This is a genomic window from Streptomyces niveiscabiei, from assembly GCF_033794345.1.
GTDB lineage: Bacteria > Actinomycetota > Actinomycetes > Streptomycetales > Streptomycetaceae > Streptomyces > Streptomyces niveiscabiei.
Genome location: NZ_JARAYJ010000006.1, coordinates 1 through 115,343 on the forward strand (window position 1 = coordinate 1; position 115,343 = coordinate 115,343).

General features: G+C 72.9%; 87 protein-coding genes (1 of these 87 running past the window's edge). 53 read left to right on the top strand and 34 right to left on the bottom strand.

Annotated elements, in window-relative coordinates; translation table 11 throughout:
* Window positions 1-95: 95 nt before the first annotated feature.
* The 3 genes from PV682_RS10070 to PV682_RS10080 form a co-directional block, all read right to left on the bottom strand.
* The gene (locus PV682_RS10070) at window positions 96-701 is read right to left on the bottom strand and encodes a dihydrofolate reductase family protein (protein WP_319726324.1); all 606 of its coding nucleotides are present in this window, start codon (window positions 699-701) and stop codon (window positions 96-98) included.
* 84 nt (window positions 702-785) lie between these two features.
* A complete protein-coding gene (locus tag PV682_RS10075) occupies window positions 786-1,082 on the bottom strand; it encodes an inner-membrane translocator (RefSeq protein WP_319726326.1) in 297 nt (98 codons plus the stop codon).
* 10 nt (window positions 1,083-1,092) lie between these two features.
* Window positions 1,093-2,316: an IS701 family transposase gene (locus tag PV682_RS10080; protein ID WP_319726328.1), complete on the bottom strand. Its 1,224-nt coding sequence runs from the start codon at window positions 2,314-2,316 to the stop codon at window positions 1,093-1,095.
* A gap of 305 nt (window positions 2,317-2,621) precedes the next feature.
* Here PV682_RS10080 and PV682_RS10085 point away from each other — a divergent pair, with 305 nt between their 5' ends.
* From PV682_RS10085 to PV682_RS10100, 4 genes are all read left to right on the top strand, one after another.
* Window positions 2,622-3,446, top strand: coding sequence for an AfsR/SARP family transcriptional regulator (locus PV682_RS10085; RefSeq protein ID WP_319726331.1), 825 nt, complete (start codon window positions 2,622-2,624; stop codon window positions 3,444-3,446).
* A 68-nt stretch (window positions 3,447-3,514) separates the two neighbouring features.
* Window positions 3,515-4,096 carry an RNA polymerase sigma factor gene (locus PV682_RS10090; protein ID WP_055722246.1) on the top strand — a complete coding sequence of 194 codons (582 nt, stop codon included), beginning with the start codon at window positions 3,515-3,517 and terminating at the stop codon, window positions 4,094-4,096.
* Window positions 4,093-4,914: an MGMT family protein gene (locus PV682_RS10095; protein ID WP_319726334.1), complete on the top strand. Its 822-nt coding sequence runs from the start codon at window positions 4,093-4,095 to the stop codon at window positions 4,912-4,914. Before PV682_RS10090 ends, PV682_RS10095 begins: the two co-directional genes overlap by 4 nt.
* A 53-nt stretch (window positions 4,915-4,967) precedes the next feature.
* Entirely contained in the window at window positions 4,968-5,528 is a 561-nt protein-coding gene (locus tag PV682_RS10100; protein ID WP_319726335.1) for a methylated-DNA--[protein]-cysteine S-methyltransferase, read from the top strand.
* 350 nt (window positions 5,529-5,878) lie between these two features.
* Here PV682_RS10100 and PV682_RS10105 read toward each other — a convergent pair whose 3' ends face one another.
* From PV682_RS10105 to PV682_RS10115, 3 genes are read right to left on the bottom strand one after another with little or no spacing between them, the layout of a single operon-like run.
* A complete protein-coding gene (locus PV682_RS10105) occupies window positions 5,879-7,813 on the bottom strand; it encodes an FAD/NAD(P)-binding protein (RefSeq protein WP_319726336.1) in 1,935 nt (644 codons plus the stop codon).
* 41 nt (window positions 7,814-7,854) lie between these two features.
* The gene (locus tag PV682_RS10110; RefSeq protein ID WP_319726338.1) at window positions 7,855-8,853 is read right to left on the bottom strand and encodes a methyltransferase; all 999 of its coding nucleotides are present in this window, start codon (window positions 8,851-8,853) and stop codon (window positions 7,855-7,857) included.
* 36 nt (window positions 8,854-8,889) lie between these two features.
* The gene (locus PV682_RS10115) at window positions 8,890-10,428 is read right to left on the bottom strand and encodes a class I adenylate-forming enzyme family protein (protein ID WP_319726339.1); all 1,539 of its coding nucleotides are present in this window, start codon (window positions 10,426-10,428) and stop codon (window positions 8,890-8,892) included.
* A 331-nt stretch (window positions 10,429-10,759) separates the two neighbouring features.
* Here PV682_RS10115 and PV682_RS10120 point away from each other — a divergent pair, with 331 nt between their 5' ends.
* The 3 genes from PV682_RS10120 (at window position 10,760) to PV682_RS10130 (ending at window position 14,384) form a co-directional block, all read left to right on the top strand.
* Window positions 10,760-12,424 carry an FAD-dependent monooxygenase gene (locus tag PV682_RS10120; RefSeq protein WP_319726341.1) on the top strand — a complete coding sequence of 555 codons (1,665 nt, stop codon included), beginning with the start codon at window positions 10,760-10,762 and terminating at the stop codon, window positions 12,422-12,424.
* 149 nt (window positions 12,425-12,573) lie between these two features.
* A complete protein-coding gene (locus PV682_RS10125; protein WP_319726343.1) occupies window positions 12,574-13,419 on the top strand; it encodes an AfsR/SARP family transcriptional regulator in 846 nt (281 codons plus the stop codon).
* Between the two features lie 158 nt (window positions 13,420-13,577).
* Entirely contained in the window at window positions 13,578-14,384 is an 807-nt protein-coding gene (locus PV682_RS10130; RefSeq protein WP_319726345.1) for an SDR family NAD(P)-dependent oxidoreductase, read from the top strand.
* An 82-nt stretch (window positions 14,385-14,466) separates the two neighbouring features.
* Here PV682_RS10130 and PV682_RS10135 read toward each other — a convergent pair whose 3' ends face one another.
* The 4 genes from PV682_RS10135 to PV682_RS10150 form a co-directional block, all read right to left on the bottom strand.
* Entirely contained in the window at window positions 14,467-15,114 is a 648-nt protein-coding gene (locus PV682_RS10135) for a cupin domain-containing protein (RefSeq protein ID WP_319726346.1), read from the bottom strand.
* The gene (locus PV682_RS10140) at window positions 15,111-16,823 is read right to left on the bottom strand and encodes an FAD-binding oxidoreductase (RefSeq protein WP_319726348.1); all 1,713 of its coding nucleotides are present in this window, start codon (window positions 16,821-16,823) and stop codon (window positions 15,111-15,113) included. Before PV682_RS10140 ends, PV682_RS10135 begins: the two co-directional genes overlap by 4 nt.
* Window positions 16,824-16,997: 174 nt before the next feature.
* Window positions 16,998-18,617, bottom strand: coding sequence for an FAD-binding oxidoreductase (locus tag PV682_RS10145; RefSeq protein WP_319726350.1), 1,620 nt, complete (start codon window positions 18,615-18,617; stop codon window positions 16,998-17,000).
* 61 nt (window positions 18,618-18,678) lie between these two features.
* Entirely contained in the window at window positions 18,679-19,341 is a 663-nt protein-coding gene (locus PV682_RS10150; RefSeq protein ID WP_319726353.1) for a class I SAM-dependent methyltransferase, read from the bottom strand.
* A 257-nt stretch (window positions 19,342-19,598) separates the two neighbouring features.
* Between PV682_RS10150 and PV682_RS10155 the strand changes: the two genes are divergently transcribed.
* Window positions 19,599-20,171 (top strand): flavin reductase family protein, encoded by a 573-nt coding sequence (locus tag PV682_RS10155; RefSeq protein WP_319726355.1) that lies wholly within the window; start codon window positions 19,599-19,601, stop codon window positions 20,169-20,171.
* 69 nt (window positions 20,172-20,240) lie between these two features.
* Entirely contained in the window at window positions 20,241-21,818 is a 1,578-nt protein-coding gene (locus PV682_RS10160) for a 4-hydroxyphenylacetate 3-hydroxylase family protein (protein ID WP_319726358.1), read from the top strand.
* A 41-nt stretch (window positions 21,819-21,859) separates the two neighbouring features.
* On the opposite strand, the gene PV682_RS10165 is transcribed toward PV682_RS10160, so the two are convergent.
* The 10 genes from PV682_RS10165 to PV682_RS10210 all read right to left on the bottom strand — a co-directional run bounded on the left by PV682_RS10165 (window position 21,860) and on the right by PV682_RS10210 (window position 31,461).
* A complete protein-coding gene (locus PV682_RS10165) occupies window positions 21,860-22,768 on the bottom strand; it encodes a bifunctional transcriptional activator/DNA repair enzyme AdaA (protein ID WP_319726360.1) in 909 nt (302 codons plus the stop codon).
* On the bottom strand, window positions 22,768-24,144 hold the full coding sequence (locus PV682_RS10170) for a class I adenylate-forming enzyme family protein (protein WP_319726362.1): 1,377 nt from the start codon (window positions 24,142-24,144) through the stop codon (window positions 22,768-22,770). Before PV682_RS10170 ends, PV682_RS10165 begins: the two co-directional genes overlap by 1 nt.
* Window positions 24,145-24,189: 45 nt before the next feature.
* Window positions 24,190-25,299, bottom strand: coding sequence for a 3-dehydroquinate synthase II (locus tag PV682_RS10175; RefSeq protein WP_319726364.1), 1,110 nt, complete (start codon window positions 25,297-25,299; stop codon window positions 24,190-24,192).
* Window positions 25,296-26,132, bottom strand: coding sequence for a 2-amino-3,7-dideoxy-D-threo-hept-6-ulosonate synthase (locus tag PV682_RS10180; RefSeq protein WP_407705634.1), 837 nt, complete (start codon window positions 26,130-26,132; stop codon window positions 25,296-25,298). Before PV682_RS10180 ends, PV682_RS10175 begins: the two co-directional genes overlap by 4 nt.
* Window positions 26,133-26,249: 117 nt before the next feature.
* A complete protein-coding gene (locus PV682_RS10185; protein ID WP_319726366.1) occupies window positions 26,250-26,819 on the bottom strand; it encodes an ABC transporter substrate-binding protein in 570 nt (189 codons plus the stop codon).
* Complete coding sequence (locus tag PV682_RS10190) at window positions 26,806-27,126, bottom strand: metal-binding protein (RefSeq protein ID WP_319726369.1); 321 nt, start codon at window positions 27,124-27,126, stop codon at window positions 26,806-26,808. The genes PV682_RS10185 and PV682_RS10190 overlap by 14 nt, the downstream gene beginning before the upstream one ends.
* Window positions 27,123-27,851, bottom strand: coding sequence for a 2OG-Fe(II) oxygenase (locus tag PV682_RS10195; RefSeq protein ID WP_319726370.1), 729 nt, complete (start codon window positions 27,849-27,851; stop codon window positions 27,123-27,125). Before PV682_RS10195 ends, PV682_RS10190 begins: the two co-directional genes overlap by 4 nt.
* A gap of 54 nt (window positions 27,852-27,905) precedes the next feature.
* The gene (locus PV682_RS10200) at window positions 27,906-28,283 is read right to left on the bottom strand and encodes a nuclear transport factor 2 family protein (protein ID WP_055721357.1); all 378 of its coding nucleotides are present in this window, start codon (window positions 28,281-28,283) and stop codon (window positions 27,906-27,908) included.
* 164 nt (window positions 28,284-28,447) lie between these two features.
* Complete coding sequence (locus PV682_RS10205; protein WP_319726376.1) at window positions 28,448-29,011, bottom strand: snapalysin family zinc-dependent metalloprotease; 564 nt, start codon at window positions 29,009-29,011, stop codon at window positions 28,448-28,450.
* 188 nt (window positions 29,012-29,199) lie between these two features.
* Entirely contained in the window at window positions 29,200-31,461 is a 2,262-nt protein-coding gene (locus PV682_RS10210) for a PA14 domain-containing protein (RefSeq protein ID WP_319726377.1), read from the bottom strand.
* Between the two features lie 275 nt (window positions 31,462-31,736).
* Here PV682_RS10210 and PV682_RS10215 point away from each other — a divergent pair, with 275 nt between their 5' ends.
* Window positions 31,737-32,285, top strand: a complete 549-nt coding sequence (locus PV682_RS10215) for an RICIN domain-containing protein (RefSeq protein ID WP_319726380.1) — start codon at window positions 31,737-31,739, stop codon at window positions 32,283-32,285.
* Between the two features lie 148 nt (window positions 32,286-32,433).
* The gene (locus PV682_RS10220) at window positions 32,434-33,063 is read left to right on the top strand and encodes a DUF6461 domain-containing protein (protein ID WP_319726382.1); all 630 of its coding nucleotides are present in this window, start codon (window positions 32,434-32,436) and stop codon (window positions 33,061-33,063) included.
* A gap of 159 nt (window positions 33,064-33,222) precedes the next feature.
* Here PV682_RS10220 and PV682_RS10225 read toward each other — a convergent pair whose 3' ends face one another.
* The 3 genes from PV682_RS10225 to PV682_RS10235 form a co-directional block, all read right to left on the bottom strand.
* On the bottom strand, window positions 33,223-33,759 hold the full coding sequence (locus PV682_RS10225; protein WP_319726385.1) for a snapalysin family zinc-dependent metalloprotease: 537 nt from the start codon (window positions 33,757-33,759) through the stop codon (window positions 33,223-33,225).
* A 103-nt stretch (window positions 33,760-33,862) separates the two neighbouring features.
* A complete protein-coding gene (locus tag PV682_RS10230; protein ID WP_319726387.1) occupies window positions 33,863-35,149 on the bottom strand; it encodes a cytochrome P450 in 1,287 nt (428 codons plus the stop codon).
* Between the two features lie 20 nt (window positions 35,150-35,169).
* Entirely contained in the window at window positions 35,170-36,513 is a 1,344-nt protein-coding gene (locus PV682_RS10235) for a glutamine synthetase family protein (protein WP_319726389.1), read from the bottom strand.
* 174 nt (window positions 36,514-36,687) lie between these two features.
* Here PV682_RS10235 and PV682_RS10240 point away from each other — a divergent pair, with 174 nt between their 5' ends.
* The 10 genes from PV682_RS10240 (at window position 36,688) to PV682_RS10285 (ending at window position 46,514) form a co-directional block, all read left to right on the top strand.
* Complete coding sequence (locus PV682_RS10240; RefSeq protein ID WP_055721349.1) at window positions 36,688-36,876, top strand: ferredoxin; 189 nt, start codon at window positions 36,688-36,690, stop codon at window positions 36,874-36,876.
* Between the two features lie 4 nt (window positions 36,877-36,880).
* Window positions 36,881-38,092, top strand: a complete 1,212-nt coding sequence (locus PV682_RS10245) for an NAD(P)/FAD-dependent oxidoreductase (RefSeq protein WP_319726391.1) — start codon at window positions 36,881-36,883, stop codon at window positions 38,090-38,092.
* A complete protein-coding gene (locus PV682_RS10250; protein WP_319726393.1) occupies window positions 38,089-38,910 on the top strand; it encodes an acetoacetate decarboxylase family protein in 822 nt (273 codons plus the stop codon). Before PV682_RS10245 ends, PV682_RS10250 begins: the two co-directional genes overlap by 4 nt.
* Window positions 38,907-40,361: an aldehyde dehydrogenase gene (locus tag PV682_RS10255; RefSeq protein ID WP_319726394.1), complete on the top strand. Its 1,455-nt coding sequence runs from the start codon at window positions 38,907-38,909 to the stop codon at window positions 40,359-40,361. Before PV682_RS10250 ends, PV682_RS10255 begins: the two co-directional genes overlap by 4 nt.
* Window positions 40,354-41,268, top strand: coding sequence for a 3,4-dihydroxyphenylacetate 2,3-dioxygenase (locus PV682_RS10260; protein ID WP_319726397.1), 915 nt, complete (start codon window positions 40,354-40,356; stop codon window positions 41,266-41,268). The genes PV682_RS10255 and PV682_RS10260 overlap by 8 nt, the downstream gene beginning before the upstream one ends.
* Complete coding sequence (locus PV682_RS10265; RefSeq protein ID WP_319726398.1) at window positions 41,265-42,110, top strand: fumarylacetoacetate hydrolase family protein; 846 nt, start codon at window positions 41,265-41,267, stop codon at window positions 42,108-42,110. The genes PV682_RS10260 and PV682_RS10265 overlap by 4 nt, the downstream gene beginning before the upstream one ends.
* Before the next feature lie 26 nt (window positions 42,111-42,136).
* Window positions 42,137-42,739 carry a TetR/AcrR family transcriptional regulator gene (locus tag PV682_RS10270; protein ID WP_319726401.1) on the top strand — a complete coding sequence of 201 codons (603 nt, stop codon included), beginning with the start codon at window positions 42,137-42,139 and terminating at the stop codon, window positions 42,737-42,739.
* 124 nt (window positions 42,740-42,863) lie between these two features.
* On the top strand, window positions 42,864-44,303 hold the full coding sequence (locus tag PV682_RS10275) for an APC family permease (protein WP_319726404.1): 1,440 nt from the start codon (window positions 42,864-42,866) through the stop codon (window positions 44,301-44,303).
* Window positions 44,304-44,331: 28 nt separating this feature from the next.
* On the top strand, window positions 44,332-45,819 hold the full coding sequence (locus PV682_RS10280) for an aldehyde dehydrogenase (protein ID WP_319726407.1): 1,488 nt from the start codon (window positions 44,332-44,334) through the stop codon (window positions 45,817-45,819).
* Window positions 45,816-46,514 (top strand): gamma-glutamyl-gamma-aminobutyrate hydrolase family protein, encoded by a 699-nt coding sequence (locus tag PV682_RS10285; RefSeq protein WP_319726410.1) that lies wholly within the window; start codon window positions 45,816-45,818, stop codon window positions 46,512-46,514. The genes PV682_RS10280 and PV682_RS10285 overlap by 4 nt, the downstream gene beginning before the upstream one ends.
* 152 nt (window positions 46,515-46,666) lie before the next feature.
* Here the strand turns inward: PV682_RS10285 and PV682_RS10290 are convergent, their stop codons facing one another.
* Window positions 46,667-48,364 carry an amidohydrolase gene (locus tag PV682_RS10290; RefSeq protein WP_319726412.1) on the bottom strand — a complete coding sequence of 566 codons (1,698 nt, stop codon included), beginning with the start codon at window positions 48,362-48,364 and terminating at the stop codon, window positions 46,667-46,669.
* Between the two features lie 272 nt (window positions 48,365-48,636).
* Between PV682_RS10290 and PV682_RS10295 the strand changes: the two genes are divergently transcribed.
* On the top strand, window positions 48,637-49,656 hold the full coding sequence (locus PV682_RS10295; RefSeq protein ID WP_319726414.1) for a helix-turn-helix transcriptional regulator: 1,020 nt from the start codon (window positions 48,637-48,639) through the stop codon (window positions 49,654-49,656).
* A gap of 8 nt (window positions 49,657-49,664) precedes the next feature.
* Here the strand turns inward: PV682_RS10295 and PV682_RS10300 are convergent, their stop codons facing one another.
* Complete coding sequence (locus tag PV682_RS10300; protein ID WP_319726415.1) at window positions 49,665-51,497, bottom strand: APC family permease; 1,833 nt, start codon at window positions 51,495-51,497, stop codon at window positions 49,665-49,667.
* 151 nt (window positions 51,498-51,648) lie between these two features.
* Window positions 51,649-53,328, bottom strand: a complete 1,680-nt coding sequence (locus PV682_RS10305; protein WP_319726418.1) for an L-lactate permease — start codon at window positions 53,326-53,328, stop codon at window positions 51,649-51,651.
* Window positions 53,329-53,620: 292 nt separating this feature from the next.
* On the opposite strand from PV682_RS10305, the gene PV682_RS10310 reads away from it, so the two are divergent.
* The 5 genes from PV682_RS10310 to PV682_RS10330 are packed head-to-tail and all read left to right on the top strand — an operon-like array spanning window position 53,621 to window position 59,889.
* Entirely contained in the window at window positions 53,621-54,475 is an 855-nt protein-coding gene (locus tag PV682_RS10310) for an ABC transporter permease (protein WP_319726420.1), read from the top strand.
* Window positions 54,476-54,486: 11 nt separating this feature from the next.
* Window positions 54,487-55,347, top strand: coding sequence for a carbohydrate ABC transporter permease (locus tag PV682_RS10315; protein WP_319726959.1), 861 nt, complete (start codon window positions 54,487-54,489; stop codon window positions 55,345-55,347).
* A gap of 50 nt (window positions 55,348-55,397) precedes the next feature.
* Entirely contained in the window at window positions 55,398-57,035 is a 1,638-nt protein-coding gene (locus PV682_RS10320) for an extracellular solute-binding protein (RefSeq protein ID WP_319726422.1), read from the top strand.
* A gap of 32 nt (window positions 57,036-57,067) precedes the next feature.
* Window positions 57,068-58,102 (top strand): LacI family DNA-binding transcriptional regulator, encoded by a 1,035-nt coding sequence (locus tag PV682_RS10325; protein ID WP_319726962.1) that lies wholly within the window; start codon window positions 57,068-57,070, stop codon window positions 58,100-58,102.
* Window positions 58,099-59,889, top strand: a complete 1,791-nt coding sequence (locus PV682_RS10330; RefSeq protein WP_319726424.1) for a DUF2264 domain-containing protein — start codon at window positions 58,099-58,101, stop codon at window positions 59,887-59,889. Before PV682_RS10325 ends, PV682_RS10330 begins: the two co-directional genes overlap by 4 nt.
* Before the next feature lie 280 nt (window positions 59,890-60,169).
* Here PV682_RS10330 and PV682_RS10335 read toward each other — a convergent pair whose 3' ends face one another.
* A complete protein-coding gene (locus tag PV682_RS10335) occupies window positions 60,170-60,457 on the bottom strand; it encodes a hypothetical protein (RefSeq protein WP_319726426.1) in 288 nt (95 codons plus the stop codon).
* A 185-nt stretch (window positions 60,458-60,642) separates the two neighbouring features.
* On the opposite strand from PV682_RS10335, the gene PV682_RS10340 reads away from it, so the two are divergent.
* The 7 genes from PV682_RS10340 to PV682_RS10370 all read left to right on the top strand — a co-directional run bounded on the left by PV682_RS10340 (window position 60,643) and on the right by PV682_RS10370 (window position 66,842).
* Window positions 60,643-61,629 (top strand): Rieske 2Fe-2S domain-containing protein, encoded by a 987-nt coding sequence (locus tag PV682_RS10340; protein WP_319726428.1) that lies wholly within the window; start codon window positions 60,643-60,645, stop codon window positions 61,627-61,629.
* 92 nt (window positions 61,630-61,721) lie between these two features.
* Window positions 61,722-62,480 carry an SDR family NAD(P)-dependent oxidoreductase gene (locus PV682_RS10345; protein ID WP_319726431.1) on the top strand — a complete coding sequence of 253 codons (759 nt, stop codon included), beginning with the start codon at window positions 61,722-61,724 and terminating at the stop codon, window positions 62,478-62,480.
* Between the two features lie 162 nt (window positions 62,481-62,642).
* Complete coding sequence (locus PV682_RS10350) at window positions 62,643-63,470, top strand: hypothetical protein (protein WP_319726434.1); 828 nt, start codon at window positions 62,643-62,645, stop codon at window positions 63,468-63,470.
* Between the two features lie 135 nt (window positions 63,471-63,605).
* Window positions 63,606-63,974: a GatB/YqeY domain-containing protein gene (locus PV682_RS10355; protein WP_319726436.1), complete on the top strand. Its 369-nt coding sequence runs from the start codon at window positions 63,606-63,608 to the stop codon at window positions 63,972-63,974.
* Window positions 63,975-64,053: 79 nt separating this feature from the next.
* Window positions 64,054-65,241 (top strand): sensor histidine kinase, encoded by a 1,188-nt coding sequence (locus PV682_RS10360; protein WP_319726438.1) that lies wholly within the window; start codon window positions 64,054-64,056, stop codon window positions 65,239-65,241.
* A complete protein-coding gene (locus tag PV682_RS10365) occupies window positions 65,229-65,873 on the top strand; it encodes a response regulator transcription factor (protein ID WP_319726440.1) in 645 nt (214 codons plus the stop codon). The genes PV682_RS10360 and PV682_RS10365 overlap by 13 nt, the downstream gene beginning before the upstream one ends.
* A 60-nt stretch (window positions 65,874-65,933) precedes the next feature.
* Window positions 65,934-66,842 (top strand): RICIN domain-containing protein, encoded by a 909-nt coding sequence (locus tag PV682_RS10370; protein WP_319726442.1) that lies wholly within the window; start codon window positions 65,934-65,936, stop codon window positions 66,840-66,842.
* Window positions 66,843-66,902: 60 nt separating this feature from the next.
* On the opposite strand, the gene phzG is transcribed toward PV682_RS10370, so the two are convergent.
* Window positions 66,903-67,553 carry a phenazine biosynthesis FMN-dependent oxidase PhzG gene (gene phzG / locus PV682_RS10375; RefSeq protein WP_319726444.1) on the bottom strand — a complete coding sequence of 217 codons (651 nt, stop codon included), beginning with the start codon at window positions 67,551-67,553 and terminating at the stop codon, window positions 66,903-66,905.
* A 40-nt stretch (window positions 67,554-67,593) separates the two neighbouring features.
* Window positions 67,594-68,817: an MFS transporter gene (locus PV682_RS10380; protein WP_319726446.1), complete on the bottom strand. Its 1,224-nt coding sequence runs from the start codon at window positions 68,815-68,817 to the stop codon at window positions 67,594-67,596.
* Window positions 68,818-68,904: 87 nt separating this feature from the next.
* Here PV682_RS10380 and PV682_RS10385 point away from each other — a divergent pair, with 87 nt between their 5' ends.
* Complete coding sequence (locus tag PV682_RS10385) at window positions 68,905-69,885, top strand: LysR family transcriptional regulator (protein WP_319726448.1); 981 nt, start codon at window positions 68,905-68,907, stop codon at window positions 69,883-69,885.
* A 115-nt stretch (window positions 69,886-70,000) separates the two neighbouring features.
* Here the strand turns inward: PV682_RS10385 and PV682_RS10390 are convergent, their stop codons facing one another.
* Entirely contained in the window at window positions 70,001-70,867 is an 867-nt protein-coding gene (locus PV682_RS10390; protein ID WP_319726450.1) for an isocitrate lyase/phosphoenolpyruvate mutase family protein, read from the bottom strand.
* Window positions 70,868-71,356: 489 nt separating this feature from the next.
* On the opposite strand from PV682_RS10390, the gene PV682_RS10395 reads away from it, so the two are divergent.
* The 10 genes from PV682_RS10395 to PV682_RS10440 all read left to right on the top strand — a co-directional run bounded on the left by PV682_RS10395 (window position 71,357) and on the right by PV682_RS10440 (window position 83,451).
* Entirely contained in the window at window positions 71,357-72,439 is a 1,083-nt protein-coding gene (locus PV682_RS10395) for a zinc-dependent alcohol dehydrogenase (RefSeq protein WP_319726452.1), read from the top strand.
* Window positions 72,436-73,428 (top strand): nucleotidyltransferase family protein, encoded by a 993-nt coding sequence (locus PV682_RS10400; protein ID WP_319726455.1) that lies wholly within the window; start codon window positions 72,436-72,438, stop codon window positions 73,426-73,428. Before PV682_RS10395 ends, PV682_RS10400 begins: the two co-directional genes overlap by 4 nt.
* Window positions 73,429-73,447: 19 nt before the next feature.
* On the top strand, window positions 73,448-74,101 hold the full coding sequence (locus tag PV682_RS10405; protein ID WP_319726457.1) for a nucleoside/nucleotide kinase family protein: 654 nt from the start codon (window positions 73,448-73,450) through the stop codon (window positions 74,099-74,101).
* Window positions 74,098-75,540: an amino acid kinase family protein gene (locus PV682_RS10410; RefSeq protein WP_319726458.1), complete on the top strand. Its 1,443-nt coding sequence runs from the start codon at window positions 74,098-74,100 to the stop codon at window positions 75,538-75,540. The genes PV682_RS10405 and PV682_RS10410 overlap by 4 nt, the downstream gene beginning before the upstream one ends.
* An 81-nt stretch (window positions 75,541-75,621) precedes the next feature.
* Window positions 75,622-76,731 (top strand): pyridoxal-phosphate-dependent aminotransferase family protein, encoded by a 1,110-nt coding sequence (locus PV682_RS10415; protein ID WP_319726461.1) that lies wholly within the window; start codon window positions 75,622-75,624, stop codon window positions 76,729-76,731.
* 100 nt (window positions 76,732-76,831) lie between these two features.
* Window positions 76,832-79,030: an FAD/NAD(P)-binding protein gene (locus PV682_RS10420; RefSeq protein ID WP_319726463.1), complete on the top strand. Its 2,199-nt coding sequence runs from the start codon at window positions 76,832-76,834 to the stop codon at window positions 79,028-79,030.
* Between the two features lie 84 nt (window positions 79,031-79,114).
* Complete coding sequence (locus tag PV682_RS10425) at window positions 79,115-80,089, top strand: NAD(P)-dependent oxidoreductase (protein WP_319726466.1); 975 nt, start codon at window positions 79,115-79,117, stop codon at window positions 80,087-80,089.
* Window positions 80,086-81,165 carry an N-acetyl-gamma-glutamyl-phosphate reductase gene (gene argC / locus PV682_RS10430; RefSeq protein WP_319726468.1) on the top strand — a complete coding sequence of 360 codons (1,080 nt, stop codon included), beginning with the start codon at window positions 80,086-80,088 and terminating at the stop codon, window positions 81,163-81,165. The genes PV682_RS10425 and argC overlap by 4 nt, the downstream gene beginning before the upstream one ends.
* Window positions 81,155-82,336 (top strand): phosphoglycerate kinase, encoded by a 1,182-nt coding sequence (gene pgk, locus PV682_RS10435; protein WP_319726471.1) that lies wholly within the window; start codon window positions 81,155-81,157, stop codon window positions 82,334-82,336. Before argC ends, pgk begins: the two co-directional genes overlap by 11 nt.
* Before the next feature lie 20 nt (window positions 82,337-82,356).
* Window positions 82,357-83,451 (top strand): iron-containing alcohol dehydrogenase, encoded by a 1,095-nt coding sequence (locus tag PV682_RS10440; RefSeq protein WP_319726474.1) that lies wholly within the window; start codon window positions 82,357-82,359, stop codon window positions 83,449-83,451.
* Here the strand turns inward: PV682_RS10440 and PV682_RS10445 are convergent.
* Window positions 83,448-84,029: a DUF402 domain-containing protein gene (locus PV682_RS10445; RefSeq protein WP_319726477.1), complete on the bottom strand. Its 582-nt coding sequence runs from the start codon at window positions 84,027-84,029 to the stop codon at window positions 83,448-83,450. The two genes, PV682_RS10440 and PV682_RS10445, sit on opposite strands and share 4 nt — an antisense overlap.
* Before the next feature lie 26 nt (window positions 84,030-84,055).
* Between PV682_RS10445 and PV682_RS10450 the strand changes: the two genes are divergently transcribed.
* The 3 genes from PV682_RS10450 (at window position 84,056) to PV682_RS10460 (ending at window position 86,698) form a co-directional block, all read left to right on the top strand.
* Window positions 84,056-84,349 carry a putative quinol monooxygenase gene (locus tag PV682_RS10450; protein ID WP_319726479.1) on the top strand — a complete coding sequence of 98 codons (294 nt, stop codon included), beginning with the start codon at window positions 84,056-84,058 and terminating at the stop codon, window positions 84,347-84,349.
* Window positions 84,350-84,527: 178 nt separating this feature from the next.
* Window positions 84,528-85,286, top strand: coding sequence for a polyprenyl diphosphate synthase (uppS, locus tag PV682_RS10455; protein ID WP_319726964.1), 759 nt, complete (start codon window positions 84,528-84,530; stop codon window positions 85,284-85,286).
* Complete coding sequence (locus PV682_RS10460; protein WP_319726482.1) at window positions 85,283-86,698, top strand: oxygenase MpaB family protein; 1,416 nt, start codon at window positions 85,283-85,285, stop codon at window positions 86,696-86,698. The genes uppS and PV682_RS10460 overlap by 4 nt, the downstream gene beginning before the upstream one ends.
* Before the next feature lie 55 nt (window positions 86,699-86,753).
* Here the strand turns inward: PV682_RS10460 and PV682_RS10465 are convergent, their stop codons facing one another.
* The gene (locus PV682_RS10465) at window positions 86,754-87,125 is read right to left on the bottom strand and encodes a hypothetical protein (RefSeq protein ID WP_319726484.1); all 372 of its coding nucleotides are present in this window, start codon (window positions 87,123-87,125) and stop codon (window positions 86,754-86,756) included.
* A gap of 195 nt (window positions 87,126-87,320) precedes the next feature.
* On the opposite strand from PV682_RS10465, the gene PV682_RS10470 reads away from it, so the two are divergent.
* From PV682_RS10470 to PV682_RS10490, 5 genes are all read left to right on the top strand, one after another.
* The gene (locus tag PV682_RS10470; RefSeq protein ID WP_319726486.1) at window positions 87,321-87,899 is read left to right on the top strand and encodes a DUF6417 family protein; all 579 of its coding nucleotides are present in this window, start codon (window positions 87,321-87,323) and stop codon (window positions 87,897-87,899) included.
* A gap of 461 nt (window positions 87,900-88,360) precedes the next feature.
* Window positions 88,361-102,667 (top strand): SDR family NAD(P)-dependent oxidoreductase, encoded by a 14,307-nt coding sequence (locus PV682_RS10475; RefSeq protein ID WP_319726488.1) that lies wholly within the window; start codon window positions 88,361-88,363, stop codon window positions 102,665-102,667.
* Window positions 102,664-106,071: an amino acid adenylation domain-containing protein gene (locus tag PV682_RS10480; RefSeq protein ID WP_319726491.1), complete on the top strand. Its 3,408-nt coding sequence runs from the start codon at window positions 102,664-102,666 to the stop codon at window positions 106,069-106,071. The genes PV682_RS10475 and PV682_RS10480 overlap by 4 nt, the downstream gene beginning before the upstream one ends.
* A 41-nt stretch (window positions 106,072-106,112) precedes the next feature.
* Window positions 106,113-107,246, top strand: a complete 1,134-nt coding sequence (locus PV682_RS10485; protein WP_319726493.1) for an adenine nucleotide alpha hydrolase family protein — start codon at window positions 106,113-106,115, stop codon at window positions 107,244-107,246.
* Window positions 107,247-107,268: 22 nt separating this feature from the next.
* Complete coding sequence (locus PV682_RS10490; protein WP_319726496.1) at window positions 107,269-109,830, top strand: type I polyketide synthase; 2,562 nt, start codon at window positions 107,269-107,271, stop codon at window positions 109,828-109,830.
* A gap of 76 nt (window positions 109,831-109,906) precedes the next feature.
* Here PV682_RS10490 and fabD read toward each other — a convergent pair whose 3' ends face one another.
* Window positions 109,907-113,347, bottom strand: a complete 3,441-nt coding sequence (gene fabD / locus PV682_RS10495) for an ACP S-malonyltransferase (RefSeq protein WP_319726498.1) — start codon at window positions 113,345-113,347, stop codon at window positions 109,907-109,909.
* Window positions 113,344-115,343: the 3' end of a non-ribosomal peptide synthetase gene (locus PV682_RS10500; protein ID WP_319726500.1), read on the bottom strand. Its footprint extends 18,580 nt past the window's final position; only the last 2,000 of its 20,580 coding nucleotides appear in the window; its start codon lies off the right edge, out of view — the gene reads right to left on this strand; its stop codon occupies window positions 113,344-113,346. Before PV682_RS10500 ends, fabD begins: the two co-directional genes overlap by 4 nt.

Below are 115,343 nucleotides of genomic sequence, written 5' to 3' on the forward strand. Positions count from 1 at the left end.
CCAACGAAGCGATCTTCGATCTCATCAAGACTCGGCTGGCCGCTGGCATCCATGCCCCGACCGTACAGGCAGGGCAAACGTTGCCTGATGCGGCACTAGTAACTGCCGTAGCTCGGCTCGCCGTTCGGCCGGTAGACGCCGACGACGGTGCCACTCTTCGTCGTCGAGACGCTGACCGGCTCCAGCGCGGTGGGGATCGCCCCGTCGGCGAACAGCCGCTTGCCGGTGCCGATGATCACCGGATGGATGGTCAGCCGGTACTCGTCGACGAGGCCGTGCCGCATGAGGGTCTGGGCGAGGTCGCCGCTGCCGACGACGTTGATGTCACCGCCGTCCGACGCCTTGAGCTCGCGCACGGCATCGGCGGTATCGCCCTCCAGCAGCGTGGAGTTCCGCCACTCCACGGACGCCAGGGTCCTGGACGCCACGTACTTGCGCATGCCGTTCATCCGCTCGGTGAACGGGTTGCCGGGATCGGCACCCGGCCAGTACGACGCGAAGATCTCGTACGTCTTGCGCCCGAGCAGCATCGCGTCCGAGGGCTCGTACCAGCCCGCGATGGCCGCACCGACCTCGTCGTCGCTCACCGGCTTCTGCCAGCCGCCGTACGCGAACCCGCTCTCGGGGTCCTCGTCCGGACCGCCGGGCGCCTGCATGACGCCGTCCAGCGACAGGAACGTACAGACAATGATCTTGCGCATGGTGCGCTCCCTTCGTCGATCAGGTAGACCGCGCCGCCACCGGAAACTCATCGGCGAAGCGGCGTGGCCGGGCCTGGGTCCGGGTCAGGGCCAGGAGCCCAGCGTGTGGACCGTCAGAAGGACGCAGAGCGCCAGTTGCACCGTCCCCATGCCCCGGTGCCCCGCCCGCAGCAGTACGGCGGCCGGCGCGCCGAAGCCCAGGACCGGCCCCCAGTCCGGGGGCGGCGTGCCGGTGTCCGTCCGGCCCGGTCCCCGGACGGCGAGCAGGATGACGACCAGCAGCCCGGCCGCCGCGTCCGCGATCAGTACGAGGAACAGCAGGCACCCTGCGGTGAGCGCGGCCTCTCCGCCAGAGGGCTGTTGGTCGGCATGTTCGGACATGACTCGACGATCACCCGGAATCCGCCCTTCCGAACGGGCTGTCGCCGATTCGCAACCTCGGCGTGCCGCGCTCTTGTCCGGCCGCGGCCGACAGTTCGTGCCAGTCGTACGCGGCCGACACGAGGGTCATGTGGTGGTGCCAGCCGGGGAAGGAGCGGCCCTCGAAGTCGAACAGGCCGAAGTCGGTCTGGAGGGACTGGAGGGCGGAGTTCGTGCCGAGTTGGGTGCCGGCCAGGTCGATCAGTTCGTCGACGTCGGCGTGCATGAGGTTGGTGAGCCAGATCCGGGCCGGGCGGGCGTGCCGGGGGTGCCAGGTGGCGAGCAGCCGCAGGGTGTGCCGGGTGCGGGGCAGGTGGACCGGGCCGGACAGGCTCCACCGGGCCGTGGAGTGCTGGGCGCGGTGGCGCCGGGAGTGGGCCAGGATCTGCGCGCCTCGGTGGAGCAGTGGGTCGTCGACGCAGAGCTGTTCCGCCGTGACGGTCCTGTTCGCCTGCCATCGCGGGTCGAAGGGTGATCCGACGCGCAGGACGAGGCTGCCGGCGGCGCAGAGCACGAACCGGGCGCCCCGGCCGCTGAGGCCGTTGACGAGGGGCGTCGGGTCGAGCAGGTCCCGGGCGTCCGCCACCACCGGGACCGCCCTGCCGTCCGAGCGCGCGTACTGCGCGTCGACCAGTTCCAGGCCGAGCGCCCACAGCGACCTGGCGTCGCCCGAGTCCGGGATCCTGGCCCGGCGGCGGAGCAGCGGATCGCCGCACCAGGCCGCCGGCAGGTGGAGCCGCCAGTCGACCGGCAGGTCGCCCAGGCGCGTGGAGAGCAACAGGCCGACGCCGATCTGGCAGTTGATGACGCGGCCGGCCGCGGCGTCGAAGCGGCGGTGGACGCCGACCGAGTGCCGGCCCCGCTTGGGCACCACGATCGGTACGAGGTTCCAGGCGCGCACGGCGGCCCGTCGCCCGGTCCAGTCGGCCAGGGCGCCGCGTGACGGCTCCCAGGGCCACGGGCTCGAACTGACGAACTGGTGCAGCGACTGCGACGCGGTGGGGGCGCCGGAGACGGCGGCGGCCATCCGTCGTACGGACTTGCGTCCCGGGGTGCTGAGCAGCCCCTTGAGGTAGGTCTCCGCCCACTGGCGCTGGTCCTGCCGGGGCAGGTGCCCGAACACCTCTCTGCTGAAGTCGGTGATCGAAATCCTTTGATATTGATCGTGCGCGGGAAAAATCTGCTTCGTGGCCATGCGTGGTCCCCCGTGGTCCCGCTTGCCCTGCGCAAGAAGAATAAAAAGCCTCTCTCTGCTTTCGGCAAGGAAACCCTTCCGAGCTCGTCGTTGGCAAGTCGTGAGGAACGTCGACTTGTCCGGACAGACGCCGCAGCGGCGGATCACGTTGTCCGGCGCGCGGCCGGACCGTACATCTTCCGCCAATGACGAAGGCCCGCGCTTCTTTTTCAAGTCGGCGTTGTGCGGGGCGTTCCTTGAGCCACATGGTGCTGTCGCACGCCGGGAACGGACACAGCCGCAGGGATCTGCCGGAGGAATTCTTCATGACGCGACATCACCGAACCGTTCACACCCCCTCCTGCGCCCTGCGGGTCGGTGTGCTCGGCCCGCTGTCCCTCGTGGTCGACGGCCAGAACCGCACTCCGAGCGCGCCCAAGCCCCGTCAGCTGCTCGCGCTGCTGATCCTCGACACCAACCACATCGTGCGGGCCGGGCAGTGCATCACCGAGCTGTGGGGGTCCCAGCCGCCGAAGACGGCGCTGTCCACGCTCCAGACGTACGTGCTGTACATCCGCCAGCTGCTGCGCGGCGTTCCGGTGGACCGCAGTCACACGCTGGTCACCCACAACCAGGGCTATCAGCTGGTGGTGGAGCCGCAGGCCAGCGACCGGCTCCTGTTCGAGCAGCTCAGCCGGCGCGGCCGGGAGGCGTCCGCCGCCGGAGACGTCGCGCGCTCGGCGCGGCTGTTCCGCGAGGCGCTCGCGGTGTGGCGGGGGCCCGTGCTGGCCGACGTGCCGTCGGGGGCGCACAGTGCGGCGCACGCCGTCGAGCTGGAGGAGTACCGCATGGGGGTGCTGGCCTGGCGGATCGAGGCGGATCTGCGGCTCGGCCGGCATCACGAGCTGCTGCCCGAGCTGGCCGTGCTGGCCGCCCGGCACCCGACGCACGAGAACATCCAGGCCCAGTACATGGTGGCGCTGCACCGGTCCGGGAGGCGCACCGAGGCGCTGCACGTGTTCCAGCGGCTGCGCTGCCGGCTGGGCGACTCCTTCGGCATCGAGCCGGTGCCGCGCCTGCGCCGCCTGTACGACGCCATCGACGCCGGTGACCCCGCGCTGCTGTCGCCCACGGGGTACCCGGCGCCGTGAGGGGCCGCCGGTGGCCGCCGGCGCCGGGTTCGGCAACCCTTTTGCGGGTGACGGTGTTCAGGTAGGTGATGGACAAAGTGGCCGAGCAGTTGACCGATCTGCTGGCGGAGGACCTGGACAGCGGCTTCACGGAGCTGGTGCGGGTCCACGCCAGGTCCGTGCACGCGTTCCTGCTGCGTGTCTCCGGGTCGGCCGCCGAGGCCGACGACCTGGGGCAGGACACGTTCCTGCGCGCCTACACGGCGCTGCGGACGTACCCGCCCGAGCGTCGCCGGGCGCTGAGTCCACGGGCGTGGCTGATGACCATCGCGGCGAACGTCTGGCGCAATCATGTGCGCAGCAGCACCCGCCGTCCGGTGTCCGTCATGCGGGTGGACGACGCGCAGGACACGTGGTCAGGCACCGAGCCGGGCCCGGCGGAACGGGCTCTGACCACGGACGACCGTGGCCGGCTGGTCGCCGCGCTGTCGGAGCTGCCGGAGCACTACCGGATTCCGGTGGTGCTGCGACACGTGGTGGGCATGAGCTACGCGGAAGTGGCGCAGGTACAGGGTTGTCCCGTGGGGACGGCGAAGGCGCAGGTCTCGCGTGCGATGGGCGACCTGCGGCGGCTGCTGGCGCCGGAGGACGAGAGGGAGGTGACTACATGAACGGGGCACGCCGCGAGGGGCCGGGCACGTCGCCGGTCGACCCGGAGGCGGCCGGTGCGCTGGGCGAACCGCCGGTTCCGCCGGACTTCGCGCTGCGGATCCTGCGACGCGTGGGCATCGCGCGTGAGCGGTACGACACGTACGTGCGGCTGGACTCGGCGGCGGGCGAGCTGTTCGTGGCCTTCACGCCGGTGGCCGTCAGCGGGTCGGCGCTGGCGAGCGGGGGGCTGACGGCCGAGCTGTTCGAGGAACGGCACCGCGCGCGCACCGGCCGTTCCGCGATCCCGGCGACCAAACGGTTCCCCGGCCTGGTCACCGCCGTGCGCACGGGGCGGGCCAGGAAGCTGCCGCTGGACCTGGGCCCGGTCGAGACGGTGGACGCCCGGGTGCTGGACGCGGTCCGGACCGTCCCGGCCGGGCAGTTGCGTCCGCTGTCCTGGGTCGCCCGGGAGGCCGCGCTGCCGGACTCCGCGAGTCCCGAAGCGGTCCTGGGCGCCCTGGCCCGCAATCCGCTCGTCGTGCTGATCCCGTGCCATCGGGTGACGTACGAGAACGGCACGCCGTGCGACGCCGCGTACTCGCCGGACGCCGGGGACGCGCTCCGGGTGGCGGAGGGCCTCGACCTGGCCGAGGTGCGCCGGTGGTCGAGCAGCGGCGCGGCGTTCCTCGGCAGCGACACCACCCGCATCTACTGCCATCCGACCTGTGCGCACGCCCGGCGCATCACCGCGCCCCACCAGGTGCCGTTCACGACCGCGAGGGAGGCCGGCCGTGCGGGCTACCGCGCCTGCAAGAGCTGCCGCCCCCTGTCGGTGTGAGCCGCTCCGCGACCGCCGAACGCCCGCCCGAACGACCAGCTCAGGAGCTATCCGTGCAGACCTCCCACCCCGCCGTCTCCGGCGGTGTCGCGCTGACCGGCCGTACGACGCCGCTCGGGGAACTCCGGCTCGCCGCGACCGACGACGCGCTGGTGTACTGCGGGTTCCAGGACCGGGCGGCCGTGCGCGAACGGATCCTGCGGGCCGGGCTGCGGGAGACGCCCGCGGGGGCGTGGACGCGGGCGCAGACGGAGCTGTTCGAGGAGGCCGGCCGCCAGATCGACGCCTATCTGACCGGTGCGCGGCGGGAGTTCGAGCTGCCCGTGGACCTGGTGCTGGCGACGCCGTTCTGCGCCGAGACGGTCCGGGCGCTGCACAGCGTCGTGCCCTACGGTTCGACGGCCACGTACGGGGAACTGGCCCGGGCCCTCTCCCGGCCGAGGGCCGCGCGGGCGGTCGGTACGGCCCTCGGGGCGAACCCGCTGTGCGTGCTGCTGCCCTGCCACCGCATCGTCGCCTCGTCGGGCCGGTCGGAGGGGTACGCCGGTGGCCCGGCGGCCAAGCGGTATCTGCTGCGTCTCGAACGATCCCGCGAGGAACTGCCCGCTCCGTAAAAGCGTGGGGCCGAAAAATGGCGCAAATGATTCGATGCGGGAAAATGTTAAGTGCGCAATGAAATTATCGACCTTGAGAGCGCGGACATCCGCCCTACGGAAAAGAGATGAAATCCCGATCAGCCTGCTGCCGTCCAGCGACTCGGTCGGATTCCTACGAGCGGTCTTCGGAGGTCGAGACCGACCCGCTCGTCGTCTCGTGCGTGGCCGTGATCGCCTCGGCGGCCGTGGCGGGCATGGCCTGGAGCCATGCCTCGTCGGACACGGCCCGTTCGACGGGCAGTCCGGCTTGAGGTTCTGTCGTCAGTCCGTCGCCTCTCGTGGCGGCGCACCCGGACGGCCCGCCCTCCTCACCGCGGCTCCCCTGCCGGCGGGCGGTCCCCGGCGGTCGGGAGGTCCAGTACGGCGCGGGCCATCGCGTCCGAGTCGCCGAGGGTCACGGAGTCGACGCCGGGGCGGATGCCGGCGGCGGTGACCCAGTGGACGGCCTCGGTCGGGACGCCGTAGGCGAACCGGCGCGGGTGGGCGCGGCCGTCGGCGGAGACGACGTGGTAGGGCCGCTCGGTGACGGACATGCCGCCCGTCTCGTAGCTCGTGCCGCAGGTGCCCGCGATGCGGTACGGGGTGATCTGGCCGGTGCGCAGGAGGTGGGCGAGCAGGGGGTCGTCGGTGCGGCGTACGTCCGGTTCGGGCAGGCGGGCCTCGATCAGGGCGGTGGCGTGGACCGGGTCGCCGCCGACCCGGTCCGAGGTGGCCTCGAAGGCGGGCGCCCCGGCGCCGTCGGCGCGGACCCGCACCCGCATGCCCGGTCCGACCGGCTCCACCGTGCCGGCCTCCATCAGGGCGATGAGTTCCTCGATGCGGGAGACGGGCGGGCCGATCGACAGGAAGGCGTTGAGGGGGGTGTACCAGCCCTGGAGGTCGTCCCGGTAGGAGTTGCCCTCCAGCCGCCCGTGGTCCACGACGAGGCGGATCTCGTTGCGCAGGTCCCGCAGGACGTCGAGGGCGGCCTTCAGCGGGCCGCTGAGGTTGCCGGCGCGTGCCTCGCGGACGTCCTGGGCGAGGTACTCCAGCAGCCAGTCGCGGAACTCGGCGCGGCCGGCGAAGACGCGTGCGCCGTAGGGCCGGGTGATCCGCTGCCAGTTCCAGCGGTCGGCGGCGGGGATGCCGTAGGTGTCGAGGAGGCGGTGTTCGTCCTCGTTCGTGGGGGCCGCCAGGTAGCGGTCGACGAGGGTGGCGCGTTCGCCGTCGCGGCCGGTGGCGGTGAGCAGGGTGCCGTAGTAGACGCTCTCGACCTCCTTGGCGATCAGCGGCCACACGTCGGTGCCGAAGTGGACCCGCTCGCCGTCCCTCGCGCGGGCCAGGAGGTCCGCTGTCCGGCCGGGGGTGAGCAGCCGGGGCAGGTGGCGGCCGTGCGGGCCCTTCTCGTTCTCGCCGCGCGCGTGGTAGGGGATGCCGCGCCGTGAACCGGCGTACAGCTTGGGCTCGTTTCCGGACGGCAGGTAGCGCAGCCGGCCGCCCGTCCGCTCGAACCGGCCGCCGCGCCCGGTGGTGAGGAGTGCCATGTGGTCGAAGAAGTTCAGGCCGAGTCCGCGCAGCAGGACGGGCCGGCCGGGTGCGAGCGCGGACAGGTCCACGTCCGCCGGGTTGGCGGGCAGGATGTGGACGAGGCCGTAGGTCCGCGCCTCGTCGGCGGTGCGTGCCTCGTCGGGCGAGGGCTGGGCGGGTACGTGGCCCTGGGCGAGCACCACCGCGTCGAGCCCGGTGAGCCGGGTGCCGTCGTCGAGGGTCACGGTCTGCGCGGCGCCGGGGCCGGTGTCGTCGACGGCGACGGCCAGGCGCCGGTGCACCTGGACGGTGACGTGGCCGGGGGCGTCCTCGACGATGCGGTCGAAGCATTCCTCCAGGTAACGGCCGTACAGGGCGCGGCTCGGGTACGCGTCGGGTCCGATGCGCCGGGCCTCGGCGAGCAGGGCGCTGTCCTGCGGCGGGGTGAGCGCGGCGGCCCACTCGTACAGGCTGGGTCCCTCCTCCACCGGCCCGTCCATCGTCACGCTGTGGTCGGTGTAGACGGTGACCTGGGAGGCCACGGTGTTCATGAGCAGGTGCCGCGACTGGGCGGTGCGCCACACTCTGCCGGGTCCGGGCCGGTAGGGGTCGACGACGTGGACGACGACCGAGGAACGCGACGCGGACTTGCGCTCGTTGGCGCACAGGCGCTCCAGGACGGACAGGCCCCGGGGTCCGGCGCCGACGACGCAGACCGTGAGATCCCCGTTGCTCATCTCGGCTTCTCCGTCAGGTGTCGGACGGGGCGGGTGCGCGCTCACGCGGCAGCCGCGACGAGGAGGCTGGTTTCGAGGGCGAGGGGGTGCACGGTCTCCAGGCGCAGTCCGGCGGCGGACAGGACGGCGCGGTAGCCGGTGAGGTCGCGTTCCCGGCCGCCGGCGGCCATGAGGAGGTGCAGGTCGTACAACAGCGGCAGCAGCGTCTCCCCGTCGGCGGGGACGATCCGTTCGAGGATCAGCAGCCGGCCGTCGGCGGGCAGGACCGCGCGGATGCGGGACAGCAGGGTCACGCAGTGGTCGTCGTCCCAGTCCTGGAGGACGCGGGAGAGCAGGTAGACGTCACCGCCGTCGGGCACACCGCGGAAGATGTCGCCCGCCCGGGTCTCGTAGCGTCCGGGTCCGACCGCCGCGTCGAGGTGGGCGGTGGCGACGGGCACCATGTGGGGCTGGTCGTAGAGGATGCCGCGCAGCCGGGGGTGGGCGTTCAGCACGGTGCCGAGGAGCATGCCGCTGCCTCCGGCGACGTCGACGACGGTGTGGTGGCCGGCGAAGTCGAAGGCGTCCAGGACGTCGGGGAAGAACACGGTGCCGGCGTTCATGGCCCGCTGGAACCGCAGTCCCGCGTCGGGGTCGCGCAGATGGGCGTGGAGCGTCCTGCCGAAGGCGTGCCGGAAACCGGACGTGCCGGTGCGTACGGCGGGGACGATCGCGCCCCAGGCACGGTGGAACTCGTCGCCGTAGATGCGGACCATGTCGCTCATGGAGTGGTCGGTGTCGGTGCGCAGGAGTTCCCCGGCCGGTGTGAGCCGGTAGCCGTCCGGTGCCGGTTCGAAGACGTCCATGGCGGTCAGCAGCCGCATCAGGCGCCGCAGGGCGTCCGGGTCGGAGCCGGTCCGCTCGGCGAGCGTCTCGTCGGTGGTGTGCCCGGCGGCCAGCTGGTCGGGGATGCCGAGGGCGACCGCCGCGTACAGGGCCTGTGCCTGCCAGGTGCCGGTGATGATGTCGACGATCCGGCGCGCCGCTTTGTGGTCGGGCATGGTCGGTCCTTTTCTTCGCGGGCGTTCGGCGTGCCGTCAGGGCGCGGTGGTGGCGACGGAGTCGGTGGCGGGGCGGCTGAGCAGGTCGTGGTGGCGTTCGCGCAGCACCCGCTTGAGGGTCTTTCCGGTGACGCCGACGGGGAGGTCCTCGCGGGTGCCGGCGACGACGAGGGCGGCCAGCCTGGGCAGTCCCGCGCGGTCCAGGGCGGTGTTGCACACGGCCAGCAGGTCGGCGGCGCTGCGGTGGATCCCGTCGGTGTGGTGGACGACGGCCGCGGGGCAGGACCTGCCGGGCTGGCGCGGGTCGGCGACCGCGACGACGGCGGCGTCCAGGGCCTGGGTCGTGTTCAGGACGACCTCTTCGAGGGGCAGGCTGTGGACGTCGCCGGCCGCGGTGCGGATGACGTCGGGGGTGCGGTCGAGGTGGTACCAGTTGCCCTCGCCGTCGTGGCGGACGATGTCGCCGGTGAGGAAGTAGCCGTTGAGGACCGACTGCTTGGTGAGTCCCGGGTCGTCCCAGTAGCCGGGGGTGACGCTGGGGCCCTTGACGCCGAGCATGCCGGGCTGTCCGGCGGGCAGTTCACGCCCGGACGGGTCGAGCGCGGCGGCCTTGCGGACGACGCCGACGGGCTTGCCGATGAAGCGGCCGTAGTGCTCGGAGCGCGCGGTGTGGGCGGCCTTGAACAGCACCATGCCCATCTCGGAGGAGCCGAGTCCGTCGAGGTAGACGGAGCCGGTGCCGGGCGCGCCGAGGGCGACCAGGGGGCGGATGTGGCGCTCGTGGGAGGCGTCGCCCATGCCGTTCCAGGTGTGGACGAGCCGGGCGGCCTCGGGGCGGATCGCGGCCGGGTCGACCTCGGCGAGGGTGAGCGGGAAGCCGAGCACGACGGTCGGCTTGAAGGCGTTGACGGCGCGGGTGACGCGCTCGCCGTTCGCCTGGTCGAGGACGAGGGTGGGGATGCCGAGCAGCAGCGCCATGGACAGGTAGCTGATGCCGGCCGAGTGGCTGTGCGGCAGGGCGGTCAGGAGCCGGTCGGTGCGGCGGGAGGGGAAGGTCCACAGCCGTACGCGTTTGCCGGCGAAGAAGGACCGGTGGTGGAAGACCGGTGCCTTGGGGCGGCCGGTGGTTCCCGACGAGTGGGAGATCATCACCAGGTCGTCGTCGGTGTGCCGGTGCGGGAAGGACGGCAGGGGGGCGCTCGGGCGTACGGCTTCCTCGTCGAGGGCGCGGATGTCCACGAGGTGCGGGGCGGTGCCCGGCTCGCGGCGGGCCGACGCGAGGTCCTTCAGCAGGTCGGCGTCGCCGACCACGAGGCCGGTTCCGGTGCGCGCGAAGTACTCGGACGCGGTCTGCGGCGCCATCCGCGGATTGCAGTGGACGGCCGCCGCGCCCAGGCTCGTGACGGCGATGTGGTGCAGCAGGCCGTACAGCCCGTGGCCGGTGCACAGGCCGACGTGGGAACCGGCGCTCACGCCCTGCTCGCGGTACCAGTGCGCGTACCTGAGGACGGTGACGCGGATGTCGTCGAGGGACATGCTGTGCCACTCCCGGTGCTCCCAGCCCGGCCTGGTCACGTCGGGGTGGAAAAGAAGCGGACGGTTCCGGTCCTTCGAAATCCGCCAGGCGTGCCAGAAGAAATTCCCCGCGCCGAGATGAGGGTCGGCGTAGAGGCGCATACGCTGTACAACCGACCGGTGCGTGCCCAGGAGAAACATCGATTACCTCTCACTCCGCCGGACTTCGGGAAGGCGATCAGGTCTGTCAGCAGAGTGTCCAGGCGTCAGCTAAAGGTCCTCTCCAGAAGGCGTTGTCCGATTCCCTGGGCGGCATCTCCAGCAATCCTTCAGAAGGCGTTGCGAAGATGACGCGGGCATATCGCGGAAAAATCATCCTGGAGGCCACTCGATGGACCGCCACGACCGTCCCGCGCGCACGCCGGTCGCCATCGTCGGAGGCGGTCCCGTGGGACTGCTGCTCGCGCTGTTCCTCGACCGTCACGGGGTCGCGTCGGTTGTCTTCGACACCGAGGAGTCGGTGCTGGACGAGCCGCGCGGCAGCACGCACAACGCCCGGACGATGGAGCACTACCGCCGCCTCGGCCTGGCGGCGCGGGTCCGGGAACTGGGGCTGCCCGGCTCGCACGACGCCGGTATCTCCTTCTTCACCCGCTACAGCGGCCGGCTGCTGGCCCGGCTGCCGTGGCCGGGCGCCGACGCGGTGCGCGCCGCGGTGGCCGCCGCCGACCGCACCGACCAGGTGCCCGAGCCGATGCACCGGGCGAACCAGATGTACGTGGAGCGGCTGCTGTGGGAGCACGCGGCCACCCGGCCCGGCGTCACCCTGCGCTACGGCCACCGGGTCACGTCCGTGCGCGAGGCCCGCGGCGCCGTCGTCCTCGGCACGGAGGGTCCGCGGGGGCCGCGCACCTGGGTGGCCGGGTACGCGGTGGGGTGCGACGGCGGGCACAGCCTGGTACGCCGCTCGCTGGGCGCCTCGTACGCCGGGGAGGGGTCGCTGGAACAGGACGTGCTGGGGCGCAGGGCGACCGCCGCGCGGCTGCGGGTGCCGGGCCTGTACGGGCGTTTCCTGCGCGAGCACGCCGCGTGGAGCAACTGGGTGTTCAACGACGAGCTCGCCATCAACCTGATCGCCCTCGACGGCGACGACGAGTTCTTCCTGCTCACGAGCTCGGCCGACCCGGACGACCCCGACGACGGCGCGATCGTGGAGCTGGTGCGCCGCGCCGTCGGCGTACCCGTCGAGGTGGCGGTGCGCGGGCGGCGTGCCTGGACTCCGGGGGCCGCGCTGGTCGCCGAGCGGTTCGGGCGCGGACGGGTCTGGCTGGCCGGGGACGCCGCGCACCTGTTCACTCCCAACGGCGGGTTCGGCATGAACACCGGGGTCGACGACGCCGCGAACCTGGCCTGGAAGCTGGCCGCCGCGGTGCGGGGCTGGGCGGGCCCCGGCCTGCTGCCGTCGTACGAGGCGGAGCGCCGGCCCGTCGCCCTGCGTAACACCGCCGCCGCGCGCGGGCTCAACATCGCCCTCGGCGCCATCGAGCGGCCCGGTGCCCTGGAGGAGGACTCGGCCGCCGGCACGGCGGCGCGGCACGCGACGGCGCGGCGGCTCGCGCGGTACGGGCTGCTCACCATGGCCACGCTCGGCGTGCAGCTGGGCGCCCGCTACGACGGCTCGCCCGTGGTGATCCCCTCCGGCGACCCGCCCCCGGACGACTTCACGTCGTACACGCCCTCGGGGGTGCCCGGCGGGCGGGCGCCGCACCTGTGGCTGGACGACACGCACGGCGCGGGCGGTTCCCTCTTCGACCGGTTCGGGACCGGGTTCACGCTCCTGAGCCTGCGCTCCGGCCACCACGACACGTCCACTCTGGAAAAAGCGGCCCGCGAACGAGGAATTCCGTTTTCCGTGGTGCACGTCGACGACCCGGCGGGCCGGGAATTGTACGGCCGTGACCTTGTTCTCGTACGCCCCGATCAACATATCGCCTGGCGGGGCGATCGGGAGCCTCGAAATCCGGCGGAAATACTCGCTCGCGTCACCGGCCATTAGCCACCGGACGGAATCTTCCGGTCCGCTCGGGAGTTGCCAAAGTGGCTCCCGGATTTTTCGCCTCGGGGTGGCTGCGTGGTTACCGTTGCAGCGTTACCGACCGGGCGCATATCCGTGGAGAGGTAATGCATTTTTGCATCCTTGGAGCCATGTCCGTCACCGAGAACGGCACCGACAGGACCCCCAGCGCACCCAAGCACCGTCAGATGCTGGTCCTCCTGCTCATGAACGCGAACCGGGTGGTGTCGATGGCCCAGTTCATCGAGGAGCTGTGGGAGTACAGCCCACCCCCGCGTGCGGTCGCCGCCGTCCACACCTACGTCATGCAGCTGCGCCGGATCCTGCACGGCGACGGCGCACCGTCGGCCGCGGGCTCCTCGGGCCGGCTCGTCACCCGCGACCAGGGCTATCTGCTCCGCGTCCAGGACGGCGAACTCGATCTGCACGCCTACGAACAGCGCCTGCGTGCCGGGCGGGCGGCGCTCGACGCCGGGGCCCTCGAAGCGGGCGTCCGGCACCTGCGGGCCGCGCACGCCCTGCCGGGCTTCGTCGACGCGCCCACCGGACCGCTGCTGCGCGCCGCCCTCGCCGCGACCGAACGCGACCGGGGCGAGTCCGTCGTCCGGCGCGTCGACGCCGAACTGCGGCTCGGCCGCCACCATCAGCTCCTCCCCGAGCTGGCCTCCCTGGTCCACCAGGACCCCAGCGACGAGCGGCTCACCGGCCGGCTGATGCTGGCCCTCTACCGCTCCGGGCGCCGCGCCGACGCCCTCGGCGTCTTCCACCGCCTCTGCCGCGTCCTGCGCGACGAGCTCGGCACCTCGCCCCACGCGCACATCCACCATCTGATCACCGACATCCTGGTCGGCCACCCCCGCCTGGAGGCCCCCTCCTCGGCCGAACCGCACCTCTCCCTGGACGCGGTCGCCCTGCCCCCGCGCACCACACCGGCCGGCCGCTCCGCCACCGCGGACACCGTGCTCCTGAGCGTGTAGGCCCTCCACACGGCCCAGCCCCCTCCCGGGACGCGGGCACGCGCCCACCGCGCCCCCTGCAACCCGTTGGCGGTCGCCGGTGTTCCACCTGACGAGAGCGCACCGCAGGGCTCTCCCCTGCCTCCCGGGTGAGGGCCTCGACCAAGAGAAGGACAAGCATGGACCTCAAGCTTTCCGGCCGCGTGGCCGTGGTGACCGGCGCTTCCAAGGGCATCGGCCTGGCCGTCACCCGTTCCCTGCTCGCAGAGGGCGCCAAGGTCGTCGCGGTCTCCCGCAAGAGCACACCGGAGCTGGACGGGCTCGCGGGCCCGAACCTGCTGCACGTGTCCGCCGACCTGATGGACCCCCAGGCCCCCGGTCAGGTCGTCGCCCGCGCGGTCGAGCACTTCGGCGGTCTGGACATCCTGGTGAACAACGCGGGTGGCCCGCCGCCCGGCATCTCCATGCCGCGCACCGGCTTCTTCGACAGCAGCGACGAGCAGTGGCAGGCCGTCATCGAGTTCAACCTGTTCTCGGCGGTCCGCGCGATCCGCGCGGCCATCCCGCACATGCTGGAGCGCGGCGGCGGCTCGATCATCAACGTCTCGACCGGCATGGCCCGCCAGCCCGCCCAGGTCAACATCGAGTACGGCGCCGCCAAGGCGGGGCTGTCCAACCTGACCAAGGCGCTGTCGGAGGAGTTCGGCGGCCAGGGCATCCGCGTCAACACCGTCTCGCCGGGCGCCGTGCTCACCGCGTGGTGGACCGAGGAGGGCGGCGCGGCCGACATCATCGCCGGCATGGCCGGTGCGGACCGCGACAGCATCATGAACACCGTCGCCCCGCAGATGATGGGCCAGGTCACCGGCCGCCTCATCGACCCGCAGGAGGTCGCCGACGCGATCCTGCTGCTGGCCTCGCCGCGTTCGGCGAGCACCACGGGCTCGGACTACGCGGTCGACGCGGGCTTCCACAAGTCGTTCTGACCGACGGCATCACGCACCGCAGCACCACAGCGAAGGACCCCGGTGGCCACCGGGGTCCTTTCGTGCCGTCGGGACGCCCCGCTCACACCCGGCCCCCGTAGGGGCGGAGCTTCTCGGCGACCGCCTCGGGCAGGTCCTCCAGCTCGGCCGTCTCCAGCGGTCCGCGCTCCAGGTACTCCGGGTTGCAGGCCCGGTAGCCGAGCAGCCGGGCGAGCGGTGCGAGGGCGCCGTTCACCAGGCGCTGGAGGGGCCAGGGGTGGTCCGTGAAGCGCAGGACGTCGGAGAACTCCCGCATGGTCACGGCGTGCTGGAGCAGGTTCGGGCGGCCCTCCGCGTCGGTCTTGCCGTCCTGGGCGAGCCCGAAGAGCTGGCGCAGTATCAGCTGCTCGAACCGGTCGGCCCGGTTGACCAGCTGGACCACCGCGAACGAGGTCTCCTGCTCGGTGTTCCCGAACCACCGGTGCACCGTCCCGGCCGGCACGGTCACGGTCTGCCCGGTCTCGGCCAGGACGACGTCGCGTCCCCCCACGTGCACCCGCAGGCTGCCGCGCACCAGCGTGAAGATCTCCTCGCTGAACGGGTGGGTGTGGTAGCCGGCGGCGAATCCGCCGGGCTCGACGTACAGGTCCATGACCGCGCGTTCACCGCCGGTGTGCGCGGCGGGCGTCCTGATGACGATCTTCTCCCGGCAGCGCGGGTTGTAGTAGACCTCGCCCGGCTGAACAGTCATGTGTCCCTGCCTTTCTCGGTGGGTTCGTTCCGGTCCTTCTTCGGCAGTCGCACGGACTGGCTGTGCCGGAACACGTCGCGCGGGTCGTACGCCGCCTTGACCTGTTGCAGCTTCGGGTAGCCGCCCTTGTAGTACAGGGTGTACCAGGGCACGCCGGAGGTGTTGTACGCCGGATCGTGCAGGTCGATGTCCGGGTAGTTGACGTAGCAGCCGTCGGTGACCGCGTTCGGTACCGGGACGCCGCCGGTGTCCGCGTACACCCCGTGGAAGAACTCCCGGATCCACCGCAGCGACAGGGCCTCGTCGGCGGGGTCGGTCCACCAGATCATCCAGGCCGCCTTGTACGCGGAGGCGCGGTGCGCGGACGCGGTGGCGTCCGGGGCGACCGCGGCGACCTGGCCGCCGAAGGAGCTGAGGAGCACGGACGCGGTCGGGTTGACGAGGTCGGTGCGGGTCAGGTGCCGGTAGAACTCCTTGACGTGTCCGGCCGGCATGGCGGTGCGGTAGTAGGCGGACTTGAAGTCGCCCTTCAGGCTGGGGTCGTTGAGCGTGGGGTTGGTGGTGCCCAGGTAGCGGGCCGCCTGGAGCCAGGGCATCCGGCGCGGTGCGGCGAGCTCCGGCATGGCCGCCAGCTCCCCCATGGGGACGGTCAGGGGCCGGTGCGCCACGTCGACTCCGGCGGTCATGGCGGCCAGGAAGCCGTCGAGGATCTTCTCGGCGTCCGGTGCGGTCGCGTCGACCTGGGTGATCAGGCCGATGGCGCCGTTCGACCGGTGGTTGAGCGCCAGCATGCTGACGAGGTTGTCGCCCGGGGTGCCGGGCTTGAGGTACTTGGCGTGCCAGTCGCCGTAGTTCTTCACCAGGCGGGCGAACCGGCTCTCGGTCATCTCCGCCCAGGGCCAGGAGACCGCGCTGAGAAGCACCTCGGCGGGCGGCTGCGGGAGCAGTGCGGACGGGTCGGTGCCGGTGGCGCCGGGCGAGCGGAAGAAGAAGCGGGTGACGACGCCGAAGTTGCCGCCGCCCCCGCCGGTGTGGGCCCACCACAGGTCCCGGTCCGGGTCGGTGGTCTCGCGGGTCGCGACTCTGGCGCGGGCGACGCCGTCGGCGTCGACGGTCACGACCTCCACGCCGTACAGGTGGTCGACGACCAGGCCGAGGCGGCGGCAGAGCAGGCCCCAGCCGCCGCCGCTGACGTGGCCGCCGGCGCCGACCTGGAAGCACATGCCGGCCGGGATGACGACGCCCCAGGTGCGGTACATCCGCTCGTACACGTTCAGCAGCTGGGCGCCCGCCTCGACGGCGATGGAGTTCGTCCTGGCGTCGTAGGAGACCTTGTTCATCTTCGTCATGTCGAGGACGACGCGGACCTCGGGGTTGAAGACCCAGTCCTCCCAGCAGTGGCCGCCGCCGCGGACGGTCAGCCGCTTGCCGGCCGAGACGGCCTGCTGCACCACCTGGACGACCTGGTCCGTGGTCTCGGGCAGGCACACCTTCTCCGGGGAGGCGACCCAGCGCTGGTTCCAGCCGCGCACCAGGTCCGGGTAGCGCTTGTCCTTGGGGGTGACGACGGTGACCGGTTCCGCGGCCGGTGCCGCCTCCGCCGCCCGGGCTGGCGCCGCCGGGCCCGTGCCCGCCAGTACGGCCGCTCCGCCCGCCGCGCCCCCCGCGAGGAACTTCCGCCGTCGTATGCCACCCGTTTCTCGCGCCATCGTCCCCACTCCTCGGTGTCCGGGCCGGTCGTGTCGTGACGCGTGCCACGCTAAAGATCGGGCCGGGGCGCGGGCACCCACGGAAGTTGCTCTCGTAACCGGGGCTCCACGGACACGGGAACACCCCGGGGCGCCGCCGGAGGTCCGGCGGCGCCCCGGGGTGGCGGGCGTGCGTCAGTCGTCGGGCAGTTCCACGGACTGGCGGTGGCGGAAGAAGTCGCGCGGGTCGTACGCCCGCTTCACCTGCTGGAGCCTGCGGTAGTTGTCCTTGTAGTACAGGGTCGCCCAGGTCGCCTCGGACTTGTTGTACCGCGGGTCGCCCAGGTCGGCGTCCGGGTAGTTGACGTAGCAGCCGTCGGTGACGGCGTTGGGGACGGGCACGCCACCGGTCTCGACGTAGGTCTCCGCGTAGCTCTCCCGTGTCCACGCGATGTACTTGGCGTCGTCGGCCGGTTCGTTCCACAGGACGGACCAGAGCATCTTGAAGGCGGCGTCCCGGTGCGAGCAGGCGGTGTCGGCCTGCCCGACGGCGTGGGTGCGACCGCCGTAGGGGGTCAGCTGGATGTTGATGGCCGGGTTGTCGATGTCCGTGCGGGTGAGGTGCTTGTAGAGCGTCTCGGCCTGCCGCCTGGGGAAGTTGGCCTTCATGTACGCCGACTTGTACTCGGCGCGCAGGGTCGGGTCGTTGAGCAGCGGGTTGGTCGTGCCGGCGAACCGGGTGGCCTGGAGCCAGGGCAGCCGGCGCGGTGCGGCGAACTGCGGCATGGGGGCCACGAGTTCGCCCATGTGCTCGGTCAGCGCGCCGGGGCCGACGGTGATGCCGGCGCTCATGTGCGCGAGGTAGGCGTCGAGCATCTTCCGGGCGTCCGGGGCCGCCGCGTCGACCTGCGTGACCATGCCGATCTGGCCGTTGGAGCGGTGGTTGAGCAGCAGGAAGCTGGTGAGGAAGCGGGCCGGGCTGTCGGCGCCGATGTGGGCGACGTGCCAGGACGCGTAGTTGCGCACGAGCCGGACGAACTCCTCCTTGCTGAGGTCGCTCCAGGACCAGGACACGGCGCTGAAGAGGACCTCCGCCGGCGGCTTGGGCAGCAGGTTCGCGGGGTCGGTGCCCTGGGCGCCCGGGGAGCGGAAGAAGTAGCGGGTGACGACGCCGAAGTTGCCGCCGCCCCCGCCGGTGTGGGCCCACCACAGGTCCCGGTGCGGGTCGTCCGCCTCCCGGGTGGCGACGACGGTCCTGACCGTGCCGTCGGCGGTGACGGTCACGACCTCGACGGCGTACAGATGGTCGACGACCAATCCGTCGCGCCGTACGAGCATGCCCCAGCCGCCGCCGCTGACGTGGCCGCCGATGCCCACCGAGTAGCAGATGCCGCCGGGGATGGTGATGCCCCACGTGGCGTACAGCTTCTCGTACACGTCCAGCAGGCGGGCGCCGGGCTCGACGGCTATCGCGTTGTGTTCGGGGCTGTGGTAGATGCGGTTCATCCTCTGGAGGTCGAGGACGATACGGGTGCTGGAGTTGTAGACGAAGTCCTCCAGGCAGTGTCCGCCGCTGCGGACGGTGAGCCGTTTGTTCTTGCGGACGGCCTCGGCGACGACGGCCGCCACCTGTTCGGGGGCGTCGGCGACGCGGACGGACTCCGGGCTCGCGACGTACCGGGCGTTGAGGGCCCGGACGAGGTCGCGGTACTGCTGGTCGGCGGGGGTGACGACGACCGCGCCGGCCGGCCGGGCCGCTTGCGGCGGGTGGGGAGGGACCGGGTCGCGTTGGATGCCGGGTGGGTTGTGGACCATGCTCATACCTCTTGGGGACTAGTGCCGGTGTAGGTGCCCTGCGTGGTGCGGCGGGCGGGGTTCAGCGTTTGAGGGCGAAGGTGAGGCCGTCGGCGAACGGCAGGACGCTCAGGTCCACGCGCTTGTCGTCCCGCACCTTGGCGTTGAAGGCGCGCAGCGCCACCGTCTCGGAGTCCTGCTGCGTCTCGTCGAGCACCGCTCCGTGCCACAGCACGTTGTCCACGACGACCAGCCCGCCGACGCGCAGCAGGGTCAGCGCGGCCTCGTAGTAGGCCGCGTAGTTCTCCTTGTCGGCGTCGATGAAGACGAGGTCGAAGGAGCCGGCCGCGCCCTCCTCGGCCAGCAGGCCCGCCAGCGAGCGGCGCGCGTCGCCGACGCGCAGGTCGACCTTGTCCGCGACCCCGGCCCGCTCGGCGAAGTCCCGGGCGACCGCCGTCCACTCCTCGCTGATGTCGAGGCCGGTCACCCGGCCGTCCTCGGGGAGCGCCAGGGCGGTCGACAGCAGGCTGTAGCCGGTGAAGACCCCGATCTCCAGGGCGCGCCGGGCCCGGGTCGCCTTGACCAGCAGGGAGAGGAACTGCCCCTGTTCGGGGGAGATCTGCATGAGGGCGAGCGGGAGTTCCGAGGTCTTGACCCGGAGTTCCTTGAGCAGATCGGGTTCTCGCAGGGAAATGTCGGCAACGTAGTCCTGTACGGCCTCATTCACCTCGACTTGAATACGCATGGGACCCCCTTGTTCCACTTGATGACCCCTCCGACCTGCGGGAACGTGGGAGGTGCCGACCCTATTTCGCTCTCCTACCAGAAAAGCTAAAGCGCGCGACAGACGCGAGTCAAGGAAATCCAGGGCGGCCGGTAATCTCTGGACCGGTTCTTCAGCGACCCCTGGAACAATGCCCCTTAAACAATGCCCATTGAACAATGCCGAGGGAATACCGCCCGGAGGCGCGTTCGTCTCTTTTCTGTCGAGAGGACTCTCCCGTGACCGTGAGGTTCGAGCAGCGTGCGCTCAGGGAGTGCCTCGGGCAGTTCGCCTCGGGTGTCACCGTCGTCACCACCGGCGACGGCGGGGACATCCATGGTGCGACGGTCAGTTCCTTCGTCTCGGTGTCGCTGGACCCGCCGCTGGTGCTGGTCTCCCTGGACCGGCGCAGCCGCACCTGCGAGCGGCTCGGGGCGTGTCCGGCGTTCGGGATCAACGTGCTCGCGGCCGGCCAGCGGGAGCTGGCCCTGCTCTTCGCGGGCCGGGGGCAGGAGCCGGCCGCGGGGATCCGCTGGGAGGGGAACCCGGCCGCGCCCCGGCTCGCGGGCTCGGTCGCACACTTCACCTGCGTCCCCTGGGCGGCGTACGACGGCGGCGATCACGTCCTGCACGTCGGCGAGGTGCTGCGGTTCGAGGTGTCCGGCGGGGAGCCGCTGGTCTTCCACGCCGGGGCGCTGGGCGGTTTGCGCCGGCCGTCGGGCCGGTCGGCGTGGACCGGGTCGCTCGACGGGCCCGCCCACGGGTGGGCCGCCGACTTCAGCGTCCTGGCCGCTCCGGGCGAGCACCTCTGAGGCCCCCGCTCCGACGGGGCCGGCCGCCATCCACCACCACAGGGTCACCGACCGGACAAGGAAGAGGACATGACGCTTCAGCACGGCGACGCGGCGCCGGGCGCCCAGGCGCCGACGACGCGCCCGCTCACCGGGGACGAGTACCTGGAGAGCCTGCGGGACGACCGGGAGGTCTACCTCTACGGGGAGCGGGTGAAGGACGTCACCGCCCACCCGGCGTTCCGCAACTCGGCGCTGATGACGGCCCGTCTCTACAACGCCCTGCACGACCCCGCGCACCGGGGTGTGCTCACCGCGCCCACCGACACCGGCAGCGGCGGCTTCACCCACGCCTTCTTCCGCACCCCGCGCAGCGTCGAGGACCTCGTCGCCGACCGCGAGGCCATCGCGGCGTGGGCGAGGATGACGTACGGCTGGATGGGCCGCAGCCCCGACTACAAGGCGGCGTTCCTCGGCACGCTCGGCGCGAACAGCGACTTCTACCGGCCCTACGAGGCCAACGCCCGCCGCTGGTACCGGGAGTCGCAGGAGAAGGTGCTGTTCTGGAACCACGCGATCATCCACCCGCCGGTCGACCGGCAGCTGCCGACCGAGCAGGTGCAGGACGTGTTCGTGCACGTGGAGAAGGAGACCGACAACGGGCTGGTCGTCTCCGGCGCCAAGGTCGTCGCCACCGGTTCGGCGATCACGCACTTCAACTTCATCTCGCACTACGGTCTGCCGCTGCGGGACAGGAAGTTCGCCCTGGTCGCCACGTTGCCGATGGGCGCGCCGGGTCTGAAGCTGATCTGCCGGCCCTCCTACGCGGCGAACGCGGCCGTCATGGGCAGCCCGTTCGACTACCCGCTGTCCAGCCGGCTCGACGAGAACGACACGATCTTCGTGCTGGACAAGGTGCTCATCCCCTGGGAGAACGTGTTCCTCTACGGCGACGCCGACCGCGTGAACAGCTTCGCCCCGCAGTCCGGCTTCCTGGAGCGGCTCACCTTCCACGGCGCGATCCGCCTCGCCGTGAAGATCGACTTCATCGCGGGTCTGCTGCTCAAGGCCGTCGAGATGACCGGCAGCAAGGACTTCCGCGGCATCCAGTCCCGCATCGGCGAGGTGCTCGCCTGGCGCGACATGTTCTGGGCGCTCAGCGACGCCGCCGCCCGCAACCCGCAGGAGTGGAAGGACGGCGCGCTGCTGCCGCGCCGGGAGTACGGCATGGCCTACCGCTGGTTCATGACCATCGGCTATCCCCGGATCAAGGAGATCATCCTCCAGGACGTGGCCAGCGGTCTCATCTACGTCAACTCCAGTGCGGAGGACTTCGCCAACCCGGAGATCAGGCCATACCTCGACAAGTACGTCCGCGGCTCGAACGGCTACGACTCGGTGAGCCGGGTGAAGCTGATGAAGCTGCTGTGGGACGCGGTCGGCACGGAGTTCGGCGGCCGGCACGAGCTGTACGAGCGCAACTACTCGGGCAACCACGAGCAGGTGCGCACCGACATCCTCCAGGCCCAGGCGGCGAGCGGCCGGCTCGACCAGTACAAGGGCTTCGCCGAGCAGTGCATGGCGGAGTACGACCTGGACGGCTGGACGGTGCCCGACCTGGACTCCTTCAAGGAACTGCGCGGCAACAGGAACGGCCTGCGCGGCTGAGTCCGGCCGACGGCGTACGGCGGGCCCCCTGCCGTACGCCGTCACCCCGCGCGCAGCTCCCGCGCCGCCGGGGCCCGGCACTCCTGGAGCTCCTGGAGCTCCTGCCGGATCCGTTCCTCCAGGCAGACCCGCAGCATCCGCGCCGGCAGCAGGTCGCGCCCCGGCTCCGGGACGTCGGCGCGGGCCAGTGCCCGTCCCACCAGCGCGGTGAACCACGCGTCGGCCGCCCGGTGTTCGGCGCGCGGGAACAGCTGCGCGAGCCGGGGCCGCAGTCCGGCGCCCGCCGTGTCGCGGCCCGCGAACAGCACCGCGCACACGCCTTTGCCGGCCGCGGCCACGAGCACCGGGCCGAGCGGGGACGCGCCCAGCGCGGACCGGATCACCTCGCCGTCACCGCCGGCCCGGAACGCCTGCGGGGTCATGCCGAGGATCGCCGGGGAGGCGGCGTAGAACTGCCCGTTGGAGTTGAAGCCGGCCTGGTAGATGGCGTCGGAGACGGTGCGCGCCGCGACGAGTTCCCTGCGCACGCGCCGGGCGCGCGTCGCCGTCCAGTACGTGTACGGGGTGACGCCGGTCGTCGCCTTGAACATCCGGTGGAAGTGGAAGCGGCTGTAGCCGGCCGCCCGGGCCAGCGCGTCGAGGTTCGGCGGCTCCAGCGCCCCGTCCATCAGCCGGCCGGCCCGGGCCACGGTGTCGGTGTAGTACCGGTGCGGCACCGGCTCGTCCGGGTGGCAGCGGCGGCACGGGCGGTAGCCGCGGGCGCGCACCTCGTCCAGGGAGGAGTGGAACTCCACGTTCTCCCGGCGGGCCAGCCGCGCCGCGCAGGAGGGCCGGCTGTAGATGCCGGTGGTGCGCACGACGTAGTAGAACGCGCCGTCCGCCGCCCCGTCCCGGTGCTGCACGGCCCGCCAGCGCTCGGCGTCGGTCGTGTACGCGCCCCGCCCCGCCATCACGGTCTCCGGCCCGTACGGCCGCGGTGCGCGGCCCGGCCCCGCTCCTGGAGCCGGGCGCGGTCGCGCAGCACCTTTCCGCTGGCGGACCTGGCCAGTTCGGGCACCAGGGTGATGTGCCGGGGCACGGCCTGTTCGCCGAGGAAGCGGCGGCACCAGGCGGACAGGTCGTCCCGGGCCAGTTCGGCGGTGCCGGTCACCTGTGCCTCGACCGGGTCGGGCCCCAGCACCACGGCCTCCCGGACATGGCGGTGGGCGCACAGCACGGCCTCGATGTCGACGAGTCGGGCGCCGGAGGCGGTCCGCCCGTCGCGCCCGCGCAGGCTCAGGGCGCCGGTCGCCGGGTCCCGGGAGACCAGGTCGTGGGTGGCGAGCCAGCCGCCGGCCCACTGCCGGCCGTCGTAGGGGTAGGGGCAGCCGGGCACCTGGACCTGGAGGGTTCCGGCCCGCAGCCGGGTGCGTACGCCGGGCAGCGGTACGCCGATCGATCCGGGCCCGTACTCGCCCGTGAGGTCGGCGGAGACCAGGCCGGTCTCGGTGGTGCCGTAGGCCTGGCCGATCAGGACGCCGTGGCGCCGGGCGAACGCGCCGGCGGTCTCCTCGGGCAGGGCGTCGCCGCCGGAGACGGCCAGCCGCAGCAGCGGCAGGCGGGTGCCGGTGGCGGCGAGCGCGGTGTAGTGCGGCGGTCGGCCCAGCACCACGTGGGAGCGGGCCGCCGCCTCGGCGAAGGCCGGGTCGGTGGCGGCCCGGGGGAACACCACGGTCGCGCCCACGGCCAGCGCGTGCAGCACGCCGCCGATCAGCGCGAAGGAGTGCGCGACGGGTTCGAGGACGGCGACCCGCTCGCCGGCCCGCGGCATGGCGGCGAGGGTGGCGGCCTGGGCCAGTTCGGCGCGCAGCGAGGCGGCGGTGCGGCCGGCCGCCTTGGGCCGGCCCGTCGTGCCGGAGGAGAACTGCACCAGGCAGTGCGGGGTGGTCGCGGTCCTGCCGCCGCGCCTGCGCCGGACGAGCACCTCGCACTCCGGCTCGAAGACGTCCTCGCCGTCGTGCCGTCCGCGCAGGGTGAGGACGAACTGCGGGGCGCTCAGGGCCAGCAGCGTCTCGCGCTCCGCCCGGTCCAGGGCCGGTTCCAGCAGGATCACCTGGGCGCCGAGGGACCACAGGGCGAAGACGCACCACAGCTGGGTGAAGCTGGGCGTGCCGTGGACGGCCACCGTCGCGCCCCGGCCGATGCCGTAGGCGGGCAGGATGCGGGCCAGTCGTGCCGTCTCCTCGCGGAGCGTCCCGAACGGGACCGCGTCGCCGGCCAGCGCCCACACGGCCCTCGGGTCCGCGGCGGCGAGCAGGCTCCCGCCCCACCAGCCTTCGTCACTCATCGTCTCTCCGGGGCCGATGCGGGTGCGCCGGGCCGGCGGCGCGGCTCACTTCTCGACGCAGAACTCACCGACGGGCCAGCCGACGTGCCGCTTGTCGGTGGCGACGTGGCCGAGGACCTGGTCGCCCTTCTTGAGTTCCGTCACGTTCAGCACGGCCGCGCCGGGGCCCAGGACCCGGACGTGCCAGTCGTCCTGGACGATCAGGTTGACCTGGACGCCTTCGGGCGACACCGCCCGGATGCTCAGCAGCGGCCGGGACTCCAGCTTGATCCGGCCGACCACGATCCGCCGGGTACGGCCGTCGGCGCCGACGGCGAGGACCGCGGAACCGGCCTTGAGCTCGCTGAGGTAGTTGGTGCGGTTGTCCTGGCCGAAGACGTAGCTGTGCAGCGCGCCCGCGTTGACGCGGAACGGGCGGGTCGGCATGTAGGGCAGCGGGTGGGTCTCGCTCACGCACAGGAGGAACCCGTGCGCGTACGAGCCGATGAGCATGCCCTCGTCCTTCTCGAAGTGCGTGCAGGTGTCGATGCAGACCCGGTCGCCCAGGCCCAGGTGCTCGGTCGACTCGACCGTCAGGGTGGTCAGTTCCAGGTCGGAGGTCTTGACCCGCAGCATCTCCACGAGCTGGAAGACGTCGTCGGCGTCGCGCGGCGCGAACAGGACGCCCTCGGAGCCCTTCTCCAGGACGTCGACGACGACCGTGGCCTCCTCCAGGTCGTCGGCCCGGCAGACGAGCCGGCCCGGGGAGCGGTCGGCGGCGGCGATCACGATCTCCAGTGGGATCTTCGTCGGGTCCTTGAACTGGACCACCGTGTACGGCAGGGCGGTCGCCGTCTCGCAGGCCAGGGTCAGCGTCGGGTCGTCGACGACGTCCACCAGGCCGGCGACGTCCTTCTCGCCGGACTGGTGGCGGGCGCGGAGTTCGTTCAGCCGGTCGGTGCCGGTGACGTCCCGCAGCACGATGAGGTCGTCGAGCCCCTCCCGCTGCGGCGGCAGCTCGCCGGCCAGGACGCGTTTGACCGTGGCCGGCAGGGTGGCGAGGGTCTCCCAGGAGCTGTCGACGATGCCGTCCACCCGGGCGTGGACGGCGGCGTCGACGACCGCGTCACGGCGCTCGGCGGGAACGGAACGAAGGTCGATCCAGGCGAATTTCACAGGGCACCTGCCAGTTCGGGAGAGGTCGAGGACGAGCGTGCGGACGACGGCCCGCGGCGGTCCGCGAGCCCGCCGGGGTGGACGATCGCGGCGAGGCTCGCGACCGTCTGCCGGGGTGAGGGGCTGGTGAACACGCGCCGGCCGACGGCGAGTCCCGCGCAGCCGGTCTCCAGCGCGGAGCGGGCGAACGCCTCGATGCCGCCCGAACCGCCGCCGCCGGCGACGACGACGGGCAGCGGTGAGCTCTCCACGACCTCCGCCATCCGCTCCGGCGGGGCGGCGAGCACCGTCTTGACGATGTCGACGCCGAGGTCCGCTGCGACGTTCACGGCGTGCGCCACGAGGTCGGGGCGGTTCGGGTCCGCCACCCGCGGGCCGCGCGGGTACACCATCGCGATCAGCGGCATGCCCCAGCGTTCGCACGCCGCCGCCACCGCCCCGAGGTCGCTCAGCTGCGCGGGCTCGGTGTCGGAGCCGATGTTCACGTGGACGCTCACGGCGTCGGCCCCGAGGCGTACGCACTCCTCGACGTCACCGACGAGGACCTTGGCGTCGGCGTCGGGACCGGCGTTGGTGCTGGCGCTCAGGTGCACGACGAGTCCGGTCCGGGTCAGCAGGGCGGGCGGGATCAGCCGGGCCCGGCCCTTGTGCACGACCACGGCGTCCGCGCCGCCCTCGGCGATGTCCGCGACCAGCGCCGGGAACCGTGCCGCGCCGACGATCGGCCCGTCGGAGACGGAGTGATCGAGCGGGACGAACAGGTACCGGCCGTCGTCCGCACGGGACAATCGCTCCAGGCGTAACGCTTTACCGGTCAATGGCATCGTCGCCATGACACGCCCCCTTGTTCCGACAGCTCTGTGTCATGGCTGCACTCTCGCAAGAGCCACTGAAGGATCGGGCCAACGCGTCTGCCCAGGTGACAGGGGTACAGATCCTGTGGGCCGCTCTCACCCGCTGGTTCGGGACGGAAACGTGGTGACCTGGTCGCCGTGGACCTCCCACCAGCCGCCGTCCGCGTCGGCGCCGCGCAGCCCGTGCAGTACGCCGGGCCCGGCCTGTGCCGTGACGCGGGCGTCGCGCAGCGACCCGAAGGCGTAGGTGCGCGACGGCTCCCAGGTGGTGCTGTGCCGCAGCCGCCGGGCGAGCTGGACGAACCCGGGGCCCGCCGCGGCGATCACCCACGCGTCAGGGGTCTCGGCGGTCATCCGGCGGGCCGCGCGCAGCCAGGAGGCAGCCGTCTCCGGCCAGTCGACCACCGTGAGAACCGTGCCGCCGCGCGCCTCCCACGCCTCGGTGAAGGCGGCGGCCGTCCGTACGGAGGCGGCATCCCTGCTGTGCCCGGTCACCACGGTCCGGATGCGGGGCCGGGGTGCCGTCAACAGGCCGATGAGCGCGGCCAGTTCGGCCGCCGTGTGCGGGGAGGGCGGCGGCAGCGCGCCGTGTCTGTCCCGTTCGGCGGGGCGGAGGAGCGGCGACGGGGTGGCGGCTGCCGGGTCACGTCGTTCACGGGGACGCATCGGGGGTGCCTTCCGTCGGGTCCGGTGGGGCGGTCGCCGTCCGGTGGGCCTTCCAGCGGCGGTGCGCCTCGGGCAGGCACACCGCGCAGGGCCGGTATCCGGCGGCGACGGCGGTGGGCTCGTCGGGGAAGAACACCCGCTGCCGGACGTAGCCGCCCCGGGCCAGGGCCCGCGCGGCGGAGGGACAGTCCAGGCGGCCGTACAGCCGCCCGCCCCGGTGGCCTCCCAGGGTGCCCGGCAGCGGGCTGGGGTACGGCCTGCCGTCGGGGCCGAGCAGGGTGTACTCGCGCCGGGGCCCGGCTGTCATGACGCGTCGTGGAAGACCAGGCCCAGTGCGTGCCGTCGGCCGGAGTGGACGGTGGAGACGCCGTGCCGTACGGCTCCGGCGGACCAGCCGCGCCGGGAGGGGACCGGGCGGTCGCGGGTGGTGAAGACGAGGCCGTGGCCCTGGCGCAGGGCGACGGTGGTGCCCCGCGACTGGGCCCGGGGCCGCTGTTCGACGAGCAGGAACTCTCCGCCGGTGTAGTCGGTGCCGTACTCGTCGAGGCCGATGACGACCTGGAGGGGGAAGGCGAGATCGCCGAAGAGGTCGCGGTGCAGGGCGTTCCAGTCGTCCTTCTCGTAGCGGAGCAGGATCTGCGCTGAGCGGTCCTGTCCCGCCTCGTGGCACATCGCCAGCCACTCCCCCAGTTCGTCCGGCCAGGGCGCCGGCCGGCCGAGCCGCGCGGCCCAGTCCCGGGCGACGGGCAGCAGCCTCGGGTAGAGAGCCGCGCGCAGTCCGGCGATCACCGGGGGCAGCTCATGGGTGAAATACCGGTACGTCCCGGAGCCGAAGCGGTGCCGGGCCATGTCGACGGTGCCGCGGAACAGCTCGGGCCGCTCGTACAGGCCGGCGATCTCCCGGCACTGCTCCGGGTCGAGCAGGCGCGGGGTCAGCGCGCAGCCGTGTGCGTCCAGGGACGCGGCGAGTTCGGTCCAGTCGGCCCGGTCGATCCGCCGGCGGGCCTCGGCGGGGGCGATGTCGGTGCTCATACCCTTTCCAACACCACCGCGCGGCGTCCGGTTTCACTCCTCCAGGGGGCGCGGTCAGAACATGGTGTTGTCGTTGGCGCTCTTCTCGGGCACTTCCTGGATCACGTCCCAGTGCTCGACGATCTTCCCGTCGGCGACACGCCAGAAGTCGGCGACGGCCATGCCGCGGTCGCCGGGCTTGAGGTGCAGATTGCTGTGGGTGACCACCAGGTCCCCTTCGGCGATGGCGCGCTTGATGTCCAGGCGCAGTTCGGGGAACTGCCCGCGCAGCCAGTGGACGTAGCCGGCGAAGGCCTGCGGGCCGTCCTGCGCCTCGGGGTTGTGCTGGGTGTAGCTCTCGCCGAGATGCGCGGCGGCGGCCTCGGGCTGGTAGTCGTTGAAGGCCTGCTCGTAGAACGCGATCACCAGCGCCTTGTTGTCCGCAGCGGACATGTGTGCCTCTTTCCGTCAGGACGGTTCCCGGTGCCAGTGGATCAGTTCCCCCGGCCGGCCGCAGCCCGGGAGGAGCCGTCAGGGCGGACGGGGCGGCTCGCACAGCGGAACGGCGCCTCCCGGGGCCCTTGTCAGGGGTCCCGGGAGGCGCCGTTGCCGTGTGGTCAGGGTGCGTCGACGAGGGTGCGGCCGTCGGCGGGGGCGAGCGCGGTGGCGTAGGCGGACTGTACGCGGGACCGTTCCCGCGCGTCGGGTACGGCGTTGGTGCAGGCCGTTCCCGCGCTCGAGCCCGACATCAGCTGGGAGCAGGGGCCGGGTTTGGTGTCGGGCAGGCCGAGGCTGTGCCCCAGTTCGTGGGCGGCGATCCGGGTCTTGTCGTAGCCGTCGTCCACGGCCTGGCTGCCGAGTTCGACGCGGACCTGGCGGCCCGGGCGGACGGGGCCGAGTGTGGCCTGCGGCCAGCCCGTGGTGGCGACGATCACGATCTCGGCCCGGGTGCCGGGTGCCGCTTCCACCAGTCGGACGTTGCTCACGTTCGCGTTCCACGAGGCGACTCCGGCCGCGATCGCGGCTTCCCAGCCTCCGGCGCGGCTGTCGTCGTACCGGAGGGTCACGGCCGCCCGGGTGGTCGGTGTTGCGCTCGCGGGGGCCGCGGTCGCGGCGCTCGCCATGGCGAGGGTGAGCGCGGCGGCGCACGTGCCCGCCTTGAGCCAGGTGCTGAGGGGCATTGCTGCTCCTTCGTCTGTGGGGGTTCCGGCCCCGGCGGGGCCGGGCGCGCGAAGGAACGGCCGGTGGCCCGGTGGGGCCTGACGGGCCGTCGGCCGCCCTTCGGAGCCTTGCGATGGTATGCCCCGACACCCCTTCAGATCATGCACATGCCACGATTGTCCTCCGTCACAGATCCCTTCCGGCAAGCTCAGGGCGCCTGCGTCGAGATCTCGAACGGCCGGGCCTGGGGGGACGATTCGGTGCCGTCGGCGGCCACGGCCGTGACGACGTAGTAGTAGTACGCCCGGGGCAGGCCGAGGTCCGTGTAGGTCGGCTGTGTCACGCCCGAGGCGATGCGGTGCTCAGGGGTGAAGACGTCCGCGGCGGACGTGGACCGGTAGACGTTGTACGAGGCGCCGGCCCCCTGGTCGCAGGCTCCCGCCTCCCAGTCGAGCCGGACGGAGTCGGCGCCCCTGCCGCCTCCGGTGATCCGGGGAGTGGGCGGCGCGGTCATGACCGGGCAGGGCAGGGTGACGTCGGCCACCGGCGAGAAGTCGGACCACGTGCTGTGCGTGCTGACGGCGCGTACGACGTAGTACCAGGTCTTGCCCGCGGGCACGTTCTCGTCGGTGAACGTCGTCCCCTTGAGGAGCGGGGAGACCGCGTAGGCCGACGTGGGGTCGGGGGAGGTCGTGCGGTAGACGTAGTAGCCGGCCACGTCGGCCGACGTGCTCGCGGTCCACTCCACCGTGACGCGGCCGTTCGCGGCCGTCGCGGCCACCGAGGCGGGTGCGGCCGGCTTCTCGTGGACCGGCAGGCGCTTGCCGTAGACCGTGCCGTAGCCGGGCTCGGGCATCGGGGAGACGTTGCCGGCCGCGTCGACGGCGCGGACGGTGTAGCCGAACTGCACGTCGACCGGGGCGGCGGCGTCCAGGTAGGCGGCGCCCCGCACCACGGCGATCTGCTCCCAGCCGCCGAACATCGGCTTGCGCAGGACGAGGTAGTGGTCCGTGTCGTCGGTGTTGGCCGTCCAGGCGATGTGCACGCCGTCGGTGCCGTTCCACGCGTCCAGGCCGTACGGCATGTGCGGCGGGGTGACGTCGCCGGTACGGGTGGCCGAGGCCGTCGCCGAGGGGTTCGACTCCGTGCCGTGCGCCGTGACCGTCCTGACCTGGTAGTGGCGCGCCTGCCCGACGGGCGCCGTGAAGTCGTCGTAGGCGGGGCCGGTGACCGGGGTCCCGGTCAGCCGGGTCCAGGGGCCGTCGGGCGACTCGGCGGCGTAGACGTGGAACCGGTGGGCGGCGTCGCCGTCGTAGCGCCAGCCGACGGTGTTGCGGTCGACCCAGCCGTTGGCGGAGACCCCGGCCGGCGGCAGGGGCTTGGGCTCGGTCGCGTCGAGCCGGACGGGCGCGGAGTACGCGGAGGCGTTGCCGGCGCTGTCCAGGGCCCGTACGCGGTAGTGGTGGGTCGTGCCCGCGGTGGCGGCGGGGTCGGTCAGGGCGGTGCTCTGCGTGGGCACGGAGAGGGAGGTGTACGGCCCTTCGGGCGTGCGGGCGCGCTGCACCTCGTAGGCGCTCGCCCCGGTCACCGCGGACCAGGAGAGCCGGGCGCCGAAGTCGTCGTACGTGGCCGTAAGTCCGGTCGGTGTGGCGGGGGCCGTCCTGTCGGCGCTGACGACGCGTACCGGGGCGGACAGCGGGGAGAGGTTGCCGGTGCGGTCGGCGGCGCGCAGGGCGTACTCGTAGGTGGCGCCGGTGGCCGGGGGTGTGTCGGTGAAGGCGGCGGCCGTGGTCGGGGCGCCGGTGAGCGCGCTCCAGGCGCCGGTGGGGCCGGTGCGGCGGTAGACGCGGTAACCGGCCAGGTCCAGTTCGTGGTTGCGGGACCAGGCGAGGCTCGCCCTCAGGGTCGCCGGGGCGTAGCCGGCCTTCACGCCGGCCGGGGCCAGGGGCGCGGTCCTGTCGTGGGCGCCGGTGACGGGCCGGTAGGCGAAGGCGATGTCTGCGGCGCCGGTGAAGGCGGCGAAGTCCACGCGCAGGGTGTGGGTGCCGCGCGGGACGGTCAGGCGCAGGGTTCTCTTCTGCGTCCGGCTGACGTCGCGCCACAGGTCGATCTTGCGGGAGCCGTCGAGGTAGACGCGGGCGCCGTCCTGGACGGCGAGGGTCAGGTCGAAGGGGCCGCCGGAGCCGAAGTCGCGGGTGGTGGTCCAGCGGACGCCGAACCTGTCCCTCGGCAGGGTGACGCCGGCGGGGTCGCCGAGGCCGTAGTTCTCGGCGATGGCGGTGTCGCAGACGGTGGCCTTCGGGGTGCCGGTGAGTGCGGTGCCCGCGTAGTACTGGGCCTTCCACACGCCGGGCGCGCAGGTCACGGCCGCCTGCGCGGTGGCGGGGAAGGCGAGCCCGGTCAGGGCGGTGGCCAGGGAGAGCACGGCTACTCCCGTGGTGCGGCGTGCCACGCCGAGGGATATACGCATGGGCTGACGGTCACGCTTTCGGTCAGGAGATGTGAACGAGATGTGTACGCGGCCCCGATCGTGCCATTCGCAAGATCGTTCACGGAAGGGGTTTCGGGCGGAATCAGGTCAACCACTTCGGCCGGGCCCGCAGGTTCGCGGCAGGTTTCCCTGCACTTGGCCGCTGGAGGGCCGAGAGCGCCGGATCGGCCGATGCCGCCTGGCAGCATCCTCGTCCGAGGACGGCCGTCCCTGTCTCGATCGGTGATGTGTCAAGGGGAGAAGAGGAACCAGGCATGGTGCGTACGGAAGAGCTGAACAGGTCCACGCAGGCCCCCGTCCGGACGTCCCTCCGGCATTTCGCCCGCCGTGGTTCGACGGCGGCCCTCGCCGTGGGGATGTCCGTGGGGGCCCTGTTCATGAGCACGACCCCCGCCTCCGCGTACGTCGGGGAGAACTTCCTGCGCAACTGGGAGACCGGGCGCTGTCTGGACGCCGACGACACGGGAAGCATCTACACGCTGCCCTGCCAGCAGGGGAACGCGTACCAGACCTGGCAGCCGATCTACGTCCGCCACGACACCTATGACGTGGTGCAGGTGAAGAACAAGGCGACCGGACGATGCCTGCACGTCAACGCCCACGGCGCGCTGACGACCTACTGGTGCGACGAATCCGGCAACCCAAACTGGAACCAGCGTTTCGCCGCCAAGGGTTCGGGCTGGGACCGGATCGAGCTGACGAACGTCCTGTTCAACACCTGCGTGGACAGCAACCACGCCGGCGCCGCCTATGTGACGGGCTGCAACGGCGGCGGCTACCAGAAGTGGAAGCTGGGCTTCTGACCCGACCCGATGTCGTGGGAGGGACCGCCCCCGGCGTCGCCTCCCACGGCGTCGGCGCGCTCGCACACCGGGACCGATCCCCGGGCAGCCGTCTCAGCGGGCGCACGGCCCGTAGCATGGCGCCACGCGACGACGGGGGGCGGCACACATGGACATGAACGCGACGGCTTCGCTCCGCTGGGCGGCGGCCTGGATGTGCGTCACCTTCACTCGCGGGCTGAGCCCCGAGGAGGTGTTCGCCCGGTACGGGGCCGACCCCGGCCGCGCCCGCCTGCTCGACTGGGACACCGCGTCGGACCTCCTCACCGGCGAGGACGGAGTCTCGCTCCTGCGCGCCGGAACACTCGGCGAGTGGACGTTCTGCGTCGAGGAGGACGGCGTCACCGGCTCCCTGGCGGAACCGCTCGCGAAACTGTCCCGGGGCACCGAGACCTACAGCGTCCTCACCACCGACGGCATCGACGTCTTCCAGCACTGGCGCGACGGCGCGTGCATCGAGAACTTCGAACCCGGCATGGAACACACCCGCCCCGAAGGACCCGCGCCCTGGTGGAACCGAATCGAGGAAACGCTGGCCGCGCACGAGGGGGAGGAAACCGGGACGGCCCCCATAGTGGCCCTCGTCCTCAACACCCTCGGCATCCCCCTGAACGACGACACACTCGCCGCCCCCTGGCCGAGCTTGACACTCACCGAGGACGACGTCCCGGCGGTGCAACGGGGCGACACCTACGCGGGCGAGGGACCCGTTCCGCCTGGGACTGTCGTGATCCTGTAGATCCCGGACCGCGCATCCGGCCGAGGGCCCGAGGCCACGCCGGAGCCGAAGGCCAAGCCGGGGCCATAAGCCGCGCCGCTCACCGAGACCGAAGGCCGGACCGGACCCGCCGGGGCCGGCTGCCTCGTCAGGGTCGGTGGGGCGTGTGCTGGGTGGCTGTTATGACGCCCACCAAGGCACCCGGTCGCCGACGTTGTTCGTCGCGAAGAAGTTTGTGACCTCGGTGATTTCGGCGGTGTCGGGCTGGTCGTTGGTGCAGTCGTTGCCTGCCCAGGCGCCGGACATCACCTTGGAGCAGGGGCTGCCGGGGCCGAGGTCGGGCAGGGACAGGATGTGGCCGAGTTCGTGGACGACGATCCGGGACGGTTTGATCAGGGCGGCGTCGCCGACCTCCAGGTAGACCCATCCCCGGCCCGCGCCCTTGATGTTGACGTGGGAGCGGATGCCCTTGGCCGTCTTGTACTCCATGACGCGCAGGGCCGCCGGCGTGTCCTGCTCGACGAACTTGATCGTCGGAACCGCCTTGTTCCAGATCGCGATCGCCTCGCGGGACGCGTCGGTGTAGGAGCCGGCGAGCAGCAGGTCGATGGGGATGACCTCCGGCTCGGGGTCGGCTGCGACGGCCGGTGTGCCGGCCCCCAGCAGAACACTGCACGTGAGAACCGCGGACGACAGCAAACTCAACGCTCGGGCCACGAAGGACGCCTCCCATGAATTGACAGTACGCGATCACATTAGGGGTTGCGTGAGGCCGTACTCAACATCAACTCTCGGACAGATAAGCCGACTTGACGTCCGATCAGCGCAGGGTCACCGCCACCGGCAGCCGTTTGATGCCGTTGACGAAGTTGGAGCGGACGCGGGGGACGTCCCCGGTGAGGCGGATGCTCGCGAGGCGCGGGATCAGTTCCTCGAACATGATGCGGATCTCGGTGCGGGCGAGGAGGTTGCCGAGGCAGAGGTGGGGGCCGCCCTTGCCGAAGGTGACGTGGTCGTTGCCGGTGCGGGTGACGTCGAAGTCGTAGGGGTCGCCGAAGACGGCTTCGTCGCGGTTGCCGGAGGCGAACCACATGACGACCTTGTCGCCCTCCTTGACGTGTCTGCCGCCGAGCTCGGTGTCGCGGGTGGCGGTGCGGCGGAAGTGGTAGACGGGCGAGGCCCAGCGCAGGAACTCCTCGACCGCGCCCGGGATCAGGGCGGGGTCCTCCTGGAGGCGGGCGAGTTGCTCGGGGTGCTGGAGGAGGGCCAGCATGGAGTGGGTGATGGTGTGCCGGGTGGTCTCGTTGCCCGCGACGACCAGGAGCAGGAAGTAGTTGTCGAAGTCCTGCGGCGAGAGCGGCACACCGTCCTTCGGGGTGGTGTTCACCAGCTTCGACACCAGGTCGGTGCCGTCGCCGCCGCGCCGCCGCGCGGCCAGTTCGCGGCCGTACGCGAAGACTTCGAGCGAGGCCGGGGAGCGGAACGGCAGGTCGCGGTACCGCTCGCTCTCCTCGCTGTGCAGGAGGACGTCCGCGTAGTCGGGGTCGGTGTTGCCGATGATGCGGTTGCCCCAGTCGATGAGCCGCCGGTTGTCCTCGGGGGGTACGTCGAGGAGGCGGGCGAGGACGTTGATGGGGAAGTCGGCGGAGATCTCCTCGACGAAGTCGAAGGTGCCCTTGGCGAGGGCGGTGTCGAGGGTGGTGGCGGTCAGTCCGCGCAGGAAGCCGGCGTAGCTGTTGATGACGTTCGCGCCGAACTGCCGTTGCAGGAGGGCGCGCAGGGCGCGGTGGCGGACGCCGTCGAGTTCCAGGATGGAGGCGCGTTTCGCGATCTGGTCGTCGTCGACCTCTTCGAGGTTGACGAACCGGGTGGAGGTGAAGGTGTCGGTGTCGCGGTCGACGCGGGCGATGTCGGCGTGCCGGGTGACCGCCCAGAAGCCGGAGTTGGGGGCCGCTTCGGGCTGCCAGTGGACGGGGTCCTCGTGGCGCAGGGTGTGGAACATCCGCCAGGGGGTGACGCCGTCGGTGAAGCGGTCGAGGTCGGTCAGGTCGACGTCGCCGAGCGGCATCGGCTCGCGGACGGCGTCGGTGACGGGGCTGGGCATCATGGTCGTGGGCTCCTCGCGGCTCACAGGTGGTACGCGTACTCGGTGAACTCCCAGTCGGTGACGTACCGCCGGAACCGCGCGACCTCGTCCCGCTTGTACGTCAGGTAGGAGGCCGTGAAGTCCTTGCCGAGGATCTCGGTGAGCGCGGTGTCGGCCTCCAGCGCGTCGAGTGCGGCGGGCAGGGTCGTCGGGAGCGTGGCCGACCGGGCGGCGTCGTAGCCGTATCCCTCCAGTGGTGCGGGGGGTTCCTGGGCGGACTGGATGCCCAGCAGGGCGGCGGCGATCGTGCCGGCGATCAGCAGGTAGGGGTTGGCGCTCGCGTCGCCGAGGCGCAGTTCGAGGCGGGTGGCGGCGCCGCGTTCGGGCGGGACGCGGACCATGGCGCTGCGGTTGTCGAGTCCCCAGTCGATCAGCCAGGGGGCGAGGGTGTCGGGGCCGAAGCGCTTGTAGGAGTTGACGGTGGGGTTGGCGAGCGCGGCCAGGGCGGGGGCGTGGGCGAGGACTCCGGTGATCGCGTGGCGTGCGGTGGCCGACAGGCCGTGGGGGGCCGAGGGGTCGTCGAAGGCGTTGGTGTCCTCGGGGCCGGTGCACGAGAGGTGGAGGTGGAAGCCGGAGCCGCCGGCCGTGTTGAAGGGTTTCGCCATGAAGGTGGCGAGGCGGCCCTCCTTGCGGGCGAGTTCCTTGACGGCGGACTTGAAGCGGAAGGCGCGGTCGGCGGCGGTGAGGGCGTCGGCGTGGGTCAGGTTGATCTCGAACTGCGAGCCGTCGAACTCGTGGTTGCCGCCGCTGACGCCGATGCCGAGGTCGCGCAGTTGGCGCAGGGTGCGCAGCAGGTGGTTGTCGCCGTCGGCGCGCAGTCCGGCGGTGTAGACGACGCCGGTGGCCTCGCTGTAGCGGCGCCAGCCGGCCGGGGTGTCGGGGTCGGGGTCGCACAGGACGTACTCCAGCTCGGGTCCGACGACCGGGCGCAGTCCGTGGGTGTGGCAGCGGTCGAGGACGGTGCGCAGCAGGTCGCGCGGCGACTCGGGGGCGGGGCGTCCGGTGGCGGGGTCGGTGACGTCGCCGAGGCAGGCGGCGACGCCGGGTTCCCAGGGCAGGGCGATCAGGGTGTCGAGGTCGGGGTGGACGCGGATGTCGGGCAGTCCGGCGTCGAGTCCGCCGGTCACCGGGACGACGTCGCCCTGGGGGCTGGTGTGGTAGACGGCGCGGCAGAAGGCGAGGCCGTGGCCGGCGGCGTCGGGGAGGTGGTCGAGCAGGACGTCCCGGGCGCGTTCGGTGCCGATGAGGTCGGGATAGGTCACGCGGACGACGTCGATGCCCTCGGCGGCCAGCCGCTCCAGGTGGTGGTGGACAGATGCGCTCACCGGCATCCCCTCTCGTTTGGCGTCAAACAGTAGGGAGGGGCTCCCGGCCCCGCAAGGGGTGCGCCGCAGATATTTATCCATCTGGACAGCTCTTGACCGGGGGCGCGGCCGTCCTTATGTTGTTTGGCATCAAACGAACTGGGCGACACCCCTGAGTACCCGGGAGGACCGGCCATGAAGGTCGTCGTCGACATGAACAAGTGCCAGGACCACGGCCAGTGCGTCTTCGCCGCCCCCGACGTCTTCCGCTTCGACGACGCCGGACACCTCGCCCACGTCTCCGACCCCGGCGAGGCGCTGCGCGAGGAGGTCGAGGAGGCCGCCGACGTGTGCCCCCTCCAGGCCATCCGGATCGAGGACTGAGCCCGTGCACACGAGCGTCCTCGTGGCCGGCGCCTCCCTGGCCGGGCTGCGCGCCGCCGAACAACTGCGCGCCGCCGGCTGGACGGGGCAGGTCACCGTCGTCGGCGACGAACCCCACATGCCCTACAACCGGCCCCCCTTGTCCAAGGAGGCCCTCGCGGGGCGGGCGCCTTTCGAGTCGCTCGCCTTCCGCCCCCGCGCGAGCGTCGCGGACGTCCGCTGGCGGCTCGGCACGGCGGTCACCGCCGCCGACCTCGACCGGCGGACCGTCCGACTCGCGGACGGGGAGCGGCTGTCGTACGACGGGCTGGTGATCGCCACCGGGACCCGGCCCCGGCGCCTGCGCTGTCCCGGGCCGCTCGCCGGGCGCCACACGGTGCGGACGATCGCCGACGCGCGCGCACTGCGCCGGGAGCTGACCCGGCCGGGGGCGCGGGTCGTCGTGGTGGGGGCCGGGTTCATCGGGTGCGAGGTCGCCGCCACGGCGGTGGCGCTCGGCGCGGGCTCGGTGACCGTCGTCGATCCGCTGGCGCTGCCCCTGGTGGGGCCGCTCGGGGACCTCCTCGCCGGGTGCCTGCTGGAGCGGCATCGGCGGCGAGGGGTGCGGTTCGTCCTCGGGGCCGGGGTCGCCGGGTTCGAGGGGGACGGGCGGGTCAGCGGGGTGGTGCTCTCCGACGGGGTGGTGCTGGGGGCCGACGTCGTCGTGGAGTCGGTCGGGTCCCTCGCCAACACCGAGTGGCTCGACGGCAACGGGCTCGACCTCTCCGACGGCGTACTGACCGACGGGCGGTTGCGGGCCGGGGGACGTCCGGAGGTCGTCGCGGTGGGCGACGTGGCGCGCTTTCCCAACGCGCGGTACGACGAGGTGCCGCGCCGCGTCGAGCACTGGTCGATGCCCACGGACACGGCGAGGCACGCGGCGCGCGTTCTCGCCGCCCACCTCTCCGGTTCCCGCGTCGAGCCGGCGCCGTTCTCGCCGCTGCCCACCTTCTGGAGCGACCAGCACGACTTCCGGCTCCAGTCGTTCGGGGCGCCCTCGCTGGGGCTCGGGGACGTCCGGGTCCTCGACGGCGACCCGGACGGTGACGTCCTCGTGGGCTACCACCGCGAGGGGCTGCTCGTCGGGGTCGTCGCGCTGGGCGGGGCCCGCGTCGTCGCGCGGGCCGCGCGGCTGCGTGCCGAGTTGTCGCAACCTGTGAGGAGTTCTCTGTCATGACGGGTGTGCGCGGGTTCTTCCCGCCGAAGACGGTGAGCGGGGCGTCGTCGTCGATTCCTGCGCCGCCCTGGCGGTACTCCGGGGATCTGCTGACCGTCGAGTACCGCACGGACCCGGAACGGGTACGTGAACTGCTCCCCCACCCTTTGGAGTTGGCCGAGGAGGAGCCGGGCGCGGTCGCGTTGATCTGGGCCGACTGGCAGTCCTGCGCGGAGTCCGGGGAGGAGCTGCTCGATCCGGTGCGGGCGCAGTACAAGGAGGCGTTCGCGGTGGTGCGCTGCTCCTACCGGGGGCGGACGTACTCGCGGTGCGTGTTCATCTGGGTCGACAAGGACTTCGCCATCGCGCGGGGCCTGCACCAGGGGTATCCGAAGAAGCTCGGGTCGATCCATCAGACGCGTCCGCACCCGTACGGGCCCGCTCCGCGGATCGAGGCGGGGGCCCGGTTCGGGGCGACGCTGGCCGCCGCCGACCGGCGGCTCGCCCAGGCCGTGGTGACCCTGCGGGAGCCGTCCCCGACGAACGGGTTCGTCAACGGGCATCCGATGGCCCATCACCGGTGGCTGCCGTCCGTCGAGAAGGGGAAGGGGCTCGCGCTCGACGAGCTGATCGAGTCCGGGGCCGCCGCCTTCGAGGGTGGGCAGCCGTGGGTGGGCGAGGCCGAGTTGGAGCTGTTCGAGGCACCCACCGAGGAACTGGCCCGGCTGGAGGTGCGGGAGCCGATCGCCGCGTACTACCGGCAGGTCGGGGTGGTGTGGGACGGGGGGCGGCTGCTGGAGTCCGGCACGTCCGAGAGCGAAGGGGAGACGTACACATGAAGATCACTGTTTCCGGGGTCCCCGTCGACACCCGGCACTGGATCGGCGGCCGACGCGTCGCCTCCCCCAGCACGTTCACCGACCGCTCCCCCATCGACGGCGGCACGCTCGGCGAAGTCTCCCGGGGCGGGCCCGCCGAGGCCGAGGCCGCTGTCGCCGCCGCCCGTGACGCCTTCCCCTCCTGGGCCGCCACGCCCCGCGCCGAACGCGCCCGCGTCCTGCACGCCATCGCCGACGGCGTCGAGAAGCGCCTCGAAGACCTCGCGATCGTCGAGACCACCGACAACGGCGCCCTGCTGCGCTCCCACCGCCGGGGTGTCATGCCCCGGGTCGCGCACAACTTCCGCTTCTTCGCGGACCGGCTGCTGACGCTGGAGCACGAGGACTTCGCGACCCGGGGGCACACCAACCACGTCAGCTGGGACCCGGCCGGGCCCTGCGTCCTGATCACCCCGTGGAACGCCCCCCTGATGCTGGCCACGTGGAAGGTCGCCCCCGCGCTCGCCGCCGGGAACACCGTCGTCCTCAAGCCCGCCGAGTGGTCGCCGCTCACGGCCTCGCTGCTCGCCGACATCGCCGCCGGGGCGGGACTGCCCGCCGGGGTCCTGAACGTCGTCCAGGGCTACGGCGCCGAGATCGGCGACGCCCTCACCTCGCACCCCGGCGTACGGCGCATCAGCTTCACCGGGTCCGTGCCGACGGCGCGGCGCATCGCCGCATCGGCCGCCGCGAACCTGACGCCGCTGAGCCTCGAACTCGGCGGCAAGTCCCCCCTGCTGGTGTTCGCGGACGCCGACCTGGACCTCGCCGTGGACCTCGCGGTGGAGCAGTACGACAACGCCGGCCAGGTCTGTCTGGCGGCGACGCGCATCCTCGTCGAGAACACCGTCGCCGAGGAGTTCACGGAGCGCTTCGTCGCCAAGGCGGCCGGTCTCCGGCAGGGCGACCCGCGTGACGAGGCCACCGACATCGGGCCGGTCATCCATCCCCGGCAACTGGAGAAGATCGACGGCTTCGTCCGGCGGGCGCTCTCCGAAGGGGCCCGCGCCGTCATCGGCGGCCGTCCCGGCGGCGGCCAGTACTACGCGCCGACCCTCCTCGCCGGTGTCGACCAGGACTCGGAGATCGTGCAGGAGGAGGTCTTCGGCCCGGTCCTCACCCTCCAGACCTTCACCGGCGAGGACGAGGCGGTCCGCCTCGCCAACGGCACCCGCTTCGGGCTCGCCGCCACCCTCGCCACCGGCGACCCCGAACGCGCCGAACGCGTCACCGCCCGGCTCGTCGCGGGCACGGTCTGGGTGAACTGCTTCTTCGTCCGCGATCTCCGGGCGCCCTTCGGCGGCTCCCGGCTCTCCGGCGCCGGCCGCGAGGGCGGCACCTGGAGCTTCGACTTCTACTGCGACCTGAAGAACACCGTCACCGCCCCGAACGGATGGAACAGCCATGGGTGAGATCGTCGGCGCGGGCCTGCTCGCCCACGTCCCCACCATCGTCCTGCCCGAGGCCACCCGGCTGGAACTCAACGAGGGCAAGGAGATCACCCTCGTCACCGGTCTCCAACAGCTCCGTGCGGACGTCTTCGAGTCCGACGACTACGACACCGTCGTCGTCCTGGACTCCCACTGGGCGACGACGGTCGAGTTCGTCGTCACCGCGCAGCCGCGCCGGGCGGGCCTGTTCACGTCCGAGGAGCTGCCGCGCGGCATGTGCCGGATGCCGTACGACTTCCCCGGCGACCCCGAACTCGCCGCCAACGTCGAGAGGTTCGCCGACAAGCACGGCACCTGGATCACCGCGATCGACGACACGTACCTGCCGGTCCACTACGCCACCCTCAACCTGTGGAAGTTCCTCGGCGAGGGCCTTCCGGACAAGCGCTGGGTGAGCATCGGCGTCTGCCAGACCGGCGACATGGAGGACCACCTCCGCCTCGGCCGCGCCCTGGCCGACGGCATCGCCGCCACCCCGGGACGCCGCGTCCTGCTCATCGCGTCCGGCGCCCTCTCGCACACCTTCTGGCCGCTGCGCGAGTTGCGGGACCACGAGGCGAGCGATCCGGCGCACATCCGCACGCCCGAGGCCCGCGAGGCCGACCTGGAGCGGATCGCCTGGTTCCAGGAGGGCCGGCACGACAAGGTCCTCGACACGATGGACGCGTTCTGGAAGGTGAAGCCCGAGGCGAGGTTCTTCCACTACCTGATGATGGCCGGCGCGCTGGGCGAACAGCGCTGCCTGGCGAAGGGCCGGCGGTACGGGGAGTACGAGAACTCCGTCGGGACCGGCCAGGTCCACCTCTGGTTCGACCGGCCGGCCGACGGCTGGACCGGCGACCGCCCCGCACGGAAGGACACGCCATGACCGAGTACCGCCGCATCCTCCTGGACGGCGCCGCCGTCCAGGTCACCCCCGACGGGGACGAACTCGTCGCCGGGGACGGCCGCCGCGTCAAGGCCGACGAGGCCCACCACCTGCCGCCGGTCGTGCCGTCCAAGGTGATCGCCGTCCACCTCAACCACCGCAGCCGCGTCGAGGAGTTCCGCATCCAGCTCCCCGACACACCCACCTACTTCCACAAGCCGACCTCCTCCCTCAACTCCCACCGGGGCGCCGTGGTCCGCCCCGAGGGCTGTACCTGGCTCAACTACGAGGGCGAGGTCGCCATCGTGATCGGGCGGACCGCGCGCAACATCTCCCCTTCCGAAGCGGGGGAGTTCATCGCCGGGTACACGATCGCCAACGACTTCGGGCTGCACGACTTCCGGGACACGGACGCCGGTTCGATGCTGCGGGTGAAGGGCTCCGACACGCTGTGCCCGCTCGGCCCGGGTCTGGTCACCGGCTGGGACTTCCCCGGCAAGCGGCTGCGGACGTACGTCAACGGGCGTGTCGTGCAGGACGGTTCGACCGACGAGATGCAGTGGGACATGCACTACCTCGTCGCCGACATCGCCCGCACCATCACCCTGTACCCCGGCGACGTCCTGCTCTCCGGCACCCCGGCGGGCTCGCGGCCCGTGCGGCCCGGGGACGTCGTGGAGGTCGAGGTCGAGGGCCTCGGCAGGCTCACCAGCCACGTCGTCGCCGGCCCCACCCCGATCCGCACCGACGTCGGCGCACAGCCCACCGAGTCCGAGGAGGTCCTGTCCACCGCGCTCGGCGGCGACTGGGAGTTCCGGGGGATCAGGCCGCCGCGGCGGTGAGCGTCGGCGCCGGTAGGGTCGGCCGTATGACCGAGCCCGTCGAGCCCGCAGGCGGGCGCCGTCCCCGCAAGCGCGTGACCGGCTACGGGTCGGGGCGGGTCGCGCTGCTGGACGCGGCCGTGCGGGTCGTCGCCCGGGGCGGGCTGCGGAAGCTGACGTACCGGGCGGTCGCCGAGGAGGCCGGGGTCACCCATGGGCTCGTCGTGCACCACTTCGGGTCGCGGGACGTGCTGATCGAGGAGGCCGTCACCCACGCCGTCCGCTCCTCCCTGGAGCGCAGCGCGCTCGGCGCGGGGGGACAGGAGGCCGCCGGGTTCAGCGGGGCGCTGGTCGACATGGTCGAGTCGGGGCCCGAACTCCAGGCGTTCCAGTACGAGTTGCTGCTGGAGGCGCGGCGCAGGCCGGAGCTGCTGCCGCATCTGCGCGCGCTGTACGAGGAGTATTTCGAGGCGAGCGCGCACGAGGTGGCGCGGTTCCTGCCGCAGCCGGTGAGCCGGGGCATGTCCCGGCTGGTCTTCGCCGCGCTGGAGGGGCTCGTGCTGCATCAGCTCGTGTTCGGTGAGCGCGAGGTCACCGAGGAGGCGCTCGCGGAGTTGCGCGCGCTGCTGGAGCGGCTCGGCGCGCCGTGACCTGAGGGCCGGGTACCGGGGCTTCCCGATCCCTTGTCACGGGGCTGGTTCGGGCCCACCATGAGTCAATTCGTTTGACCTGAAACGAACACCCCTCTCTCTTCCTCTTCCGAAGGTGACCCGAGTGGACAGTCAGACGGTCCCCGCGCGCCGGACCCAACCGGACGCCCCCGCCCTCAAGCCCGACGCCCTCGGCGTCCTGGGCATCCTGTTCTTCGTGCTGTCCGGTCAGGCCCCGCTCACGGGGATCGCCGGGGCGGCACCGCTGTCGATCGCCCTCGGCAACGGCGCCGGCACCCCGGCCGCGTACCTCCTCGCCGGGGCCGTGATCCTGCTCTTCTCCGTCGGGTTCGTCGCCATGGGGCGGCACGTCGTGGACGCGGGCGCCTTCTCCACGTACATCGGCGCGGGCCTCGGCCGCGGCGCCGGGGCCGGGAGCGCGGGCGTCGCGCTCTTCGCGTACTGCGTGATCCAGGCGGCCATGTACGGGCTGTACGGCTCGATCGTCGCCGGGCTGTTCGCCGACCGGGCCGGGGTCGATCTGCCGTGGTGGCTGTACACGCTGGTCACCATGGCCGTCGTCCAGGCGCTCGGGGCGGCCGGGATCGAGGTGGGGGCGCGGGTCCTCGCGGTGTTCGTGCTCGCCGAGTTCGGCGTGCTGCTGGCGTTCGGGGTGGTCACGCTGCTGCGCGGGGGCGGTCCCGAGGGGCTCGGCGTCGCCGGGAGCTTCTCCGCCTCGGCCGCGCTCCAGGGGGCTCCGGGGGTGGCCGTGATGTTCGCCGTGGCGTCCATGTTCGGATTCGAGGCGACCGCGATCTACGGCGAGGAGGCGCGCGAGCCGAAGAAGACGGTGCCGCGTGCCACGTACCTGTCGGTGGTGGTCGTGACCGGGTTCTTCGCGCTGACGTCCTGGATGCTGATCTCGGCGTACGGCGCCTCGGCGGCGCCCGGGGCGGCGGGGAAGGCGCTGGCCGGCGGGGACTCGGCGTCGTTCGTGTTCGCGCCCGTGGCCGACCTGTTCGGCGGGTGGGCGAACGACGTGCTGCCGGTCCTCCTCGCCACCTCGCTGTTCGCGGGCGTCCTCACCTTCCACAACTCCGCGAACCGCTACCTGTTCTCCCTCGGGCGCGACGGCCTGCTTCCCGGCGGGCTGTGCCGGCTCAACTCCCGGCGCTCGCCCTGGGCCGCGGGGTGTGTGCAGACCTCGGCGGCGGTGCTGCTCGTCGTGCCGTTCGCGGTGGCCGGGAAGGACCCGGTGCTGACCCTCTTCTCCTGGTTCAGCGGGCTCGCGGTGCTGGCGATGATGCTGCTCTACCTGCTGACGTCGGTGTCCGTCGTCGTGTACTTCCGGCGGCGCCGGGTCGACCGGCGGGTGTGGCACACGGTGGTCGCGCCGGTGCTGGCGGCGGTGGGGCTCGCGGGGGCGGTCTGGCTGATCCTGGCGAACTTCACGACGCTGATCGGCGGGGACGGCGGCACGGCGCTGTGGCTGGAGCTGTCCGTGCCGGTGGTGCTGGGGGCGGGGGTGGTCGGCGAGCGGGTGCGCAGGCGACGTACACGGTGATCCCCGACCGGCATTCCTGGAGGCTCGTATGACCATCACCCATGACGACTGGCTCGCCCGGGCCAAGGCGTTCACCCCACCCCGTACCCATCTCGTCGACGGCGTCGAGGAGCCGGGAGGCGGCGGCGTCTTCCGCGTGGTCTCGCCCCGCGACGGGCAGCCGCTGGCCGAGGTCGCCGACGGCGGCCCCGCCGAGGTCGACGCCGCCGTGGCCGCCGCCCGGCGGGCCTTCGACCACGGGCCGTGGCCCCGGCTCGCGCCCGGCGACCGGGGGCGGGTCCTCGTCCGGCTCGCCGGCCTGCTCGACGAGCACCGCGACGACCTCGCGCTCGCCGTCACCCTGGAGATGGGCAAGCCGATCGCCGACGCCCACGGCATCGAACTGCGCGCGGTGATCAACACGTTCCGCTGGTACGGCGAACTCGCCGGCAAGCTCACCGACGAGGTCCCGCACACCGCGCCGGACGCGCTCGCGCTCGTCACCCGGGAGCCGGCCGGGGTCGTCGGCGCGGTCGTGCCGTGGAACTTCCCGCTGACCCTCGCCGGGTGGAAGGTCGCGCCCGCGCTGGCCGCCGGATGCACGGTCGTGCTCAAGCCGTCCGAGAGCGCGCCGCTGTCCGCGCTGCTGCTCGGGCGGCTCGCGCTGGAGGCGGGGCTGCCGCCGGGGGTGCTGAACGTCGTCACCGGCGACGGCCCCCGCGCTGGGCGGGCCCTCGGGCTCCACCCGGACGTGGACGTCCTCGCCTTCACCGGCTCCACCGCCGTCGGCCGCCACTTCCTGCGCTACGCCGCCGACTCCAACCTCAAACGCGTCTGGCTCGAACTCGGCGGCAAGTCCCCCAACATCGTGCTGCCCGACGCACCCGACCTCGACCGGGCCGCCGCCACCGCCGCCTGGGGGATCTTCTTCAACCAGGGCGAGATGTGCACGGCGCCCTCCCGGCTCCTCGTGCACGCGTCCGTCGCCGAGCGCGTCGTCGAGGCGGTGGTGCGCCGGGCCCGCGAGCTGCGGGTCGGCGATCCGCTCGATCCGGCCACGGAGATGGGGGCGCTCGTGGGCGAACGGCACCTGGAGCGGGTGCTCGGGCAGGTCCGCACCGCGCGCGAGGAGGGGGCGCGGCTCCTGACCGGCGGGGACCGCATCCTTACGGCGACGGGTGGGACGTACCTCGAACCGACCGTGTTCGACCGGGTCGGCCCCGGCAGCCGGCTCGCCCGCGAGGAGGTCTTCGGGCCCGTGCTGTCCGTCATCGCCTTCGAGGATCTCGACGAGGCGGTGGCGCTGGCGAACGACACCGAGTACGGGCTCGCCGCCGGGGTGTGGACGTCCGACCTGTCCACCGCCCACCGCGTCTCGCGGGCCCTCAGGGCCGGGACCGTGTGGGTCAACTGCTACGAGGAGGGCGACCTCACCGTGCCGTTCGGCGGGGTCAAGCAGTCCGGCAACGGGCGCGACAAGTCCGCCCACGCCCTGGAGAAGTACACCGACCTCAAGACGACGTGGATCCAGCTGTGACCCGGCGCCCCCTGATCGCCGTACCGGCCCGGTTCTCCGCGTCCGCGTCGGCGCTGCGCCACCGGGCCGAGGTCAACGCGCGGGCCCTGATCGAGGCGGTGTGGCGGGCCGGCGGGGAACCCGTCGGCCTGCATCCGCACGCTCCCGACGGTCCCGGTGAACTCGCCGCCCGGCTGGCCCGCTTCGACGGGGTGCTGCTGCCGGGCGGCGGCGACGTCGCTCCGTACCGGTACGGGGTCACGGGCACGCACGAGGCCCTCTACGACGTGGACGACGAACAGGACGCGTTCGATCTCGGGCTCGCCCGGCACGCGCTCGCGTCGGGGATGCCGCTGCTCGCCGTCTGCCGGGGGCTGCACGTCGTCAACACGGTGCTCGGCGGGACCCTGGAGCTGGACGTGGCCGGGCACCGGCACGTCCGCCACCCCGTGGGGCTCGCGGCCGGTTCGGCGCTGGCGCGGCTCGCCGGGGCGGACAAGGTGACGGCGTCCTGTTATCACCATCAGCGGGTGGCGCGGCTCGGGGAGGGGCTGGTGGTGAGCGCCCGCGCGGGCGACGGGACCGTGGAGGGGGTCGAACTGGCCGGTGGGGCGGGGTGGTTCGTGGGGGTGCAGTGGCATCCGGAGGACACGGCGGAGGAGGACCCGGCGCAGGGGCGGGTGTTCGAGGGGTTCGTGCGGGCCTGCTCGGCGTAGGGAGTCCGGGGCGGGTCCACGCGGTTGCGTGCCGGCGGGGAGCTACGCGGTTGGGTGCCGGTGCGGGTTTCCTCGCTGTTCGGTGATCGTCGCGCCTCGCGGGCCCGGTGCCCGGCTTCGTCGGGTCCTCCCCCTCCCCCGCCGTGCCGCTGTCAGCGTTCGTGCACCACCTGCCCGTCGAACACGGTGAGCTCCACCTCGGCTTCCGGGATCTCGTGCGGGTCGAGGCCGAGCAGCGGCCGGTCCAGGACGCACAGGTCGGCCACCTTGCCCGGCTCGACCGTGCCCTTCCAGTCCTCGGCGAAGTCCTGCCACGCCGGGGTGGCGGTGTACGCGCGCAGCGCCTGCGCGAGGGTGACCCGCTGCTCGGGGCCGCTCGTCCTGCCGCTGGCCTTCGACTCGCGCAGCAGCATCGCGGCGACGCCCTGCCGCCAGTCGGGCTCGGTGATCGGCGCGTCGGAGCTGGCGCACACCGGGACCCCGGCGTCGATCGCGGACCGCACGGGCCACTGGTACGCGGAGCGCTCGGCGCCCACGACCTCGTCCATCAGGTCGGAGACCGTCCACTTGATCGCCGGGTTCATGTTGACGCCGTAGCCGTGCGCGGCCAGTTTCGCGAGGCTGCCGGCGCCGATGAAGTCGCCGTGGATGACGTAGTGGCGGGCGTCGGGGCGGGGTGCGGCCGTGTTCGCGGCGAGGAGGGCGTCGACGACCGTGTCGATCGCGCGGTCGCCCGTGACGTGGACGCCCAGCTGGAAACCGGCCTCGTGCGCGAGCGCGATCATCTCGCGCAACTCCTCGACCTGGAGTTCGGGGGTGTCGCCGTGCACGCACAGGGAGCCGTGGCCGCCGTCCCGGTAGGGCTCGCGCATCCAGGCGGTGCGGTTGGGCGGCACGCCGTCCGCGAAGATCTTCACGCCGATGGCGTTCAGCCGCCGGGGGTCCGCCGAGTGCGGGCGGCGCAGTTCCTCCAGCCCCTTGCGGACGTCGTCGGCGCTACCGCCGATGGGGGCGGGCAGCAGCAGCACGCTGACCCGGGCACGGAGTTCACCGGCCGCCAGGAGGTCGGCGTACGCGGTCCAGTTGTCGGTGCTCAGGCCGCCGAAGAGGGTGCCTGTGCCGCCCGGGCCGAGGCCGGGTTCGGTGTAGCTGGTGATGCCGCGGGTGTGCAGTTCGCGGATCACGCCCTGGACGGCCCGGCGGCGCTGGGCGATCGTCGGGGTGGGCAGGGCGGCCTGGACGAGCCGCTGGGCCGCCTCGCGCAGGATGCCGGTCGGTGTCCCGTCGGCGTCGAGGTCGACGACGCCGCCGTGCCGGTGCGCGCTGTCCGCGTCGACACCGCAGCGGCGCAGCGCCTCGCTGTTGGCCCACACCATGTGCGAGGAAAAGTCCGTCAGGCAGACCGGGTGCTGCGGCGCGACCGCGTCCAGGTCACGGCGGTGCGGGAAGCGGCGCGGGTCGGCCACGCACTCGGCGAGGTAGCCGGGGTCCCAGCCCAGGCCGACGATCCACTCGCCGGGGCGGGTCACGTGGGTCGCCCGGCGTACCGCGTCGGCGACGCCGGCGATCGACGCGACGGCGGGGTGGCCGACGTCGAGGGTGAAGGGCGGTCTCGTCATCCCGTACGCGGCGCCGTGCAGATGCGAGTCGTTGAGGCCCGGCAGGACGGTCCGGCCGCCGAGTCCGACGATCCGGGTGCCGGGGCCGGCCAGGGCGCGCATGGCGGCGTCGCTGCCCGTGGCGACGATGTGTCCGCCGCGTACGGCCACGCCTTCGGTGACCGTGAAGCCGTCGTCGACGGTGAGGACCTGACCGCCGGTCAGGACGAGGGTGGGGGCGGATCGGTGCACAGATGCCTCTTCCGGGTAGGAGGGACGGTTCACCGCGTGACGCGGGGCACGGCGTACGCCGCCGCGCGTGGTCGGGTCATGGCGGGGCTCCACGGGCGTCCGGCTGTGCCGAACAGGAAAGCCCCGGGTGCCTCGGCGCACCATCCGTACAAATACCGACTCCCCGCCGGTGGACGTCTTGCCCGGTGGGGTCGGGGTCCCTACCGTGTACCCCACTCGTCGTTAGGCCCCGAACGACCTTCGTGGTCCCGAGCCGTTCCCCGGAGGCTCGTATGCTCAGCCACCACCAGCTCGCCGCGGCCACCCGCATCGGCATGCTCACCCGCGAGCGCGACCCGGCGTCCGCCTGCGAGCAGGCGCTGCGCGAACTGGCCCGCGCGCTGCCGCTCGACGCCGCGACGCTGCTCTCGGTCCATCCGGTGACCGGGGTCCATGTGCAGGTCGCCGGGATCGGCTACACCGCCGAGGTGTCCCGGGCGCTGGCCGCCGAGTTCGTCACGACGCCGTGGTACCGCAACGTCGTGGGGCAGGAGCTGCCGCCGTCCATCTCCGAGGACACCGAGGACCCGGTGGAGCCGGGGCCGCGTTTCCGGCAGGGGTGGTTCTACGCCGAGCGGGTCCGGCCGGCCGGTTTCCGGGACGGGGTCACGGGAGCGCTGCGGCACCGGGGGCGGCTCGTCGGGCTGGTGCACCTCAGCACCGAGGGTGCCGACGCCTACGGCCTGGAGGCGCGGCGGCTGCTGGCCTCGGTGATTCCGGCGCTCGGCGCGCTCGCCGATCCGGTGGCGCGTGAGGCGGACCGGCTGCCGGAGCACGGGGCGGCGAGCCTGGTGACCCCCGACGGGACGCTCCGCCTGCCGGGCCGCGAGCCCGTCCGGGCCCTGGACGACCCGGAGTTCCTGGCCCTGCTGCGGGTCTTCGCCGGTTCGGGGGGACGCCGGCTGCGGCTGCTGTGGCCCGTCGACGGCACCTGGTACCGGGTGACCCTCCACCGGCAGCGGCCCGGCGCCGGGCCCGTGGCGGGAGCGGTCCTGGTGCACGGGGCGCCGACACGGATGCCGTACGGGCTCAGCGCCCGTGAGCTGGACGTCCTCACCCGGGCCGCGACCGGCCAGACCAACCGGGCCATCGCGCAGGCCCTGTTTCTCTCCCCGCGCACCGTGCACAGCCACGTCGAGCACCTCCTGCGCAAGACCGGCGCCGCCTCCCGCGCCGAGGCCACCGCACTCGCCGTGCGCGACGGCCTGCTGCGCCCGGACGCCGGGCACCTCGCGTTCTTCGTCGAGCGGTGAGGCGCGTCTCACGGCAGCCGGAAGCGCAGGCGGCAGATCACCGCGTCCGTCTCCCGTCGTACGGCGTGTGCGACGACGGCTCCCCGCTGGTTCTGGAGCAGCCGCTGCCACAGGCGTTCGGGTTCGGTCTCGGGGATCAGCACGGTCACCTGGGTGCCGGGTTCGGCGGCGGCGACCTCGCGGACGTAGGCGGCGATGGGGCGGCCCAGGCTGCGGCGGTCGCTGCGGACCCGGACGAGGGGGACGCCGGGGTTCCAGTCGGTCCAGGCGCCCTCCAGGGCGTGGAGGGCGGCGCGGTCCTCCGGGTCCGGGTAGGAGACCGTCACCGCGCGGACCTCGTCGCCGAGGGAGGTGGCCGCCGTGAGGGCCTGGGAGGTGAGGCGGGAGAGGGAGGAGACGGGGACGACGACCAGGGAGCGCGCTCGGTGCGGGGGTTCGGGGATCCGGCCGAGACCGAGGCGTTCGCCGATGCCCGCGTACGCGCGGTGGACGGTTTCGAAGGCGGCCACCAGCAGGGGAAGCGCGATGACGATCAGCCAGGCTCCCTGGGTGAACTTCTCCGCCGTCACGACGACCGCCGCGACCCCGGTCAGCAGGGCGCCGGAGCCGTTCAGCAGGGCCTTGCCCGTCCAGCCCGGTCCGCGTTCCCGGCGCCAGTGCCGGACCATGCCGACCTGGGCGACGGTGAAGCCGACGAACACGCCGATCGCGAAGAGCGGGACGAGCGTGTTGGTGTCGCCGCCGGAGAACACCAGGAGGGCCGCCGAGACGACGGCGAGGGCGAGGACGCCGTGGCGGTGGACCTGGCGGTCGGCCTTGAGGGCGAAGACGTGGGGCGCGTAGTTGTCGCGGGCGAGGAGTTTCAGCAGGACGGGGAGGCCGCCGAAGGAGGTGTTCGCGGAGAGGGCGAGCAGGATCATCGTCGTGAACTGGATGACGTAGAAAGCCCAGTTGTGGCCCAGGGAGGCGTCCGCGAGCTGTGCGAGGACCGTGACGCCCTGGACCGGCTGGAGGTGGAAGCGGCCGATCAGGACGGACAGGCCGATCAGCATCAGGCCCAGCACCGCGCCGAGGGCGACCTCGGCGCGCTGGGCCCGCTCGGCGCGCGGGACGCGGAAGGAGGGCACCGCGTTCGCGATGGCCTCGACGCCGGTCAGCGCGGCGCAGCCGGACGCGAACGCCTTCAGCAACAGCAGGGCGCCGACCGTCGTGGCGTTGTCGGACAGCACGGAGGCGTGGCCGTGCGCCGTCGCCGTACTGACCGGCCCCGACCGCAGCAGGCCGACGACGATCAAGGCGAACACCGAGCCGACGAACACGGCGGTCGGCACGATGAACACCCGCGCCGACTCGACGATCCCCCGCAGGTTCACCGCCGTGATCAGCGCCAGGACCGCCAGGCACAGCCACAGCCGCTGCCCGTACAGGGCGGGGAACGCCGAGGTCAGCGCGGCGACCCCGGCCGTGACGGCGACCGCCACGTTCAGGACGTAGTCCAGGACCAGGGACGCCGCCGCGACAAGGCTCGTCCGCGACCCGAGGTGCGCCCTGGCGACCGCGTACGAGCCGCCGCCGTCCGGGAACGCGGCGATGACCTGCCGGTACGAGGCGACCAGCACCGCCAGCAGACCGGCGATCGCCAGGGTCACCGGCAGCGTGAAGCCGAGCCCGTGCGCCCCGGCGGCGGCCAGCACCAGCACGATCGCCTCCGGGCCGTACGCCACCGACGCCATCGCGTCCAGCGAGAGCGCGGCCAGGCCCGTGACGGCGGTGAGGCGGTGCCGTTCACCGGCATCAGGCGGCTCCTCCCCGGTGGGAGCGACGGGGGTGAGGACGGACATGATCGAGGGCTCCTTCGTGCGGACGGCTGCACTCAGGGTCGGTCCGCAGGTGATCGTTCTCGATCGTTCCTAGCGCGTTCTTCACGCCGGGACCGGGCGTTTTGACGAACTCGTAGCACCGTCGGTTCACCGGCTCCGGGAGGGCAGCGCCTCAGACCGTCATCCACTCCAGGACCGGCGTCGACTGGAGGTACACGATCAGGGCGAAGCCCGCGAGGAGGCCCAGGCTCCAGCCCAGGACCTTGCGGAAGATGACGCTCTCGCCGCCGGCCATGCCGATGGAGGCGGCGGCGACCGCGAGGTTCTGGGGGGAGAGCATCTTGCCGAGGACGCCGCCTGTGGAGTTGGCGGCGGCCAGGAGGACGGGGTCGAGGCCCGTCTCGTGGGCGGCGGTCACCTGGAGGACGCCGAAGAGGGAGTTGGAGGAGGTGTCGGAGCCGGTGACCGCCACGCCGAGCCAGCCGACGACCGGGGAGAAGAAGGCGAACGCGGCGCCGGTCTGCGCGAGGGCCGTGCCGAGGGTCGCGGTCTGGCCGGAAAGGTTCATCACCCAGGCCAGCGCGAGGACCGAGGTGACGGTGACGACGGTCCAGCGGAGTTGGCGCAGGGTCGCGCCGTACGCCTTGACCGCGCGGCCGGGGCCGAGGCGGTACAGGGCCATGGTGAGGAGACCGGCGAGCAGCAGGATCGTGCCGGCCGCCTTGAGGTGCTCCAGCTTGAAGGTGACGGCTCCGGCCTGCTGACCGGTGGGCGTCTGGACGTCGAGGCCGGGCCAGGAGAACGTGACGACGCCGTGCACCGCCAACCAGTCCTTGACGGGGCCGAGTTGGGTGAGGGCGAAGAGGGCGACGATGATGAGGTAGGGCGCGAAGGCCATGAGGGCTCTGCCGTCCGCGCGCTCGTCGGGGCCGCCGGAGGAGCCGGCGCGAGGCCCGGTGCCGTCATCGGCGTACGTAGCGCCGCCCCCGTACGTCTCCGCGTCCGCGTACGTGTCGATCCCCCCGCCCACCGTCACCCGCGCCGGCTGCCACACCCGCAGGAACCCCAGCACCGACACGAGCGCCACGACCCCCGCCACGATGTCCGTCACCTCGACGCTGATGAAGTTCGCCGCGGCGAACTGGGCGATCCCGAACGTCACCCCCGCGACGACCGCGACGGGCCACGTCTCCCCCACCCCACGCCGCCCGTCGAGGAGGAACACGAGGACCAGGGGGACGAAGACGGCGATGAGGGGTGTCTGGCGTCCGGCCATCGCGCCGAGGTCGTCCAGGGGCAGCCCGGTCACCCCGGCGAGGGTGGTGAGCGGTACGGCCATGCTGCCGAAGGCGACCGGCGCCGTGTTCGCGACCAGCGCGACGGTCGCCGCCTTGAGGGGGGCGATCCCGACGGCGACCAGCATGACGGCCGTGATGGCGACGGGCGCGCCGAAGCCGGCGAGCGCCTCGATCAGCGCGCCGAAGCAGAACGCGATGAGGATGCCCTGGACGCGCTGGTCGGTGGAGACGGTGCGGAAGGAGCGCCGCAGGACGGCGAACCAGCCGGTGACCTCGGTCATCCGGTAGATCCAGAGGGCGTTGACGAGGATCCACAGGACGGGGAACAGCCCGTAGAAGGCGCCTTCGACGGCGCCGGAGAGGGCCTGGGAACCCGGCATGTCCCAGACCCAGACGGCCAGCGCCAGGGCGAGCGCGAGGGCGGCCGGCGCGGCGAGCTGCGCGCGCACGCGGAAGGCGCCGAGCAGGACGAACAGGGTGAGCAGCGGTAACGCGGCGAGGACCGCGGACCAGTACAGCGATCCGGCGAGCGGGTCGAGGACCTGGCGGTACATGCGGGCCTCCTGGTGCGGCAGTGACACGATGTTCCGATTCGTCAACTTGTAGGACACGTGTCCAGGGCCGTCAATGGCGCCTTCCGGGGCCCACGCTCATCTGCGTTTCCTGTCAGGGCCGTTGACCGCGCTCTGAAAACGTTTTAACTTCCCCTCACTCCCAATCCCGAGCCGAGGAGGCTCCGTGGCGGTGCAGTTGCGTGAACGCCCAGGGAAGACGGTGGAAAGGCGCGACCGGCGCAGGCCGCCGGGTGGGCAAAAACGTTTTCAGCGGCGGACGTTGTTCCTGCTGATGCTTCCGGGTCTCGGGTACTTCCTGCTGTTCCACTACGGCGCGCTCATCGGGAACGTGATCGCGTTCAAGGAGTACGTGCCGTTCGACGGCCTGTGGGGCAGCCCGTGGACGGGCGTCGGCAACTTCCGCCGGATGTTCGAGGACGCGGCGTTCTGGGACGCGGTGCTCAACACGGTGTGGATCGCGCTGCTGCAACTGGTGTTCTTCTTCCCGGTGCCGCTGGGCCTGGCGCTGCTGCTGCACAGCCTGACGTGGTCGTCGGTGCGCCGGTTCGTGCAGTCGGTGGCGTATCTGCCGCACTTCATCTCGTGGGTGATCGTCGTGGCCCTGTTCCAGCAGGTGCTCGGGGACACGGGGATGCTCAACGGGTATCTGCACGACGCCGGGCTGCACACGGTCGACATCGTCGGCAACCCGGACGCGTTCAAGCCGCTCGTGGTGGCGCAGGTGATCTGGAAGGACGCGGGCTGGGGGACGATCATCTTCCTGGCGGCGCTGTCGCAGGTCGACGAGCAGCGGTACGAGGCCGCCGCGATCGACGGGGCGGGCCCCTGGCGGCGGTTCTGGCACGTGACGCTGCCCGCGATCCGTCCGGTGCTGGTCCTGCTGCTGATCCTCCGGCTGGGCGACATCCTGTCGGTCGGCTTCGAGCAGATGCTGTTGCAGCGGGACGCGGTGGGGCCGCGGGCGGCGGAGGTCATCGACACGTTCGTGTACTTCCAGGGGATCGTGGGCGGCGACTACGGGTTCGCGGCGGCGGCCGGCCTGTTCAAGGGCGTGGTGGGCGCGCTGCTGGTGTACGCGGCGAACAAGGCCGCGCACCGGCTCGGTGAGCAGGGGGTGTACCGGTGAGGCCGGCGTGGATGGAGCGGCCGGGGCCGGTCACGCAGGCGGGCAAGGCGCTCGCGCTGACGGCGGTGGTGCTGCTGGTGTGCGTGCCGTTCCTGGTGATCCTGTCGACGTCGCTGGCCTCGCAGCGGGAGGTGGTGGCCAACGGGGGCTGGGTGCTGTGGCCGCGGGACCCGACGCTGAAGGCGTACCGGGACATCCTCGACGGCGGGATCGTCACGCACGCGCTCGGCGTGAGCGCCGGGGTGACGCTGGCCGGGACGCTGCTGAGCCTGGCCTGCACGGTGACGCTCGCGTACGCGCTGTCGCGGCCCGGCGTGTTCGGGGGCCGTCCGGTGCTGCTGCTGATCCTGTTCACGTTCCTGTTCCCGCCGGGCATGATCCCGAACTATCTCCTCGTCAAGCAGCTGGGACTGCTGGACAGTTACGCCTCGCTGGTGCTGCCGGTGCTGGTGAACGTGTTCAACCTGGTCGTCCTGCGCGGCTTCTTCCAGGGCATCCCGGAGGAGCTGTACGAGGCGGCGCGGCTGGACGGCGCCGGGGATCTGCGGGTGCTGTGGTCGGTCGTCCTGCCGTTGTCCAAGGCGGCGTTGGCGGTGGTCGGGCTGTTCTACGCGGTCGCCTACTGGAACTCGTGGTTCTACGCGTCGCTGTATCTGGAGAGCGACCACTGGCCGTTGCAGCAGGTGCTGCGGACGTACGTGATCGCGGGGACCGGGCTGACGGACACGACGACGGGCGAGGGCACGGTCAGCGCGCCGCAGGCGATCCAGATGGCGGTGCTGGTGATCGCGACCGTGCCGATCCTGCTCGTCTACCCGTTCCTCCAGAGGTACTTCACCAAGGGCGTGCTCACCGGCGCCGTCAAGAGCTGACGCCGTCGCGAGGTGATGTCGTCAGGAGCCGACTCGGAAAGGTCCCGCTCATGTCCCGCATGTCCCGGCGCGCGCTGCTCGGTTCGATGGCAGCGGCGAGTGTCCCCGGTCTGCTGACCGCCTGTTCCACCGGCAAGGACGACGGCGACACCGCCAACGCCGGTAAGAAGCTGGCCCCTTGGCCCGTGTACCGGGCGGCGCCGGGCGCGAAACCGGATCTCGCGCCGACCGAGGCGGGGGTGCAGCCGGGGTACACCTCCTACCCGGCCGACCTCTCGACGTCCGTCAAGCGCACGCCTGGTGACGGCTCGACGATCCGCGTCATGTCGGTGACGTTCGGTACGCCGCCCAAGGGCCGTTCCGCCAACCGGTATTGGCAGGCGGTGGAGAAGGCGCTCGGCGTGAAGGTCGAGTTCACGGTCGTCCCGACGGACGACTACCAGAAGAAGATGGCGACCGTCATGGCCGACGATCCGGACGCGCTGCCGGACGTCATCAACATCTTCTCCGGCTTCCAACTCCCCCGCGAGGCGCAGTTCGTGCAGCGCAGGGCGGAGGATCTGACGCCGTTCCTGTCGGGCGAGGCGGCTGCGGAGTACCCGAACCTGGCGAACATCCCCGGGCACGCCTGGCGGGACATGGGCCGCATCGGCGGCCGGATCTACGGCGTCCCGCTCGAACGGCCGCTGCCGGGTTCGACGTTGTGGCTCAACCAGGGCGTGTTCACGGACGCCGGGATGCGGGAGGGCTGGACGTCCGCCGACTTCGCGGCCGTCGCGGCCAAGGCGACCGGCGGCAAGCGGTACGCGCTGGGCGCCGGGACCGGTTCGGTGTTCGGCAACGCCGTGCACGCCGCCGCGCACAACGCGCCGTCCGCGTGGGCCGTCGACGGCTCAGGCGTGTTCCGCGCCAATTACACCGACGAGCGGTACAGGGCGGCGGTCGCCTTCCAGGCGGAGCTGCGCGGGAAGGGCCTCTACCACCCCGACGCGGCCTCGATGTCGACGTCCGACCTGACGACCCTGTTCCTCAACGGCACGGTCGGCTCGATGCAGAACGGCTTCGGCTCCTACCAGACCCTGTACCCGGACGCGGAGGGCCTGCTGACTCCGGCACCGGCCCTGCCGTACACGGTCGGCGGGACGCCCGGCGGGATCGTCGCGGCGCGGCGCTCGTTCGGGTACACGGTCCTCAAGGCGGCGAAGCGGGAGCGCATCCAACTCCTGCTGCGCGTCCTGGACTTCCTCGCCGCGCCGTTCGGTACGAAGGAGTGGGAGCTGATCCACTACGGGGTGGAGGGCACGCACTTCACGCGGGGCGCTGACGGCTCGCCCGAGGCGAACCGGCTCGGCGAGGTCGAGAACGTGACCAACCTGCCGTTCCGGTATCTCGCCGAGGGGCCGCAGGTGTTGTTCGTGCCGGGCCGTCCGGAGGCCGTGCGCGCGATCCACGCCTGGCAGCGGAAGGTCGTCCCCGTCGCGATCCGGGACGCCTCCTTCGGGCTCCAGTCGACGACGCGGACCACGCGGGGGACGACGCTGAAGGCGCTGATGGACGACACGGTCACCGCCGTGATCGCCGGACGCTCACCCATGTCCGCGTACGACGCCGCCGTGAAGACCTGGCGGGCGCGCGGCGGCGACAGAATGGCCGACGAGCTGGCGAAGGAGCACGACGCCATCTCATGACCGGCCGGGACGAGAAGGGGGCGCGCAGCGACATGACGGCGAGGGAACGGGTCACGATCCGCGAGGTGGCCGAGCGGGCCGGGGTGTCCGTGTCGACGGTGTCACGGGTGCTCACCGGCAACTATCCGGTCCCGCCGGCCACCCGCAGCCGCGTCCTGCGGGCCGCGCGGGCGCTGGACTACGTCGCCAACGCGCACGCCCGCGCGCTGGTCGGCGGCGGCCGGAAGATGGTCGCCGTCGTCCTGCGCCAGGTCACCAGCCCCTTCTACGCGCATGTCGCCGAGGGCGTGGAGGCGGAGGCCGCCGACCGGGGGTGGCTGTGCCTGGTCGGCACGACCGGGGGTGATCCGCAGCGGGAGATGGACTTCGTGCAGCTCATGCGGGAGGAGGGGGCGCGGGTGGTGATCCTGGTCGGCGGGGTCGTCGAGGACGACGCGTACCGGGAGCGGGTCGCGCACTACGCGCAGGCGCTCAGCGCGTCGGGGGCGCGGCTCGTGCTGTGCGGGCGGCCCTCGCCCGACCCTGGACTCCCGGCGCTGGTCGTGGAGTTCGACAACGAGGCGGGGGCCCGCGCGATCACCGCGCACCTGCTGTCCGCCGGGCACCGGCGGATCGCCTTCCTCGGCGGGCTGCCGGGGAACACCGCGCTCGACGCGCGGGTGCGGGGGTACCGTGCGGCGCTCGCCGAGCACGGGCTGCCGGCTTCGGCCGCGTACGTCGTCGACTGCGGGCTCGGGCGGGCGGCCGGGCGGCGCGCCATGGGGCAACTCCTGAGGGAGACCAGGGAGTTCACGGCCGTCGTCGCCGGGGACGACATGGTCGCCGCCGGGGTGCTGCGGGCCGTCTCCGAGGCCGGACTGCGCGTACCCGACGATGTGTCCGTGGTCGGCTACAACGACATACCTCTGGCCGAGGACTTCAGCCCTCCGCTGACCACCGTCCGTACGCCCGCGGAGGAGTTGGGCCGCGCCGCCGTACGGCTCGCCGTGCGGGACGGGGAGCCCGCGGGGCCGCATCTGCTGGGCACCCATATCGTCGTCCGCGAGAGCGTGGGGCCGCCCGCGTGAGCGGGGACCGCGCGGTGTGGGAGGACGCGGCGGACCGGTTGCTGGACGCGCTGCTGCCGTATGCGACGCCCGGGTTCGCGCAGTACCGGCTGCCCGGGCGGGCCGGGTACGCCGGGGAGTGGTCGGACGGGCTGGAGGGGTACGCGCGCTCGTTCCTGCTGGCCGCGTTCCGGATCGCGGGGGCCCGGGGGGCGGGGATGGAGGCGTTGGTCTCGCGGTACGCGGCCGGGCTGTCCGCCGGGACCGATCCGGGGCACCCCGAGCACTGGCCGCCCATCACCGACCGGGGGCAGCCGATGGTGGAGGCCGCTTCCGTCGCCGTCGCGCTGCACGAGACGCGGGAGTGGTTGTGGGATCTGCTGCCGGATGCCGTGCGGCAGCGGACCGTCGCATGGTTCGGGGGGTTCGTCGGGGCCGTCGTCAACGACTCCAACTGGCGGCTGTTCCAGGTGATCGTGGAGGAGTTCCTCGCGTCCGTGGGCGCCCTGGACGATCGCGGCGAGATCGACGCCGGGCTCGCCCGGCTCGACGACTGGTACCGGGGCGAGGGGTGGTACACCGACGGGGACGGGCAGAAGTTCGACTACTACAACGCCTGGGCCCTGCACCTGTATCCCGTGCTGTGGGCTCGGATCGCGGGGGCGCGCGCCGACCCTGCCGTCGTCGCCCGGCACCGGGGGCGGTTGCGGGAGTTCCTGGAGACCTTCCAGTACTTCTTCGGGGCTGACGGAGCTCCTGTGCATCAAGGGCGGTCGCTCACGTATCGGTACGCCGTCGTCGCACCGTTGTGGGCGGGGGTGCTGGCGGACGCGACGCCCCTGCCGCCGGGGCGGACCCGGCAGCTCGCCTCGGGGGCGTTGCGGCACTTCTCCGAGCGGCAAGTACCGGACGCGGAGGGGTTGTTGAGGCTGGGGTGGTACCGGGAATTTCTGCCGGTGACTCAGCCGTACTCCGGTCCCGCCTCGCCGTACTGGGCCGCCAAGGCGTTCCTGGGCCTGCTCCTGCCGCCGGATCACCCCGTGTGGACCGCTCCCGAGGAGCCTCGGGAGGACAAGGATCGGTGTCTGGTCCTGGGGGCGCCGGGGTGGGTGCTGCATGCGACCGCCGCCGACGGGATCGTGCGGCTCGTCAACCACGGGAGCGATCGGCTGGCGCCCGCGCCTGCCGCGTCCGAGGCGAATCCTCACTACACGCGGTTCGCCTATTCGTCGGTGACGGCTCCTGAGACTCCGCCGGGGGATCTTGCCGGTGGGGTCGACAATCATCTGGCGGTGGGGGGTTCTCGGCGGGGGCGGATTCAGCGGGTGGGGGTGGGGGCTTCTTCCTATGCGGTCGCGGGGGGTGAGGGGGTGGTGACCACGACGAGTGTCGTGCATCGGGCTTGGGAGGTGCGGGTGCATGTGGTGGAGGGAGCGGGTGAGGCCGTGGTGCGGGAGGGGGGGTGGGCCGTGGCCAGTGATGTGGCCGCGCCTGTGGGGTCGTTCGGGGAGGGGTGGGCTGTGGTCCGGCGGGGGGATGGGCTGACCAGTGCGGTGGTGTCGTTGCTGGGGGGCGGTCGGGAGGGTGGGGTGGTTTCCGGGGTGGGGCAGAACGCGGTTGGGGTGTGGTCGGGGACGCCTGTGCTGGTGGGTGGGGAGGGTGGGGTGCTGGTGACGTTGGTGGTGCTGACCGGGGATCCCGAGGTGGGGTGGTGGGGGGCTTGGGCCCGGGAGGTGGAGGGTGGGGTGGAGGTGGGGTTTCCGGATGGGCGGACGGAGGTGGTCAGGGTTGGGGGGAGTCGGGGATGAGGCCGTGCGGGGGGGGGAGGGGCGGGAGGTGGCAGCGGGTGAGGAAAATCGCCAGGCGCGAGGGGGCTCCGCTGTCTCCGGCGTCCGCCGCCGCCCTCAACACCCGTCGCGCTTCGTCGAGTTCGTTCCGCTCGGCCGGCATGTCGGCGAGCATGCCGGAGAATTCGCTTCGGGGAGGCGTCCCGGACGCGGACGGCGGCGCGGGGTGCGGGCGTTGGCCGGCTTCCACGCCTTGCCCCTGATGAGGTCGGCGGCGGTGCGGTCCGGCGCTGTCCCCCACTCACTCCGGCAGCGCCACCTGCCCCCTCAGTTCGTGCCACTTGTCCATCGGCAGCACGATCGTGTGGGCCCGGTCCGAGGACATGCGGACCATGACCGCGTCCGCGTCCGGGACCAGGGCGAACTCCACGTGTTCCTGGTCCCATTGGCCCATCGGGTAGTACCACTCGATGCCGCCCGCGTCCTCGACCATGGCGGCCATGCCGACCTGGAGGGCGGCGACGAAGGGTTCGATCGCGTCCTTGGGGATCCTGACGGTGGCCATCTCGCGTTCGGGGCCGTCGGTCACGGGGGTCCGCCCTTCCTGTGGTCGCGCGTCGCGTCGTCGCGCCGTCACGTCGTCACTCCGTCGCGCTGAGCCTACCCAGCGGGGCCGTTTCGTCACCTTCGGCGACAGGTCACCGCTCGCGTGTTTTCGCCAACTCCCTTGCACTAAGGGGTAGTTGAATCGTCCAGGGCCGTTAACATCGCCGCATGCGATCACGGCGCAGTGACGACCTGACCCAGCTTCCGCGCGATCCCCGGGCGGACGCGTATCCGATGCCGAGCGTGCCGTACGGGTGGTACGCGGTGGCGCGCGGCAAGGAGTTACGGGCCGGGCGGGTGGTGAGTCTGCACTACTTCGGGCGGGCGCTGATCGCGTTCCGCGGAGCTGACGGGCGGGCCGCGGTGCTCGACGCGCACTGTCCGCATTACGGGGCGCATCTGGGGGCGGGCGGGAAGGTCGTGGAGGGGACAGTGGAGTGTCCGTTCCACGGGTGGCGGTTCGGGGCGGACGGGCGGTGCGTGCGGGCGCCGTTCGCGGCGCGGGTGCCGAAGGTGTCGCTGGGCGGGTTTGCGGTGCGGGAGCACAGCGGGCTGGTGTTCGTGTACGTCGGGCCGGCTGAGCCCGAGTGGGAGGTGCCGGAGATCCCGGAGACCTCCGACCGGGGGTACGCGGCGCCGGTCGAGGACACCTGCCGGGCCCGCGTGCACGTGCAGGAGATGCGGGAGAACATCGTCGACGAGTCGCACTTCCACTTCATCCACGGCCAGCCGGAACCGCTGGCGCAGGAGTGGAGCGAGGACGGGCCGTTCGCTCAGGCGCGGGGGCGGATCGGGCGGCGGGTGCTGCGGTGGGACATCGACAACAGCTTCGACGCGTTCATGTACGGGCCGGGGGTCATGGTCGTCCGTACGGAAGGGCCGGTGCTGTCGCTGACGGCCATCGCGCTGAGCACGCCCGTCGACGAGCGGACCAGTGAGCTGCGGATGCTGTACTACGTCCGCAAGCCGCGCCGACTCCCCTTCCTGACGCCGCTGTTGAAGCTGGTGTTCCGTACGCAGGCGCTGGGCGAGGTGCGGGACGAGGTGCGGATCTGGGATCACAAGGTGCATCTGGCGCGGCCGGTGCTGTTGCCGCACGAGCAGGGCATCCGGGCGTTGCGGCGGTGGTACGCGCAGTTCTATCCGCCGGTCTGAGTCACGGCGTGCGGCGCGGCTCGGAGTCGGCGCGGCGGCGGCGTACCAGTATGGGGATCTCGACTCGCCGCTCGTCGTGGGGAAGGAACGCCGTGACCGACACGTCCGGGCCGCTGGCCGGCCGTATCGCCCTCGTGACCGGGGCCAGTGGTGGCATCGGGCAGGGCATCGCCCGTCAACTCGCCGGTGCGGGGGCCTCGGTGGTGCTGCACTGCCGTCGAGCAGTGGGGCTCGCCGAGGAGTTGGCGCGGGAGATCGGGGACGCGGTCGTGGTGAACGGGGATCTCACGTGCGAGGAGGAGTGCCGGCGGGTCGTCCGGGAGGCGGCGGAGTGGCGGGGGCGGCTCGACGTGCTCGTCAACAACGCGGGGATCCAGCCGGTGAAGGCCCTGGCGGAGCTGACCGTGGCCGACTGGCAGGAGCTCCAACAGGCCAACGTCACCAGTGCGTTCACCTGCACGCAGGAAGCGGCGACATTGATGGCCCCCCGCGGCGGAGGCAGCATCATCCACATCGCCTCCGTCGAAGGCACCCGCCCCTCCCCCGGCCACACCCACTACAGCGCCTCCAAAGCGGCCCTGATCATGCACGCCCGCGCCGCCGCCCTCGAATACGGCCCCCTCGGCATCCGCGTCAACACCGTCTCCCCCGGCCTCATCGACCGCCCCGGCCTCACGGACACCTGGCCCGAGGGCGTCACCCGCTGGCACACGGCGGCTCCCCTGCACCGCCTCGGCACCCCGGCCGACATCGGGGCGGCGTGCGTGTTCCTCGCGTCCGACGCGGCGTCCTGGATCACGGGGGTGGACCTTCCGGTGGACGGGGGTGTGAGCGCTCGGCCGGGGTGGTGACCGGAGTCTCCGCCGGCTCCCGGAGGTAGGGCAAACCCCCGGTACGAGTGGGTGGCCGGCCGCAGTGATCAACGGGGGTGGGTGCGGCAGGGTGAGAGGGGTTGTCTCCCAATGACTGTTGTCCCCCAATGACTGTTGTCCTCCCATGACTTAGGAATCGCCTTGTCCAGTAACGCCCTGGTGCCCTCGTCGTCCGGTTTTCTGCGGGGCCGTGTGCTCGTGCCCGTCGCCGTGTTGCTTGTTCCCGGCGTGTACTTCGGGCCGCATCTGGTGGCCGACGACGGGTCGCAGGGCGGGTTCGCCGATCAGCGGGTGCTGGTGGGGGCCGTGCGGGAGGGGTTCGTGCGGTACTGGGGTGCCGGGAGCGGGGACTACTCGTCGGGGATGGGGGAGGTCGTCGCGTACTGGTTCCGGTTCCATGTCGCCAAGGCGCTCATCGCCTCGGCCTTGTTGGGGGTGCTGGTCGCGCTCGGGGTGGTGGTGTGGCGGGCGTTTCTGCGGAGTGAGGGGGCGCGGAGGGGTGCGCTGGCCGTGGCGGGGGCCGCCGTCACCGGTCTCGGGCTGCTCTCGCTTGTCGTCGCGGCGGTCAATGTGCAGGGCGCGGTCGCGCCGTTCACCTCCGCGCTCACGATGTTGCCGGTCGGCACCCGGGGCGGGGAGTTGGGCGGAACGTTGGCCCAGGTCAGGGCGCAGCTGGCCGCGGACCCGCACAGCGCCTCGCCCGCGCTCGCGGAGATGGTCAGCGACAACGCCCGGTACCACGTGTCGATGGCCGTGATCGCCGGGGTTCTGGCAGTGGGGCTGGTCGTCGCGAGCGTGGTGCTGTGGCGGCGGTTCGCGAGCGCCGGTGATCGGCGCACCCGGCGTCTGCTGGCGGCGTTCGGCGGACTCGGCACGGTCCTCGTGTTCGCCGTGCTGGTGGTGGGCGTCGCGAACGTGACGGTGGCGGCGGATTCGGCGCGGGGGCTCACGGAGTTCTTCGGCGCGTAGGCGAGCGGCGGGGGCCGACAGGAGCGGAGGTGGTCTCATGAGCCCTGCTCCTCGCCCGGTCGGCTGCTGTCGAGCGTAGTGACCGGCGCGGACAATCCGGTTGTGAGGCCCCGGGCGGGCTCGTAGGGTCCGGGCATGGCTCTTCGTGATCTTCTCCGTCAGGCTCTTCCCGATGCCATGCGTGCGCGCGACAAGGTCGCCGTGAGTGTGTTGCGGGCGACGCTGGCCGCGCTCGACAACGCGGAGGCGGTGCCGGTGGACGCGTCGCTGCTGCGGGGGCAGGCGATCGAGGCGGTGCCGGTGGGGGCCGGGGCGACGGAGGCCGAGCGGCGGGAGTTGGGTGAGGGGGACGTCGTACGGATCGTGCGCGGGGAGGTCGAGGAGCGGCTCGGGGCGGCGGGGCAGGTGGAGGGGACCGCGCACGCGGAGCGGTTGCGGGCCGAGGCCCGGGTGCTGCTGCGGTTCCTGGAGCCTGCCGCGGGTGGTGGTCCCCGAACGCCGTGACGGGGTGGTGCCAGGTGCACCCCGGAAGCGGGCGCTGCCGCCATGGACCGGGTCTGACCTCGGGTTCTACGGTGACGGCATGCACCTCACCGCTCGTCTGCGCCGCTTCGCGCCGGCCTCGGCCGCGTTCCATGCCGCCGGTCTGCCGATCCACCTCGGCGTACTCGTGATCCTGGCGCTGCCCTGGATCTTCTTCCGGCCGACGACGGTGTGGGCGGTGCTCCTCGCGGTGCTCGTGCCGTTCCCGGCGGTGCTGTCGGCCGTGCCGGTGCTGACGAAGGCGCAGCGCGCGCGGTTCCGGGCGCGGCTCGGGGTGGAGATCCCGGCGGCGCGTACCGGGCGACGGCAGGTCGCGTACCACTTGCTGGCCGGCCCGCTGCTGACGTTCGCCGCGGTGGGTGTGCTGCTGGCGTGGGGCGCGGCCGTCTGCGCGAGCACGTTCTACGTGTGGGTCTGGGCCGTACCTTCCAGCTGGCGCATCACCGACGCCGGTTACACCGCGCAGGGCGCGTACCTCACGGCTGCCGGGCTCGCCCTGCTGTACGGCGCCGCCCGGGCGTCGGGTGCGCTGGCGCGGCTGGACGAGCGGGTCGCCGCGGCGCGGCTCGGGCCGAGCCGTACGGAGCAGTTGGCGCGCCGGGTGAGCACGCTGGCCGAGAGCCGGGCGGGTCTGGTGGACGCCGTGGACGCCGAGCGGCGGCGTATCGAGCGGGACCTGCACGACGGGGCGCAGCAGCGGCTGGTGTCGCTCGCCGTGAACCTCGGGATCGCGAGGGCGACGCTCACCGGGCTGTCGCCGGACGCGCGGCGGGTGCTGGACGAGGCGCACCGGGAGGCGAAGGAGGCGATCGAAGAACTCGGGGCGCTGGTAAGGGGGTTGCATCCGGCGGTGCTGGAGGACCGGGGGCTCGACGCGGCGCTGTCGGGGCTCGCCGGGCGGGCGCCGATCCCGGTGCGGGTGCGGGTGGAGCTGTCGGCGCGGCCGTCGGCGACGGTCGAGTCCGTCGCCTATTTCGTGGTGTCGGAGGCGCTGACGAACGTGGTGAAGCACGCGGAGGCCTCGCGGGCCGAGGTGTCGGTGGAGCGGTTCGGGCCGACGCTGCTGGTCGTCGTCAGCGACGACGGTGCGGGCGGTGCCCGGGTCGGGGCCGGGAGCGGCCTCGCGGGGCTGGTCAAGCGGGTCGCGGCGGTGGATGGGAAGCTGTCTCTCGACAGCCCTGTGGGAGGGCCGACCGTGCTGACCGTGGAGCTGCCGTGCGTGCCGTGATCGCCGAGGACTCGGTGCTGCTGCGGGTCGGGGTCGTCAAGGTCCTGGAGCTGGCCGGGTTCGAGGTGGCGGCCGAAGTGGGCGACGCCGAGGGCCTGTTGGGCGCGGTGCGGGAGCACCGGCCGGACATCGCGGTGGTGGACGTGCGGATGCCGCCCGGCTTCACCGACGAGGGGGTGCGGGCGGCGCTGGTGATCAAACGCCAGTGGCCGGAAACCGCCGTCCTGCTGCTGTCGCAGTACGTGGAGGAGCGGTACGCGGCCGACCTGCTCTCCGCGCACACCACGGGGATCGGGTACCTCCTCAAGCAACGCGTCGCGGACGTCGAGGAGTTCGCGGGCACGGTGCGCCGGGTGGCCGCCGGGGGCACCGCACTGGACCCCCAGGTCGTGTCCCAGCTCCTGGCCCGCCGGCACAGCGATCCCCTCGACCGGCTCACGCCGCGCGAGCGCGAGGTGCTGGAGCTGATGGCGGGCGGGCGCTCCAACGCGGGGATCGCGGGGCGGTTGGTGGTCAGCGAGAGCGCCGTGGCCAAGCACATCAACAGCATCTTCACGAAGCTGGACCTCCCGAGGGCGGACGCGGACCACCGGCGGGTGCTGGCGGTGCTGCGGTTCCTGGGCGTCGCCTAGCGGGCTCATGGCGTGATCCGTCGTTGTCGGCGCTCGCGGGGGCGCAGCAGGATGACGTTCATGAGAGACATGGGGGATGTGTCGCCGTACGAAGCCCGGGATCCGGCCGAATTCGTGGCGGTGATGCGGCTGTTGAAGGAGCGGTCGGGGCTGACCTACCGGGAGTTGGAGGTGAAGGCGGCCCGCAACGGGGACGTGCTGGCGCGCAGCACGCTGGCCGATGTGCTGGGGCGCGCGAACCTGCCCCGGCCCGATGTGGTCGCCGCGTTCATCAGGGCGTGCGGGGACGGGGAGCGGGTGGGGGTGTGGCTGGAGGCGCGGGAGCGGATCGCTTCGGGCGCCGTCGCGCCGGTGGACGCCGAACCGGACGAAGGCGCCGAGGAGTTGTCCTTGGGGCCCGCACCCCGCCGGTTCACGGTTCGCGGGGGGATCCTCGTCGCCGTGTGCGTGCTCCCGTTGCTCGGGCTGGGGCTGTGGTGGCTGCTCGGCGACGACAACGACGACGGCGACGGCGGTTTTGGGGACGCGCGGGCGGCGGCGCTCAGCGGGTGGGTCACCATCCGGCCCGCCCGGACGCCGGAGCTCTGCCTCACGGACGGGCGCGACCGGGCGGGCGCGTACCCCAGCGCCGTCGCGGTGCAGTTGCCGTGCGCGCAGGCGACCGTACCGCGTACGTATCTCGAACCGGCCGGGGAGAACCTGTACCGCGTCCAGTGGCATCATCCGCAGGAGGGGCGGGGGTGCCTCGCGGTCATGGACTCCGGTCCGGTGAAAGGGATGCTGGAGCCCCGTAACGACTGTTCGCAGGGCACGCTGTTGCGGCTGGAGGCGGTCGGGGACGCCTTCCGGTTCCGGGTGGTGAGCAGTGGGCGGTGCATCGGGGTCGCCGACGCGAAGGAGGGGGCGGAGGCGTCGGAACGGCGGTGCGGGGACTCGGCGGACCAGCGGTTCCTGGTCCGGCGGGACTGACGGGGTGGGTGAACGTCCCGCCGGCTGACCGGCGTTGCCCCGGGGCAACGCCGGAGTGGCTCAGGGCTGGAGGCGTTCGTGCGTCCAGGTGCCCGGGTCGGTGCCGGGACGGTCGTAGCGCAGGCGCCGGTGGAGGCGGTCGGGGCTGCCGTACCAGAACTCGACGGCGGTGGGGACGAGGCGGTAGCCGGTCCACTCGGCGGGGCGGGGGACGTCCGCGCCGGCGGCGACCAGGGATGTCGCCTCGGCGCGCAGGGCGTTCTCGTCGGTGAGGGGGCGGCTCTGGCGGGAGACGGCGGTGGTGGCGCGGGCGGCGAGGGGGCGGCGGGCGAAGAGGTCGTCGGACTCGGCGGCGCCGACCTGCTCGACGGGGCCGGTGACGGTGAGCTGCTGGAGGGTCTCGCGCCAGTAGAAGGTGAGGGAGGCGAAGGGTCGGGCGGCGAGTTCGGCGCCCTTGCGGCTGCCGGTGAAGCTGGTGAAGACGAGCCCGGCGGCGTCGGCGTCCTTGACGAGCAGGACGCGCGTGGAGGGGCGGCCGTCGGCGTCGGCGGTGGCGAGGACGGCGGCGTACGGCTCGCGGACCTCGCGCTTCACGGCGCTCTCCAGCCAGTCGAGGAGCAGGGGGACCGGGTCGGCGGGCGGGGTGTCGAACTCGGGGAGGTCGAGGTCGGTGGCTCCGCTGAGCGTCTGGTTGCGGGGGGAGGTGGTCACGTGGGGGGTGCTCCTTGCGCGTGGCGGATCGTGGTGCGGTTCATCCTGCCCGACCGGGGTGGCGGGCGGTGCGGCCGATCATCGGCAGGAGGCTCACGAAGGTGAGGGAGGCGAGGGTGAGCAGGATGGCGGGGGCGGGCAGGCCGCGGTTGAGGAGGTCGAAGACGAAGGGCGCGGCGAACCCGGTGTAGGCGAGGGCCCAGTAGACGGCGGTGAGGACGGCGAGCCGGTCGGGGCTCGCGAGCCGGGCGGTCTGGGTGAGCCCGTAGACGGCGCACAGCCCGTATCCGCAGCCGAGGACGGCGGAGGCGCCGAGCGCGGCGAACGGGTCCTCGTGCCGGACGGCCCAGCTCCCGGCGACGAGTCCGGCGGCGATCGTCGTCATCCCGGCGACCGCGGGCGCGAGCGGGTCGCGGGCGGCCAGCCGGCGGGCCAGCGGGGTCATGAGGACGCCGCCGCCGGGGGTGACGAGGATCGCGAGCCCGCCGTAGAGCAGGGCGTGTTCGCCGACCGCGCCCGCGACGAGGTGGGGCAGGACGACGTAGCCGATGGTGGGCGCGGCGAACACCCAGGGGGCGAGCGGGACGACGTACCGCAGGAACGGGCGGACGCTCCCGGCGGGCCACGCGCCGCGCCTCGCGGGGCGGGCCGCGCGGGGTCCCGCGGTGTCCGGGAGGCGGGCGACGGCGGCCAACGCGAGGGCGGTCAGGGCGAGTTGGGGGAGGTAGGCGAGGAGCAGGGGGTGCGGCAGCCACTGCGCGATGAGCGCGGAGGTCAGGCCGCTGAGGGCGAATCCGGCGGACAGGCAGAGGCTGGCGAGGCGGGCGGGCCGGTCCGGGTCGCCCGCCTCGCCCGCCCGGTCGTGGAGTTCGCGGGCCCATACGGCGACGGAGGTCATCGCGGCGCCGATGGCGAGCCCGGCGAGCATCCGGCCCGCGAAGAGCAGCACGGTGATCCCGGAGCCCGCCATCAGGGTCAGGGAGGAGAGTCCGGAGGCGGCGATGGCGGCGACCACGACGCGCTTGCGGCCGAGGCGGTCGGTGACCGGTCCGCCGAGCAGGATGCCGGGCACGATGCCGAGGACGTAGACGACGAACGCGCCGACGACGGTGCTCTGGGGGAGGCCGAGGAGCCGGCGGTAGACGTCGAGGAGTACGGTGAACTCGTTGGCGGTCCAGCCGATCGCGACGAGAGTGAGTGCCGCCCTGCGCCAATGCGCGGTGTCCGTCGGCCACTTTTTCCCTCGAACCCTTGGTGTATGCAAGGTTATTACCGCCCTTCCCAAGTTTTTAGCCCACCATCACCGATGCTCTGCTTGTTGTATACAACTTGAAGCTTTAATATCCCGGGCATGGATCTTCGACGCCTGAATTCTTTCGTGGCAGTCGCAGAGGAAGGGCATTTCGGCAAGGCCGCCAAGAAGCTCTACCTCTCCCCGCCGTCGGTCACTCTGCACATCAAGCAGTTGGAGGCCGATTTCGGAGTGCGGTTACTCCACCGCACACCCGTCTCGCTCACTCCGGCGGGGCAGCGCCTGCTGGGCCACGCCCGCCATCTCCTCGGCGCTCTGGACGCGGCCCGCCAGGACCTCGCCGATCTGACGGAGCCCGGCGGGCCGCGCACCGGCCGGCTGCGGGTGGGGGTGATGAGCCACGGCGCGGGGGAGCTGACCTCCTCCGCGCTCTCCGCTTTCCAGCACCTGCGCCCGAACGTCCCGCTCTCCGTCGTCCAGCTCGATTTCCAGGACCATCAGTCGGCGCTGCTGGACGGGGTGGTGGACGTCGCCTTCATCCGGCCGGCGCCCACGGACGAGCGGATCCGCTACGACGTCCTGACGACCGAGCCCCGGGTCGCGATCGTCTCCGCCACCTCGCGGCTGGCGGACGCGCGCACCGAGGGGGTCTCGGTCGACGAGGTGCTGGACGAGCCGTTCCTGCCGGTCACCGAGGTGCCCCGGGAGTTCGCCGACTACTTCTACTTCGCGCCCGCGCGCGGGGGGACACCGGTCAGACAGGGCGCGCCCGCGGTGGTGCGCACCCCGTACGACGCCCTGCGCTCGGTCGCGGGCGGGGCGGGGGTGGCCACCACGGTGGAATCGTTCACGCATTATCACTCCTGGCCGGGAACGGCGTACGTGCCGATACTCGACGCGCCCTGGGAAAACTGTGTGCTGGCCCGGCGCGGTGACGACGACAGTCCGAGCGTCCAGACATTCCGGGCGCTGACCGCGACGCTCACGAAGAATCAGCCACCGCCGCCGCTCGGCAAATTGCCGGATACGGAAAACCTGCGGAATTCCGCAAAAGAAATCCGGCGCGACCGCGCCGCCTGAGTGCGGCGTCCGAATATGCCCGAACGGACATCTGTTCCGCATTGTTCGGACCCGCGCGCGAGACAGTCGGCCTTCCGGGGCGGAAGGCCGACGGGACGCCGGGCGGCCTCCAGGGTCAGGCGCCGAGCTGCTGCCACTCCTTGAGCCGCTGGAGCTTGAAGATGTCGGCCACGGAGGCGATCTTCGGCTCCAGGGCGACGGTGTCGCCGGAATCCCGGATGGAGCGGTAGGTCTCCCGCAGGGAGGAGATCGTGGCCCGCATGCCCTGGTTGGCGTAGATCACCACCTGCACGCCCATCGCCTCGGCCTCGGCGATGTTCCAGTCCGGGTAGGTGGTCGGGACGACGACCACCGGGAGGCGTCCCTCCCAGCGCTTGACGAACTCGACGACCTCGGTGTTGGTGCTCTTCTTGGAGTGGATGAGGACGGCGTCGGCGCCGCCGTCGGCGTAGGCGTGGGCGCGCTCCAGCGCCACGTCGACGCCGAGTCCGTTGATGAGCGCCTCGGTGCGGGCGATGACGAAGAACTCGTCGTCGCGCTGGGCCTGCTTGGCGGTCTCGATCTTCGCGACGAACGCCTCGGTCGACAGCAGGGTCTGGTCGCCGTCGGCGAAGCTGTTGATCTTCGGGAAGAGCTTGTCCTCGATGGCGACGGCGGTGATCCCCATGTCCTCGAACTCGTGGACCATGTGGGCCACGTTGAGGTTGTTGCCGTAGCCGGTGTCGGCGTCCGCGACGACCGGGATGCCGAGCGCCTTCTGCATGTGGGCGGCGGCCTCCAGATACTCCGTCATCGTCAGGATGCTGGCGTCCGGGAGGCAGCGGGACGCCGAGATCTCCAGGCTCGACGACCAGATCGCGTCGAACCCCTCCTGCTCAGCGAGGACGGCGCCGAGCGCGCTGTGCGCGCCGGCCACCCGCAGGGCCCGGCCGGGCCGCAGGAGGGACCTGAAGGAAGGGGCTGAGGGGGGCTTCAGGGACATGGGAACACCTTCTGTCAGTGATTCGCCAAGGCAATGTGCACACTGCCGCCCGGAGCGGGAGCAGGTGCCCGAGGCGCGTTCGGCTCGTGTCCGGGGCGGGCGGAACAGGTGGGGGGGATCCGCTTCCGATGCCGTACGGCGGGGCCGGCGTTCCCGCGTACCGCGGGGGTGCCGATCCGTCCGTCGGCCCGTCATACCCCTTGATTTTCCGGGGATTTCGCCAGGGATGCCGGATTGGTCTCACGTGAAGTTCATCATCCGGCATCCTTCCGGACACCTTCCGTATCCTTCCTCGTCCCGGCGGCCGTTGGCGAGTGCCTTCGGAAATCCTGAAGAACGCCCCCTTGTCATTGACAGGCGTCACCCCACGTCAAGATCATGGAACTCAGCGCGACACCGACCCGATCCCCCCACTGGTGCGTTGCACCAGCGAATCGAGTGCGTCTCTGCCGTGTCGCCGCCCGTATCCACACCGGGAGCTGAGCCCGTATGAACACCCCCACCATGCGCGCCGGACTGCTGACCGCGCCGCGCGTCCTCGACCCGCACGCCCGGCTCGACGTGCCCGAGCCCGGCCCCGGTGAACTCCTGGTCCGGGTCCTGGCGTCCGGCATCTGCGGCTCCGACCTCGCCGCCTGGCGCGGCACCCACCCCTACAAGGTGGCGCCCGTCGTCCTGGGGCACGAGTTCTGCGGCGAGGTGACCCGCGTGGGCGGCGGACCCGGCGCGGACGACGGGGAGTTCACGGCCGGCGACCTGGTCTGCTCGGCGGCGTTCTCCCCCTGCGACACCTGCGCCGAGTGCCGGCGCGGCGCCCCCCACCTGTGCACGGACCGCCGCAACCTCAGCCACGAGGGCTGGCAGGGCTCCTTCGCCCAGTACGTCCTGCTGCGCCGCAACATGACCCACCGCCTCCCGCCGGGCACCGACCCGGTGGCGGGCGCGCTGGTGGAGCCGCTGTCCATCGGGCTGCACGCGGTCCGCCTCGCCGGTCCGGCCGCCGGGCGCACGGTCGCCGTCCTCGGGTCCGGCACGATCGGGCTGAGCTGCCTGCTGGCCGCCCGGCGGACCGGGTTCGGCGCGGCCGTCTGCGTGGACGCCGGGCCCGCGAAGGCCCGGCTCGCCGAGGCGGCGGGCGCGGCGGGGTACGTCGACGCCCGGACCGGATCGCCGGATGCCGCCGAGGTCGGGGAGCTGATCACCCGTCAACTCGGCGGCGGGCGGCCGGAGGTGGTGTTCGTGTCGGCCGGGTACCCCGGCGTCCTCGACCAGGCGGTCGCCGCCGTACGGCCCGGCGGGACCATCGTCGTCGTCAGCTACTTCGAGGGGCCCGTCCCCACCGACCTCAACGCGCTCGTCGGGCGCGAGGCCCGGGTGCTGTTCTCCTCGCTGTCCGTGCCCGACGACTTCCGCCAGGTCATCTCCTGGCTCGCGGACGGCACCCTCGACCCGCTCCCGCTGGTCACCCACCACTTCCCGCTCGACGACATCGAGGAGGCCATGTCCGTGCTCGACCGCCCGCCGGCGGCGGCCACCGGCAAGGTGATGCTGCGGATCGGGGGCGCCGCGTGAACACCCTGCTGCTCGCGCTGGCCGGCCTCACCCCCGACCCGGACCGTGTCCGCGCCCTCGCCATCGACCCGGACCTCGACCCCGCCGCGTTCCTGGAGGCCGCCGCCCGGCACAAGCTGCTCCCGCTGATCGGCCGGCACGTCCACCGCCACCACCTCGACCGCGGCGTCGGCGCCCTCCCGCACGCCTGGGTGGCGACCTCCGCGTACGTCGCCAACCGCGCCCGCAACCTCGCCCTCGCCGACGAATTCGGCGCCGTACAGCGCGAGTTGACGTCCCATCAGGTCCGGTACGCGCTCCGCAAGGGGTTCCTGCTCGCCGAGGGCGTGTACGGCGATCCCGGCGCCCGGCGCATCGGCGACCTCGATCTCGCGCTGCACCCCGAGGACACCGGTCGGGCGCACGCCGCGCTCACCCGACTCGGGTATGTGCAGGGGGAGTTGGCCGTCGACGGGGACCGGGTCGTGCCGTACGGCTGCGCGGGCGAGGGTCCCGGGCGGGGGGACGACGGGGAGTTCCTGCCTTACCGCAAGGCCGGGCTGCGGCCCGAAGTCCCCGAGTTCTACGCCGACTTGTGCACCGCCCTGCCCGAAGCGCCGCTCGGGCTGCCCGAGGTGCCGATGGCCGACGTGCTGGAGCGGTCACGCGGGGCCGTGCGCTGCGGGTCCCCTGCGCGGGAGCTGCATCCCGTCGACCAACTCGTCGACCTGTGGGCGCAGTTGAGCACCCCTGCCCGTGCGCTGCTGGACGGGAAACCGGACGGCGGGTTCCTTCCGCTGGCCAAGCTCCTCGACGTCGCGCTGCTGTCCGCGCGCCTCAACGACGCCGACTGGGCACTCACCGAGGCGCTCGTCTCCCGGCCCGGGCTGTGGCCCGCGCTCGACGCCGTCCCCCGGCTCACCGCCCTCGTGTTCCCCGGCTCCACGCCGTCGCCGTTCGCCGACGGGCCGGCCGCCGTACCCGGGCTCACCGCCCGCCTGACGGCCTGACCTCCCTAGGAGTCCCCCCATGCTCATCGCCCTCGTCGGGTCCGACGGTGCGGGCAAGTCCACCGTCACGCGGCTCCTCACGTCCGCGCCCGGCTCCGCCGTCCCCGTACGGCGCTCCGACCGCTGGGACATCGTCGCCGAGCCCCAGCACTATCCCTCCGCCCGGCTCCTGCGCCCCGACGTCCAGCTGGGCCGCACCACCGCCGCCGAGATGCCCAACCCGGCGCGCTTCCTCTTCTTCCTCTGGTCGTCCTGCATGGCCCTCCAGGGGCGGGACCCCGCCCCCGCCCCCGCCACGGTCACCCTCCTCGACGGGTACTGGATGAAACACGCGGCGGTCGAGGTCGTGCACGGACTCGACCGCGCGTGGGTCGAGTCGGTGGGCGCCGGGCTCCCCGCCTGCGACCAGGTTCTCTACCTGCGCATCGCGCCGGAGACCGCGTGGGAGCGCAAGCAGGGTGAGGAGATCCTCCCCTACGAATGCGGCGGCGACCCCTCCTGCTCCCGCGCGTCCTTCCTCGCCCACCAGAGCCGCGTCCAGCGGGTGCTGGACGACTGGGCGGCACGGTTCGGCTGGCGGACGGTGGACGCGGACCGGCCCGTCGAGGAGATCGCGGACATCGTCCGCGAGGCGGCGGGGCTGGCGGGGGTTCCGGCCGGGGAGACCCGGTGAACGCGGGACGGGCTCAGGGCGAGGGGGCGGCGTACGCGAGCGGCTCCGGCATGGGCGGGCGGCTCGACACGTCCGGCTTCCGCGCGGACGGCAGGCGCGCCACCTCGGTTTCCGGCACGAACCCGGCGCCCGGCGTCTCCGGTTCCCGCACGAACGCGACGCCCGACACCTCCGGCTCCCCCATGAACGGCGCGCTCGACACCTCCGACTCCCGCACAAACCCGGCGCCCGACACCTCCAGCTCCCGCACGAACCCGGCGCCCGACACCTCCAGCTCCCCCATGAACAGCGCGCTCGACGCCGTCGGCTCCCGCTCGCCCGAGGTGCCCGGCACGTCCCGCCCTGGCCCGGCCGGGACGCCCGGCTCGGCCCGTCCCGGCGGACACGAGGGGCCCGGCGCGCCCCTGCACGCTCCGGCAGCGGGCCTGCCGAGCCCGGCCGAAGTGCCCCGCGCAACCCCTCCCTCCCGAGCTGAAGCACCCCGCACAGCCCGCCCCTCCCAAGCCGAAGCACCCCGCACAGCCCCTCCCTCCCAAGCCGAAGCACCCCGCGGCGCCCCGTCCGACGCTGGCGCGCCCGATCTGCTCGTCCTCAAGGTCGGGGGGAGTCTCGTCTCCGACAAGCGGGCCGATGACGGGATCGACACGGACGCGCTGGCCGGGTACGCGCGGCAGGTCGCCGGGCTGGTGCGGGAGCGGCCCGGGCGGGTGGTGTTCGTGGCCGGGGGCGGGGCGTTCGGGCACGGGGCCGTGCGGGAGCTGCGGGCCGACGATCCGTTCACCGCGCTGGAGCTGACCCGGGCGACCTTCACGGTGAAGTGGGCCTGGGTGAACGCCCTGCGGGACGCCGGGGTCGCCGCGATGCCGTTGCAGGTGGCCGCGCTCGCCTGGGACCGGCGACCGGCGGGGCGGGTCGGTGACGCCGACCCCCGGACCGTCGGCGCCGGTACGGGCGAGGAGGTCGAGGCGGACCGGACGGTCCTGCGCAAGCTGCTGGACGCCGGCGCCGTACCCGTGCTCTCCGGGGACTGTGTCCTCGCGGCGGACGGACGTCTGCGCATCCTCGGCAGCGACCATGTCCCCGGGCTGCTGCTGGACGCGGGGTTCGGGCGGGTCAGGATCGTCACGCTGACGAACGTCTCCGGGGTCCTGGCGGACGGTCCGGCCGGCACCGAGGTGGTCCCCTTCGTCGACCCCGACGCCCCCGGCACCGCGCACGACCTGGTGTGGGAGTCCGCGAGCTGGGACACCAGCGACGCCATGCACGGCAAACTCCGCGCCCTCACGAGCCACGCCCGCCGGGGCGGCGAGTGCCTGATCATGCGGGGCGACCCGGACACGCCGACGCTGACGCACCTCTTCGAACCCGTCGCCGCCTGGCCTCCGGCCCTCCCCCACACCCTGATCGCCCGGCGCACCCCGGCGGACGCGCACACGTAGACCCCCACCGGACCCGGCGCCCACCGCCACAGGCCCGCCCGACGAGCACCGACTCCCCCTTCCCCCCAGAAAGGCACCCCCATGTCCACCACCCCCCTCCCCCAACTCACCCTCCTCAACCCCGGCCCCGTCAACGTCCACCCCGACGTCCGCGCCGGCATGACCTCCCCCGACCAGTGCCACCGCGAGTCCGAACCCCTCGCTCTGCTGGCCCGCACCCGGCGCAAGGCGGCCGAGATAGCGGGAGGCAACCCCGAGGACCACACGGCCGCCGTCTTCACCGGCTCCGGCACAGCCGCCCTGGAAGCCGCGTTCGCCTCGATCGTCCCGCCCGCCGGCCGCATCCTGATCCTGGACAACGGCCACTACGGCGAGCGCCTGTGGCGGATCGTCAGCGCGAACGGCGTCCCGCACCAGCGCCTGGAGTTCGGCTGGATGAACCCGATCGACCTGGAGGTCCTGGACCGCACGCTCGCGGCGGACCCGGGCCTCACGCACGTCGGCCTGGTGCAGCACGAGACGAGCACGGGCCGGCTGAACCCGCTGCGGGAGATCGGCGAGGTCGTCGCACGGCACGGCCGCCAGCTCGCCGTGGACGCGATCAGCAGCCTGGGTTCGGAACGCTTCGACCTGGTGGCGGACCACGTCGACTGGGTCGTGGCGACCGCGAACAAGTGCCTGGAGGGCCTGCCCGGCGTCAGCTTCGTGGCAGGCCGCAGGGACCGTTTCGAGGAGCTGAAGGACGTACCCGCCCGGGGCTTCTACCTGGACCTGTACGGCAACTGGTCGTCGCAGGAGGGCAAGGGCGTCCCGGCGTTCACCCCGGCGGTCCAGGTACTGACCGCGTTCGAGGTGGCCCTGGACCGCTCGCTCGCGGAGGGCGCGGACGAGCGGGGCAAGCGGTACCTGCGCCTCGCGGAGCTGATCCGCGCGGGCCTCGCGGAGCGCGGCTGCGCGTTCCTGCTGCCCCCGGAGCACCGCGCGAACTCCTGCACGAACGTGTACATCCCGCACGGCATCGCGTACGCGGACCTGCACGACACGATCAAGGCGGAGGGCTACGTCATCTACGCCACCCAGGAGCAGCTCCCGGGCGTGTTCCGCGTGGCCAACATGGGCCAGCTCACGGAGTCGGACGTGACGGGCTTCCTGGAGGCGTTCGACCGGGCGGTCGAAAAACTCAAGCCCTGACCCCGCTCAAGCCCTGAGCCCTCTCACCCCCACCCCGGCCGCAGTCCCCCACCCGCACGGCCACCCCCACTCCCCCATCCCCCCACCCCGGAGGTTCACCATGCCCTTCGTCTCCCTAGCCATCGTCGGCGCGGGCCCGAGCTGCACCTACGCCCTGGAACGCCTCGCCGCCCTCGCCCAGGCGGCCGACGGCCAGGTCCCGCTGGCCATCCACATCTTCGACGCGTCGGGCCAGTTCGGCGCCGGCCAGGTGCACAGCCCCGAGCAGCCGGCGACGAGCTTCCTGAACCGGATCGTCGGCCAGGTGTCGTTCGCGGCGGACGAGACGGTCGAGGAGGCCGGCCCCCTGCTGCCCGCCGCCCTGCGCCCCACGCTCCTGGAGTGGTGCCACGAGCGTTTCCGGGCGACCGGCGACCCCCTGTACGACGTGAGCGCGGAGGACTGGCCGAAGCGCTACGTCCACGGCCAGGCGCTCCAGGACCAGTTCGAGACGTACCTGAGGCTGCTGCGCTCGGCGGGCGTGAAGGTCGACCTGCATCACGCGGAGGTCGTCGACATCCACGAGTCGGCCGAGGGCGGCGGCCGGCTGACCGTCGTCACGGACGCGCCGGGCGCCGCGTACGACGTGGACAGCGTCCTGATGGTCACCGGCCACTCGTGGAACGACCCGGACCGCTACCCGAAGCAGGCGAAGTGGAACGCGTTCGCGAAGAAGCACGGCGCGGTGTTCGTGCCGTCCGCGTACCCGATGGAGCTGCACATCCCGGAGGATTCGACCGGCCCGGGTTCGGTGGTCGGCTGCCTCGGCATGGGCCTGACCAGCATCGACATCATCCTGCACCTGACGGAAGGGCGGGGCGGGAAGTACGTCGACCGGGGTGACGGCCAGCTGCTGTACGTCCCGTCGGGCGACGAGCCGGCGTCGATCGCGGTGTTCAGCCGCTCGGGCCTGTTCACGTTCGCGCGCCCGTACAACGCGAAGGAGCGCGACCTGGACGCCCTGGAGCACCGGGGCGTGTTCCTGACGGAGGCGGCGGTGGACGCGCTGCGGGTGTCGGAGGGCGGGACGCCGGTGACGATCGGCGGGCTGGCGCGCGTGCAGCTGGACTTCGAGCGGCATGTGCTGCCGATCGTGGTGCTGGAGATGGCGGCGCTGTACTACCGGACGCTGTTCGGGCCGGAGTTCGGGGACGCGCTGGAGGCGGCGGTACGCCCGGAGTACGAGGCGTTCCTCGCGGACGCGGGCGCGGGCGCGTCGTCCGCCGAGGCGGTGGCCCGGCTGTCGGGCGCGGTCGAGCGGTACCTCGACCCGGTGGTGGAGGCGCTGGACGCCGTACTGCGCGGCGGGGACGCCGCGTTGCCGAAGGGGCTGCTGCCGCGCTACCTGGAGGTCGTGTTCGGCCCGGACTCGGGCGCGCGGCTGGCGTCTCTCGCCGGGTCGGACCGGGCTCGGTTCGCGCGGGCGGTGGCGGTGACGCCGTCGCCGTACCGGCACGGCACGTACGCGGCGGACAACCGGTTCTCGTGGGAGCGGACCCTGTGGCCGATCCCGCGCGACGGGCACCGGGACGCGGAGGGGTACCGGGCGGCGCTGCTGGACTTCCTGGACGTGGACCACCGCTGGGCGGCGCAGGACAACCTGACGAACCCGGCGAAGGCGGCGGCCGACGGCGTCTGGCGCGACCTGCGCGACACGCTGGCGTACGCGGTGGACTTCGGCGGTCTGACGGCGGCCTCGCACCAGAACTTCCTGGACGTGTACATGCGCCACCACAACCGGCTGTGCAACGGGGCGGCCCTTGAGGTCATGGAGAAGGTGCGGGCGGCGATCCGCGCGGGCCTGGTCGACGTGTCGGTGGGCCCCGGCGCCGACCTGACGACGGACGCGGCGACCGGCAGGTTCCGGGTGCAGGGCCCGACGACCGGCGCGGACGTGGAGCTGGACGTGCTGGTGGACTCGCGGGTGCACCCGTTCGACGCGGAGAACGACGTACGGCCGGTGTATCCGGCGCTGCTGCGGCACGGGCTGGTCCACAAGTGGGTGAACCCGGGGCAGGGCGGGGCGCCGGACTTCGGTCCGGGCGGCCTGGAGCTGACGGCGGACTTCCACCCGGTGCGCGAGGACGGTACGGCGGACGCGCGGCTGACGTTCCTCGGCCCGCCGAGCGAGGGCGTGATGTTCTTCCAGCTCGGCGCGTTGCGCCCGAACCGCAACCACCATGTGATGCAGGACGTGCTGCGCTGGGTGCGCGAGTTCTGGCCGCGTGTGCAGGACGCCCCGGTGCCCGCGAGCGCCTGACGCCGCCCCGCCCGTGACGGGTTCCCCCACCCCCGTCACGGGCCTTCCCCCCCCCGTTTCCCCCCACTCGAAGGAGGCCACGCCGTGGCCCGAACACCGCGTCTGCTGGTCCTGGACCCCGTCCGCCCCGAGGCCCTCGCCGAACTCGGCCGGGATCTGGAGGTGGTGGTGCGGCTGAAGCCGCCGCAGGACGAACTCGCCGCCCTGGTGAAGGAGGTGGACCCGGACGCCGTCGTGGTCCGCAGTGGGGTACGGCTGACCGGGGAGGTGATCCGCTCGGCGCCCCGGCTGCGGGTGATCGGCCGGGCCGGCAGCGGTACCGACAACATCGACGTCGCCGTGGCCCGCGAGCTGGGCATCCGGGTCTTCACCCTGCACGGCGTCTCCGCGAACGCGGTCGCCGAACTCGCCCTGGGCCTGGCCCTGTCGGTGACCCGGAACCTCGCGCTGGCCGACCGGCAGATCCGCGCCGGCCTGTGGCGCAAGCCGGAGCTGGCGGGTCCCGAACTCGGCGGCCACACCCTGGGCGTGGTCGGCCTCGGCCCGATCGGCTCGCGGCTCGCGGAGCTGGCCCGCCCGCTGCGGATGCGGGTCCTCGCCTCGGTCGCCTCGCCGACTGCGCGGCGTACGGAGGAACTCGCCGCCGAGGACATCGAACTCGTCCCCCTGGACCGCCTGTTGCGGGAGTCGGACGTCGTCTGCCTGGCGCTGCCCCTCAACGACGCGACCAGGCACCTGATCTCGGGCCCGGAGCTGGCCGCGATGGGCCCGGACGCGTACCTCGTCAACGTCGCCCGGGGCGGTGTCGTCGACGAACAGGCCCTGTACGAGGCCCTGTCGGCCGGCGTGATCGCGGGCGCCGCGCTGGACGTGCACGCCGTCGAGGGCGGCGTCTCACCGCTCGCCGAGCTGGACAACGTGGTCCTCACCCCGCACATCGGGGCGACCACGCACGACGCGCAGCACCGCATCGGCACCCTGCTGGTGTCCCGGCTGCGCGAGGAACTCGCCGCCGCCGGTGTCCTCGCCCGTCCCCTGACCTCGGAGGCCGTCAAGTGAACGCGTCCCGTGTCCGTGCCGCCGTGATCGGCGCCTCCGGGTTCACCGGCGGCGAGATGCTGCGGCTGCTGCTGAACCATCCGGACGTCGTGGAGATCGCGGCGGCGGCCCGCTCCCAGGACGAGCCCCTGGAGTCCGTCCACCCCCATCTCCTGGGCAGCGGCCTGGAGTTCACCACCCCGGACGAGGTGACGGCCCGCGCGGGCGACTTCGACGTGGTGTTCCTGTGCACGCCGAGCGGCGAGGCCATGCGCCGCGCCGGGGAACTGCTCGACGCCGGTACCCGGGTGGTCGACCTGAGCGCCGACTTCCGCTTCGCGGACCCGGAGCGGTACGCGCGGGCGTACGGCGCCGAGCACACGGCGAAGGAGGCGCTCACCGAAGCCGTGTACGGGGTCAGCGAGTTCCACCGGGAGGCGATCGCGAAGGCCCGCCTGGTCGCGAACCCCGGCTGCTATGTCATCACCGCGCTCCTGGGCGTCGCCCCGCTCTACGACAGCGGCATCGCGGACCCCGCGTCGCCGCTCAACCTGGTGGGGATCAACGGGACTTCGGGGGCGGGGAACAAGCCGCGCGCGGAGGTCATGCACCCCAACGCGTTCGCGGCGCTGCTGCCGTACAGCCTTCAGGGGCACCGGCACGCGCACGAGGTGGAGGATCAGCTCGGGCGGGGTGTGGTGGTCGATCTGTCGACCGCGCACGGGAACTTCGCGCGGGGCATCCACATCCAGGCGACCGTGCCCGTACGGGCCGAGATGCGCGGGGAGGTGAGCCGGGAGGCGCTGCTCGATCTGTATCAGGCGCGCTACCAGGGGGAGTTCTTCGTGCGGGTGAACGCTCGGCCGGCGCGCGGCGGGCTCACCGACAAGGACTACCGGCGGTATCCGACACTGGCCGGGGTGACCGGGTCGAACTTCTGCCACATCGGGCTCGACCACGACGCGCAGCGGGGTGCGGTGAAGGTGGTGGCGGTGACGGACAACCTCGTGAAGGGGGCGGCCGGTTCGGCGATCCAGAACATGAACCTGATGCTGGGCCTGGACGAGACGGCGGGGTTGCGGACGTATGGCTTCTGACGCGCCGCTGGCCGGAGTCCCCCGGCTCGCCGGCCGCGCGGTGGCGCCCGGGGAGCGGTGGATCCTGTCGGCCGGGTTCAACACGGGTGTGCGGCTCGCCGACACCGGGCGTATCGACTGCGAGTTGGCGGACATCGCGGCGCTCGCCGATGCCGGTGCGCGGGTCGCGGTCCTGTCCCACCAGGGCAGTCACCGCGACGGCACCGCGCGCGGCCTGTCCCATGTCGCGGCCTATCTGGCACGGGAGTTGGGCCGGGTGGTGGCCTATCACCCGCACAGCGCGGACGACCAGGCGCCGCAGATCGCGGCGGCGATGGCGCCGGGGCAGATCGTGCTGTTCGGCAACACCCGGGAGTATCCGGGCGAGGAGGCCAACGACCCTGATCTGGCGCGGGCGTTCGCGCGGCTCGGGGACCGGGTCGCGGTGGGCGGCTTCTCCAAGGCGCACCGCGCGCACGCCTCCAACACCGGGCTCCTGGGGCTGCTGCCGGGGGTGGCGGCGCGGAGTCTGGTGCGGGACGTGGAGGCGCTGGCGCCGTGGGCGGTGCGCGACGGCAGGCGGTCGGTGGCGGTGCTCGGCGGGCGCAAACCGGAGAAGGTCCTCGCCGGTCTCGCGGGCCTCGCCGCCTTCTACGACGTGGTCGTGCCGGGCGGCGTCGTCCTCAACACCCTGCTCGCGGCCCTCGGTCACCGCACGGGCGCGTCCTGGCTGGGCACCGACCCCGAGCGCTGCGTCCGGGTGGCCCGGGAGGTCCTGGAGGGCCCGCGCAAGGCGCTGATCCACATTCCGTCGACGGTGTACGTCGCCCCGGCGGACCCCGCCGGGAACCCGACCGGCCCGGCCCGCCCCCTGGCGCTGCCCGCCGACGTGCCCGACGGTCACGCGGTCGTCGACTTCGACCTCCAGCCGTGGGCCGCCGCCGAACTCACCTACGCCGAGCGGGCGGTGGTGGCGGGCACGCCCTGCCAGTACGTGTACGGGCACACGCGGGCGGCGGACGCGGTCCTGCCGGTGCTGGCTGGCGCGGACACCCTGCTGCTGGGCGGCGACACGGTCGCCGAGCTCCCCTGGCGGGGCCGGACGTCCACGGGCGGCGGCTCCGCGCTCACCCTGCTCGCCGAAGGGGACTGCGCGGTGCTGCGGGCCCTGCGGGCCCCTTCGCTCCCCTGACCCTGTGAAGGACGTGTCTCATGCACTTCGACCTCGACATCCCGACCCGGATCGTGTTCGGCGCGGGCACCCTGGACCGCCTCGGCGCCCTCACCGGGGAGCTGGGCGGGCGTCCGCTGCTGGTGACCGGCCGGTCGGCGGGCCGCAAGTACGGTTACCTGGAGCGGGCCTTGGCCTCTCTGGGCGGCGCCGTCCACTTCGACGGCGTGTCCCCGAACCCGACCTGCGCGGAGGTGGAGCAGGCCGCCGAGGTGGCCCGCAGGCACGGCTGCGACGTGGTCGTGGGGCTCGGCGGGGGCAGTCCGCTGGACGCCGCCAAGGCCGTCGCCGCCGTCCTGGGCACCGGCCGCCCGGCGACCGCGCTGCTCGGGGCGACGCTGGCTCCGGACGACCCGGTCGTACCGGTCGTGGCGGTGCCGACGACCGCCGGGAGCGGTTCCGAGGTGACCAAGGGCGCGATCGTCACCGACACCGTGCGCCGCTTCCGCTCGGGGATTCGCGGGGACGCGCTGACGCCCCGGATCGCCGTGATCGACCCGGAGCTGACGGCGACGGTTCCGCCGCACGTGCGCACGGAGACCGCGTTCGACGCGTTCGCGCACGCCGTCGAGGGGTTCGTGGCGCGCCGCTCCGACCCGCTCAGCCAGGCCCTGGCGCTCCAGGCCCTGAGGCTGATCACGGAGCACGCCGACGACGCCTCGCGCTCCGGCCGGGAGGCCCTCTCGCTGGCGGCGCTCCTCGGCGGCATCAACGTCGCCCGCGCCAGCACCTGCCTGCCGCACCGGCTCCAGCAGGCCATGGGCGCGCTGCCCGACCTCGGCATCTCGCACGGCCGGGGGCTGGCCGTCGTCTACCCGGCCTGGCTGCGCCACACCGAGCACCACGCGCCGGACGACTTCGGCCGCCTCGCGCAGGCGCTGGGCACCTCCAGCGTGGGCGAGGCGGTCGGCGCGTTCCTGGAACGGACCTCGCTCGCGTCGCGGCTGCGGGACCACGGGGTGTCCCGCGCGGACCTCGGCGCGCTCCTCGACGGGGTGAGCGGCAACCTCGACAACGACCCGCGCCCGGACGTGGACGCCGAGTACCTGCGGATGCTGTACGAGGAGTCGTACTAGGGCAGCGGGACCCTGTCGGGGGCCGTCCAGTGCTCGGGCGCCCGCCAGTCGCGCCACTTGTCCCACCAGCAGTCGCCGCTCTCCACCAGGGCGGCGACCCGGTCTGCGGTCGCGCGCACCGACTCGGCCTCGCCGGGGGCGAATCCGCCGGTGGCGGCGCGGTGGGCGAACTCGTCCTCGTCCTTCCACGTGTACGGCGGGGTCGCGGGGGCGGGCGGGATCAGGAGGTCGAGTTCCTGGTCGAGGGTGTCGAAGCCGTCGGCGGTCAGGCGCATGGGGCGCTGGAAGTTGACGTACCAGCCGCCCGTGGGCCGGCTCCAGACCGAGTAGCCGTCGCCGGGGCGCACCAGCTGGAGGACGCCCGGCGAGAGCCAGGTGTCGCCGATGTCCAGCCAGGGGTGCGGGCCGAGGCTGAACTCGCCCTGTCCGAAGGTGAGGGGGGTGCCCTGCGCCGTGAAGACGGCGAGTCCGTCGGCGTCGTGCGCCACGACCCGGACCGGGTAGACGAGCCATGCGCGCCCGTCGAGCATCTCGCGCCGGACGATGGTCCGCCCCGGCGCGAAGAACGTGTTGACCATACATCGACCCTATCGGGAGCCGTCCCATGTCCCTTGTCGTGCTGGCCCGTTGGCGCACCACGGCGGATTCCCAGGAGCACGTCGCCGCCCTCCTGCCGGACCTGGCGGCGACCGCCCTCGCCGTCCCCGGCTGCCTCTCCTTCGAGGTCGTCCGCTCCGAGTCCGACCCGCGCTCGTTCGTCCTCGTCGAGCGCTACGCCGACCGCGAGGCGTTCGAACAGCGCCTGGCGGGCGCGGACTACCGGCGGCTGATCGACGACGTGTTCCTGCCGCATCTGGTCGTGCGGGAGCGGGATCTGTACGTGCCGCTCACACCGTGACGCTCACACCGGGACGCTCACACCGGGACACAGCGTCGGAAACGGTCAGGAAGCCGTCCGAGCCGGACAGGCGGTGATCTCTTTCGAGTGAATCGGGGGCGGAATTAGCCCGTTCGGCCGATGGGACAGGCACGCTGGGGGTGTCTCAGGGCGGGAGGGGCCGGTGGGGATGGCGGGGATGCAGGCGGCGTCGGTGCGGGCGCCCGCGCGCGGGGCGGTGCCGCGGCACGTGGCCTGTGTGATGGACGGCAACGGCAGGTGGGCGGCGAGCAGGGAGCTGCCGCGGACGTCGGGGCACCGGGCCGCCGAGGCGACGGTGATCGACGTGATCGAGGCCGCGCGCGGGGCGGGCGTCGAGTGGCTGAGCCTGTACGCGTTCTCGACGGAGAACTGGCGGCGGCCCGGCAGCGAGGTCGACTTCCTGATGCGGCTGGTGCGCCGGGTGGTGCGCAAGCACGCCCCGCTGCTGCACGCGCGGGGCATCCGCTGCCGGTTCCTCGGGGTGAGCGATCCGCGCATCCCGGCGGGCCTGGCGCGGGACTTCGCCGACCTGATGACGCTGACGGAGGGCAACCGGGGGATGACGCTGACCGTCGCCTTCGACCACGGCGGCCGGCGGGACATCGTGGAGGCGGCGCGGTCCCTGATCCGCGCGGGCGTCCCGGCGGACGCCGTCGACGAGGAGAGCTTCGCCGCGCACCTGCCGTTCCCGGACACGCCGGACGTGGACCTCGTCATCCGTACGTCGGGCGAGCAGCGGATCTCCAACTTCATGCTCTGGCAGGTCGCCTACGCGGAGTGGACGTTCCCGCCCGTGCTGTGGCCCGACTTCCGGGCGCCGCACTTCCTGGAGTGCCTGCACGCCTACCAGCAGCGCGAACGCCGCTACGGCGGCGTCGTACCCCAGCCCCAACGGATCGGAGAGCCCCACCCGTGACCGACACCACCAGCGCCAACGCCCCCTTGTTCGGCCCGGGCTCGAAGTTCGACACGTTCGTCAACGACCCGCGCTGGGCGCTGGCCCTGGTGCGGGCGCTCGTCCTGGAGGCGGCGCACCCGCAGGTCGGCGCGGCCCTGCTGGACAACTCGACGTTCGTGACGCACCCGTGGCGCCGCCTGTGGAACACCTACCGCAGCCTGCGCCGCATGTTCGGCGCGGACGACGCCGTACGCGCGCGGGAGGCGGGCCGCCTGAACCGGCTGCACGCGCGCCTCAGGAGCGAGGGCGCCTACGACGCGACGGACCCCGAGGTCCGGGCGTGGGTGGTGGCGACGCTGTTCGAGAGCACGGTCACGTTGTGCCGGCTGAGCGGCCAGCCGCTGGACCCGGCGGAGATGGACCGGGTGTACGCCGAGTACCGGGCGTTCCTGGGCGCGCTGGACGGCGAGGAGAACCGGCTGCCGGAGTCGGTGCGGGAGTTCTGGCCGTACTTCGACCGGGTGGTCGCGCGGGAGCTGGAGAACACGGAGGCGGTGCGGATCATCCTGTACCGCCTGTTCGAGCACGTTCCGGCGCCGCCGCTGCTGCACGGTGTGCCGACGCTGTGGGCGGCGGGGCGGGCGGTCGCGGGGCCGGTGATCGGCGCGGTCACGGTGGCGTCGCTGCCGGAGGCGTTCCGGCGGCGGGCGGGGCTGGCCGAGGTACCGGGGGCGGGGGCGCTGCTGCGGAGCGCCTATTTCACGGCCGGGCTCGCGCGGTTCCTGCCGGAGGGGTGGGTCGAGGCGGACAAGGTCGTCGACCTGCTGTCGAAGTCGCCGGACAGCGACGACCCACGGATCAGGGCGGTGCGGGACACGGTGCGCAAGGCCGGCGCGTTCGTGCGGCTGGTCACGCCCCTGCCCGCCGAGCCTCTCGTGGTCCCGCGTCAACGGTCCCATGACGCCGAGGAGTTCTTCGACGCGGTCCTCGACCAGACCGGCGACGGCTATGTCATGTGGCCGGACCTCGCCGCGATGGCCCGTGAGCTGTCGACCCGCCTCGATCTGGACGAGCCGCTGGAGACCCGCCTGTACGCCGCGTACGCCGACTGGTGGCGCGAGCTCCAGTCGGCCCTGGACACCGACGGCGACGGCCGGGTGAGCCGCGCGGAGTACGCGGCGGCGGTGCCGTCCCTCGCCGGGCCCGCGCTGATCCGGGTCGCCGAGGTCCTCTTCGACGCCACCGACACGAACGGCGACCAGCGCATCGACGCGCAGGAGTACCGGCGGCTGTTCCGCAGGGCGTTCCGCCGTGAGCTGCCGGAGCTCGGGGAGGCGTACTCGCGGGGCGAGTTCGTGCGGGACTTCCTGTCGTTCATGGCGGGCCGGCACCGTACGACGCCGTTCGATCCGCTGCTCGCGGAGGCGTGAGGGCGTGCGGCAGGGGCGGTTCCCCGGGTGGGGGCCGCCCCTGCCGGGTGGCCGGTCAGCTCGCTGTGCCGCAGTAGGTGCCGGGGATGGACGAGATGGTCATGCAGACCCGGTCGCCCTGGACGAGGGCCGGGGACGGCCTGAACCACCCCTGCACGAGGTTGGGTTGGGTGACGATCGTGCTGCTGCCCGCAGCCGGGAGCCCGTTGACGGTGAAGGACAGGCCGAGGGCCGGGGGCGGCTGCCTGATCGTGAACGTGTACACGTAGCCCTGGGTCGCGTTGCCGTCGACGCCCGCGCACACCCGGGCCTCCGGGATGCAGATCACTTGTGCGGAGGGGGCTGCCGTGGCGGGTGTGGGTGCCAGGGCCGCGCCGAGTGCCGCCGCCCCCGCTGCCAAGCCGCTTGCGATGAGTCTCGTTCGCATGGGTCTGGTCGTCTCCTTCTGCCGGTCGAGACCCCGCGTTCGGTCGCCCTCGATGGTGGTGCGCGGGGCGTGAGGCGTCAAGAGATGCCGGGCCGCCCGCACGACACGGACACCGAGCACCGCCGCGTCCCCGGTTTTCCCCAACCGCTCACGTTGTGCTGCCCGGCGCACTACGCTCGGTGGGCGAGGTGGTGCATGAGGCACTCGGAGAAGCGGATCACGCTCCTGGAGGAGCTGTGCGCGGGCTGGCGGGCGGACCGCTGGGGGTGGGTGCTCGACGACGGGCTGTCGGACGGGGTGTGGAACGCGGTCAAGGCCGCGATCCAGGAGGGCGTCGTCGAGCAGGCGGACCGGCAGGCGCTCATCGACCTCACCGCCCTGGTGGGCCGCCCGGTCCCGCGCGCCCTGCGCGTCACCGACTTCGGCCGGGACGTCCTCGTTTACGCGCACAACCGCACGGTCGTCCAGCCGGTCCCGCGTGAACCGGCGCCCGGCGAGCAGCTGGTGAAACTGCTGCCCGCCCAGATGGACACGCTGCGGGTCTTCGTCGGCGTCGGCCACCGGCTGACCCGGCCCCCGGCCGCGGGGCTCGCGGAGCGGGTCGCGGCGGCGGGGTTCAGCGCCACCGAGAAGCGCTGGCACCTGTGCCTGACCCCGGAGCAGATGGAGTCGGCGGCGTACGCGATGTCCCTGCGCACCACCGTCTTCTCGTGCGCGGAGGAGAACCGCTTCCGCCGCGAGTACGGCGTGTGGGTGCGACGCGGTCAGGTCTGACTGGCACCTGGCAGTGGGGCTCGGGCGGGGGTGGCTCCCACCTGCGGCGACCCCCTTCAAACCACCTGATCGAGTAGGTTCCCCGCGCGTGAACCGTCGACGGCTCTACTCGGTCGGGTGGTGACGGCACGCGCCGGCCGCGACGAGTCTTGGACCACAACCGAGGCGGGCCCACTCCGTGGGCGGGCCCGCCGTGGGTGCGGGAGGTGCTGCGCGTCGCGATGCCACGGAGATCCATCAGCAGGGCCCTGGGCGTGGGCGGCGCCGGGTGCGACGGCGCCGCCTCCTCCGTACGGGCTCCGCGGGCCCTTCCGGCAGGCCCGTCTCCGAGGCGTCCGGGGCAGCGCGGGGGGGGGCGCGTCCCGCTCGCCGCGCGCCGGGGCTGAACCGATTCCCCCACCGCACCTCGTCCGTATCCGCACCCAGTGACACCCGCACACGAAAAAGGGGAGATCGCGCCAGTGAGCAGCCACGAGATCCAGGCGGCCGAGACGGACATCGCGATCATCGGGATGGCCGGGCGGTTCCCCGGCGCCGACGACCTGGACTCCTTCTGGCGTCTGCTGAGAGAGGGCCGTGAGGGCATCACCCGCTTCGGCCGCGAGGAGCTGGCGGCGGCCGGCGTCCCGGCGCGCCTGCTGGACGACCCGACGTACGTACCGGCGCACGGGATCATCCCGGACGTCGACCTCTTCGACACGGGCTACTTCGAGTTCACCCCGGCCGAGGCGGCGATCACCGACCCCCAGCACCGCGTCCTGCTCACGGCGGGCCACGCGGCCCTGGAGCACGCCGGCTACGACCCGGCCCGCTACGACGGCCTGATCAGCGTGTACGTGGGGGCCGCCGTCAACACGTACCTCCAGCAGCACGTGCTGCCCAACGTCGACCAGACCACGACGTCCAGCCACTTCGCGGTGATGGTCGGCAACGACAAGGACTACCTGGCGACGCGCCTCTCCTACAAGCTCGACCTCAAGGGCCCCAGTTACGCCGTCCAGACGGCCTGCTCGACGTCCCTCGTCGCCGTCCACCTCGCCTGCCAGGGCCTCGTGAACGGCGAGTGCGACATCGCGCTCGCGGGCGGTGTGACCGTCAAGGTCCCCCAGGAGAAGGGGTACTTGTACGAGGAGGGCGCGATCCTCTCCGAGGACGGGCACGTGCGGACGTTCGACGCGGACGCGAGCGGCACGGTCCTCGGCAACGGCGTCGGGGTCGTCGTGCTGAAGCCCCTGCGGGACGCGCTCGCCGACCGGGACACCGTGTACGCGGTCATCAAGGGCACGGCGACGAACAACGACGGTTCGGGCAAGGTGAGTTTCGCCGCGCCGGGCGCCGCCGGACAGGCCGCGGTGATCCGCGAGGCGCACTCCGTGTCGGGCGTGGACCCGCGGTCCATCGGGTACGTCGAGGCGCACGGGACGGCGACGCGGCTCGGTGACCCGGTCGAAGTCTCCGCGCTGACACGGGCGTTCAGGGACACGACCGCCGACACCGGGTTCTGCGCGATCGGTTCGGTGAAGTCGAACCTGGGGCATCTGGACGCGGCGGCGGGCGTCGCCGGGCTGATCAAGACGGCGCTGATGCTGAAGCACCGCACGCTGGTGCCGACGGTCAACTACACGACGCCGAACCCGGCGATCGACTTCGCCGCGGGACCGTTCAAGGTGTCCACGCAGACGATGGCGTGGACGGGGGACGGGCCGCTGCGGGCGGGGATCAGCTCGTTCGGCATCGGCGGGACCAACGCGCACGCGGTGGTGGAGGAGGCGCCGTCCGTCGCGGTGACGGGGGACTCACGGGCGTCGCAGGTGCTGGTGGTGTCGGCGCGGACGCCGACCGCCCTGGCCACGGCCGCGGCGAACCTCGCCGGCCATCTCGACGGCGACGACTCGGCGCCGCTGGCGGACGTGGCCTACACGCTGGCGGTCGGCCGCCGGGCCCACGAGTACCGGCTCGCGGTGACCGGGGGTGAACGCGCCGCGCTGGCGCGGGCGTTGCGTGAGGCGGCCGTGCCGGAACGCCCCGGGACCGGTGAGGTGTCGTTCGTGTTCACGGAGGACGTCCCGGACGCGGCGGGCCTGGCCGGCGCGTGGGCGGCCGAGCCCGCCTTCGCCGCGTACCACGAGGCCGCGCTCACCGCGGGCGCCGACCGACTGGGCGAGCGGGGGCGGGCGTTCGCCGTGCAGTACGCGCTCGGGAAGCTGTGGCTCGACTGGGGTGTCACCCCGGTCGCGGTGCACGGGGACGGGCTGGCGGGGCGGGTCGCGGCGTGTGTCGCGGGGGAGTTGACGCTCGCGGAGGCCGTCGGCGGGGAGGCGGCTTCCGGCACACCGCACCGCACGCGCATCCCTGTCAGGGGTGCGCTCGACGAGGTGCGTGGGGTCGCCCTCGGAGTGACCGACGGGCCCTGGGACGGGTTGGCGCGAGCCTGGCAGGCGGGGGCGGCCGTCGACTGGGCGGCGTGGTTCGAGGGTGAGGAGCGCGGGCGGGTTCCGCTGCCGACGTACCCGTTCGAGGGGCGGCGGTGCTGGCTCGACGCGCCCGCGTCCCCCGTTCCGGAGACGCAGGCGGCCGGCCCGCACCCGATGCTGGACGAGAACGTCTCCACGCTCGACACCCTCGCCTACCGCAGCTCCCGCACGGGCGCCGAGTTCTACCTCGCCGACCACCAGGTGAACGGCTCACCGGTCATGCCGGCCGCCGGACAGGTCGAGTTGGTGCGGGCGGCCGGTGAACTCGCGCTCGGCGGGCCCGTGTCGCTGCGCGGCGTCTCCTTCGAACGGCTGCTGTCCTACGCCGACGGTCCACGCACCGCGCTGGTGCGGCTGTGGCACGAGGACGACACCGTCGGCTTCCACCTCGCCGACGGCGATGAGGTCGTGGCGTCGGGCTCGATCGGCCCGGCGCCGGTCGATCCGCCCGCTCCGGTGGATCTGACGCCGGTCGCGGACCGGTGCGGCGATGTGGTCGGGCACGGTGAGGCGTACGAGGTGCTGCGCGGCCTCGGTCTCGGCTACGGGGCGCGGATGCGGGCGCTCGGCGAGGTGCGGCTCGGGGACGGGGAGGCGCTCGGCGTCCTGGAACCGCCCGAGGGGGCCGCGCTGGACGGGGCCGTGCTCAACCCCGCGCTGATCGACGGGGCGTTGCACGCGCTGGTCGTGCTGTTGGCGCGGGCGTACGGAGCGTCCGCCGAGGGGTTCCTGCCGCTGGCGCTCGGTGAACTCGTCGTGCACGCGCCGGTCGTCGAAGGGTGCCGGGTTCATGTGACGGTCGAGGAGTCGGGTGAGCGGACCGCTCGGGCGCGTCTGACGTTGGTGGACGGTCATGGGCGGGTGCTGGCGCGGCTGAACGACCTGGCCGTGCGGGTGCTGGGTGAGGCGCGGGAGTCGGCGCTGTTGGTGCGGCGGTGGGTCGAGGCGCCCTTGCCGGTCACGGGAGTCGAGCTGGGCGGCACGGCCTGTGTGGTCGGTTCCGCGGAACACGGCTCGGTGCTGGCGGGGCTCGGGTTCGAGGTCGTGACCGAGGCGGCGCCGGATGTCGTCCTGGTCGACGAGCCCGCGCCGGAAAGCGCGTTGCGCGCCGTCCAGGACCTCCTCGCCGCCCGCCCCGCCTCCCCCGTCCGGGTCATGCTGCTGCACCGCGGCGACCCCGCGCTCGGCGCCTTCGCCCGGACGATCCGCGCCGAGAACCCTCAGCTGGCGATCCAGGCGATCGGGCTCGGCGAGGGGGTGGACGAGGCGGAGGCGCTCGGCGCGGAACTCGCGGGGCACGGCCGGGACGTGGAGGTCTCCTACGCCGCTTCCGGGCGCCGGGTCCTGGCGGTCGAGGCCGCTTCGCCGGGGGGCGAGCCGGTCGTCGTCCGTGACGGCGGCACGTACCTGGTGACCGGGGGTGGCGGCGGACTCGGGCGGATCGTCGCCGAGTGGCTGCTCGCGCGGGCGGACGCCCAGGTCGTGGCGGTGGGGCGGGGTGAGCGGCCCGCGGACCTGGACGACAGGGTCGCGTACCGCCGCGCCGACGTCACCGACCGGGACCGACTCGCCGCCGTGCACGCCGAGTTCGGGCCGTTCACCGGCGTCGTCCACGCGGCCGGTGTGCTGCGGGACGGCTTCGCGCTGACCAAGTCCGCCGAGGACTTCGCGGCCGTCCTGGCCCCCAAGGCGGCCGGCGTCGAGGCGCTGGACGCCGTGACCGCCGGCGACCCGCTGGACTTCTTCGTCGCGTTCTCCTCGATCGCCGCGCACATCGGCAACCCGGGGCAGAGCGACTACGCCTACGCCAACGCCCGCCTGGAGTCGTACGCCGAGCAAAGCGGCCATGTCACCGCAATTGCCTGGCCGTTGTGGGCCGAGGGCGGCATGCGGCAGAGCGCCGAGGACGCCTCGGACGTCGCCGCCCGCACCGGGTTCGGCACGCTCTCCACGGCGGCGGGTCTCGCCCTGTTCGAGCAGGCGCTCGGCATACGGGGCCCGGTGATCGCCGCGCACGGTGACGTACGGCGGATCACGGCCGCGCTCACCGCGCTCGCCCCGCAGACGTCCCGCCCCGCCGCCGCGCAGGGCGCCGCCCCGAGGGCGCGGGCCGTGGCGCTGCTGCGTGAACTCATCGCCGCCGAGACCGGGTTGGACGCGGCGGAGCTGACCGAGGAGGCGCCGTTCGAGCGGTACGGCATCGACTCGCTGATGATCGCGAAGCTGAACCGGGAGCTGGAGCGGCACTTCGCGAACCTGTCGAAGACGCTGTTCTTCGAGTACACGAACCTCGGGGAGCTGGCGGACTACTTCGCGCGGCGGCATGCGGGCGAGTTGAGCGCGCCCGGCGCAGGGGGATGCGACGGAGGCTCGTCCGGAAAGGGCGAGGGAGTCTCCTCCGGCAAGGCCGCGACGGCGGCCGTGACCCGCACGGTGCACCGGGCCAGGCCTGCCGCGCGGCCTTCCGGCCCGGCCGGTACCGGCCAGGACGACGGCGCCATAGCCGTCGTCGGGCTGGCCGGCCGCTACCCGGCCGCCGACGACCTCGACGAGTTCTGGGAGAACCTCTCCGAGGGCCGCGACAGCATCACGGAGATCCCGGACGACCGCTGGGACAGCACCCGTTGGTACGACCCCGACCCGGCGGCCCCCGGTCTCGCGCACACCCGCTGGGGCGGATTCCTGCGCGACGTCGACCGCTTCGACCCGCTCTTCTTCGGGATCTCCCCCCGCCAGGCCGAGTTGATGGACCCTCAGGAACGGCTGTTCCTCCTCAACTCCTGGCACCTCCTGGAGGACGCGGGCTACCGGCGCGCCGATCTGGCCGGGCGTCCGGTGGGTGTGTACGTCGGTGTCATGTACGGCGAGTACCAGTTCCACGGCGCGCTGGACGCGCTGCGCGGTGGACGCCCGCTGACCGGCTCCTCGTTCGCGACGATCGCCAACCGGGTGAGCCACGCCCTGAACCTGTCCGGCCCGAGCATGGCCCTGGACACGATGTGCTCCTCGTCCCTGACCGCGATCCATCTCGCGTGCGAGAGCCTGCGCCGGGGCGAGAGCGAGCTGGCCATCGCGGGAGGCGTCAACGTCTCCGTCCACCCGTACAAGTTCGGCTTCCTCAGCCAGGGCCGCTTCCTCTCGGACGACGGCCGCTGCCGGGCCTTCGGCGCGGGCGGCACGGGCTACGTCCCCGGCGAGGGGGTCGGCGCGGTGCTGCTGAAGCCGTACCGCGAGGCGCTGGCCGACGGTGACCGCATCCACGGGGTGATCCTGGGCAGCGCGGTCAACCACGGTGCCCGGACCAACGGTTACAGCGTGCCGAACCCGCGCGCGCAGCAGCAGGTCATCTCGACGGCGCTGCGCAAGGCGGGAGTCGCGCCCGGCGACATCAGTTATGTCGAGGCGCACGGCACGGGCACCAGTCTGGGCGATCCGATCGAGCTGACCGGGCTGACCAACGCGTACGGCACGGAGGGGAGTTGGCCGATCGGGTCGGCCAAGTCGAACATCGGGCACCTGGAGTCGGCGGCCGGGATCGCGGGGCTCACGAAGGTGCTGCTCCAGTTCCGGCACCGCACGCTCGTCCCGTCCCTGCACGCCGAGGAGCTGAACCCGAACATCGACTTCGAGCGCTCCCCGTTCCACGTCCAGCGCGAGCTGTCAGCCTGGCCCGAGGGGAACGGGCCGCGCCGGGCGGGCCTCAGCTCCTTCGGCGCGGGCGGGGCGAACGCGCACCTCGTCCTGGAGGAGTCACCGCGCCCCGACGTGGTGACGGAGACTCCGGCGGGCCGACAACGTCTGGCTGAACCGGAGTTGTTCCTGTTGTCCGCCCGCGACGAGGAGCGTCTGCGGGCCTACGCCGACCGCGCCGCCGACTTCGTCGCGACCGAGCGGGTGCCGTTGGCCGACCTGTGCTTCACGAGCCGGGTGGGGCGCGAGGCGCTCGACGCGCGGTTCGCGGTACTGGTCACCGAGGGCGCCGAACTCGTCGCCGCGCTGCGGGAGTTCGCGGACGGCGGGCCGGTTCCGCCGGTCACCGACGACGCGGCCCGCAGGTGGCTGCGCGGCGAGGACGTCGACTGGGCCGCCCTGCGCGCCGGCCGGCCCGGCCCCGCGCCTCGCCGGGTGCGGGCGCCGCTGTATCCGTTCGCCGACGAGTCCTACTGGATCCCGCTGGACGCGGAGTTCGGCTCGGCCGCGCCGCACGCCCTGATCGACGCCAACGAGTCGACGGTCACCGGCGTCCGGTTCCGCAAGACGCTCCGGGCTTCCGACGCGCTCCTGCGCGACCACGTCATCGAGGGCCGTCCCCTGTTCGCGGGCGCGGCGACGCTGGAGTTCGTCCGCGCCGCCGCCGCGCTGGCCGAGCCGGGTGTCCGGCACGCTCTGCGGGACGTGGTGTGGGGGCGGGCCGTCGAACTCGGCGGCGGAGAGCTGGAGTTGTACGTCTCCTTCCGGCCGGAGGGTGAGCAGCTCGCCTTCGAGGTGCACAGCGACGACGGGACGCACGCGCGCGGGATCGCCGTCCCGGTGTCCCCCGCGCCGGAGGCCGCCGAAGAACTCGCCGCGCTGCGCGGCCGGTTGAGCGTCGTGCGGGACCGGGCCGGCGCCTACCGGGACTACGCGGACGCCGGGTTCGCGTACGGGCCCTCCTTCCAGGTCATCGACGAGATCCGTGCCGGTGCCGGAGAGGCGTTGGTGCGGCTGGGGGACGGGCAGCCGTGGGCGCTGCTGGACGGGGCGCTGCGCGCCTGCCACTGGGCCGTGCCGTACTCCGGCGACCTGGCGGTTCCCTTCAGTCTCGGTTCCCTGGACGCCTTCGGTGAACTGTCCGCCGGTGCGTCGGCCCACGCCCGGCTCGTGGGCGAGTCGGCGGGGGTGCGGCGGTTCGACGTGACGGTGTACGACGCCCAGGGTCATGTCATCGCCGTCGTACGGGACTTCGCGGGGCGTACGACGTCGGGGGCGACCGGCGAGCCGCGCCTCTACGAGCCGTACTGGCGTCCCGCGCCCGAACCCGGACTCGGCGCGGCGGCTCCGACGCTCGTGGTGCTCGGCGATCACCCCGCGCTGGAAGCGGAGTTGCGGGACTGCGGGGCGTGGGCGCGGGTCGTGTCCGGTGGCGATCTCGCGGCGTCGGCGTCGGACAGCGGGCTCGATGTCGTCGTCGTGAGCGAGCCGGACGGCGTCATGGGTGAGCCGGACGGCTCCCTCTCCCCCGCCGAACGCCTCGACCGGCTCTGCGCGCCCGTGCTGGATGTGCTGGACGGTGTGCGAACCGGCGTACTGGGCGGGCGGGTTCGGTGTGTGGTCGTGCATCGGGAAGGGGCCCCGGAGGGGGCGGCGTTCGCCGGGTTCGCGTTGTCGACGGCGCCGGTCGCGCCTCGGCTGGAGCTGCTGACGCTGGAGGTCGCGGCCGGTGCTTCGGTGCGCGAGGTCGCGCGGGCCGTGGCGGTCGAGTTGCGGGCGGTTCCTCGGGTCGCCGGGCTTGAGGTGCGGCGTACTGCCGCTGGGCAGCGGGAGGTTCGGGGTCTGCGGGTGGTCGCCGGGGCGGGTGGCGGCGGGGTTTCCGTGCGGGACGGCGGGGTGTACGTCGTCACCGGGGGTGGGGGTGCCATCGGGCGGGTGCTCGTCGAGCATCTGGCATCGGAGTACGCCGCCCGGCTGGTGCTGGTCGGCCGTTCCGAGCCGGATGCTCAGACGCGGGCCTGGCATGCGTCGCTCGGGGTCGAGGTGCTCGCGGTGCGGGCCGATGTGGCGGACTCGGCCGAGCTGGACGCCGCGTTGGGGGTGGCCCGGGAACGGTTCGGGGTGCTGCACGGGGTGTTCCATCTCGCCGGGGTCGCCGACGAGGGGCGGGCCGACGGGGATCGGGAGCGGTTCGCCCGGGTGCTGGCCGCGAAGACGCATGGGCTGGTGCATCTGGACGAGTTGACGCGGGGGGACGGTCTCGACCTGTTCGTCGTGTTCTCGTCCGTGTCCTCGCTCGTGGGGGACTTCGGGGCGGTCAGCTACGCGACCGCCAACCGGTTCGCGGACGAGTACACCGTGCGGCGGGGCGGGATCTCGCTGGCCTGGCCGCTGTGGGCGGTCGGCGGGGTGGACGGGATGGTGCGGGAGGAGGAGTTGGCGGCGTACACGCGGCGCAGCGGGATGCGGGCGCTGGAGGCGGCGCAGGGGGTCGAGCTGCTGCGGCGTTCGCTGGCGGCCGGGGTGCCGTGGGTGGTGCCGACATGGGGTGAACCGGGGGTGCTGGACGGGGCGTTGGCCGGTGTGACGGGCGGTGGGGCCCCGGCGGGGGCCGCCGCGCCGACGGCCGAGGCTGAGCGCCCGGTCTCCGCTCCTGGCACTGGCGCCGAAGCCACCGCCACCCCCGCCTCCGCTTCCGGCGCCGCTCGCCGGGAGCGTCTCGTCGAGCATCTGCGCGGGGTTCTCGCCGGGGTGCTCAAGCTGTCCACGGGCCGGCTCGACAGCCGCGTGCCCCTGGACGACTACGGGCTCGACTCGGTCCTCGTCATGGAGTCCAACTCCCTGCTGGGCAAGGACTTCCCGGGGCTGCGCGGGACGGTGTTCTTCGAGTGCCGGACGGTCGACGAGCTGGCGGACCATGTGCTCGCGGAGCACGCGGACGCGGTGGCCCGGCTGTTCCCCGAGGAGCCCCGGACGGCCTCGGAAGCCCGAGCCCTCTCGAACCCCTTGCCCGCCCCGGAAACCCGGGCCGCCGCAGAACCCCGGATCACTCACGAACACCCGTCGGCCGAGCAGGCGGCGACTCCCCCTGCTCCAGGGCCGGTTCCCGTCTCCCCCGGCGACGACCCGATCGCCGTCATCGGCATCAGCGGTCGCTATCCCGGCGCCGACACCCTCGACGAGTTCTGGCGCAACCTCTCCGAGGGCCGCGACTGCGTGACCGAGGTCCCCGCGGACCGCTGGGACGCCTCGGAGCTGGCCGACTCGGGCCGCAGCAGCAGCCGTTGGGGCGGCTTCCTCTCCGACGTCGACTCCTTCGACTCCCTCTTCTTCCAGATCTCCCCCAAGCAGGCCCGCACGATGGACCCGCAGGAGCGGCTGTTCCTCCAGACGGCCTGGTCGGCGCTGGAGAACGCGGGCTATCCCCCGTCCCGCCTCCCAGCACCCCGCTTCGGCGGCCAGGGCCATGACGTCGGGGTGTTCGTCGGCGTGATGTGGGACGACTACGCGATCCTCGGCGCGACGGAGTCGGCGCGCGGCAACCCCCAGGTGGTGCTGGCGAACCGTTCGTCGATCGCCAACCAGGTGTCGTACTTCGGCGACTTCAGGGGCCCGAGCGTGGTGATCGACACGGCGTGCTCGGCGTCGCTCGTGGCCGTGCACCAGGCGTGCGAGAGCATCCGGCGCGGCGAGTGCGCGTACGCGCTCGCGGGCGGGGTGAACGTCGCCGTGCACCCGGACAAGTACGTGCACCTCAGCGCCAGGTCGATGCTGTCCGACGACGGCCGCTGCCGGGCCTTCGGGGCGGGCGGCACCGGGTACGTGCCCGGCGAGGGGGTCGGCGCGGTGCTGCTGAAGCGGCTGTCGGAGGCGGTCCGGGACGGGGACACCGTGCACGCGGTGATCCGGGCGACCGGCGTCAACCACGGCGGCCGGACCAGCGGTTACACCGTGCCCAACCCGCAGGCCCAACAGGCCCTGGTGGAACAGGTGCTGGACGCGGCCGGCATCGACGCCCGGACCGTCGGCTGCGTCGAGGCGCACGGCACCGGGACCGCGCTGGGCGACCCGATCGAACACACCGCGCTGGCGCAGGCGTTCGGCAAGCACACCGCCGACACCGGGTTCTGCGCGATCGGTTCGGTGAAGTCCAACATCGGTCACCTGGAGGGCGCGGCCGGCATCGCCGGGCTCACCAAGGCCGTACTCCAGTTGCGGCACGGCACGTTGCTGCCGTCGCTGCACGCCGAGGAGCTGAACCCGGTCATCGACTTCACGCGCTCTCCGTTCACCGTGCAGCGCGAAGTGGCCGAGTGGACGCGGGAGTTCGACGCCGAGGGGCGTGCGGTGCCGCGTCGGGCGGCGGTGAGTTCGTTCGGGGCGGGGGGCACCAACGCGCACGTGGTGCTGGAGGAGTACGTCGCCCCCGCGCCGGACGAGGCCGACTCCGAGCGCGAGTTGATCGTCCTGTCGGCCCGCGACGAACAGCGACTGCTCCTGTACGCCGCCGAGTTGGGCCGGGCCGTCGCCGACGCGGCCCGCCTCGCGGACGTCGCCCACACCTTGCGTGTGGGGCGTGAACCCCTCGTCGAGCGGCTGGCGTTCGTGGCCTCGGGTCTCGCGGACGCGGCCGAGAAGCTGGCGGCCGCCGGACGCGGCGAGGGCGGGCAGTGGCTGCACCGGGGGCGGGTCGAGCAACACCCGCCGCTGGCCGACCTGTTTACGGCGGGCGTGGGTGCGGAGGAGTTCTTGTCCGCGCAGGTCCGGGCCGGGGCGGACGATCTGCTCGGGCGGATGTGGGTCTGCGGTGTCACCGTGGACTGGGACCTGCTGGAGCGGCTGCGGCCCGCCGCGCGGCGCCGGGTGCCGCTGCCGACATATCCGTTCGAGCGGGTGCGGCACTGGCTGGACACGAGCGCGGCTGCGATCGCACCCACGGGCGTGCCGGCGTCGGCCGCCACGCACTCATCGGCAGCAGCCCCGGCCTCGGCCTCGGACGCTGCGCGAACACCGGCAGCCGTCCCGACCTGGGCCGATCCAGCACCACCGGCCGTCGTCCCCGCCCCGGCCACCACCTGGCGCCACCGCCTGACCCCCGAGACCCCCGCCCTCCGCGACCACATAGTGGACGGCCGCCCCATCCTCCCCGGCGTAGGCCACCTGGACCTCGTCGCCGAGGCGGCCGGCGGGCTCACCGGGCGTGCCTTCACCGACGTCCGCTGGGCCGTCCCGCTCGCCGCCGAGGATGTGACGGTCACCTTCGACGGCGACCGCTACGACGTCCTCGGCGCCGACGACACCCTGCGCTCCACCGGCCGCCTCACCCAGGCCGGCCCGCCCCCCGCCCCGCTCGACACCGACGCCCTGCGCGCCCGCCTCGCGGAGGATCGCGGCGCCTTCTACCGGAACCTCGCCGAACAGGGCCTCCCCTACGGCCCGTTCTTCCGCCGGGTCCGTCAGGTCTGGACCGGCACCGACGAAGTCCTCGGCCGGATAGGCGCCGTCGACGGCGACCCGGCGCACGCCCTGCACCCCGGCGTCCTGGACGCGGCCCTCCACACGTACGCCGCGCTGCTCGTGCGGCGCTCGCGGCCGATGCTCCCGTTCGCGGCGGACCGGGTCGACGTGTTCGGACCGGTGCCGGACAGCGGCTGGTCGTACGTCCGGGAGACCGGCCCGAACCGCTGCGAGGCCCTGCTCTGCGACGACTCGGGCACGGTCCGGGTCCGGTTCGCGGGGCTGGCGTACCGGGAGGCGAAGCCGTCCGCCGTGGTCGTGCACCGGCCGGTGTGGACGCCTCAAGCCGCCAAGGGGCGGGCCGAGTTCGGGCGCAGCGTGCTGTATGTGGGCGAGCCCGTCGCGGAGTTGCACCCCGGCGCCGACGTCCGCCGCGTCCCGCTCGGCTTCACGGACGCCGAGATCGGCACCCCCGACCTCGTGTACTTCTTCGGTACGGCACCGGCTCAGGACCCCGTGGACCGTTCAGGCGCACGGGAGTCGGCCGACGGCGGTCCGCTTGCCCTGTACCGGCTGGTGCGCGCCCTCGACCGGTCCGGCGCGCTGGAGCGAGGCGTGCGGCTCAAGGTCGTCACCACCGACGTCCACCCGCTGGCGGACGACGACGCGTCGTCCCCTTGGGCGGCCGGGCTCTTCGGTGTCGCGGCCGTCGCGGCGAAGGAGTTCCCGGCGCTGCACGTCTCCCTGGTCGACGTACGCGCCGCCGAGGCCGGGCAGCTCGCCGGGACGATCGTCGCCGAGCCTTTCCCGGCGAAGCCCGTGCCGGTGTCGATCAGGGGCGGTGTACGCCGGGTACGGACTCTGGAGCGGGTCGAACTGCCCTCCGGGGAAACGCTGTTGAGGAAGGGCGGCGTCTACCTGATCGTCGGCGGTCTCGGCGCGGTCGGCCGGGACACCTGCCTGCACCTCGCCCGGACGTACGGCGCGAAGCTGGTCGTCGTCGGGCGCTCGCCCCTCGACGAGGAGCGGCGCCGGGCGGTGGCCGGGCTGGAGAAGGCGGGCGCCGAGGTGCGGTACCTGGCGCTGGACGCCACCGACCCGGCCGCGCTCACCGGCGCCGTCGATCTCGCCGTCCGTGAATTCGGCGCCCTGCACGGGGTGTTCAACGCGGCGATGGTCCTCGTCAACCGGGTCCTGCGGGAGCTGTCCGAGGACGAGATGCGGGCCGCCCTGGAGGTGAAGACCGGCACGGCCTGGGCGTTGCTGCACGCGGTGCGTGAACTGCCCCTGGACTTCGCCCTGTTCTACTCCTCCGGCGTGGCCTTCGAGGGCAACCACGGCCAGGCCGGGTACGCGGCGGGCTGCGCCTTCGCCGACGCGTACGCGGCCCACGCCGCCCGCACCCTGCCGTTCCCGGTGCGGGTCCTCAACCTCGGCTACTGGCATGCGGCCGGGGACGCGGAGCGGGCGCGCGTCCTGACCCGCTTCGAGGCCGCCGGCATCCGGCCGCTCAGCGCCGAGCGGGGCATGGCGGTCGTCGAGCGGACCCTGGGGGCCGGGCTGCCTCAGGTGTTCGCGCTCGACGCCGACCGGGCGATCCTCGACAACCTCGGGATCGACTCGGACCGCACCCTGCGGGTGGCCCCGGGCGAGGTCCCGGGCACGCTGCCCGAGGTGCGCTTCCCGGCCGGACCCGACCCCGAACTCGCCGCGCATCAGCGGGCGGTGGCACAGGCCGAGGTGCTGGCGGAACGGCTCCTGGCGGCGGTGCTGCGCCGGGCGGGGCTGACCGACCCGGGCCAAGTGGTCCCGGAACACCGGGCATTGTTCGCCGTACAGCTCGCCATCGCCGGGGCACGGTCTCCCGAGGAGGCCACCGAGGCTCAGCTCGTCGCCGAACTGCGCGCGTTGGCTGAGCATCACAGCGCGCTCGCCCCGGTCGTCGCCCTCCTCACCGACTGCCTCACCGCTCTTCCCGACATCCTCACGGGCCGGCGCCCCGCCATGGAGGTCCTCTTCCCCGACGGTTCCACCGAGCGCGTCGCCGCCGTCTACCGGGGCGACCCGGTCACCGACCGGTGCAACGCCGAGGTCGCGCGGATCGTCGTCGAGCAGGTCACGTCCCGTCTGGCGCAGGGCACCGGCCCTGTTCGGATCCTGGAGGTCGGCGCGGGGACGGGCGGCACGACCGCCGCCGTGCTCGCGGCGCTGGCGCCGTACGGGGATTCGGTCGAGTACGTCTTCACCGACGTGTCCCCGGCGTTCGTCCGCAAGGCGGGGAGCCGGTTCGGGGCGCGGTATCCGTTCGTGCGGTTCGAGGTGCTGGACATCGAGGCCGGGGCGGCGGCCGGGGAGTACGACGTCGTGTTCGGGACGAACGTGCTGCATGCGACGCGGCGGCTGTCCGACACGCTCACCCGGGCCAAGGAGTCGCTGCGGCGGGGCGGGGTGCTGCTCGCGGTCGAGGGGACGCGGCCCAGGAGTCAACTCGCCCTGATCTTCGGGCTGACGGCGGGGTGGTGGCTCTTCGACGATCCCGAGCAGCGGATGCCGGGGTCGCCGCTGGCGAGCGAGCGGCAGTGGCGGGACGCCCTGGCGGCCTGCGGGTTCACGGGGATCAGCGTGGGGGCGCCGGAGAGCGAGGCGGGGGCGGCGTTCCAGAGCGTGATCGCGGCGGTGAGCGACGGGGTCGCGGCACGCGTGAGTCCCACGGCGGTCCCCGCCGCCGCACCACCGGCTGCCCCGGCCCTGACCGTCGAGGCCCCCGTGTCAGCCCCCGCCGACCCCCTCCACCAGGTCACCGACGTGTTCGCGAGGGTCCTGGAGATGGCCCCCGGGCAACTGGACCCCGACCTCACCTTCGAGAACTACGGCGTGGACTCGCTGGTCGTCCTCGAACTGACGCGAGCACTGGAGGCGGTGTACGGCCCGCAGCCGGCGACTCTCCTCTTCGAGCGCATCACGATCCGCCAGCTGGCCGACCACTTCCGGGCGAAGGCGACCCCCGATCCGGCGCCCCGCGCCGAGGAGGACGCGCCCCTCGACGAGGCCGAGCGCCTCATCGCCGGCATGTCCGACGAGGCCGTGGAAGAACTCCTGGCCGAACTCCTCTCCCAGCAAGCGAAGTCCGAAGGGGGCGACCGATGACCGCCGCACCGTTCACCTGTGTCGTCATCGGCGAGGAAGCCCTCCTGGTCGAGTGCACCCGCCTCCTCCGGTCCCGGGGCCACACGGTCGCCGCCGTGGTCTCCCCCGCCCCCGACCTGCTGGCGTGGGCGCAGAGCGAGGGCCTGTCCGCCGTCCCCTTCGGCAAGGACCTCGCCGCCCGCCTCCAACCCCTCGCCTTCGACTACCTGTTCAGCATCGCCAACCTCCGTATGCTCCCGGACGAGGTGCTGAGCCTCCCCGCGAAGCTCCCGGTCAACTTCCACGACGGCCCCCTCCCGAAGCACGCCGGTCTCTACGCGACGAGCTGGGCGATCCTGGACGGCGAGCTGGAGCACGGCGTCACCTGGCACGTGATGAACCGCGAGGCCGACACGGGCGACCTGCTCAAGCGGCGCGCGGTCCCGGTCCCCCCGGCCGCGACCGTGCACGACCTGGACGTCGCCTGCTTCGACGCCGGCATCGAGTCCTTCGCCGAGCTGATCGACGAGCTGGCGGCGGGCACGGCCGTCCGCACCCCGCAGGACATGGCCCTGCGCACGTACCACGCCCGGTACGACGGCCCGCCGCGCGGCGGTGTCTTCGACTGGCGCTCGGAGGCCGCCGGGCTCGACGCCCTGGTCCGCGCGACGGCGTTCGGCAGGCGCCGCAACGACTTCGGCACGGCCCTCCTCGCGACCGGCGACGACCTGGTGGCCGTCCGGGCGGTCGAGGTCACCGGCCACCCGTCGACAGCGGCCCCCGGCACGATCGTCACGGTCACCCCGGACACCCTCACGGTCGCGACCGCAGACAGGGACGTACGCCTCACCGACCTGGCCACCCTAACCGGCGAGAAGCTCGAACTCCCGGTGCTGGCACGGCAGTTGGACGGCCGTTTCCCGCACCTCTCCGAGGAGGAGGCGGCCGGACTGGAGCAGGCGTCGAGGGCGGCCCACCGCCGCGAGGCGCGCTGGCTGCGCGCCCTGGGCGACCTGGAGCCCGTACTCCCGCCGAGGCTGGGCCAGTTGACCCCGACGACGAGCCAGGCGGCCCCGGTCCCCCTGCCCGCGCCGCTGCGCACGGCCCCGGAACAGACCGCCCTGGCAGCCGCGCTGGCGTTCCTGACCCGGCTCGCACGCGGCGGCGAGCGTACCGTGGCGATCTCCGCGCGGCCCCGGGCGAGCCGCGTCCTGGCCGCCGAACTCCCCCTGGACATACCGGAGAACCCCCTCGCCCGCACCCTCGCCGACCTCTCCGCCAGGCTCGGCCCCCGGCTCGACAGGCTGCGCACACAGTCGCCGTACCGCCGGGACATCCACCTCCGCCACCCCGCCCTCCCCCACACCACGCTCCCCGTCGCCGTCCTCCTCCAAGGCACCGACACCACAGCCGACACCACGACGGACGACCGCCCCCTGACCGTCCACATCGACCCCACCGGCACCGTCCGCTTCGAGGCCCGCGCCCACGCCCCCTGGCTCGCCGACCGCTACGCCCTGTTCCTCGACGGCATCGCCGCCGACCCCGAACGCCCCCTCGCCACCGTCCCGTTGCTCACCGACGAGGAGCACCGTCTCGTCCACGGCAAGTGGAACGACACCGACGAGGAGTACCCCCGCCACGCGACGGTCACCTCCCTCATCGGCAACCTCGCCGACGCCTCCCCGGACGCCGTGGCCGTCCGCTTCGAGGGCCGGGAGCTGACGTACGGCGAACTGGACGACGCGACGGACAGGTTGGCCCACCACCTCACCGAACTCGGTGCCGGACCGGGCCGTTTGGTGGGCGTGTTCCTGGAGCGGTCCCCGGAGTTGTTGATCAGCCTTCTCGCCGTGCTCCGCTCGGGAGCGGCGTACGTTCCGCTCGACCCGATCTACCCGCCCGCCCGCATCGGCCACATGCTGAAGGACTCCGGGGCCGAACTGGTCCTCACGGACGCGGCGTTGGGCGGGGTGCTCGCGGACTTCCCAGTCGAGCCGGTCGTGGTGGCCGAAGCCCTCGCGGGCGCGCGGGCGGCCCACGTCGACCACTCCGACCCGGACTCCCCCGCGTACGTCATCTACACGTCGGGGTCGACCGGTCTCCCGAAGGGCGTCCAGGTCGGCCACCGTGCGCTGGTCAACTTCCTGTGGACGATGGCCCGCAGGCCCGGTTTCGGCGCCGGTGACTCGCTGCTCGCGGTGACCACGGTCTGCTTCGACATCGCGGGCCTTGAGCTGTACCTCCCGCTGGTGCGGGGCGGCACGGTCGAGATCCTGCCCGCGGCGGTCGCCGCCGACGGAGTCGCCCTGCGTGAACGCGTCGAGCGGGCGTCCCCGACCGTCCTCCAGGCCACCCCCACGACCTGGCAGATGCTGCTGGCGGCGGGCTGGCGGGGCGACCCGGCGCTGAAGGCCCTGTGCGGCGGCGAGCCCCTCCCCGCCGAACTCGCCCGCACACTGGCCCCGTTGGTGGCCGACCTGTTCAACATGTACGGCCCCACGGAGACCACCATCTGGTCCACCGTCGACCGCGTGGAACCCGGCGCCGAGGTCACCATCGGCCGCCCCATCGGCAACACCCGCGCCCACGTCCTGGACGAGCGCGGCACCCCCGTACCCCCCGGTGTCCCCGGCGAACTCCTGCTGTCCGGCGACGGGGTGGCCGACGGCTACCTGCACCGCCCGGAGCTGACCGCCGACCGCTTCGTCCCGGCCCCCGAGGGCGGCACCGGCCGCGCGTACCGCACCGGTGACCTGGTCCGCCACCTCCCCGACGGCCGCCTCGAATACCTGGAGCGCGTCGACGGCCTGGTGAAGCTGAACGGCTACCGGATCGAACTCGGCGAGGTCGAGTCGGCGCTGCGTGGGCTCCCGGGTGTCCAGGCGGCGGTGGCGGTCGTCCGCGAGGACCGGCCGGGCGAGCGCAGGCTCACCGGGTACGTGACCGGCGTACCCGACGGCGCCGCCCTGCGCACCGCGCTCGCCGAGCGGCTCCCGGCGTACATGGTCCCGTCGACGGTCGTCGCCCTGCCGGGGCTGCCGCTCACGCCGAACGGCAAGGTCGACCGCAAGGCGCTCCCGCGCCCCACCGGCGTCGGTGCGTCAACCGCGCCCGCCCGTACCGACCTTGAGCGCCGTATCGCCGAGGTCTGGTGCGCGGTGCTCGGTCTCGAACGGGTCGGCGCCGAGGACAACTTCTTCGACGCGGGCGGGGATTCGCTGCGGCTGACGTCGGTGGTGGCGGCGCTGCGGGAGCGGCTCGGGCTGAGCGTCACACGGCTCGACATGTTCGGCCACCCGACGGTGCGGGCGATGGCGGCCCACGTCTCCGGCGGCGCGGGGCCGGCTCCGGCGAGGCCGCGGCGTACGCGGGACGTGTCGGCGCTGGCCGGCCGCCGCGACCGTACGCGGCGACGCCCATGACCACCATGCCCACCCATTCACCCGCTGTCCCAGGGAGTTCCGTGTCCAGTTGCCAGGTCTGCTCGCTCAAGGGCGACCACCCGGGAATCACGCTCGACGACCAGGGGGTGTGCAATCTGTGCAACCTGGATTTCGCCGAGGACCTGCTCATCAACTACCGCTACACGAGTGAGGTGTTCACCGAGTTCCAGCAGGCGCCGGCCGCGAGCGGGGAGTACGACTGCCTGTTCATGTACAGCGGCGGCAAGGACAGCACGTACATGCTGGACAAGTTCGTCAACGACTACGGCAAGCGGGTGCTGGCGTTCACGTTCGACGTGCCGTTCGAGAGTGTGCACGCGGCGCAGAACATCGCGCTGGCCAGGGAGAAGATCCCGGCGACGTTCGTGCTGGACGCGGACGACGACAACATCAAGCTGATGATGCGCGAGGTCTTCAACCGTCCGGTGCCGAAGACGTCGGGGAAGTACCTGGACGAGAAGCTGCCGTGCGTCTCGTGCCGGACGTTCTTCGTGCTGCGGGCGATCCTGATGGCGTACGAGCGGAAGATCCCGTACATCGCGCTGTGCGCGGACCCGCAGCAGATCCTGACGATGGAGTCGAACGTCCGCGAGGTGGTGCGCGGGTTCTACAAGACGTTCGGGGAGCGGCTGACGGACACGCTGTTCGCGGGCCGTCTTGAGGAGTTGCTGTTCGACGACGACGAGAACCTGCCGAAGATCGTGTTCCCGTTCATCGCGATGCGCCACGAGTACGACCCGGACCGGATCGTCGAGGAGCTGCGGGCGAAGGGCTTGTACGCGTCGTCGCCGATGGAGACGCACTGCACGCTGTTCCCGCTGCTGAACTACTACTCGTACAGCAATTTCGACTGCATGTTCTACAAGCTGAACGCGGCGAGCCACGTCCGGTCGGTGAAGCGGAACGCGTCCTACGACCGGAACACGTTCAGCATCAAGTTCCCGCGTTCGCTGGACCTCGCCGATGTGGAGGCGCGGCTCGGCGGGGTCGTGAAGGCGATCGCGGCGGGTGAGGGGGACGCGGCCGAGCACGAGCGGACCCTGATCGACCTGTTCCAGCGGATGGACGCGGGCGAGGACGCCGCCCGGTTCGTCGCGCGCAGCTTCCTCGACATGCGTTCCGTCGCCGCCGACCTCGGCATCCGCCTCAGCTGAGACCCGCAGGAGAGCCATCACCATGACCGTTTCCGATTCCGACATCGCCATCATCGGGATGGCGTGCCGCTTCCCGGGCGCCGACTCCGTCGACCGGTTCTGGGAGGTCCTCAGCGAGGGCCGCGAGACCCTGACCCGGTACACGGACGAGGAGCTGGCCGCCGCCGGGGTCCCGGCCGACCGGCTCGCGGACCCCCGGTACGTCAAGGCCGCGCAGACCATCGCGGGTACGGACCTCTTCGACTCGGAGCTGTTCCGGTTCGCGCACGACGAGGCGGAGATCCTCGACCCGCAGCACCGGGTGTTCCTGGAGTGCGCGCTGGAGGCGCTGGAGCGTTCGGGGTACGACCCGCAGCGCACGGACGCGCAGATCGGCGTGTACGCGGGCGCCGGCATGAACACGTACCTGCTGCACAACCTGGGCGACCGCTACCGGGGCGCGTCCTCGGTGGACCGGTACCGGCTGATGCTCGCCAACGACAAGGACTTCCTGTCGACGCGGGTGTCGTACAAGCTCGGCCTGACCGGCCCGAGCGTCAACATCTCGACGGCCTGCTCGACGTCCCTGGTCTCGGTGCACACGGCGTGCCTGGCGCTGCTGGGCGGGGAGTGCGACATGGCGCTCGTCGGGGCGGTGCACCTGAATCCGCCGGGTGAGGGGTACCAGTACCAGGAGGGCATGATCTTCTCGCCCGACGGGCACTGCCGGGCCTTCGACGCCCGGGCGCAGGGCACGGTCATCGGGAGCGGCGCCGGGGCCGTCGTCCTGAAGCGGCTCAAGGAGGCGCTGGCCGACGGGGACTGGATCCACGCGGTCATCAAGGGCTCGGCGATCAACAACGACGGTTCCGCGAAGACCGGTTACACCGCGCCGAGCGTCTCGGGGCAGGCTGCGGTCATCGCGGACGCGCACGAGGTCGCGGACGTGGAGCCGGACACGATCGGGTACGTCGAGGCGCACGGTACGGGGACCCCGCTGGGCGATCCGATCGAGGTCGCGGCGCTGACCGAGGCGTTCCGGCACGGCACCGAGCGGACCGGGTACTGCGCGCTGGGGTCGGTCAAGACGAACGTCGGGCACCTGGACACGGCCGCGGGCATGGCCGGGCTGATCAAGACGGCGCTGATGCTGGAGCACCGGACCCTGGTGCCGAGCCTCCATTTCACCGCCCCGAACCCGGACATCGACTTCGCGTCCAGCCCGTTCTTCGTCAACACGGCGCGCACGGAGTGGCCGTCCGCCGACGGGCCGCGCCGGGCGGGCGTCAGCTCGTTCGGGATCGGCGGGACGAACGCGCACGTGATCCTCCAGGAGGCTCCGGCCCGCCCCGACGCCTCCCGTGAGCAGCGGCCCGAGCTGCTGGTTCTCTCGGCTCGGTCCGCGGAGGCGCTGAAGCAGGCGCAGGGGGCGCTGGCCCGTCATCTGCGTTCCCGGCGGGATCTCGACGTCACGGCTGTGGCGCAGACGCTGGGTCTGGGGCGGCGTGCGCACGCGCACCGGCTGGCGCTGGTCGCGGACGGTACGCGGGGCGCCGCGATGGCGCTCGCGCTGGGGGACGGCGAGGGGATTCGGCGGGGTGTGGCGGGGGAGGTGGCGCCGGTACTGGTACTGACGGGGGAGTCGTCTCCCCAAGCCCGTGAGCTGTACGCGGCCGTGCCCGCCTATCGGGAGGCCGTCGACGCCTGTGCCGAGGCCGTGGGGCTGGTCGGCGGGGGTGAGGCGCTGCTGAGCGGGAAGTACGCCGGGTTCTGTCATGCGTACGGGGTCGTGCGGGCGCTGCTGTCGTGGGGGGTCGCTCCGGGGGGCCTCGCCGGTACGGGTACGGGGCTGGCCGTGGCCGCCGCCGTGAGCGGGGCCCTGGTGCTGCCGGACGCGTTGGCGCTGGCCGTGGGGAGTGCTCCGCCGCGGGTCTCGGCGCCCTCTCTGCCGGTGCTGTCGGCGGTCACGGGAGCGCGGCTGACGCAGGACCCGGCCGACTGGACGAGCGGAGGGCCGGTCGCCGACGGTGCGGGCTGGGTCCGGATCTCCGCCGCCGGATACGCCGACCTCCTCGCACTCGCCGGGGAGTTGTGGGTGCGGGGCGGTCAACTCGACTTCGCCGCCCTGCATGAGGGTCGGGACATCCGCCGAGTTCCGTTGCCCACGCACCAGTTCGAGCGGCGACGGCACTGGGTCGAACCGGGTGCGCAGACCGGCCGGCCCACCGCCCCCGAGCGGGACCGGCTGCTGGCCCGCTTCGCGGCGGACGACCCCGCCCACAACGTCGGACTCGTCACGGACTTCGTGACCGACGAGGTGGGGAAGGTCCTCGGCGGACGCCATCTCGCCGCCCTCGACACGAACCTGTTCGACCTGGGGCTCGACTCGCTGGTGCTGATCGAGGTCGTGGCGAAGCTCGGCGAGGAACTGGACTTCGAGGTGCCGGCGACAGCGTTCGTGGAGTTCCCGACGATCCGCTCCTTCGTGGACAACCTGGCGGAACTGATGGGCCTGACGGAGCCCGGAGGCCCGGCACCGGCCGCCGCGGGGCGTACTTCGCGGCGGGCTCAGCGGGCGGAGGCACGGCGGGCGGGGCAGGGCTGAGCCGCCTGACGCCTTGCGCGGATGACGTGAGGGGCGGGAATCCCGGACCGGGATTCCCGCCCCTCCGGTCGTCCGCCTAATTCTTGAACGCTCCGCAGCGCTCCTCGATCAGTTGGGCCGTGGCCGCCATCAGGCGGTCGGCGACGGTGTCGACGTTGCGGTTCTGCCAGGGTTCGAGGCTGGTGCCCTTCACCCATTGGTTGAAGGCGCCCAGTGCCGGGCCGGAGTGCACGAGGTAGTCGACTCGCCGTCCGGGGGCGCCTGTTCGGGCGAGTGTGAAGCCCTCGTCCAGGTAGGAGCGGAATGCCAGTGCCAACTTCCGTTTGGCGTCCGGTTCCTGGCCGCCGGGGTGCGCCGCGCGCCACGCGTCCTCGAAGGGGCGGCGCAGGTAGGTGTCCTCGATCTGGCGGCGTGTGTCGGTGTCGATGTCCTCGAACGAGGCGTGGGTGCGCCAGAGTTGGTAGAGGCGGTCGGCGCGGGCCGGGAGGAAGACGCCGCGCTTGACGGCCCGTGCGCGGACGCCGAGTTCGAACATCTCGGCCCAGGGGGCGGGTTCGGTGTCCTGGACGTCCAGGGCCTGGAGCATGTCCTTGGCTTCGGGGCTGGTCGCCGCCTCCACCGTGCACTGGTTCACGGACCCGGTGACGAGGAACTCGGCGCCGAGCACGAGGGCCGCCGTCGCCGCTTCCGGCGTGCCGATCCCGCCGGCCGCACCGACGTGCACGCGGTCCCGGCCGGTGGCGAGGGCGTCACGCAGCCGGACGACGGTCGGCAGCAGCGTGGCCAGGTCCACAGGCTCGCTCACCCAACCGCCGCCGGCCTCGACGCACAGGTCGTCCGCCATGGGCAGGCCGCCCGCCCTCGCCGCCTCCTCCTGGCTCACCTCGCCCTGATCGAGGAGACCGCGTACGACGTCGGCGGGCGCCGGGCGCAGGAACGCCTCCGCGGTGTCCGTGCGGGTGACCTTGGCGATGATCCGGCCGCCCTTGAGGCGGTACTTGACCAGCGCCGGGGTGATCCGCAGGAACCCGGACGCCTCGACCGTACGGACCCCGAGCCGCAGCAGCAGGTCGACGAGCGCGCGCTCCTCGTCGGGGGCGGCATGGCGGTGCAGGATGCTCGCGCCGAAGGGTCCGTCGGGGCCCAACGCGGCCTGCACGCCCCGGACTTGCTCCTCGACCTCCGCGAGGGGCAGTCCGCCGGTGCCGAGGAAGCCCATCGCGCCGGCCTTGGCGAGCCGGACGACGAGCGCTTCGGAGGAGATGCCGCCGTACATGCCGCCCGCGAGGTAGGCGAGGCGGAGGCCGTAGCGGGTGCGGAAGGTGTCGGCGCCGAGGTCTTCGGGGGCGAGGGGGCGGCGGGGGGTGGGGACGGGGGCGGGCAGGGGGGTTCGCGAGGCCGGAGGCGCGGTCGCCGGGCTGGTGGCGGGGGCTCCGGGGGCTGAGGGCTCTACGGTGGCCGGGCGTTCGACGGCTGCCGGACGCTCGGCGGCTGCCGGGGGCGCGACGGTTTCCGGGGCCACGGTGTACGCCGGGTTCTGGGCCCGCGCCGGCTCCGGCACCCCGCCGGGCCGGCCGGCGACCGGTGCCGCCGCTCCCCCGGTCAGCGTGGTCGTCGCGACACCCCTCGCAGGCTCGGCCGACGCCTCAACACCCGCCGCCTGCCGCCGCGTTGACGCCCCGTGCTCTCCCAGCTCCTCCGCAGTCATCGGCGCGGCCCCCGCCCGCACCTTCGCCACCATCTTCTGAAGCGTCCGCCCCGGCCCCAGCTCGACGAACTCGAAGTCCCCCCGGGCCATCAGCCGCCGTACGGTGTCGACCCACCTGACCTGTCCGACGATCTGCCCGGCGAGCGTCTCGCGGATGCGCCCGGCGTCGTAGGGGCGCGCGTCGACGTTCGCGATGACCGGGATGCGGGGCGCCCGGAACTCGGTCGCGTCCAGGAGCCGCCGGAACTCGTCGGCGGCGTCGCGCATGTACCGGGAGTGGAAGGGCGCGCTGACGTTGAGGACGACGACCTGTGCTCCCCGGTCCTCGAACAGGGCGCGGGCGCGCCGGAGTTCGTCCTCGGGACCGGCGAGGACGATCTGTTCGGGGCCGTTGTGGTTGGCGATGTCGATGCCGGTCAGCCCGGCGTCGGCGAGGCCCGACCGGACGGTGTCGAGGTCCAGGCCGAGGACGGCGGCCATGCCTCCGCCCGAGGCGCGGCCCATGAGTTCACCGCGCCGGGCCACGAGCCGCAGCCCGGTGGCGAAGTCGAAGACCCCGGCGGCGAACAGGGCCGCGTACTCACCGAGGCTGTGCCCGACGAGGAAGTCCGGCGCGACCGGGTCCTCCTCGCTGTGCCGGAGATAGGTGAGCGCCTCGACGGCGTACAGCGCGGGCTGGGTGAACTCGGTGCGTTTCAGGCGTCCTTCGGGGTTGGTGAGGCACAGGTCGCGCAGGGAGTAGCCGAGGATCTCGTCGGCCTGGGCGACGAGGTCGGGGTAGGCGTCGAAGAGGTCGGCGCCCATGCCCTTGACCTGGGAGCCCTGCCCGGGGAAGCCGAACACTTTCACTTTGCTGCCGCCTTTCGCTGGGGCGCGGTCCCTCACGAGGGCCAACTGCCGTGTGTCACGGGTGAACGGGGTGAGCAGCGCCATCGACTCGGAGCCCGTGCCGGGGCGGGCGGCGAGGTTGGCGCGGACGAAGTTGTGGAGGGTGCCGGAGGGGCCTGCGTCGAGGTACAGGTACGGCCCTGACGTCTCCAACTCCCTCACGGTCGCCGCGAATTCGATGGGTTCGCGGGCGACGCGCCACAGGTGCGCGGCACTGACCTCGGTGAGTGGCCCGGCGGTGGCGCTGGAGACCAGCGGGATGTGCGGCGCCTTGAACTCGGCGTCCGCCCAGACCGCGTCGAAGGCGTGCCGGGAGGGGTCCATCAGGCGGGAGTGGAAGGCGTGGGCCACCGGGATGCGCTGGTGGGCGATCTCCCGTTCCAGGAGGAGCGCCTCGGTGCGGTCCAGGGCGTGCAGGGGTCCGGCGACGACGTAGTGGGCGTCGTAGTTGTGGGCGGCGAGCTCCAACTCCCGGTGCAGTTCGGGGTCCTGGTGGAACAGGGCCGGGTCGGTGAGGACGGCGAGCATGCCGCCGGGTGCCGACCCGGCCGCCGAGTGGGCCATGCCGACGAGCCTGCGCAGGCAGTCGCCGGGTTCGAGGACCCCGGCGAGGACGGCGGCCGTGAACTCGCCGAGGCTGGCGCCGAGGAGGAGGTCGGGGACGACGCCGTACGCCATGAGGGTCTCGGCGAGGGCGAGTTCGACCATGACGATCGCCGGGTGGGTGACCGCCGTGTCGGTGAAGGGTTCGGAGACGCGGCGGGCCGGATCGTAGAGGCGGGCGGCGACGGAGGTGCCGAGTTCGGCGTCCAGCCGGTCCAGGGCGTTCCTGAACACCGGTTCCTCGTCGTAGAGTTCGCGGCCCATCTGGTAGGTCTGCGAGCCCTGGCCGGAGAACATGAAGACGGTCCGCACGGTCATCGGCCCCCGTCCGCACCGGGGTGCCAGTGCCGCTCGCGGGCGAACGGGTACGTCGGCAGCGGCACCCGGCGCGGGCGCGCACCGGGCCACAGGCGCCGCCAGTCGAGGTCGCCGCCTGCGGTCCAGTGGTCGGCGAGGTCGGTCAACCGCCCGTCGGTGAGCCAGAGTTCGATGTCCTGCGGGGTTCCCGGAGCGCCCCAGGGGTTCCCGGCGCCACCGGCGAGGTACTTCTCCAGCGCCCCCCGCAACTCGCCCAGATCCCCGGCGACGAACGCGGCCCGGCTCGCCATCGGGACACGCCCGACCTGGAGGGTGTGGGCCAACTCCGCGAGGGACGGCGTCCGTTCACCGCCCAGGAAAGCGAGCAGCCGCTCGGCCGCTTCCCGCAGCCTGTCCCCGTCCCGCGCCGACAGCGGCACGATCTGCGGCCCGGACAAGGGCGGCCGGGCACCCGGCGTGTACTCCTCCAGCACGGCATGGGCGTGCGACCCGGTGGCGCCGTACGAGCTGATCCCCGCGCGCCGGGGAGCCCCCGGCTCGGGCTCGGGCCAGGGCCGTACGTCGTGCTGGAGCCTGAACGGCGTGTCGTCCAGGCTCAGCAGCGGGTTCGCGGTCTCGGAGTGCAGGGTCGGCACCAGGGTGCGGTGGTGGAGTTGCAGGACCGCTTTGGTGAGCCCGGCGACGCCGCCCGCCGACTCGGCGTGCCCGATGTTGGACTTGACCGAGCCGAGCGCGCAGAACCCGGTGTCGTCGGTGTGGCGGCGGAACGCCCGTACCAGGCCCTGGAGTTCGATCGGGTCGCCGAGTTTCGTGCCCGTGCCGTGCGCCTCGACGCAGCCGATCGTGCGGGCGTCGATGCCCGCTTTGTCCAGCGCGTCGGAGACCACGGCGGCCTGGGCGACCGGGCTCGGTACGGTGACGCCGCTGCCCGCGCCGACGTGGCTGACGGCGGTCGAGCGGATCACGGCGTACACGTGGTCGCCGTCCCGCTCGGCCGCGTCCAGGGGCTTGAGGACGACGGCGCCGACGCCCTCGGAGGAGACCCAGCCGTCGGCGTCCGCGCCGAAGGAGCGGGAGCGGCCGGTGGTGGAGTGCATGTCGACGGCGCCGTACGTGTGGTACTTCGCGGGGTGCAGCGACAGGTTCACGCCGCCCGCGACAGCGACCTCGCTCTCGCCCCGGGCGATGCTCTCGACCGCGAGGTGCACGGTCGTGAGGGAGGCCGAGCAGAGGGAGTCGACGGTCATGCTCGGGCCGTGGAAGTCGCAGACGTACGAGACGCGGTTGGCGATCATGCCCTGGTTGAGGCTGACGGGGAGCCGCTTGCCGCCGGCCTCCGCCGCCTGGGCGCCGATCAGGGCGTAGTCCTTGTGCATCGCCCCCGCGAACACGCCCACCGCGCGCCGCCGTTCGGGGCCCCGGGGCTCGACCAGGGTGGCGGGGGTGTAGCCCGCGTCCTCGATCGCCGCCCAGCAGGTCTGGAGGAACAGCCGCTCCTGGGGGTCGGTGATCTCCGCCTCGGCGCGGGGGATCCGGAAGAACTCCGCGTCGAACCGGTCGGCGTCGGAGACGAACCCGCCCCAGCGGGACGCGGTCGGCTCCGCACGCCAGTCCCAGCGGTCCGCCGGGATCTCGGTGACGGCGTCGTGGCCCTCGACGAGGTTGCGCCAGAAGGCGGTCACGTCGTCGGCGCCGGGATAGCGGCCGGCGAGACCGATCACGGCGACGGGGACGGGGCCGGACACGGGGCCGGGCTCACGCGAGCGCACGGCTTCCCGGTCCCCCGCGACGGCGGCTTGCTCATCCGCTGTGCCGACGGCTTGTCGCTCCGGTGCGGCGACGGCTCGCCGCTCTCGTGCGTGGTCGCTCGGCCGTCCTCCCCCCGCGCCCGCCCCCGGCAGCATCCGCCGCGCCAGCTCCGGCCTCTTCAACGCGGCCCGGCCACCCCCCGGCCCGCTCCAACCCTCCACCACCGCATGCGCGTTGGTCCCCCCGT

Coding starts and splice junctions, on each gene's coding strand:
- PV682_RS10280 (WP_319726407.1), top strand. CDS start 44,332: ATGACCATCACCCATGACGACTGGCTCGCCCGGGCCAAGGCGTTCACC.
- PV682_RS10340 (WP_319726428.1), top strand. CDS start 60,643: ATGCGATCACGGCGCAGTGACGACCTGACCCAGCTTCCGCGCGATCCC.
- PV682_RS10230 (WP_319726387.1), bottom strand. CDS start 35,149: ATGATGCCCAGCCCCGTCACCGACGCCGTCCGCGAGCCGATGCCGCTC.
- PV682_RS10395 (WP_319726452.1), top strand. CDS start 71,357: ATGAACACCCCCACCATGCGCGCCGGACTGCTGACCGCGCCGCGCGTC.
- PV682_RS10090 (WP_055722246.1), top strand. CDS start 3,515: ATGGACAAAGTGGCCGAGCAGTTGACCGATCTGCTGGCGGAGGACCTG.
- PV682_RS10105 (WP_319726336.1), bottom strand. CDS start 7,813: ATGAGCAACGGGGATCTCACGGTCTGCGTCGTCGGCGCCGGACCCCGG.
- PV682_RS10135 (WP_319726346.1), bottom strand. CDS start 15,114: ATGACTGTTCAGCCGGGCGAGGTCTACTACAACCCGCGCTGCCGGGAG.
- fabD (WP_319726498.1), bottom strand. CDS start 113,347: ATGACCGTGCGGACCGTCTTCATGTTCTCCGGCCAGGGCTCGCAGACC.
- PV682_RS10310 (WP_319726420.1), top strand. CDS start 53,621: ATGCTTCCGGGTCTCGGGTACTTCCTGCTGTTCCACTACGGCGCGCTC.
- PV682_RS10170 (WP_319726362.1), bottom strand. CDS start 24,144: ATGAGTGACGAAGGCTGGTGGGGCGGGAGCCTGCTCGCCGCCGCGGAC.
- PV682_RS10470 (WP_319726486.1), top strand. CDS start 87,321: ATGAGGCACTCGGAGAAGCGGATCACGCTCCTGGAGGAGCTGTGCGCG.
- PV682_RS10070 (WP_319726324.1), bottom strand. CDS start 701: ATGCGCAAGATCATTGTCTGTACGTTCCTGTCGCTGGACGGCGTCATG.
- PV682_RS10355 (WP_319726436.1), top strand. CDS start 63,606: ATGGCTCTTCGTGATCTTCTCCGTCAGGCTCTTCCCGATGCCATGCGT.
- PV682_RS10150 (WP_319726353.1), bottom strand. CDS start 19,341: ATGCGTATTCAAGTCGAGGTGAATGAGGCCGTACAGGACTACGTTGCC.
- pgk (WP_319726471.1), top strand. CDS start 81,155: ATGGCTTCTGACGCGCCGCTGGCCGGAGTCCCCCGGCTCGCCGGCCGC.
- PV682_RS10360 (WP_319726438.1), top strand. CDS start 64,054: ATGCACCTCACCGCTCGTCTGCGCCGCTTCGCGCCGGCCTCGGCCGCG.
- PV682_RS10420 (WP_319726463.1), top strand. CDS start 76,832: ATGCCCTTCGTCTCCCTAGCCATCGTCGGCGCGGGCCCGAGCTGCACC.
- PV682_RS10255 (WP_319726394.1), top strand. CDS start 38,907: ATGAAGATCACTGTTTCCGGGGTCCCCGTCGACACCCGGCACTGGATC.
- PV682_RS10125 (WP_319726343.1), top strand. CDS start 12,574: ATGTCCGTCACCGAGAACGGCACCGACAGGACCCCCAGCGCACCCAAG.
- PV682_RS10240 (WP_055721349.1), top strand. CDS start 36,688: ATGAAGGTCGTCGTCGACATGAACAAGTGCCAGGACCACGGCCAGTGC.
- PV682_RS10145 (WP_319726350.1), bottom strand. CDS start 18,617: ATGGTCCACAACCCACCCGGCATCCAACGCGACCCGGTCCCTCCCCAC.
- PV682_RS10465 (WP_319726484.1), bottom strand. CDS start 87,125: ATGCGAACGAGACTCATCGCAAGCGGCTTGGCAGCGGGGGCGGCGGCA.
- PV682_RS10490 (WP_319726496.1), top strand. CDS start 107,269: ATGACCGTTTCCGATTCCGACATCGCCATCATCGGGATGGCGTGCCGC.
- PV682_RS10325 (WP_319726962.1), top strand. CDS start 57,068: ATGACGGCGAGGGAACGGGTCACGATCCGCGAGGTGGCCGAGCGGGCC.
- PV682_RS10370 (WP_319726442.1), top strand. CDS start 65,934: ATGAGAGACATGGGGGATGTGTCGCCGTACGAAGCCCGGGATCCGGCC.
- PV682_RS10110 (WP_319726338.1), bottom strand. CDS start 8,853: ATGCCCGACCACAAAGCGGCGCGCCGGATCGTCGACATCATCACCGGC.
- PV682_RS10095 (WP_319726334.1), top strand. CDS start 4,093: ATGAACGGGGCACGCCGCGAGGGGCCGGGCACGTCGCCGGTCGACCCG.
- PV682_RS10385 (WP_319726448.1), top strand. CDS start 68,905: ATGGATCTTCGACGCCTGAATTCTTTCGTGGCAGTCGCAGAGGAAGGG.
- PV682_RS10160 (WP_319726358.1), top strand. CDS start 20,241: ATGACGCTTCAGCACGGCGACGCGGCGCCGGGCGCCCAGGCGCCGACG.
- PV682_RS10440 (WP_319726474.1), top strand. CDS start 82,357: ATGCACTTCGACCTCGACATCCCGACCCGGATCGTGTTCGGCGCGGGC.
- PV682_RS10185 (WP_319726366.1), bottom strand. CDS start 26,819: ATGCGTCCCCGTGAACGACGTGACCCGGCAGCCGCCACCCCGTCGCCG.
- PV682_RS10315 (WP_319726959.1), top strand. CDS start 54,487: ATGGAGCGGCCGGGGCCGGTCACGCAGGCGGGCAAGGCGCTCGCGCTG.
- PV682_RS10480 (WP_319726491.1), top strand. CDS start 102,664: ATGACCGCCGCACCGTTCACCTGTGTCGTCATCGGCGAGGAAGCCCTC.
- PV682_RS10210 (WP_319726377.1), bottom strand. CDS start 31,461: ATGCGTATATCCCTCGGCGTGGCACGCCGCACCACGGGAGTAGCCGTG.
- PV682_RS10180 (WP_407705634.1), bottom strand. CDS start 26,132: ATGGCGACGATGCCATTGACCGGTAAAGCGTTACGCCTGGAGCGATTG.
- PV682_RS10390 (WP_319726450.1), bottom strand. CDS start 70,867: ATGTCCCTGAAGCCCCCCTCAGCCCCTTCCTTCAGGTCCCTCCTGCGG.
- PV682_RS10300 (WP_319726415.1), bottom strand. CDS start 51,497: ATGTCCGTCCTCACCCCCGTCGCTCCCACCGGGGAGGAGCCGCCTGAT.
- PV682_RS10080 (WP_319726328.1), bottom strand. CDS start 2,316: ATGGCCACGAAGCAGATTTTTCCCGCGCACGATCAATATCAAAGGATT.
- PV682_RS10270 (WP_319726401.1), top strand. CDS start 42,137: ATGACCGAGCCCGTCGAGCCCGCAGGCGGGCGCCGTCCCCGCAAGCGC.
- PV682_RS10415 (WP_319726461.1), top strand. CDS start 75,622: ATGTCCACCACCCCCCTCCCCCAACTCACCCTCCTCAACCCCGGCCCC.
- PV682_RS10085 (WP_319726331.1), top strand. CDS start 2,622: ATGACGCGACATCACCGAACCGTTCACACCCCCTCCTGCGCCCTGCGG.
- PV682_RS10305 (WP_319726418.1), bottom strand. CDS start 53,328: ATGTACCGCCAGGTCCTCGACCCGCTCGCCGGATCGCTGTACTGGTCC.
- PV682_RS10220 (WP_319726382.1), top strand. CDS start 32,434: ATGGACATGAACGCGACGGCTTCGCTCCGCTGGGCGGCGGCCTGGATG.
- PV682_RS10405 (WP_319726457.1), top strand. CDS start 73,448: ATGCTCATCGCCCTCGTCGGGTCCGACGGTGCGGGCAAGTCCACCGTC.
- PV682_RS10260 (WP_319726397.1), top strand. CDS start 40,354: ATGGGTGAGATCGTCGGCGCGGGCCTGCTCGCCCACGTCCCCACCATC.
- PV682_RS10190 (WP_319726369.1), bottom strand. CDS start 27,126: ATGACAGCCGGGCCCCGGCGCGAGTACACCCTGCTCGGCCCCGACGGC.
- PV682_RS10295 (WP_319726414.1), top strand. CDS start 48,637: ATGCTCAGCCACCACCAGCTCGCCGCGGCCACCCGCATCGGCATGCTC.
- PV682_RS10250 (WP_319726393.1), top strand. CDS start 38,089: ATGACGGGTGTGCGCGGGTTCTTCCCGCCGAAGACGGTGAGCGGGGCG.
- PV682_RS10215 (WP_319726380.1), top strand. CDS start 31,737: ATGGTGCGTACGGAAGAGCTGAACAGGTCCACGCAGGCCCCCGTCCGG.
- uppS (WP_319726964.1), top strand. CDS start 84,528: ATGCAGGCGGCGTCGGTGCGGGCGCCCGCGCGCGGGGCGGTGCCGCGG.
- PV682_RS10205 (WP_319726376.1), bottom strand. CDS start 29,011: ATGCCCCTCAGCACCTGGCTCAAGGCGGGCACGTGCGCCGCCGCGCTC.
- PV682_RS10130 (WP_319726345.1), top strand. CDS start 13,578: ATGGACCTCAAGCTTTCCGGCCGCGTGGCCGTGGTGACCGGCGCTTCC.
- PV682_RS10200 (WP_055721357.1), bottom strand. CDS start 28,283: ATGTCCGCTGCGGACAACAAGGCGCTGGTGATCGCGTTCTACGAGCAG.
- PV682_RS10140 (WP_319726348.1), bottom strand. CDS start 16,823: ATGGCGCGAGAAACGGGTGGCATACGACGGCGGAAGTTCCTCGCGGGG.
- PV682_RS10320 (WP_319726422.1), top strand. CDS start 55,398: ATGTCCCGCATGTCCCGGCGCGCGCTGCTCGGTTCGATGGCAGCGGCG.
- PV682_RS10445 (WP_319726477.1), bottom strand. CDS start 84,029: ATGGTCAACACGTTCTTCGCGCCGGGGCGGACCATCGTCCGGCGCGAG.
- PV682_RS10120 (WP_319726341.1), top strand. CDS start 10,760: ATGGACCGCCACGACCGTCCCGCGCGCACGCCGGTCGCCATCGTCGGA.
- PV682_RS10450 (WP_319726479.1), top strand. CDS start 84,056: ATGTCCCTTGTCGTGCTGGCCCGTTGGCGCACCACGGCGGATTCCCAG.
- PV682_RS10165 (WP_319726360.1), bottom strand. CDS start 22,768: ATGGCGGGGCGGGGCGCGTACACGACCGACGCCGAGCGCTGGCGGGCC.
- PV682_RS10195 (WP_319726370.1), bottom strand. CDS start 27,851: ATGAGCACCGACATCGCCCCCGCCGAGGCCCGCCGGCGGATCGACCGG.
- PV682_RS10265 (WP_319726398.1), top strand. CDS start 41,265: ATGACCGAGTACCGCCGCATCCTCCTGGACGGCGCCGCCGTCCAGGTC.
- PV682_RS10075 (WP_319726326.1), bottom strand. CDS start 1,082: ATGTCCGAACATGCCGACCAACAGCCCTCTGGCGGAGAGGCCGCGCTC.